Below are 115,343 nucleotides of genomic sequence, written 5' to 3'. Positions count from 1 at the left end.
AGCTGCGTCAAGGTATTCATTTACGAGCATACGGTCAAACCGATCCATTGCGTGAATACCAAAGCGAAGGCTTTGCGATGTTTGAAACAATGGTAGAGGCTATCCAAGAGGACGTAGCGAAATATGCGATGAAGGCAGAAATTCGTAGCAACTTAGAACGTGAAGAGGTTGCAAAAGGGCAAGCGGTAAATCCGAAAGAAGAAGGCGGACCAGTGAAGAAAAAACCAGTTCGCAAAGAAGCTGCGGTTGGCCGTAACCAGCCATGTCCATGTGGAAGTGGAGAAAAATATAAAAACTGTCATGGGGCAGTAAGATAAGAGAAACACGGAGGAACTTGCAATGATTGAAATCTCAGTAGTAAGAAATGAATTAGACCGTACATCTGAAAAGTTAAATGACTTTAGGGGGTCTCTTTGACTTAGAAAACAAAGAGGCTCGTATCCAAGAGCTGGAGGAAGTCATGACTTTCCCTGATTTTTGGGATGATTCGCAAGCGGCTCAAAAGACGATTAATGAATTAAATGCCTTAAAGGCAGTTGTGGAGCAGTATAAGGAGCTAGTTTCTACGCAAGAAAATCTAGAAATGACGCTTGAGCTAATAAAGGAAGAGCCAGACGAAGAGCTACAGGAGGAGCTAGGCAATGAATTGAAGGAGTTCACTTCCTCCCTAGAGGAATTTGAATTACAGCTTCTGCTTAGTGAAGAGTATGATAAGCACAATGCTATTCTCGAGCTTCATCCGGGAGCTGGAGGGACAGAATCCCAGGACTGGGGTGCCATCCTTCTACGTATGTATCAGCGATGGGCTGACAAACGTGGCTTCAAGGTGGAAACAATCGACTATCTTCCTGGTGATGAAGCGGGGATTAAGTCCGTTACATTGCTGATCAAAGGGCATAATGCTTATGGCTATTTGAAGGCAGAAAAGGGAGTACATCGACTCGTTCGGATTTCTCCTTTCGATTCTTCTGGCCGTCGCCACACTTCCTTCGTATCCTGTGAAGTAATGCCGGAATTTACGGATGAAATTGAAATTGAAATTCGTACAGAAGATTTAAAAATTGATACGTATCGTGCTACAGGTGCTGGTGGTCAGCATATTAATACGACAGATTCTGCTGTCCGTATTACGCATCTACCAACTGGCACTGTCGTAACCTGTCAAACAGAGCGCTCTCAGATTAAAAACAGAGAGCAAGCGATGAAGCTGTTAAAATCCAAGCTATATCAATTGAAAATTGAAGAGCAGGAGGCACAGCTTGCTGAAATCCGTGGAGAACAAAAGGAAATTGGATGGGGAAGCCAAATACGCTCCTATGTATTCCACCCTTATTCAATGGTGAAGGATCACCGGACGAACTACGAGAGCGGAAATGTCCATGCCGTGGTGGACGGAGAGTTAGATGCATTTATTCATGCCTACCTTCGCTCAAAAATAAATTAATAGACGAAACTTACTCTGGTGCTATAATGAAATTATGGCACCGGAGTATTTTATTTCCAGGGGGAATGGGGGAGAACATGGATATTCATCAATTAAAGAAGCAAGATCTAGAGAAAAAGAATTTTATCTTGTTTTTAGCGTTTGCTTTGGCATCTGGCTTAGGCTTACTAGTTCAAATCTTAATTCAAGAAGCACAAACTATTGTAATTATAATAGGTATAATCTTTCTTATTTCTATTATGATGTATTTTTTATCAAGAAAATCGCAGGCTGTATCACTAGTTTTTCCATATGGTATTGTGCTGGCTGGGGCGATTACAGCGGGAAGTATGAGCTTTTTCAATGAAGTGAGCATTGCGACGATTGTGTTAACGTTATTTGTCTTAATTTTAAGCAGCTTACATAACAGTCAAGGGGTATTCCTATTTGGCTATGCGTTATCTGTGATTGTGATGATTATGAATGTTAACCTAGATGAGTTTGGCGTATTTGAAGGAAAGGTGCCAAACATCTTTTTTATCCAGTTCATTATGGCGTTAGGGATTTTTCTTCAGGTCCGTCAAAGCAAGCAAACCTTTACAAATGTCGAAAAACTGATGGAGGAAGCAGCTAAGAAAACTGAGCAAGAATCCTTATTGAATGAAAAGCTGGAAGCAGCTGTTGCAACGATTACTACTAATTTAGAGCAAATCCGAACTAGTACACATTCCTCGATTGCAGCTCAGCAACAAATGCTTACTGCTGTGGGGGAAGTAAGTGTAGGTTCACAGCGACAGTCTGATTATGTAACGGATATTGTTCAGAATACAGAGGAGACCTTTGATTCTGTGAAAGAAATGGCAGGCAATCTGCATGAGCTTGCAGGACAAGTCGAAGCAGCAGGAAATAATGCTTCCATAGGGTCGGAATCGATGGAAAACATGAAAAAGGAGATAGATCAGTTTACCATCTCGTTTGAAGAATTACACCAAACCTTTCATAAGCTTTTTGACAAGATTCAGAGCACGAATGATTTGGCAAGCACCATCAGGCAAATAACCGATCAAACGAATCTCCTTGCCTTGAATGCTTCGATTGAAGCTGCCAGAGCAGGTAATCATGGCAAAGGCTTTGCAGTAGTTGCAGAGGAAATTAGAAAGCTAGCAAATGTAACAGCACAAGCACTAGAAAAAATTGATCAAAATCTCGATGAAGTAAACAAATATAACGAGGCAGCTCTTGAGAAGCTAGACAAAGGTATCATTCAGGTTCGTAACCAGGTAAAAACAGCGGACCAGTCCAACCAATCCTTCCAAGATTTGTTCCGTTCCATGAAAACACTACAGAACCAGCTGTCGCTATTTTTAAATAAAGTAGATAAAATAGCTGTAAATAGTGAGGCAATCAGCGTAAGCACAAACGAATTTGCAGCAATCATTGAAGAAAGCACCGCTACAGTCGAGGAGCTAAATGCCACCCTGCTTCACATTACAGAGGACCAGCAGGCAATCTCCACATATATTGATCAAACATATATAGAGGCCCAAACTATCCAAAACAAATAAGAATCCAGTCGACCAGTAGAGTGAGCAGCTGGTCGATTTTTTTATGAAAGATACAGGCGGGAGGGTTAAGCTGCGTTCATTTTTAGCTAACTATGGATAATTTGCTGGATGAATAGAAATACTCTTGAGTAGGTCGCATGTTGTTTTGGAGGGTATCGTCGAGGACCGCTAGGGATAGAGGAGATGGCTTTATATGTACGATGGCCGCTAAGGATAGGGAAGATTGCTTTATTCTCGGTTGGCTGGGATTTACTCTCACTCGGAGGAAGGTTACTCTCGATTGGCTTCGGTTTATTCTCGGATAGGAGAAGTTTACTCTCATTCGGCGGGTTTACTCTCGTTCAGATGAAATTTACTCTCGGATAGCCGAGCTTTATTCTCGTTTAGAATGGTGGAAGGGCAAGGCCGATGTCTGCTGGGGATAGGGGAGATGCCTTTATTCTCGTTCGGGTGGTATTTACTCTCGCTCGGAGGAAGGTTACTCTCGGTTGGCTTCGGTTTATTCTCGGATAGGATCTGTTTACTCTCGTTCGGCGGGTTTACTCTCGTTCAGATGGCATTTACTCTCTGATAGCCGAGAATTACTCTCGTTTAGAATGGTGGAAGGGCATGGCCGATGTTCGCTAAGGATAGGGAAGATTGCTTTATTCTCGGTTGGCTGGGATTTACTCTCACTCGGAGGAAGGTTACTCTCGGTTGGCTTCGGTTTATTCTCGGATAGGAGCAGTTTACTCTCATTCGGCGGATTTACTCTCGTTCAGATGAAATTTACTCTCGAATAGTCTAACTTTACTCTCGTTTAAAATGGTGGAAGGGCATGGCCGATGTCTGCTAGGGATAGATGGGATGCCTTTAATCTCGTTCGGGTGGTATTTACTCTCGCTCGGAGGAGGCTTACTCTCGGTTGGGCAAAGTTTATTCTCGGATAGGAGAAGTTTACTCTCGTTCGGTAGGATTACTCTCGTTCAGGTGGCATTTACTCTCGGATAGCCGAGCTTTACTCTCGTTTAAAATGGTGGAAGGGCATGGCCGATGTCTGCTAGGGATAGGGAAGATTGCTTTATTCTCGGTTGGCTGGGATTTACTCTCACTCGGAGGAGGCTTACTCTCGGTTGGCTTCGGTTTATTCTCGGATAGGATCTGTTTACTCTCGTTCGGCGGGTTTACTCTCGGATAGCCGAGAATTACTCTCGTTTAGAATGGTGGAAGGGAATGGCCGATGTCCGCTAGGGATAGATGGGATGCCTTTACTCTCTTATAGAGGACCAGGCCGGGAGTTCCAGAATGGTAATGAATGAGAGGTTCTACGCTTCACTAATTCATTGCGTTATCTTGCTAAAGTTCACAAATAGCCGTTCTGTTGATATACTATTCCAGGTTAATTAGATAAAATGAAAGAGGATTATTATGGAACAAAACAAAAGAAAGTATAAAGAACCACATCCTGTGGTGGAGCGAGTGAAGGATTATATTTTTGTGATAATAGGGGCGGCTGTCGTTGCTTTAGGCTTTAACTTATTTTTATTACCCAACCAGGTAGCTTCTGGGGGAGTTAGTGGGATTAGTACCATACTGAAAGGGGTATTTGGCTGGGAGCCGGGTATTGTTCAGTATGCGTTTAATATTCCGTTGTTTATAGCGGGCATTGTATTTTTAGGAGCACGTTTTGGTCTGAAGTCGTTGGTTGGTACGTTAGTGTTACCGGCGGTTGTTTTGGTTACTGCAAGCTGGGAGCCATGGACTGCAAATCCTTTGCTAGGTGCCCTTTTTGGAGGTATAACGGTCGGTTTAGGTCTTGGCATTGTGTTTAGAGGCGGTGGTTCTACGGGAGGAACAGACTTAGCTGCTCAGATTATTACGAAGTATACAGGACTTTCTCTCGGGAAAAGTGTGCTTTTACTAGACGGTCTGATTGTGTTGAGTGCTGCGATTGCCTTTGATGTGGAAAGTGCCTTGTATGCATTGATTGGCCTTTATGTCACTACCAAGACGATTGATATTATACAGTTGGGCTTTAGCCAGTCGAAAATGATTTATATTATTACAAATAAACAAGAGGAAATTAGAGATGCGATCTATCAAGAGATAGATCGAGGAGTGACAAAGATTCCTGCTTTTGGCGGTTATACAAATCAAGAAAGGCCAGTGCTGATGGTGGTAGCTTATCAAACAGAATTCACAAAACTGAAACATATCATTAAAACCATTGATCCGGCTGCTTTTGTGATTGTTTCAGATGCCTATGAGGTATTAGGAGAAGGTTTCAAAAGGTATTAATCTTGGTATAATAGGTTAATAATTCAAAATTGGAGGTTGCAGGGATGAATAAGAAATTATTAGCTGCAATATTTTCTACGGGCCTTTTACTTGCTGCATGTGGTGGAGACGAAGAATCTACAAATGATTCTACCACTGGTTCTGAAAGTGGCACGGAAACAGCATCTGTGGATGGAGAAGCTGTAGCAAAGCAAAAATGCGTTTCTTGTCATGGAGGAAACTTTGAGGGGCAAGGAAACTTCCCAGCATTAAATGATGTGGGTTCTCGATATTCCGAGGAAGAGATCCTAGAGGTTATCTTAGAAGGCAAGGGTCGTATGCCACGTAAAATTATTGAAGGGGAAGATGCAGAGGCTGTTGCTGCATACTTTGCTGAGATGAAATAAAAATAGAAATCGGTTACTCAGTGCTGGGTAACTGATTTTTTTATTGAAAAAAGAAAGTCATCTTCGTTTACAGGTAGAAACGTTATGTTGAATATATCTTTTATTCTGATAATATGACATAATTTATAAAGAATAGAAAGGAATAGTGGAGATTCACGTAGAATTAACATATATGGTACATTTGTTAGGTTGTCGAATGGCGTACTTAGTTAATAAAGTCGACATATTCTTACTCATACTGGATATTTTTACCTACAAAATGAAATCTTCCTGTAACAAAAAGAATGATGACTAATGTTATAATAGGCATGTTGTATTTTATCAAAGAAGAAAGTAATTGGGTGATATATAAATGATTGAAATGGAAAATGTCTATAAGAAGTACCCGAATGGAATTGTAGCAGCCAATGGAATAGACATAGAAATAAAGCAAGGTGAGTTTGTCTATGTAGTGGGGCCAAGCGGTGCTGGTAAGTCGACATTCATTAAAATGATGTATCGCGAAGAAAAGCCGACTTCTGGGAAGATAATAATTAATGGGATTGATTTAAGTACCCTAAAAAATAAAGAGGTACCTTTTTTAAGAAGACAGATCGGTGTAGTGTTCCAAGATTTTAAATTACTACCCCGTCTAAATGTATATGAAAATGTAGCCTTCGCATTGGAGGTAATAGAAGAATCACCAAAAGTAATAAGAAAACGAGTGATGGAGGTTCTGGAGCTGGTGGGTTTAAAGCATAAAGCAAGAATGTTTCCAACAGAGCTTTCAGGTGGGGAGCAACAGCGTGTATCAATCGCTCGCTCTATCGTAAACACTCCAAAGCTAGTAATTGCGGATGAGCCAACGGGAAATCTCGATCCAGAGACTTCCTGGGAGATTATGAATATATTTGAAGAAATAAATGCTCGAGGAACTACGATTGTAATGGCAACACATAATAGAGAAATTGTAAACACAATTCGACACCGTGTAATTGTAGTGGAGGGTGGAATTATCACTCGAGACGAGTACGGAGGAGAATACGGATATGAAGGCTAGAACAGCTGGGAGACATCTAAGAGATAGCATAAAAAGTATTAGTCGTAATGGTTGGATGACATTTGCATCTGTCAGTGCCGTAACTGTCACGCTACTGTTGGTTGGTGTATTTGTCTTAATCATGATGAACCTTAACAAGGTAGCGGATGATTTAGAGAGTGACGTAGAAATAAAGGTATATGTAGAACTTACCGCTGATGAGGAAGCAACTGCGGCCCTTGGGGATGAAATTAAAAATATTCCCGGTGTGTTAGAGGTAAATTATTCTACTAAAGATGATGAATTAAACAAACTAGTATTAGACTTTGGTGACGATCTTCGACTATATGAGCAGAGTAACCCTTTACATAATGTGTATACGGTGAAAGCAGAAAATCCGCAAGAGACGGAACAAGTAGCAAAGAAAATCGACAGCTTAGATAATATCTATGAGGTGAAGTATGGAGAAGGTAAAATAGAAACACTATTTTCTTTCTTAAATACTAGTAGAAACGTAGGGCTAGTATTAATTTTAGCTCTGCTATTTACAGCGATGTTCCTAATTTCTAATACGATTAAAATAACCATTGTAGCAAGAAGAAGAGATATAGAAATTATGAAACTCGTTGGAGCAACGAACTGGTTTATCAGAATTCCGTTCATTCTAGAAGGAATGTGGCTAGGAATATTAGGGGCGATTATCCCGATTACGCTAGTTACCGTGCTTTATTATAATATTTACAATGTTATTCAACCGAAACTATCCTCTGGAAATTTATTTAGTTTATTAGAGTTTTCCCCATTTATCTATCAAGTAAACGGGTTAATCCTATTGATGGGTATTTTAATAGGAGTATGGGGTAGCTTTATGTCCGTAAGAAAATTCTTAAGAGTTTAGAAGGCAGCCTGAAAGGAGCAAGAAGGATTTGAAAAGACAGTCAAAATGGAGGTTGAGACTGCTTGCAGTAGCAACCATGGGAGCACTTTTATTGGCAGGTCCAAGTGCTCTTGCACATTCACTAAACGACCTCAAGAAAGAAAAAGAGAATTTAGAGCAAAAGAAAGACAATCTGAATTCAACGATTCAAGAAACAAAGAAGCAAATTGATGTGAATGAGTCGAAAATTGATCAGATTATGGCTCAAATTCAAAAGCTAGATAACGAGATTATTAATACGGAAAAAAGTATTACGAAGGCGTTAGAAGAAATTAAGTTAACAACGGATGAAATACAAAAACTAAACGAGTCAATTGCGGAGCTTGAAAAAAAGATAGAAGAGCGAGATGAGCTTCTGCAAGAGCGTATTCGTGCAGTACAGGTAAGCGGAGGTTCTGTAAGCTATCTAGATGTATTGCTTGGGGCAAACAGCTTTATTGATTTTATAGACCGTTTTTCTGCCGTTAATACATTGATGGATGCGGATCGAAAGATTCTAAAAGAACAGGCTGATGATAAAGAACAGTTAGAAGAAGAACAGGCAAGCTTAGAGACTAAGCTGAAAGAGCAAGAAGAAAATAAAGAAAAGCTCCTAAAGCTAAAATCTTCGTTAGACAGCCAAAAGGCTTCAAAGGGTGAATTAGTCGATCAGCTTGAAGTAGAGCAAGCTAAATTACTGAAAGAAAAAGCAAGCATGGAAACAGAATACGAAGAAATCCTGAATTTAAGTAAGGATGTTCAAGATAAAATTGTCGCTGAACAAAAACGCTTAGCAGAGGTTGCTAGAAAAGCTGCTGAGGAGAAAAAACGAAAAGAACAAGCGGAAAAAGATCGCCAGGAAAATGTAAGTGGAGCTATTCCATCTGTATCAGCAGGAAGCTGGACAAAGCCAACAACAGGAACATTTACTTCTGGCTACGGGTATAGAATGCATCCAATCTACGGAAAAGGAAAAATGCATTATGGGGTAGACTTTGCGAATAGTATTGGCACGCCTGTGGTATCTGCAGCAGATGGTGTAGTTACTTACGCGTCTCCACTGAGCACATATGGAAATGTTGTAATGGTGACACATTCTATTGACGGACAAACCTTTACTTCTTTATATGCCCACTTAAGTAAGATTGGTGTTTCTGTTGGACAAGTTGTATCAAAAGGTCAGTATATTGCGGCCATGGGGAATACAGGTAATTCAACAGGACCACATCTTCACTTTGAAATCCACCTTGGATACTGGGAAGGTATGACGAAGAATTCCGTCAACCCATTAAGATACATCCCGCTATAAAAGATACGAGTACAGAACAATCTATTGTTCCGTACTCGTTTTTTTTTGGGTCTTCGTCAGTGAACTTGCTGAGTTGTTCGTTTAGTTTCCATTTACTTAATAAAGGATCTCCACTTTCTAAATCATGCCATATCAAAGCTGCTGGACATCTTATATGAAAAGTCTGACTTTATTTGTACATAATCTAATAATAGAAGAGGTAATTAGATAGAATTCTATTCCTAAGTATGCATATAATAGAATGAATAGATAGTAATCCGGAGGTCAAACGTGAAGAAAAAAATAATTGGACTTTTACTAGTTGGTATACTTGTTGGAATAGCAACCATTTCCTTTGTTAAAAACAATCTTGATGAGGAAACGGATGCATTTGAGGGAGAGCAGATGGGGACAGATTTAGCGACCAATCCAGCAAACGAGGGATTGGGAAAGGGTGATACTGCACCTGATTTCACGCTTACGACGTTAGCTGGCGAGGAGATTTCCCTTTCTGATTATAGAGGAAAGCATGTTATTTTAAATTTCTGGGCTACTTGGTGTCCGCCATGTAAAGCGGAAATGCCGCATATGCAAAATTATTATGAGGATGTAGCTCCTAACAGCAATGTAGAAATCTTAGCTGTAAACTTAACAAGTGATGATTTAGACATAGAAAAAATTGAAGCATTTGTCGATGATTTTGCATTAAGCTTTCCGATTCCTTTAGATGAAGATGGAGAAGTAGGAAGCTTATATAAGGCCATCACAATCCCTACTAGCTATATAATAGATTCCGAAGGGATTATTCAGAATAAAATCGTTGGTCCCATTGATGAACAGATGATGACAGACTATATTAATAACCTAAATTAAAGAATTCGATTTTTGGGGCAAGTATTAAACCTCTTATCTCACACATATAGTAGTGGAAAATAGGAGGGAGAACTTGCACAAAAATCGGATTTTTTTATACGTTACGTTACTTATTATCATTCTGGGCATAGGGTATTTATGGATGAACAAGTCGTCAAAAACTGGACAAGAAGCCATTAGCTCTAGTCAGGTTATTGATGAAGCCTTTGATTTGATTAAAAAAGAGGCTGTATTTAACAAGAATGATAAGCTTCTTGTTGAGGGTGCTATTCGAGGGATGGCCCAGGCATTGGAGGATCCACATAGTACGTATTTAACAGAGGAAGAGGCAAAAGTTCAGGAAGCAACACTAGCGGAGGAAAGAGTAGGGATAGGGGTAGAAATCATGCAATCAGGCGGCAAGTTTATCGTTGTTGCGCCTATTAAAGGTTCCCCCGCCTATCGTGCTGGATTAAAGCCGCAAGATGAAATTGTTCGTATAGATGGGGAAAGGCTAAATGCGAGCACTATGTCAGAGCTTGTTCAGTTATTAAGCGGTGAAAAAGGGTCGACAGTCAAGATGACGGTTTACCGAGCAAGTGAGAATCGCCATGTGGAGTTACATATAAAACGAGAAATCATCTCCCAGCAAACCGTATCTAGTGAAGTAATCGAGGTAGATGATCATTCGATTGGTATAGTGAGCATTTCTATCTTTGGTGAAAAGACGGGAGAGGAATGGGAGAAACAGACACGCTCCTTAGTGGATCGTGGAATTGATGCATTAGTAGTCGATGTTCGTGGCAATCCAGGTGGCTATCTATTTAGCGTATCCTCTGTGGTGGGGACCCTGCTTAACCCGGGAGCAACCTTTGCTTATATGCAGAATGCAGATGGGGTACTAGAGATGTTAAATACGAATACCGATTCTGTCTCTTATTTAAATAAACTTCCAGTGGTTTTATTGCAAAATGGAGGAAGTGCATCTGCAAGTGAAGTACTTGCAGGGGCATTAAAGGATAACAAGCGTGCGATGATTATTGGAGAAACAAGCTTTGGGAAAGGTACTGTTCAGGAGACTCATCCATTATCGAACGGCGGGAAATTAAAAATCTCCACGCATAAATGGCTGACCCCTAAGCAAACTTGGATTCATCATAAAGGGATTGAAGCAGACGTAAAGGTGGAGCAGGATGAATTGTACCTGATGGACCAGAAGTTCTTCCGAGGCCAATTTAAGGAAGGCGACTACGGCGAAGAAGTAAAATATGTTCAGCAGGTGCTTGGAGCTCTTGGTTATAATGTAGCACGCAAGGATGGATTCTTTGATAAGAATACCGGAGAGGTTATCAAACAATATCGAGAAGAAAGCAAAATTGCTGTCAATGAAGAGATGGATGACGTGTTATTCCAATCTCTCTCCAAAACGATCACAACTTATAAGGAACGAAAAGAAAATGATCAGCAGCTTCAGATGGGTATTGGTTATTTAATTCACACTTTAAATAAATAAGCGTAAAATTCCTATACGGAAAGACTTCTCGTTTGTTACAATAAGAACAAAAGATGGTAACAAGCGAGGAGGTTACGTATGGTTCAGGAGATTTTGATAGAGTTAGCGAGAGGTATCGGCCGAGTATTCCTTCATCCTGCTTTATATGTAACACTTCTATTCTCAGTATTGATCGGATACTTCCGAGTAAAGAGAGAAAGAAGACAGTTTAGAGCAAGAGTGCTATGGGGAGGAACAGAGGTCAAAAGATTGTTTGAAGGCTATCTATTAGCTATCATTCTATCTATTCTCAGTTTACTAGTAGGATTAGTCATTCCTTCCTCTTGGATGTTCGTTCTGAGTGTATGGATGCTAGTCATGGTGCTGTTGTTTGTTTATCAGCTAGGTTCTCCTATTTATGTTTTTGGATTAACTTTTGTCACACTTTTGGTAATGGATTTCTATGATCTCTCCTTTACTTTCTTAGAATGGGAAGTACGTGGACAGGGAGTATTAGATGAAGCTATCGTTCCATTTGCAATACTTGCAGGATTGCTGCTTATTGCAGAGGGTATCCTTATCCAACGCTTTGGTGGAAAAAGTGCATCTCCAAGACTTGTAAAGACCGCAAGAGGCATAGAGGCAATGGAATATGTGGCAAAGAGGCTATGGATACTACCGATTTTTATCGTAGTACCGGGAGATATCGTACATACATATTTGCCTTATTGGCCACAATTCCCTATTGGGGAAAGCATGTTTTCCTTTGTCTTATTCCCCTTTGTGATTGGCTTGCAGCAAAGCAGTCGTAAATCATTAGCAATTAACTTCTTCCCTAGATATGGGAAGCTAGTGTGGCAGCTAGGAATTGGCGTCACATTGGTTGCGGCAATCGGTTATCTATATCCTATTCTTGGGGTTATCGCTCTAGTTATTGGGGTATTGGTAAGAATCATCATTGCTATTGTGGAAAGCAGAAGGGAACATAGCGGGGCATTTGCCGTTTCACCACAGTCAGATGGTGTGATGATTGCAGGCGTCCTAAGTGATTCGCCAGCAGAGAAGATGGGACTTAGAATCGGTGAGAAGATTGTCAAGGTGAATGGACAAAAGGTTATCAATGAACAAGAGCTTTATGAGGCGGTACAAATCAATGCTGCTCATTGTAGGCTGGAGGTAATTGATACGAATGGAGAGCTGCGTCTCCGTCAGCATGTACTTTTCCGACATGATCATTATCGCCTTGGTTTGATTTTAGTAAGGTAGGAGATTGAATGGAAACACTATCATTAACGACACAGCTAGTATTGGCTATTTTTGCACCAGGTCTTTTAGTCATTCTCTTTACTAGAATTACGTTTAATCAATATGTGGCGCTTGTTTTGACGGTGGCACTGTTTGCGGCATCTGTTTATGCTGGGTATACGCATCGCTGGTGGATTTATATGATTGATGCTGCGTCGTTGACGGCTGGCTTTTGGTATGCGACTCAGATGAATAATAGAGGGAAGAAATCGGAGACTTCATGAACTGTCCTATTTGGGGCAGTTCTTTTTTTATGGGGATTTATAACACATTTGACGTGGTGCTCACTAATAGTTGATGGCTGCTTTCGGCGGACGCTTTCCGTGGGGTGAGTGGCAAGCCAGCACCGAACGCTACCGCGTGCCGATGTTCTGTCTTGTCTTTCTCACTCATCCCACAGGAGTCGCCGCCTTCGCTACCATCAACAAAGTTCTCTAACGAAACGAAAGATAAATTAGAAAAGTTTTGCTCTTTCAAACGAGTTAGCACCATAGGTATTACCGCCCGTCGATACCATCAATAAAGTCCTATGAAACCATAGAGGAGTGATGAGCTATCTATTCAATGAATTTCACATAAACTATTTTTCATCAATTACTGCTTCCTTTGTGTTTAAAATGGTTAATTTTACTAATAATTGAAACTATTGTTCATTTGTTCCGTATGTAAGATGCTGCGTAAGGTTCTTAGAGAGGAGTAGTAAGGTGAAGAGAATAGTATGTTTAATAATCTTGACCTCGATTTTTCTGGCTAGTTGTTCGAATGACAAAGTATTAGATAAAGAAGATGAAAATAGACTACCTCCGCTTGATGAAGAGAAAGGGAGAGATATAGAGGGGGAAAGCAGACTGCCTTCACAAAAAGAAGTTAGTTTCTCTTATGAAGGAAAGAATTTTAACATAATACCTTTTTATGAAGAAGTTCTGGCGTACACGAACTATGTAAAAAAGAATCCATCCGAAAGTAATCCAGGGGCGTATGTAGAAAAAGTATTAAAGCCCTTGCAGGAAAAATCTTCGCTAGAATTATCTATGAAATATCCTTTTACGTTTTCTACTGAAGTCGAACAGTTCGAACAAAATACGATTCAACTTCTTGAAAACCAGGAGCAAATAAATGCGCTAATAGAGGAAGCGCTTATTAAATCTGCAGAACTTCTACCGGGTGGTGATAAAAATGTATATATCATGCCACTAAGACCTGAAGATAACTTTGTAATAAATAAAATGGAGGGCGTAGCTGGCGTAACATATAATGATCAAGATATATTCATCCAGATAGATACTTCCTTTCAGAAAGATATGTTACAGTATATGGTTGCCCATGAATATCACCATGCAATAAACTTACTTGCAAATGGTGGTATGGCTTTCTTTACAGTATTAGATCGGTCCCTTTCGGAAGGGAAAGCAGATACCTTTGCTCATATTGTTTATCCTGACAAAATTCCCCCATGGACTGAGCCTCTATCTGAGGAATCTAAAGTAATTGTTTTGGATGAAATAAGGAAGAACGCTGATTCAACTTCTATTAAAATATACAAAGATCTATTCGATGGGAACTCAGCAAAAGGTATTCCATTATGGTCTAATTACAAAATTGGATTTGAAATTACTCAAAGCTATTTAGAGAATAACCCGGAGACTTCCATTTCTTATTGGACAAGATTATCCTCCAAAAACCTTCTTCAAGATAGTGAGTATAAAGATTTACTAAAGTAAGGTGGGCACGATAGAGAAGGAATTTGCACATGAATTCATGTCTAAAAAAGGGAAGGAAACACAATGAGGAAATCTGGTTATATAGTTTTATTTTCTTGTTTCTATTTATCAATAATGATAATAAGTAATACAGCATCTGCTACAAAATGGATTGAACTAAAACCACAAGAGGTTGTGGATAGAGCTGAAGTGATTGTGACTGGAAAATATGATTTTACAAGCAAGGAGAAACCGAATAGATTTATCTTTCAAAACCTCGATTTTCACATTAAAAATGTTTATAAGGGAGATGTTTCAGAACAAATTATTACAGCTGGTATTGACCATAATGACGTAGGATGGGCAGAGGGATTTCAGACTGAAGATGGAGAATTTCTTTTATTCTTAGAAACAAGGAAGGATTCTGATTTCCTAGTACCAGTTGGAGGACCAAATGGCATGATTCAAATTCACAACGGAAAAGTGGAGGAATCAGATGAAGAAAGAATAAAATTCTTCGAAGATTACCTAGCATCCCAACCCTACAAAACAATAGAAGTAAAGGCTGAAAAAGATTCTGATAGTCGGAATAATAGTCCGTACCTAGTCTTGTATGTTAGTGCTAGTGTTTTAATTGCCGTGGCAATATTACTTTTACTCTATCGCTATAAGAGGAAAAAGTGAATTTCACTAAAAAACGCTCAGAATAGATACTGAGCGTTTTGTATAGGAACAAGAAAATAAACAGCTCCAACATAGGGCGGAGAAAGTTTCTCTACCTCTTTGATAAGTATTGTACACTATCTTAGCTGTCCTTAAGTCGTTGTTTATTAATCAAAAAGAGGATGCACAAGATCTTTCTTAACAGATATAGACTATTTCTGTATTTTAAATTGTTGATAATCTATTTTTAGTAAGCAACTCTATTGGTTCGGAGCAGCGTCGGCGACTCCTGCTGGAGCAGGGTGGTAGGTAAGACAGCACAGCCACGCGCGTTAGCGATGGGTGCTGGCTTACCTTGTGGAGGGAAAACTAAGAACGTCACATCGTGTGACAACGTTTTCCTGACCAACATCCTGTCGGCCTCCACTCCAAGCGTCCGACGATGCGAAGAACCAGAGGTTCAACAACTCTTCAAATTCAATTGTCTAGCCTCTATTAGTTACTGTGCTGCTTTCCTAGCCAGTGCCTGTTCGTGCTCCTTGTGGATGCGGTGGAGCAATTCTGCATCAGTTAGGATGCGATAGCCTGCGTTTGCGATTGCTTTTGCTCCTTTGATCAGAGCTTCGTTGCCAAGTTCAGACTTTGCAGCTTCTCTAAATTCAATCGTGTGTCCAACTAAATCGTCTGGACCGATTTTAATATGAGGATGTGCTGTAGGGACAGCGTAGCTGATGTTTCCTGCATCTGTGGAGCCTTTTCCTTTTCGTTTTTCTGTGTGTACATGTTCACCAACTGCTTCTAGTTCATGGTGGAGAACTTCATCAAGGACTGAGTTCAAGACAAAGTCCTGTACTTCATTTTGGAAGCGTTCAACGCGAACACTAGAGCCTGTGGCAAGTGCAGCTCCATTAGCTATAGCTCGCACTTTTTCAGAAACCTCTACTGTGCGCTTCCAAGTTTCTGCACGAATGTAGAAGCGGGCAGACGCATATTCCGGAATAATATTTGGTGCGTCTCCACCGTGTGTAATGATTCCGTGGATTCTTACGTCTGAAGGAAGCTGCTGGCGTAATGCATTGATCCCATTAAATAATTGAATGACTGCGTCTAGTGCATTGATTCCTTTATCAGGTGATCCAGAAGCGTGAGCTGCTTTTCCGTAGAAATGAAAATCTAGAGGATCTACTGCTAGTGATTCTCCTGTTAGGGAAGTTTTTGCAGAAGGGTGAATCATGATAGCGACATCTACTCCTTCTAAAAGACCATGCTTTACAAAGCTACCCTTTGCACTTCCGTTAGGACCGCCTTCTTCAGCGGGAGTCCCTAATACAAGTACACGCCCACCAGTAGAAGGTAAAACCTCAGCTAATGCGATTCCCGCTGCTACGCTTGTTGTTCCAATAATATTATGACCGCATGCATGGCCGATGCCTGGAAGAGCATCATACTCTGCTAAGAATGCTACTGTAGGACCTTCTTTTCCAGAATCCTTTACAGCATAGAAGGATGTTTCATGACCAGCTACTGCAGTAGTTACCTCAAAGCCTGCCTTTGTTAAAATCTCTACATGCTTTGCGCTTGCGAAAAATTCTTGATTGCCGATTTCAGGTTTTGCATGGATCTCTTGACTCGTTTGAATATACAGGTCTTTATTTTCCTCGATAGATTTTGCGATTAACTCTGTTGCTTCAATAACTGTACTCATGTAGTTTCCTCCTTTAATTTGTTGGGCTATATGATAAGTTGATTTCGTGCTGGCTAGACGCTTTACTTGGGAACCAAGCAAAGGCTAGCCAACACTCTAATCAATTGGTTCTAAAAGGTCCCTGCCTACTTAAAATTCTTTATTTTGCTAAATCATTAAACGTATTTTCTAATTCTTCCTTCGTTAAAATTACTAATGACGAACCGCCTTTTGTATCCTCTTCTACTGCCTGTTTAATGTCTTCCTCTTGGTATAGCTCGACGATACGTTGGTATACCTCATTATCTTTGTCTTCAGCTCGAGCAGCTATGATGTTCACGTAAGGGTAGATAGATTCACTTTCGCCAGCCTCTTTGTAAATTGGATCCTCACCAGGAGAGAAACCTGCTTGACCAGCGACACCGTTATTGATAACAGAGGCAGTAACGTCTGGTAAAACTCGTGGTGTTTGCTGAGCTGTCATTGGGATGATTTCTAAGTTTAATGGGTTATCGATAATCTTAGATGGATCTCCGTAAAGTCCAAAATCGTCTGCTAATGTTATCAAACCAGCCGTCTCTAATAATCGAAGTGCACGAGCTTGGTTAGATGGGTCGTCAGGGATTGCAATCTTGTCTTTTGCTTTGATTTCACTAACGTCCGTAATTTTTTCTGAATAAAGTCCAAGCGGTGCAAACATAGTAGAACCAATTGGAGCTAAGTCATTGCCACTTTCCTTTACGTAAGAAGCTAGGAAGGAAATATGCTGGAATGCGTTTAAATCAATGTCTCCTTCAGCAAGTGCGTTGTTAGGAAGGGTATAGTCTGAGAATTCCTTTAGCTCAATTTCAATTCCTTCTTTTGCTGCTTTCTCTTGAAGGATTGGCCATTGGACACCGTCAGAACCGTTTACCCCAATGATGACCTTCTTTTCGGAAGCTGATGAGCTGCTACAAGCGGATAAAACAAGTGCTGTAATTACTGCAAATAGTAGTAAGCTAATTTTTTTCATGTCAATCTCTCCTTATCGTCTTAAGAATTTTTTCGATAATGTATTTCCAATCCATTGGGCAAATTGCACAAGTATAATTAAAATCAGTACAGTGACGATCATGACACTTCCGTCAAATCGTTGATAGCCATAGGTCATTGCCACGTGTCCAAGTCCACCTGCGCCAACTGTTCCTGCTACTGCGGAGAAGTCGATTAAGCTGACGGTAGTGAATGTAAGACCTAGAATCAGTGGACCTAGTGCCTCTGGAATTAGCACAGTAAAGATAATACGTAGTGGGCTTGCTCCCATTGCCTGAGCTGCTTCAATTACACCGGGATCGATACTTACTAAATTGTTCTCCACGACCCTAGCTATGGAAAAGCTGGCTACAATGGTCATCGGGAAGATGGCACCTGCTATTCCGATCGTTGAACCGACTACTAATCTAGTAAGCTGCGAAATGGCAACTAAGAAAATAATGAACGGGATCGGTCGAATGATATTTATCAATAAATTTAGTAATTGAAACAAAAACTTATTTTCTAAAATATTTTTCTCACGAGTTACAAAAAGTAGTAGACCAATACTGATTCCTAGAATAGAGGAAAAAATCAGTGTCACAATGACCATGATGATCGTTTCGCCAGTCGATTCTAAAATCGTTGGCCAAAATGTCGTCCAATCAACCTTCATTTGGTGTCACCTCCTGAAGTTCTACAATGGTTGTTAATTCATGAATGGCATCCTTTATTCCCTGCGGGTCTCCTTCAAAGGAAATGAGTAGATTTCCGAATAGCTTTTCCTGCAGCTCTCGAATAGAGCCGTAGACGATGTTAAAGTGTACGCGGTGTTTTTGCGTAACCTGGGAAAGGATGGACTGGTTTGTAACATCCCCTTTAAAGATGACCTGATATAATTTTTTCCCACCGTTCTCTCGCCACTCCTGTAACACAGTAGGGGAGGGGAGATCCTGCTGGACGGATTGGATAAACCGTTTGGTGGTCGAGTGCTGAGGGTTTGTGAATACATCGAAAACGTCCCCTGTTTCAATCACCTCGCCGTCTTCCATGACAGCCACCCTATTACAGATAGATTGAATAACATGCATTTCATGAGTGATCAGCAAAATAGTAATCCCAAATTCCTTGTTCACTTTTTTTAGTAGCCTTAGAATATCAGCCGTAGTTTCTGGGTCTAGTGCAGAGGTTGCCTCGTCACAAATCAGAATATCGGGAGAAGTTGCAAGTGCACGAGCGATTCCTACACGCTGCTTTTGACCACCTGATAGCTGGCTTGGAAAATCCTTTGCCTTGCTTGTTAGCCCGACAAAGCTCAGCAGTTCCTCTACTCGTTTGTCTATTTCTTGTTTTTTTAGACCGGCAAGCTTTAGTGGATATGCTACATTTCCAGCTACAGTACGAGAATGGAAGAGGTTGAAGTTTTGAAAAATCATCCCGATGTTTCTTCTTCTCGTTCTTAAATCCTTAGAGGAAAGGCTGTTCACGTCTGTGTTTTGAATAAAAACGGAACCCTCTGTAGGACGCTCTAGCATATTCACTAAGCGAAGCAGCGTGCTTTTTCCTGCACCGCTGAATCCGATAATACCGAAAATATCTTCTTTCTCAATGGAAAGAGAGACATTCTTTACAGCGTGCACCTTTCGTTTTCCAAGAAGAAAGGTCTTTGAAACATTTTTGAATTCAATCATGGGATCCCTCCTAGAATCATACTTCTTCAAACAACGTAGCCATCTTACTTTCCAGGAAAGAGACTTGATTAGAAATGTGCTAAATGCCTTATTATAATTGGGCAAGACCTCGATGGGGTCTGGCACGGAGTAGGAAGTTAAACAAAAAGAGCTCTCTTTTCTTATCAAATAGACAAGAAAAAGAGAGCTCTTCAAAAGATTTGAAAAACCATCTCTCTCATCTCTCAAGCTAAGCTTGCAGGAATTGGCACAGTGTTCAAATTTGAACCTGTTGCCGAAACGTCATTGGGCCTGTCCCTCGGTTTCTCTGGATAAGAAAGTGATGCGCTATGTAATTGTTGTAAGAATTGATTATAACTTTAAACGCTTTAGTCAAACTAGTCAAGTTATTTTTACTATTAATTTTATTTTGAATATTAATATCGTTTTGATGTACTATAAAAAAATAAGGCTATAAATTGCTAAAACACCAATAGTTCCTAGTACAACAGTCATGGCATTAGAAAAAATAAAAGCCAAAGAAAAAGCTACTATTGCGCCTATTAATCCAAATAAGTAATTTCCTTCTTGGATATAAAGAATGGCTGGAAAGATTAATGCCCCTAACACGGCATAGGGGATATTTGCTAACACGCCAGACACGATAGGAGGTAGTTCCCTGCCTTCTAAAAATGTCAAAGGGAACGCACGTGGGATATATGTAACAATGGCCATGCCAAGGATGGTCCACCAATACCAATCACCCATATTAAGACTCTCCTTTCACGATGGGTCTTGCTTTTTTGGAATAAATCAGTTCAATTAGGATAGAAGCTGCCAGCGTAGCGATTAAAATGGACCAGCCTGTAGATAAGAGTTGTGTCCAATAAAAAAAGCCGTTGATACTTGCGGCAGTTAAAGCTAGCATGACCACCTTTCTATTGCCTTTCATGGAGGGCACTAGAAGTCCGATAAACATGGCATAGAGTGCAACGGACATCGCAGCTTGAAAAAATAACGGCAGATTGGCTCCAATGACATGTCCAACTGCAGTAAAAACCACCCAGCTGCTGTATGCGATGAGGATCACTCCAAAGGCGAAGGAGGTTGTGAGCTTTTCTTCTTTACGGGTTGCCAGAACGGAAAAAGCTTCATCCGTGATTCCAAAAGCATATATTCCTTTTATCCATCTTTTTTCCCGATGCATCTTTTCACTCAGTGATGCCGTCATAAGGAAATGACGTATATTGACGACAAATGTATTTAAAACGATTAAAATAGGGTCAACACCTTTCGTCAAAAGCGTCAAAGACATATATTGGGCAGCTCCGGCATAAACGAGTATACTCATTGCAGTGGCTTGCCAGATAGTTAAGCCAGCCGTTTTTGCAAGAAGTCCAAATGTAAGGGCAATCGGAAAATAGCCAATAGCGATATTTACCCCGGCCCTTAAGCCTTTTGAAAAAGTCACAAATTTCTCACCACCTTCATGATAATGAAGAAATTATACTATAAGAAAGTCGTTTTATGTATACACTAAAAGGGAAAGATTAATTACATAGGAATGCGGAGGGAAAAGTATGCCTGATTGGTTTTCTATAGAAAATTTTACACATTTAGCACAGGACTATCGAGCATTAGGGCCGATAATTGGTATTTTACTTCCTTTCTTGGAAGCGTTTCTTCCATTCTTGCCACTCGTTGTTTTTATCGTGGCAAACGTAACAGCATATGGTCTGTTTTTTGGGTTTTTACTAACTTGGGTGGGCTCTGTTGCAGGATCTTATGCCGTCTTTTTGGTCATTCGTAAATATGGACGAGCTAGAGTTTTAAATTTTATTACAAGACATGAACGAATCCAGAAATTAATACTATGGGTAGAGAGAAACGGATTTGGACCGCTGTTCTTATTTATCTGTTTTCCGTTTACCCCTTCTGCGCTAGTGAACATAGTCGCAGGTTTATCAAATATGAAGAAGCATACATACTTTTGGACATTGACGCTGGGTAAACTAATTATGATATTTGTGGTTAGCTTTATCGGTTCGGATATTAAGGCTTTAATCACTCAGCCAATAAGAACAGCAATCGTTATTGTCCTCATTGCGATTCTTTGGTATGTAGGAAAGAGAGTGGAGAAGAGGTTAGACAAAAAGGTAGAGGCAGATTTTCGAAACATAAGACTAGAGAGAAGCCGAAAAAGAGGAGAGAATCTTGAATAAAGAAGTAAAGGAATGGCTATTAGCGATAGTCATTGGTTTAATCCTGGTGTTTGGATTTAAGGCGTTGATTGCGACGAATTATCATATTATTGGCGAATCCATGATGCCCACTCTTTCTGATAAGGACCGAGTGATTGTCAGCAAGCTATCTAGCCTAGAAAGGATGGATATCGTGATATTCCGCTCAGGGGAGGAGGACTTTGTAAAGAGGGTGATAGGGCTTCCAGGTGATACCATTCACTATGAGAATGACCAGCTTTTTATAAACGGTAAGTACATAGAAGAGCCCTTTCTACAGTCCCATCTTGCATATAAGCAGCCAGAGATGAAATTTACAGAGGATTTTGAGCTTCTTGAGCTGACAGGCAGTAAACGAGTTCCGAAAAATAAAGTATTCGTTCTTGGAGATAATCGATTGTCGAGCCTTGACAGTAGGCATTTTTCGTTTGTTGAAAAAGAGGATATTGTAGGTGTCGTAAAAGCAAGATATTGGCCAATATCCGATATGACCATCTATTTACATTCTGAATAATTTCCCTCTACACTCTATGTTTTGTACAATAGAGAGAGGGAAGTTATTCGGATTTTTTTTATGGAAAGGAGCTGCTTGGTTTGACATTTCGATTGGTGAGTGGACGATCAGGATCAGGAAAAACGAGATTCATGCAAACGGAAATAATGAGCACCATCCAGGAAGCTCCGTTTGGTGATCCAATTTTTTATATAGTGCCAGACCAAATGTCGTTTTCTAGTGAATATGACTTGGCTGCCCGTAGCGGCTTGCCGGGGATTATCCGTGCGCAGGTCACTACCTTTAAACGATTAGCCTGGCGAGTTCTTCAGGAGACAGGCGGGATCGCAAAAGAGGAGATTAGTGGATTCGGCTACCGCATGCTTATTAGAAGCTTGTTGGAGGAGCATAAAGATCAATTTACGTTATTCCATCGTGCTTCGACAAAGCGAGGCTTTACGGATCAAATCGAAGTATTATTAAAGGAATTCAGCAGATACTGTCTGGATTATTCTACTATGTCTAATGCCTTTCAAAGTCTCGAGGCTATGAACGCTCCTCAGACGCTACTAGATAAATCCTCCGATTTAATGTTAATGCTTGAGCTAATGGAGCAAAAATTAGGAGCAGGCTATATTGATGGAGAAGGGTATTTAACACTTCTCGCAAATAATATACAAGATTCTAGTTTGCTAGAGACTGCGGAAATTTATATAGACGGCTTTACCTCGTTTACGACAAGAGAGCTGGAAATTATCAATGCATTGATGAAAAAGGTAAAACGTCTTTCCGTCGCCTTGCCTTTTGAAACGCTTTCGGACGCATTAGACGAGCAATCACTTTTCTTCCAGCCTGCTAATACAGCAGCAAGACTTTTAGAGATGGCACAGGTTGATCAAGTGAAAGTGGAGGAAGCAGTCCACTTCTCAGAGTCTCGTCGTTTTGCAGTACCAGAGCTAGCTCATCTAGAGGCTAACTTTAATACAATCCCTGCTCCTACTATCGAGACAGAGGGCTATATACGCATTACAGAAGCAATGAATAAACGAGCAGAGGTTCACGCAGTAGCGAGACAGATTCGAGAGCTGATGCAGGACAAACAGTTTCGATACAAGGATATGGCGATTCTACATCGAGATGCGGAAAATTATGAGAGCTTAATAGAAACAACCTTCTCTCAATACGAGATTCCATATTTTATTAGTCAAAAGAAATCGATGCTTCATCATCCGCTCATTGAGCTAAGTAGAACAGTGTTTGAAATTATTCGGTCCGAGTGGAAGTACGAGCCTATTTTCCGTGCAATCAAAACGGACCTTTTCTTCCCAATCGAATCAGCTAAAACAAGATGGCGAGAAAGGGCGGATCGCCTAGAGAATTTTGTGCTTTCCTTTGGGATATATGGAGACCGCTGGTTTGATGAAAAACGGTGGATTTATAAGAAATATAAGGGCTTGGAGTTCTACTCGAAAATTCAAACAGATGAAGAAAAGCTTATTCAGGCCGAAATACATGCTGCGAGAGATATCTTTGTACAACCAATGCAAGTGCTAGTGGAAATGCTGGAGAACGCAAAAACAGGAAGAGATTATGCGACAGCTCTCTACTCCTTTATGGAGCAGCTCCAGGTTTATGATAAGCTAATGGCCTTACGGGCGTATGAGGAAGAAAATGGACAGCTGCTGCTTGCATCGGAGCATGAGCAGGCTTGGAATGAGTGGGTCGACGTACTAGACCAGTTTGTCCTCATGTTTGGTGAAAAGGAAATGCCTCTTGATCAAGCAATGAAAATACTAGAAGAGGGCTACGACCAGCTTGAATTTTCTAGAATTCCACCAACCTTGGATCAAGTGATTATAGGAAATGTCGATACGGCAAGGCTTACACATATGAAAGCAGTGTTTGTATTGGGAGTGAATGACGGCACATTTCCAAAAAGAATTGATCATGAGGGGCTATTATCTGATTCAGAGCGTGAGTGGTTTAATCAGGTTGGCTTCGAGCTAGCTCCAACCTCCCGAATGCGCTTGCTGGATGAAAATTATTTAACCTACAAGGCATTTGTCACTCCTTCTCATTATTTATTCGTCTCTTATTCTATCGCTGATAGTGAGGGGAAGGCCTTACTTCCTTCGATGTATATTAAAAAGCTAAACCAGCTTGTCGGCGGAATAAAACCAGAGCTTGCGGTAATTGATCCGACAGATGTGAAGGATAGAAGGCTAGACAGAGAGGTAATTAGCCATCCTCGAACTGCGTTGCCTTATTTGATTATGCAACTGAGAGAGGCAATAGATTCAGGAGAGCTTCCGGAAGTTTGGCAATCTGTCTATCAATATTATATGGAAGACCCTTATTGGTCGAGGTTAATAAAAAGAATACTGAAGCCAATGCTAAAAGGGAACAAGACAGAACGATTAGCCCCTGAAATTACAGCTGCCCTTTACGGGGAAACAATCAATTCAAGTGTATCACGGGTGGAAACGTATTATAGCTGTCCGTTCGCACATTTTGCAGGCTATGGTCTGAAGCTGGAGGAACGCTCCGAATATAGACTCGAGCCACCTGCAATGGGAGATTTGTTCCATGCTGCGCTTAAGTGGATTTCCGATGAAACTAAGCGATTAAATGTCACATGGGGTGAGCTGACAAGAGAGCAATGCTTAAGACTGGCCAAAGAAGCAGTAAGTTATATCGTGCCGGTATTTGTCCATCAATTGCTGTTAAGTACCAATCGCTATCGCTATATCCAGAGAAAGCTGGAGCAGATTGTGGGCAACACGTTAATTGCGATGAGCAAGCATGCAAAGGGCTCTAATTTTGTGCCTATTGCAATAGAGGCAGGCTTTGGTCCAGGGGAGCAGCTTCCGCCACTTGAAATACCATTAAAAAACAGACGGAAGATGCGTTTACGTGGGCGAATTGACCGAGTGGATGCTGCAAATGTAAACGGCAATATGTATATGAGAATCGTTGATTATAAATCATCCAAGCAAGGTATTGATTTGAACGAGGTGTATCATGGACTATCCTTGCAAATGCTGACTTATTTAGATGTGGCAGTTGAAAATGCGAAGATTTGGCTTCAAGAGGATGCGGAGCCGGCTGGCGTACTATATGTTCATCTGCATAATCCACTTATTCAAAGTGCTAAAGAAATAGGGGATTATGAGCTGGAGGATGCAATCTATAAATCCTATAAGATGAATGGTCTTTTATTGGATGATCCAGAGGTTGTCATGGAAATGGACCAGGAGATAGATGGTTTTTCGAAGGTGCTTCCGGTACGGATGAATAAAGACGGTCAGCTTTCCAAGTCATCCTCTAAGGTAGTTGAGCCTGAACAAATGCGCTTGCTGCAATCCTTTGTGCGCAAAAAGCATGAGCAGGCAGGGAACGGGATGAATGCAGGAGATACGCGAGTGTATCCATACCGTTTAAAGGATAAAATGCCATGCACTTATTGCTCCTATCGAAGCGTATGTCAATTTGACCCACAGGATCCAGCTCAGCAAGTGAGAGCAATTAAAATAGAGAATCCAGAGATAATCGCAGAAAAGATTCAAAGGGAGATGAGTACAGATGAACATTCCTGAAATGCCAAAGGATTTAACATGGACACCGGCACAATGGAAGGCAATATGGGCTACAGGGTCTGACGTACTTGTTGCTGCAGCCGCTGGATCTGGGAAGACTGCTGTGCTAATTGATCGACTCATACAAAAAGTATTGGCAAAAGAGAATCCGATAAATGTAGATGAGCTTTTAGTCGTTACCTTTACGAATGCCTCTGCTGCTGAAATGAGACATCGTATGAGAGAGGCGCTGGAGCGTGCGATAGCAGCTGACCCAGAATCAGCGCATCTACGGAAGCAGTTGAACCTTTTGAACAAGGCACAGATCTCCACGCTGCATTCCTTTTGCTTAAATATTGTACGTCAGTATTCTTATATGCTTTCCATCGATCCAGGATTTCGAATCGCAGATGAGACAGAGGCTGCCTTGATGCGTGACGATGTGTTAGCAGATATTTTGGAGGAGGCATATCAGCTAGAGAACCCAGAGCCCATGTATTTATTATCCGATAGCTTTACGAGCGACCGTGATGACCAGTCGATTGAAATCATGATAGACAAGCTATACTCCTATGCAAGAGTTCATCCGGAGCCGGAAAAGTGGCTACGTGCGATCCCAGCGGCTTATGAATTGCCGGCAGATATGACCATTGACGAGCTGCCTTTTATTGAACCGTTAAAGCTTTCCTTGATTCATCAGCTGGAGGAGGCAATAGCAGTTTCCGAGGAAATCAAGCGATTGGCAAAACTGCCGAATGGACCAGCGCCCCTTGCAGATACCGCAGACAAGGATCAGCAATTGATACAAGGAGCCGTTGAATTATTGAAGTTAGGGTCATGGGAGGATACTTATTTTTATTTCCAAGGTCTCACCTGGGGAAAAGCAGCGGCAATTCGGAAGGACTCATGTGATGAAAAGCTGAAAAAGCAAGCAGCAGACAAACGAAATAGAGTGAAGAAAATAGTTAACGAAATAAAAGAAAAGTATTTCATGAGAACCCCAGCGCGGCTTTTAGAAGAAATGCGCTTAATGGCACCCCATTTACGTACCTTGACCGAGCTTGCGATTACTTATGGCGACCGTTATATGGCTGCGAAAAATGAAAGAGGTCTGGTAGATTTCTCTGATTTAGAGCATTACGCTCTAGAGATTCTGACGGACAGAGATGAGGAAGGAAATCTAATACCGTCTGCTATTGCAATGGACTACCAAGCCCGCTTCAAAGAAGTGTTAGTGGATGAGTATCAGGATACCAACTTGCTGCAGGAAACCATTCTTCAGCTAGTGAAAAGCGGTCAAGAGCCAGACGGCAATATGTTCATGGTTGGGGACGTGAAGCAGTCCATTTACCGTTTCCGTTTAGCTGAGCCTATGCTTTTTCTAGGTAAGTACCGAGAGTTTAAGGAAATACCAGATAACTCTGGAATTAAAATAGATTTGAATGCCAACTTTAGAAGTCGACAAGAGGTACTCCATGCGACCAACTATATATTTCAGCAAGTTATGGGAGAAAAGGTTGGAGAGATTGCGTATGATGATGCAGCTTCCCTAAAGCCACAGGCACCTTATGATGACAAGGATGCGGCAGTGGAGCTGGCATTACTGTATGAGGTAGAGAATGGCAGTGTGGAGATAGAGGAAGAGGAATCGGAGACAACTAGAGCTGAAGAGGATTTAAAAAAATCGCAAGCAGAGGCTCGTTATATTATCTCGAAAATAAAAGAGATGATGCGTACTGGCCACACTGTGTACGACCCATGGAAAAAGCAAGCAAGACCACTAGAATATAGTGATATTGTTATCTTGATGCGTTCCATGACATGGTCGCAGGAGGTTACGGAGCAATTTAAAGAGGCGGGAATTCCTTTATACGCTGAGCTGTCGAAGGGCTATTTTGAAGCAATCGAGGTATTAATCATGCTTCATACCTTGCGAACGATCGATAACCCTTACCAGGATATTTCTTTGGCATCCGTGTTAAGAGCACCATTTGTTGGATTAACAGAATCAGAGCTGTCCTTGATTCGTCTATCCGCACCTAAGGAACCATTTTATGAAGCATTGAAGACCTTTGTATCGAAAGGTGGCTCTGGACTATCTGCTGAGACAGGAGAGAAGCTGCAACGCTTCTTGCTTCAGTTTGAGGATTGGAGAAACTTGAGTAGAAGGGGTTCTCTTGCAGACTTAATCTGGCAAATTTATTTAGACACCCATTATTATGAGATTGTCGGCTCAATGCCGAATGGCAAGCAGCGTCAGGCAAACCTGCGAATCCTGCATGACCGTGCAAAGGATTATGAACGAACTTCTTTCCGTGGGCTGTTCCGTTTCTTACGGTTCATTGACCGGATGCGTAAGCGAGGAGATGACCTTGGAGCAGCAAGAGCAATCAGTGAAAAGGAAAATGTTGTACGACTTATGACGATTCATTCCTCGAAAGGATTGGAGTTCCCAGTTGTCTTCCTTGCTGGAATGGGGCGCTCTTTCAATCAGATGGATTTTAATGAACCGTATTTATTTGACCAAAACTTTGGACTAGCTGTGAAAGCAATCGATCCAGTGAAGCGTTTATCCTTCACCTCTCTGCCGTTTTTATCTATCAAGGAAAAGAAACAGATGGAGCTGAAGGCAGAGGAAATGAGGGTGCTTTATGTAGCGATGACAAGAGCAAAAGAGCATCTCTATTTGGTGGCTACCATCAAGGACCTAGCCAAAACGCTTGAAAAATGGGAGGATGCGCAGTATTTATTGAGCCACGAGATGCTGCCTGACTATGTGCGGGCGAAGGCTAAGGGATACCTAGATTGGATAGGGCCTGCTCTTGCGAGACACGTCGATTACCAGCATCTTTCGTCCATCAATGAAGCCAACATTGTAAGTAGTGAGTCTAAATGGAGGCTAAAGGCAATCCCGATAGATGCACTAAAAGTGGAGCAGAAGAAAGAAGAGACGAAGCAAACGAATTTAAAAGAGCTTATCACTCAACCAGACATCCATTTGGGAGAGGTAAAAAGAAGATTTGACACAAGATACCATTATGAATTATCCACTCAAAAACGCTCGAAGCAAACGGTCAGTGAGATAAAGCGGATGATGTTGCTCATGGAACGAGATGACGAAGAATACTTTCAAACGAAAAGTCCAGCAAGCGATCAGCAAAGAGTGGCAAAAAGACCATCCTTTCTTCAAGAGGGCTCTCGTCTTACAGGTGCAGAGGCGGGAACAGCAGTCCATGCTTTTATGCAGCACATCGATTTGCAGGAAATAAAAACACAGGAACAGATTAAGCTTTTTGCAGAGAGGCTAGTAGAAAGAGAAATTATTAGCGAAGCCGAGAAGGAAGCGATCAACCCAAGAAAAATAGAGCCGTTCTTTCATTCCACTATATTTGATCGTTTAAAAAATGCCGAGCAGGTAATGAGGGAATTTCCTTTTACATATGTTCTGGAGGATGAGCTTGGCGATAGACAAATTATCCAAGGGGTAGTGGATTGCCTATTTTTAGAGGACGGGCAATGGGTGCTGCTCGATTATAAAACAGACCGAGTAAGACATTTAGCTGAAAATGAAGAAATGCTAAAGAAGGAAATGGAACATCGATACGAGGTCCAGCTTTCCTTATATGCAAAGGCACTGGAAGAAATTTTACACATCAAAATTAAAGAAAAGATTCTATATCTATTTGATATAAATAAAACAGTTTCTATTTAGGGGGAAGTATGTTGATTTTACCAACGCAAGAGAAAGAGAGAGTTGTGTCCATCGATATTATGAGGGGGTTTGCATTACTAGGGATTTTTGTAGTGAATATGCTGTTTTTTCATGGTCCTTATATTTATGTAAATCCTTACACATGGTATCAAAATCCACAGGATTATGAGACGTTTAAGTGGATTGATATATTTGTGCAAGGAAGTGTGTATCCGTTATTTGCCATGCTGTTTGGGTATGGGCTTGCGATGCAGTTTACAAAATCAGAAAAGGCGGGAACTTCCTTTTGGAAGCTTGCTGTTAGAAGACTACTGATTTTATTAGGAATTGGTTGTATCCATGCTTTTCTAATTTGGTCTGGAGATATACTGATTACGTATGCGTTTGCTGGGTTATTGCTTATCTTATTAATGAGTTTGAAGCCAGTATGGCTATTTGTTATTGGGGCTGTGCTATTTCTAATACCAAACGGTCTGTTGATGGGGCTGGTATATATAGCGAGCCTTATAGACCCAGAAGCATTAACCGTATATGCAGGAATGCAAGAGGTAGAAGCTTCTATCTTAGCTTATTCACAGGGAAGCTGGGGAGAGATTTTATCCCGAAACCTGGCAGATTGGTGGTATATGAATCAGTGGGGCTCTAATTTTCTACTCGCCATCACCAATATACTTCCATTTTTGCTTATTGGGGCAGCAGCGTCAAAGCTTAAGCTTATCGAGCGAGCAAAAGAATTGAAGGTTTTTTGGATTATTACTGTTTTAGTATCCTTCATTGTGGGAACATATATTAAATGGTTGCCATTTACAAAGGAAGCTAATATTTTTTATAGTTCAGCAGGTGATTTATTTGGTGGAGCACTTCAAGCGATTGCATATGGAGGGTTCTTAGCTCTTATTTGTAGTATGCCAATCGTGGCGAAGATCCTATCGCCTGTCGGAAAAGCGGGACGTATGTCGATGACCCTTTATCTGATGCAATCCATTATTGCGACTACTATCTTTTATTCGTATGGCTTTGCGTTGTACGGTAGAGTGGATGTAAGCACCGGAACGTGGATGGCCGTTGGGATTTATGTGCTCCAAATCATTTTTGCAGAGATTTGGTTTACGAAATTTAAGCAGGGACCAGTAGAGCTAGTCTGGAGAAAACTGACTTATTCAAATAGTTCAACAAAATAGATGAAAACATTGTCAAAGTATAATAGACTAGATGAATAGATTGTAAATTTCTTTGGAGGAGTGTTATAGATGAAACTGTTGTCATACCGAATAAACGACAAAATTTACTTTGGTCCTAAGGTGAAAAAGGAAGAGGCAGTGTGGGATGTACTAACAATTCAGGAACAGCTTCAGATACTTCCAAGTTTCCCGGCCACTATCGTCCAAGGTGTAAGCTTCGGTATCGATTTTGTGGAACAGATTCGCGTATTAGTGGAAGCAGCTTTGAAGGAAGAAAACCCTAATATCTTTAAGCGTGCATTTACAGAAATTGAATGGCTAGCGCCAATCCCTAGAACACCTAAAAATATAATGGCAATTGGGAAAAACTATGCAGATCACGCAAAAGAAATGGGAGGAGTAGCAGAGGAATTTGTGGTATTTACCAAAGCACCAACAAGTATCGCTGCGGATGAACAGACACTTCCAATTCATTCAGATATAACGGATTCCTTAGACTATGAAGGCGAGCTTGCCATCGTTATAGGAAAAGAAGGGAAGAATATTCCTTCTAAGATGGCCTATGACTATATATTCGGTTACACAATAGCAAATGACATTACAGCGAGAGATTTACAAAAGAAACATCAGCAGTTCTTTTTAGGAAAAAGCCTTGAATGCTCCTGTCCAATGGGACCGTACGTAGTAACGAAGGATGAAATTCCAAACCCACAGGACTTAACGATTGTGACAAAGGTAAATGACGAAATACGACAAAACGGAAAAACATCCGATATGATCTATTCGGTTGAGGACATTATCTGCGAGATTTCGAAGGTCGTAACACTAGAGCCTGGAGACGTGATTCTAACCGGCACTCCAGCAGGGGTAGGAAAAGGATTCAATCCACCTAAATTCTTAAAATCTGGAGATATTGTGAAAGTTTCCATTGAAGGCATCGGAACTCTAGTGAATAAATTCGAGTAGTTGCTAGAATTGTGCTACAATAAAGTCATTAAACGATGTTGAGGTGAGCCAATTGGATATTTTAGCAAATACGCATTTACACATTACAACTTGGGCAGTAGGATTAATTCTTTTCTTTATTGCATTAGCTATCAAGAACCCAAAAGTTGTACACATGATTTTACGAGTGGATTACTTACTAATTATAGCTACTGGTGTAGCACTATTCATCAAAGGAATGGACTACGGTGAAGGAATGCTTTACGGATTTAAGTTCATTGCTGGTCTTCTAGTAATCGGAATGATGGAGATGGCTTTAGTGAAAAAAGGAAAAGGAAAGCCATATACTACTTTCCTAGTACTAGTATTTGTATTCTTCTTTATCACTGCATTCCTTGGCTTCAAATTGCCAATGGGTTTCAATTTCTTAGCTTAATAACAGAACGAGAGAGTATAGATTCGCAGTTTGCGAGTCTATGCTCTTTTTATTTGGGGAATTATTGAGTGGTAAGGAATATTGTTCGCTGAGGAATCTATTGCTCGGAAACGAGGGGTTACTGCGCGATAGGAGAGGGCTATTGCGCGAAAGAAGAGGTTTATTGCGCGGAAATGAGGACCTACTGCTCGCAGAGGAATCTATCGCTCGGAACTAGGACTCTACTGCGCGGTAGGAGAGGGTTATCGCTCGAAAGAAGGAGTCTATTGCGCGGAAATGAAGGGTTACTGCTCGCAGAGGAATCTATTGCTCGGAACTAGAGTCCTATCGTGCGATATGAAGGGTCTACCGAGCGAAACCGGGTTTGTACCGAGCGATGTGAGGGTTCTATCGAGTGAAACTGAGGTCGTATCGAGCGCTAGTGGATCTATCGCTCGGAACTGTGGATGTCTCGAAAAAATTAGGTTTCTATCAATCTGTAAGGTATATACCTTCGAGCCGGGTGTGTAATACCTCTTTTATTGGTAATAAACTTCTCATCTTTAAACTTCCTCCTATCAACCACGATTTCACAGTTTAGACGAATTATAAATACGGAATTCTTCGTAAATAATAGCGATTAGAACGGACCTTTGTTAAAATTAACGATGGACAAGTTCTTATTATAAGGAGGATTTCCTTTGACATGTAAAAAGTTTGTGTTATCACTGCTACTTATTGGTAGCTTGTTGATTTACAATATTCCGACTGTATTTGCTGAAGAAAATGAAACCATACAGGATGAAAGCATTTATGATTTATTAGTAGACCGATATTTTAATCAGTTATCAGCAAATGACTATAACATTGATACGAAGAACCCTGCTGCGTTTGCCGGTGGAGATTTTGTAGGGGTAACAGAAAAGCTGTTGCATATTTCGGATATGGGCTTTACTATTCTATCAATTGGACCAGTCTTCTCGACAGAGAGCTATGACGGCAAAGCGATTCTTAGCTTTGATGAATTAGAGAAGCAGTTCGGGACGCAAGAAGAATTTGAAGCATTAATTGAGAAGACCCATGACAATAATATGAAGCTCATGGTAGAGTTTCCGCTAAATAATTTTAGCGAAAGCCATGTATGGGCAGATGATCAGGAAAAAGCAGATTGGATTCAATCAACTGAAGATGGAAGAACACAATTAGATCTTCAAAAAACAGAGGTTCAAGATGCTTTAATCGAAGTGTTTGTTGGGTTTGCTCAGAAATATGAAATTGATGGAGTGAAACTATCTGAATTGGAGGGTGCTCCGACAGATTTTATTAACCGTCTGATACAAGCATTAAAAGAAGTTCGCTCACCGATGTATGTCATTACTTTGGAGGAAGCAGAAGGGAACTTTGATACCCAATACAGTTCAGAATCGCTTGAAATTTTCCGGAATGCATTTAAAAATGTTGATCTCTCTACTGAAGGAATCGACCAAATAGCATCTAATCAGCTTGTCATGATTGATAGTGTGGATACACCAAGATTCACGGTTTATAGTGCATTAGAAAATATGTTTCCTCCCACTCGTATCAAGAATGCGATGGGAGCCATTCTTACTTTGCCAGGCGTGCCTTATATGACCTATGGTACCGAGATTGCGATGAATGGTGAGAAAAGGGAAGATGCACACCAAATCATGAACTTCCGAGTAGATGAAGAGCTGATTGAATATATTCAAGACATCCATTCCATTCGAAATAAATCCGAAACCATGAGAACTGGTGATCTGGAGCTAATAAAAAATGAAAATGGCTATATTGTCTATAAGCGATCTTCGGAGGATGAAACATTTATAGTAGTAGTAAATAATACTTCCAAAACGCAAAGAATAGATATAGCAAGTGAAGTTGTAGGAGAAGAGAAGGAGCTAAGGGGCATTTTCGAATCTGATGTGGTTCGACCGTCAGACGATGGATCTTATCGCTTAGTGATAGACCGTGAAATTGTGGAAGTGTTTCAGGTAACCGATAGAAAAGGTCTCAATACTTCTTATATTATTGCAATGGCTGTTTCTTATCTATTATTTATTGTTTTTCTCGTTATTGTTTGGAGAAAAGGAAAACAACGAAGAAAAGATGAGGAAACAAAATAGGTAAAGAATTAAGGCGCATTCTATTTTGTAGAAATAGAATGCGCCTTATCGTTTAGCATGGACAGTTATGCTTGGTGTTGAAGATATGGAGGAGGGACGATTAGCCAGCCCTTTTCCTTTACCAGCTTTAAAAGCTTCGCGCTAAGCTGTGCCTTTTTCATATGGAATTGTCCATACATCATGGCGATATCTTCTCTAGTACAGATACCCATTGCCTCACTACAAGATACTAAGCCAGCTGCTCCGTCCATTCCTAACGCTGCAGCAATTTCAGGGTCATTGAATCTTGCTCCTGCTGGGATGTCCTCTAAGTTAGCGACAGGTCGTTCAGGAGGGGCAGGTGGAAGTCCTACACCATTTACTTTTAATACTTTTTCAAGCTCCTTATTCTCGTCCTTTGCGCAGTCAATAAAATCAAGGATGATCTTGCGTAAGTCTTCATCACCAGTGTGGTTATAAAATGTTTGATACGCTGCAACGAAACCTTGGTTTACTGTTAGGTTTGTCCAAATAGTAAAAACCTCGCCACAATGCAGTGGCTCATTTTGTTGATTGCCTGATAGGATTCCCATAATTTATCTCCTTTGTTGATTATCATGAATTTCTTCATGTAGAGATTAGTATGGATGTAAACAGCAGAAGTATCCAAAAAAGTAGGCAGGTCTCAAAAGACTTGCCTACTCTAAAAAGTTATTGGAATGATTGCTTATTCAAGAAAAATAGAGCTACAGCTCCAGGACCAGTGTGTGCACCGATTACGGAGCCAATTAAATGGATTTGTACTTCTTTTGGTTGGTAACGTTCTTCGATCATTTGCTTTAATTCATTCGCCTTTTCCAAATCATCTGCATGGCTAATCGCTACGATTTGCTCCGAAAAATTGGATCCTCTTTCATCCATTAAATCAACAATTCGTTTAATTACTTTTTTAGAGCCTCTCACCTTTTCAATCGGAACAAGCTTTCCATCTTCCACATGCAAAACTGGCTTAATATTTAATAGCCCACCAATAAATGCGCTAGCTTTTGAAACTCGGCCACCTTTGGCAAGGTAATCTAAATCTTCTACTGTAAATAAGTGCACCATGTTCAAAGCCATGCTTGTAATTGTCTTCTCTATTTCTTCAAGGGTAGAATGAGAGTCTCTCATTTTTACAGCTTCTTGGATAAGGAGACCATAGCCAAGAGATGCACATTTTGAATCGATAATGGTTAATTTCAACTCTGGGTATTTTTCTAAGACTTGTTCCCTCATCATAACAGCTGTACTGTATGTACCGGAAAGCTCGGAGGAAAAGGAAATATAAATTCCTTCTTCGCCTGATTTTGCTAGCTCTTCAAAAACGGTTAAAAATAGCTCCGGTGAAACCTGGGAGGTTTTCGGCTGACTTCCATTTCGAATTGCTTGATATACTTCCATAGAGTTAATAGCTACAATGTCTTCATATTCCTTGTCCTCAATATGAACACGAAGAGGAAATAATTCCACGTTATTCTCTGTAAAAAATGATTTTGGTAAGTCACTGCCACTATCTGCAAATATTTTCATATCCATCCCCCTTAAATCGTTTTACGTTAATTTTAATCTTTCCTTTAAGAATTCTGCAATACCATCTTCGTTATTAGAAAAAGTTATTTCATTCGCAATATTTTGTAATGGTTTAATTGCATTGCCCATCGCTACACCGATTCCGGCATATTCTATCATTTCTAAATCGTTGTCTTCATCCCCAAATGCAATAATTCTCTCTTTCGGTATGCCCAAATAATTTGATACATGGGAAAGGCCGACTGCTTTGTTCAAGCCACTTTTCACGATTTCTATTACATCCCAAGGTGCGCCCCAGCGACGGTGGTCAATTACCTCTGCATGCACGTCTCCTAGATGCTTTCTTACTTGCTCTACTGATTCCTCTTCTGGATGAATGAGTAAGCAGGTAGGATCTGTTGTTAAAAAAGTGCGCAAGTCTCCAGTTGTTAGATAGGGGTTACCTAAAGCAAAGGCAGAGATCATTTTTTCATCGTGGTAATGCATGTACACATCATCTTTTACCTCTGCAAGCATGTTCTTAATAGAATATTCTTCTACTGCTTCGATTACCTCTTTTACAACTTTCAAGTCAATAGGAGTATGTTTTATCTCCCAAGAAGCATTTTTTGGATGATGCACGAAAGCTCCATTAAAATTTACGATGGGAGTATGTAATCCTAGTTCACGATAATACATTTCACTAGCTCGATAAGGTCTCCCAGTAGCAATCATAACCTCGTGGCCAGCTTCCTTTGCTTGAAGAAGGACTTTCTTCGTTTTGGAAGATATGACTTTTTCATCTGTTAATAAAGTTCCATCTAAATCTAAAACAATTAAATGACGATCCATTTCTTAAACTCCTCTCTATTGTAAAGTGTATCCTGTTAAAGGTAGGACGTCAAAACGAATTAACGTCTTTTGAAAAAGAGCTTTTGCTTTGGTAAAATAATATATTATCGGAGGTGGATGGAATGATTGTTCAATCAGAAAAGTGGGATGGTATACCTCTCTTACATATATACAATAATAGTATGGATGAAGAAGCGCCCATCGTAATTTTTTTACATGGGTTTGAAAGTGGGAAAGAGCACAACCTGCATTATGCGTATCAGCTTGTACAAAAAGGTGTTCGAGTATTCATGCCTGATGCTCATTTACATGGGGAACGCGACGAGCAGTTGGATCAAATCCAAATGAGTCTTCGGTTTTGGGAAACTGTTTTAACTTCTATAGAAGAAGTAGGGAAGCTAAAGAAGGAACTCGAGAAAAGAGGCTATCTTACAACTCAACGTATGGGAGTTGCAGGAACCTCCATGGGTGGGATTACAGCCCTTGGGTGTTTAACTGCATATCCATGGATTGACTCAGCTGCTATTATGATGGGAACGCCAGGCTATGTAGAGCTTGCGAAGCAGCAAATTTCGACATTTGAAACAAGTGGCTTCCAAATTCCTCTGTCAGATGAAGAAAGAGAAAAAATGTTTGCTACGCTTGCAATGTTTGATGTTACCACTCAAATGGAAAAGCTGGAGGGGAAGGGCTTGTTTTTCTGGCATGGTGAGAAAGATGAAGTGGTTCCTTACAAGCCAACTGCAGCTTTTATTCAGAAATTTCAAGCTGCATATGGTGAGGAAAGCATCGAATTCATGAGTGAAAAATCCTCAGGGCATGCAGTTTCTCGTAAAGGCATGCTAAGAGCGATGGAGTGGCTTGCAAACAGTTTGGCATAATGATGTTAGTTTGCTATGATTAGGTGAAATGAAAGAAGTTAGGAGGAATCATAAATGGATCAAGACATGAAAGATAGCATGATGTCGGCCCTTGAAAATGTGATCGATCCTGAGCTAGGAGTCGACATAGTAAATCTAGGCCTAGTATATGAGGTAGATTTGACAGAGGAAGGACTAGCTACTGTAACAATGACACTAACTTCCATCGGTTGCCCAATGGGACCTATGATTGTTGATCAAGTAAAAACTGCATTGGCAGAGTTGCCTGAGGTTAAGGATACAGAGGTTAATGTCGTATTTAATCCACCTTGGTCAAGAGATAACATGTCACGTTATGCAAAGATTGCTTTAGGGATAAGGTAAAAAGAACAGCAAAAAGTGTATGCTCCTTATTCAGGGGCATACACTTTTTTATTTTAAAAATACAAATTTTTCAATTTTGGCGCTTGCGTATTTCAGTGCTGTTCAGCTCCAGCGCCTTGCCCCTCGAGGGCCAACAAGATGTTGGTCAGGAAAACGTTGTCACACAATGTGACGTTCTTAGTTTTCCTTCCGTACTCGCCGTACCCCATTTGCTTGTTGGGGCAGACGTAGGCGCTTGCGCATTTCTTAATCTATTCGACAAATACATAAGGGACAGTTTTCACATTGGTTTTCATTGCGCAATTTTTCTATGTCATGAATGGTAATGATACCCTTTTGAAAGGATACGATGCCTTCACTTTTTAAGTCATTTAGCATTCTGTTCACTACTTCTCTACTCATCGCACAAAGGTTGGCAATATTTTGATTGGTTAAAGGGAAGTTTATTTTAATACTCCCATGATTCTCAGGAACTCCATAAGTATTCGCTAAACGAATCAAAGTAGAGTACAGAGCACCTTTTTTCCCATTTAACATTAAATCTCGGAACCTTGTTTGATTTCTAGAGTATATAAGCTGTACATATTTCGTCCACTCTACCATTATACTCGTTGAGTTTACTAGAAGTGCTTCGAATTTACTTCTATTTAACGCGGTTAAAAGAGTGGGCTCCATAGAAATTGCCGAAAAATGATGGATTGAGCTGTCTGAGAAGATTGAATCCTCCCCTATGCAATTCTGAGGACCAACAATTCTTAGCATCATCTGTTTGCCACCCTCTGTATCTTTTACGATACTAATAGAGCCAGTATGGATGAAGAAGATATCATTGGATTGCTCTCCCTCTTTAAAGACGGGTCTATCTTTTTCAATCTTTATATTTGTACCATATTGCTGAAATAAAGCTACAATGTCTGGGGATAATAATATATTATCGCTCACTTATGACCCCCACCTTTCCAGTTTTCTATCCATCATAGCATATTTCTTTACAATATATGCTAGAAGCAATACTATTGTATTAGTCAAGAAAGGTCAAACTTTTTTAGAACGGAGTTGAAAGTAATGCAATTAAATCAGCAAGATCAAAAAAGCCCGTTAGATACTTATGGAAGAAACCTAGTAACAGCAGTTAAAGAAGGAAAGATGGATCCTGTCATCGGACGAGATCAAGAAATCAGAGATGTTATTCGTATTTTGTCTAGAAAAACAAAAAATAACCCCGTCTTAATAGGAGAACCAGGCGTAGGTAAAACTGCTATAGTAGAAGGACTCGCTCAACGGATCGTAAAAAAAGACGTGCCAGAGGGATTAAAAGAAAAAGAAATTTATGAGCTTGATATGAGTTCGTTAATTGCTGGAGCAAAATACCGTGGAGAATTTGAAGAGCGCCTTCAAGCTGTGTTAAAGCAGGTCAGAGAAAGCGAAGGACAAATCATTCTTTTTATTGATGAAATCCATACGATAGTTGGTGCAGGGAAGTCAGATGGAGCAATGGACGCAGGTAATATGCTGAAGCCTATGCTCGCTCGTGGAGAATTACACTGTATTGGTGCGACTACATTAGATGAATACCGAATGCATATTGAAAAGGACCCTGCTCTTGAGCGGAGATTCCAACAGGTTCTAGTTCGTGAGCCGTCTGTAGAGGATACTATTTCTATTCTACGTGGGTTGAAGGAACGTTTCGAGTTACACCATGGTGTACGAATACATGACCGAGCAATAGTGGCAGCTTCCCAGCTATCAAATCGTTATATAACGGAGCGTTTTCTTCCGGATAAAGCAATTGACTTGATAGACGAGGCTTGTGCAATGATTCGTACAGAAATAGATTCTATGCCTCAGGAATTGGATGAGGTCACTAGACGTATTATGCAGCTCCAAATTGAAGAGCAGGCGTTAATGAAGGAAAAGGATGCTGCTAGTCAGAAGCGTTTAGAACTATTGCGTGAAGAGCTGAAGGAATTGGAAGATTCTATAAAAGAAATGAGAAGCAAATGGGAAAATGAAAAGAAAGCCATCCAAGTTATTCAGCAGAAGAGAGAAGAGCTGGACCGTTATCGTAGAGAATTAGAGGAAGCGGAAAATAACTATGATTTAAATAAAGCAGCAGAGCTTCGACACGGGCGAATTCCATCACTTGAAAAAGAATTAACTGAATATGAGCAGGATGTTAATAAAGGAGCAGAAAATAGATTGCTTCGTGAGGAGGTAACCTCCGACGAGATAGCTTCTATTATTTCTAGATGGACAGGGATACCTGTGACGAAACTTGTCGAAGGAGAACGAGAAAAGCTGCTTAGACTAAAGGAGACACTTGGTGAAAGAGTAGTTGGCCAAGACCAAGCAGTTCGATTAGTGACAGAGTCAGTATGGAGAGCAAGAGCTGGTATTAAGGATCCAAATAAGCCGATTGGAAGCTTTTTATTCCTAGGGCCAACTGGTGTTGGGAAAACGGAGCTTGCTAAATCATTGGCTGCAAACCTATTTGATTCGGAGGACCATTTTATTCGAATCGATATGTCTGAGTATATGGAAAAGCATAGTGTTTCCCGCTTAGTTGGTGCTCCTCCTGGTTATATAGGATATGAAGAAGGCGGACAGCTGACAGAGGCAGTAAGAAGAAATCCATATTCCGTTGTATTATTGGATGAAATTGAAAAGGCTCATCCAGACGTTGCGAATATTCTGTTGCAGCTGATGGATGATGGTCGTATTACCGATAGTCAAGGTAGAATTGTAAACTTCACGAATACGGTTGTAATTTTAACCTCTAATATAGGTTCACAATACCTTACAAATACAACAGGTACAGTGGAAGAAGCAGAGGAAGCAATGGTAATGGCGGCGCTACGTGACCATTTTAAACCGGAGCTGCTTAATCGAATGGATGACATCATTATGTTCCATTCTTTATCGACTCAGCATTTTGAAAAAATAGCAGAAAAATATGTGAAACAGCTACAAAAGCGTTTAGTAGAACAAGAAGTGAGCTTACAGGTTCACGAAGATGTGTATAAATGGATTGTAAAGGAAGGGACAGATGCGGCATACGGTGCGCGTCCTTTAAAGAGATTTATCCAGCGTCATTTAGAAACTGCGGTTGCACGTATGCTCATAAGCGGAAGTATTCCACCAGGCGGAAAAATTGAAGCTAGGATTGAAAACAATGAGCTTGTAGTCACTGCGGCTTAAGTTGATAAAAAAAGAGGGTACCCAAAATATCGGGACACCCTCTTTTCTTATAGATTAATGATGGTCATGTGTTGGAGCTGGATCGTTTGGAATAATTGCAGTAATCAACAAAATGATAATAGCTGCCGGAATGGCCATATAAAGCCCGTCCATTAATTCAAACTTCGCTACACCTTGAACGGAACCAACTACATAGTTAAGCATTGTAACTAAGATAATTGTCCAAAAGAACGTCATAATATATTTCATTTCATTCACCTCATGCTTAAATTGACTAACTGTATCATACCATATGTTGTCCCAATGCAAAAGAATATTTATAAATGGTTCTAATTATATTGAAAATTAATGTTTTATTCGCTATTATTAATACCAGGTACTAATAATAGATTACAAGAAGAGAGGGATACGATGAATGCTGGTATTATCGGTTTAGGAACCCACACTCCAGAGAAAATTCTAACTAACCACGATTTAGAAAATCGATTAGATACTTCAGATGAATGGATTCGTACAATGACTGGGATTGAAGAGAGAAGAATTGCAGGTCCTGAGGAAGATACTTCTCATATGGCATTCAAGGCGGCTGAGAATGCAATCGAACATGCACAAATTTCTCCTGAAGAAATTGGGTTGATTATCGTTGCAACTGTAACACCTGACAAACCTTTTCCAAGTGTGGCAACGATGATTCAAGAACGGCTCGGTGCAGTTCATGCAGCTGCGATGGATATTTCGGCAGCTTGTGCTGGATTTATGTATGGATTAGTAACGGCAAAGCAATTTATCGAATCAGACACATATAAGTATGTTTTAGTAGTAGGTGTAGAAAAATTATCGAAAGTCACTAATTGGGAGGATCGAAATACAGCTGTTCTATTTGGAGATGGAGCAGGTGCAGCTGTGGTTGGAAAGGTTTCAGAAGGTAGAGGAATCCTTTCTTACGAGCTTGGAGCAAACGGCACTGGTGGAAAGTATTTATTCCAAGACGGACCTCACATCTATATGAATGGTCGTGAAGTATTTAAATTTGCAGTTCGTCAGATGGGTGAGTCCGCTGTCAATGTCATAGAAAAGGCTGGTCTGAAGAAAACGGATATAGATTTACTGATACCTCATCAGGCTAATATTCGAATTATGGAGGCTGCTAGAGAACGACTAGAGCTTCCGGTAGAAAAGATGTCGAAGACAATTCATAAATATGGGAATACTTCTTCGGCTTCTATTCCTTTATCATTGAAAGAAGAGCTTAATAATGGCAAAGTGAAAGACGATGATGTCATTGTCATGGTAGGCTTTGGTGGAGGATTGACATGGGGCGCTATTACACTTAAATGGGGAAGATAAATATAAAAAAAGGGGAGTAATAAGGATGACAAAGCGTAGAGTTGTGGTAACTGGATTAGGTGCAGTTACCCCGCTAGGGAATGATTTGGAGACAACTTGGTCTGGAATTAAGGCAGGTAAATCTGGAGTAGGAATGCTAACTAGGTTAGATGCAGATTTATTTTCAGCTAAAATAGCGGCAGAAGTAAAGGATTTTCAAATTGAAAATTATATTGATAAAAAAGATGCTAGGAAAATGGATCGATTCACTCATTATGCCCTGGCTGCTTCCATTATGGCTGTAAAAGAAGCAGGACTTGAGATAACAGATGAGCTAGGACTTCGTACTGGTGTATGGATTGGCTCCGGCATTGGAGGAATGGAAACATATGAACAGCAATTTCGTGTGTTTTTAGAGAAGGGTGCTAGAAGAGTAAGTCCATTCTTTGTTCCGATGATGATTCCTGATATGGCTTCTGGACAGGTGTCTATTCATTTTGGTGCTAAAGCAATAAATTCTTGTACAGTAACCGCATGTGCTTCTGGCACGAACTCCATAGGCGATGCTTTTAAGGTTATTGAACGTGGAGATGCGGACATTATGATAGCAGGAGGCGCGGAAGCACCCATTACAAGTATGTCAGTTGCAGGATTTTGTTCCAGTACAGCGCTTAGCTTAAATACAGATCCTGAAAAAGCATCCAGACCGTTTGATGCAAATCGAGATGGTTTTGTTATTGGCGAGGGAGCCGGGATAGTAATTCTAGAAGATTATGAGCATGCAAAAGCACGTGGTGCAAAAATCTATGCAGAAATAATTGGCTATGGTTCAACCGGAGACGCTCACCATATCACGGCACCAGCGCCAGAAGGAGAGGGAGCTGCAAGAGCGATGAAACAGGCATTGGAGGATGGAAACGTTCAACCAGAAGCGGTAGATTATATTAATGCGCATGGTACCAGTACCTCTTATAACGACGCATTTGAAACAATGGCTGTGAAAAGCGTTTTTGGAGAGCATGCATATAAGCTTGCCATGAGCTCCACAAAATCAATGACTGGTCATTTATTAGGAGCAGCAGGTGGTGTAGAGGCCATCTTTACAGTCCTAGCCTTACATGAAGGTATCCTTCCGCCAACGATCAATTTAGAGACGCCAGATCCACAATGTGACCTAGATTACGTACCAAACGAAGCAAGAGAAAAGAGTATTCAATTTGCTATGAGTAACTCGTTGGGCTTTGGTGGTCATAATGCAAGTATATTATTTAAAAAGCTAGATTAGCATATCCGTCTATCTTGAGAAATTTGTTTTACTCCTGATTAAGTTTAAAAACATCATCTAGTTTAATTTTCCTATCAGTTACCTATTCTTTCCATATAAATGAGAAGGAATAGGTTTTTTTGTAATCATTCTATGAAATTAGTTTGAAAAAAAGTCGAATATTTGATGGTAAATAAAAAAATTTTTTTCAAACAACTAATATCCTTCCAAATATAGATGGCAGTTGACTTTCTTGTACTTTATGGAATTGAGTAAATATATCAAATTGATTGAAAAGTTAAAAAATGTATTGCTCTTGAAATAAACTTGTAATAAAATTCATATCTAAGAGAACAACAAATAAAAAATTTGAGGTGTACACATGGCAATCAATCATACTTTTAAGAAAGAGACACCCTTATTGAAAGTGAAAAACTTACAAACTGGTTTTAAGATAGATGGTGAATATTATAACGCTGTCGATAATGTTTCTTTCCACGTAAACAGGAAGCAAATTGTCGGAATAGTAGGAGAATCTGGTTGTGGAAAGAGCGTTATGTCCCTTTCTATCATGCAGCTCTTAGCTCAAGGCATTGGTAAAATCCGCGGTGGAGAGATTGTTTTTGAGGACAAAGTAATTTCCGAAATGAACGACAATCAGATGAATAAAATCCGAGGAAAAGATATCTCTATGATTTTCCAAGAGCCAATGACATCTTTAAATCCTGTATTTACCATTGGCTACCAAATACAAGAAGTGCTTTTAAATCACGAAAAGATATCGAAAAAGGCTGCTAGAGAGAAAGCAATCGCGTTGTTAAAGAGCGTTGGTATTCCAAGAGCAGAGAAAATTGTGGATGAATATCCTCATCAATTATCTGGGGGAATGAGACAAAGGGTGATGATCGCTATATCCATTGCCTGCCAACCGAAACTTCTTATCGCAGACGAGCCAACAACTGCCCTTGATGTAACCGTACAAGCTCAAATCTTAGAATTACTTAAAAACATTCAAGAAGTGAATGACATGTCAATCATCCTAATCACGCATGATTTAGGCGTGGTAGCCGAGATATGTGATGAAGTTATTGTTATGTACGCTGGTAAGATTGCCGAAAGAGCGAATGTCGTAGAGTTGTTTGAACGACCGAAGCATCCATACACACAGCTTCTGATGCAAGCAATACCTAAAATGGATGAGGATGTGGAAAAGCTAGCAACAATTGATGGGCTAGTTCCATCTCTAAAAGATATGCCAGCAGTGGGATGTAGATTTGCTAATCGATGCCCAATGGCAATGCCTCAATGTACAGTTATTACACCTGAATTAATAGAAACGGAAGCTGGGCACGAAGTTGCTTGCCACCTATATGATATGAGCATAGTGAAGGAAGGAGCAAGCGTAGTATGACAACAAAGGATTTCGCACAGGAAGAAAAGTCAGAATTATTAGAACCCGAAGAGCTGCTAAGGGTAGAAAATTTAAAGCAGTACTATCCGATTCACGGGGGATTTTTTAGAAGAGTAGTAGGAAATGTAAAAGCAGTTGATGACATATCCTTTACTATACGCAAAGGTGAAACCCTTGGTCTTGTAGGAGAATCAGGTTGTGGGAAATCAACTACAGGTAGAACAATTCTCCGATTGATGAAGCCGACTGGTGGAAAAATATTCTTTGATGGAAAAGATATTACAAACCTTAAAGGCAAGAAATTGCAAATGGCTAGAAGAGATTTTCAAATGGTTTTCCAGGATCCTTATGCTTCCTTAAATCCTATGCAAATGGTTGGGGATATTATTGCAGAGCCCATACTAAACTATGAAAAACGGAATCCTAAGGAATTAGAATCATATATTAAAGGATTATTACTCAAAGTTGGTTTACCTGAAGCAGCATATTACAAATATGCCCATGAGTTTTCAGGTGGTCAAAGGCAGCGTATAGGAATCGCCCGTGCGCTAGCATTAAACCCGAAGATGATTATAGCGGATGAACCAGTTTCAGCGTTAGACGTATCTGTACAATCACAGGTATTGAATCTTCTAAAGGATCTACAAAAAGAATACGGTCTAACTTATTTGTTTATTGCCCACGATTTAAGTGTGGTAAAGCATATGAGCGATCGTATCGGAGTAATGTATTTGGGCAACCTCGTTGAGATTGCTTCAAATAAAGATTTATACAGTGAACCGCTGCATCCTTATACGCAAGCGCTCATCTCTGCTATCCCGGAGCCCAAGCCGACAGTGAAGAAAAAGCGCATCGTGTTACAAGGTGATGTTCCGAGCCCTGCAAACCCGCCAACCGGATGTCCGTTCCATACAAGATGTCCAATGGCACAGGAAGCTTGCTCACAAGTAAAGCCTTCTTTGAAGGAAGTAAGACCAGGGCATTATGTAGCGTGTATCTTGTATGATCAAAACTAAAAAATATTTGGGGGGAAAAGAATGAACAAGAAGTCTCTATTTTGGCTAGTTGCCATGATGTTAACGTTAACTTTATTCTTAGCAGCATGTAATGAAGATAGCCAAGAAAAAACACCAGCTGATGACACAAAGAAAGAGCCAACTGAAGCAGTAACACCAGAAGAAGATAAAAAAGGCGGTACTTTAGTATACGGTCTAGATGCAGCTCCAGAAGGATTATTTAACTTCTCATTCTATGGAATTGCTACAGATGCAGAAATTATTGGCCTATTTGATGAAGGGTTAATCGAATTCGATGAAAATCTTGCTCCACAGCCAAACCTTGCTTCTTGGGAAACAGAAGATAACAAAGTGTTCAAATTTACATTTGAGCAAGGTGTTAAATTCCATAATGGCGATGAACTTACAGTTAATGACTGGGTATTTGCTTTAGAAACACTTGCTCATCCAGATTATGATGGTCCACGTTATTCTAACGTTCAAAATATCGTAGGTGCTGCTGAATTCCGTGAAGGAAAAGCAGACAGTATCTCTGGTATCAACGTAATCAATGACTATGAAATTGAAATAACATTTGATCAAGCTCGTGTAAACAACTTAACAGATCTTTGGACATACGTGATGCCATCTAAAGCATTTGCAGACATCCCAGTTGCTGAAATGTCTGCTAGTGACCTGGTAAGAACAAATCCAATTGGTCTTGGTGCATTCAAAGTAGAAAAAATTGTACCAGGTGAGTCAGTTGAATTAGTACGTAACGAAGATTACTGGAAGGGTGAAGTTAACCTAGACAAAATCATCGTACGTGTAATTGATAATACTTCTACTGTAGGTGCTCTACAAAATGAAGATGTTCACATGATCGCTTTACAACCAGTTTCTGGTCCTGAAGTAGAAAAATTAGATAACGTAGAAATTATGACAGCTCCAGGTCTTTCTTATTACTATGTTGGATTTAAGTTAGGTAAGTTTGACAACGAGAAACTTGTTGTTTCTGAAACATTACCAAAATATCAAGATAAAAAATTACGTCAAGCGATGATGTATGCACTTAACCGTCAAGAGTGGGTTGATGCATTCTGGTTTGGTTATGCGAAACCAGTAAGTAAGCCAGTTCCTTCAGCACACTGGATTTCTGCTGATGAGAGCGAATTAAACACTTATGACTACAATCCTGAAAAAGCGATGGAATTGTTAGACGAAGCTGGCTTTGTTGATAAAGACGGAGACGGTAAACGTGAAGATCCAAATGGTGAGAAATTTGTTGTGAAATTCTCTCACTATGCTACAGGAAACCCTACATTTGAAGCACGTGCAAAAGCACTTACTCAATACTGGGATGCAATTGGTTTAGCTACTGAGTTAGAAATGGTAGAAGTTAACCTTTACTATGACATGATTGAAAAAGATGACCCAGCTATCGAAACATTCTTCGGTGGATGGAGTGTTGGAGCAGATCCAGACCCAACTGGTACTCAAAGATCTGACCAATTATGGAACTACACTCGTTACAGCAATCCTGAAACTGATAAAATGCTAACCGATGCATTAGACATTGAGGTTGTTGGAACAGACCAAGAAAAACGTAAAGAAATTTATGTTGAATGGCAAAAAATCATGAACGAAGAGCTTCCAATGCTTTATATTGCAGAGCTTGAAGAAATCTTAGCTGTTACTAAATCAGTTGGTGGGGTTACAATCGACGTTTCTGGAACAAATAACCCATCTGAATGGTACATGATTAAAGAATAATAGAGTGTAAAGATTCAGCGGCACGCAAATATGCTGCCGCTGAATTCTAATTTTTTGCTCTTATGCACGGTAAGATTTATTTCCTGAAATGTGTCTTACCGTGCTTGAGAGCTAGCAACAAAGATTGTCAGACAAGGAGAGTATGCAATGTTAAAATATACAATCAGACGGATTCTTGGAATGATTCCAATGCTTTTCCTTGTATCCATCGTGGTGTTCACTCTAGCAAAGCTAATGCCAGGGGATTCCTTCAGTGGCGAAATAGATCCAAACAACACTGACCCAGCTTACATTGAAGAGATGCGTCAAAAGTCTGGATACTACGACCCTATCCCTGTGCAATATTGGAACTGGATTACAAATTTTGTACAAGGAGAGTTCGGAAAATCTACTCGCTATAAAATAGATGTAGCAGACTTAATTGCAGAAAAGCTGCCAAATACCATTTTTCTTGGAGTATCAGCTCTTGTCATTACATATTTCTTAGCTTTCCTAATGGGAATGTATTCTGGTAGAAAGCCATATACTCTGGGAGACAATCTAATTGCCGGCTTTAATTATACGGCATTAGCTGTGCCATCATTTGTAGCAGCAGTATTTGCCATTTACTTCTTTTCTTTTAATTTGCACTGGTTTCCTTTCGGGGGCTCAGTGGATATCCAAGTAACTGATGGAACATTCGAATATTATTTAAGTAGGATTCATCATGTAATCTTACCTGCATTAGTATTAGGGGCATTAAGTACAGCATCCTATACGCAATTTTTACGAAATGATATTATCGAGAATTCCCGAAAAGACTATGTGCGTACTGCAAGGGCAAAAGGAACAAAAATGTCTAAGATCTATAACGTGCATATTCTTCGAAATTCCATTATTCCATTAGTAACTTTCTTAGGATTTGATTTTGTAAGCTTAGTTGGTGGTGCAATTATTACGGAAACCATCTTTACTTACCCAGGTATTGGACAGCTATTTTTACAATCTGTAACTAATCGTGATTATCCAACACTTATGACCTTGACGATGATGTTTACGGTTTTAACCTTAATAGGAAATCTAATCGCAGACCTATTATATGGCGTTGTAGATCCTCGAATTGGTTTGGAATAGGGGGGAGGAAAGAAAATGACAGCATCAACGACTACCACGGCTTTAAATCAGCCACAGAATAATAATAAAAGTCTTTCTCCCTTAGCAATAGCAAGGAGAAAATTCCTTCGTAATAAGCTTGCGATGATCAGTGTTGTCTTTCTATCTATAGTTATTATCACTTCATTACTCGCACCAGTAATAGTACCAATGGTATCTCCAATTGAGGATATAAAGACAGTTAACATTGCGCATATGAGTAAGCCACCTAGCGATGAGTTTGTACTAGGTACAGATAAAAGTGGGCGAGATGTCTTTGCTCGACTTCTCTATGGTGGAAGAATCTCATTATTAGTTGGATTTTCGGCGACATTGATTGTAGTAGTGATCGGATCTTTAGTTGGAGCGTTGGCAGGTTTCTTTGGAGGAAAAATAGATAGCCTACTCATGCGTTTTACCGATTTCGTTCTAAACTTTCCATTCCTTGTTTTTGTTATCGTTTTAAATACGATTTTACGTGACAAAGTTGATGGCTTATGGGTATTAATAGGGGTAATTGGATTGCTTAGCTGGGGTGGTGGCGCACGTTTGGTAAGGAGTAAAATACTTGCTGAAAAAGAAAATGAGTATATACTTGCCGCTGTTTCCATAGGTAGTAGTCCAACAAAAATCATTATGAAACACTTATTACCTAATGTAGTTTCTACGATTATTGTGCAAGCAACACTATTATTTGCTGGAATGATCGTGGCAGAGTCAGGTCTGAGCTACCTAGGGTTTGGTGTTCCTCAAGAAATACCGAGCTGGGGGAATATGTTAGCATTTGCAAATGAGCCAGACGTACTTCAAGGGAAACCTTGGATGTGGATGCCACCAGCTCTAGTAATTACGTTAACTATTCTTTCCATTAACTTTATTGGAGAGGGTCTAAAAGATGCCTTCAACCCTAAATCTTTAAGATAATAAAGAAAAGCGCTAGCGCCTATGTCTGCCCCGACAAGCAAATGGGTACCGGTGAGTACGGAAGGAAAACTAAGAACGTCACATCGTGTGACAACGTTTTCTTGACCAACATCCTGTTGGCCCTCGAGGGGCAAGGCGCTGAACAATAGAAACGCATAAGCAAAAAAGTCTCATGCAAAAAAACCGTTCCTTTACGAAAGTTTAGGAACGGTTTTTCATATGTTTTAGGAAGGATGTGATAATTATAAAGCTTTTATTATTTTTAATAAGCTACGGAATTGCAATTTTGAGCTGTTCCAATATTATTCTCTACTTAAACTTTTTAGCGCTTGGTCATTCCTTGAGCTCTGTTATTTTGTACATGCTTAATTCAAACGATTTTATTGTATTTTGTATTTCCATACTCTGTATGACTATGGTCGTTTTCTTCCAAGACCCATTCCGGCTTCCATCTTAGCTAGTGTTTTATTCGCAAGTTCATTTGCCTTTAAAGCACCTTGGTCTAAAATCTCATCTAGCTCTTTAGAATTTATAAGCTCGTTATAGCGTTCTTGAATAGGGGTAAAGTGGTTAATGATTGCTTCTGCAACGGAAGCCTTGAAATCCCCATAGCCTTTTCCTGCATATTTTTCTACAAGCTCTGGAATAGAGGTATTTGTTAAGGCTGCCTCAATTGTAAGTAAGTTAGAAACCCCTGGCTTATTCTCAGGGTCAAATGCAACTACTCCCTCTGAATCTGTTACAGCGCTTTTAATCTTTTTCTCAATTTGTTTCGGTGTATCTAAAATTCGAATGGTCGCTTTTTGATTCTCATCGGATTTGCTCATCTTCTTTAAAGGATCCTGTAACGATTTAATTCGTGCACCATTTTTAGGAATAAGCGGCTCCGGTATTGTGAGCATTTTACCGTAGCGTTTATTAAAGCGCTCAGCAAGGTCTCTCGTTAGCTCTACATGCTGCTTTTGATCCTCACCAACTGGTACAACATCTGTTTGATATAGTAGAATGTCAGCTGCCATTAAAGGTGGATAGGTCAATAAGCCGGAAGATACGCCTTCCTTGCCGGATGATTTATCCTTGAACTGTGTCATTCTTTCCAACTCGCCAATATAAGAGACACATTGCATCATCCATCCTGCTTGAGCATGTGCTGGAACCTCTGATTGAATAAATAAAATGGATTTTTCAGGATCAACGCCAATTGCCAAGTATAGGGCAGCTAAAGAACGTATATGCTCACGAAGTTCTTTTGGATCCTGGGCAACTGTGATTGCATGCTGATCAACGATGCAAAATACACAATCATGAGAATCTTGTAAATCTACAAATTGCTTAAAAGCACCGATATAATTTCCGAGGGTAATGACACCGGTTGGTTGAACACCTGAAAATACTCTTTTCATCCATAAATTCCTCCTTAAAATAAAAAAACATCATGCCTCCCTAAAAAGGGACGAATGATGTTAAAATCCGTGGTACCACCCAGCTTGCTAAATACATAGCCACTCATCTTCGTAACGTGAAGGTCTCGGTATACATTACTGCTATTTCACATATACTGCTCAGAAGCCCATTCGATTTAAGGTATGATCTGTTTGCACCAACCACAGACTCTCTCTACATACAACATTAAATGTACTATTCTTCCTCATAGCCCGATATTTATTTCTAAATATTATATATAGAAGTAACTCAAAAATCAACCAACAATTTTTAGCTGTAATAGAAGAATAAAGCAATGCACATACATAGAAGAGCGGAGAGTCCCAACGCTATAATTGGCTTATATGGAAAAGAAAAAATCTCCGAAGGCAATCTCATTTGTTCAACGTCTTCTTTCATACGTTTTGGCGTAAAAACCTTTCTAGTACTTTTAGTGAAAAAATCAAAGAAACCGCCAGCCACCACATATGTGAGAAGACCGAACACAGTAATGGAGCCTCCTATATAAAATGACATATTTGCATAGCTCTCTAAGTCTACTCTTCTATATATAATTAATGTAAAAAGGATGATTAACAGCTGAAGTCCAATAAAATATAAAACTCTTTTTTTCATAATTCACCTCTATCCATAAAGATTATAGAGGATAGCGAGAAAAGAATCAAAAGTAAGTTAATCATGTAGATATCAGATCAATTAGGAAAGACTTTGTATCAAAAAGGAAAGTCATCCCTTCATCTCTACATGGCATTGACCATTTTAGCCGAGAAGAAATCTCGACGAATGAGAGTACCAAATCAATAAGAAAGCCTTTTACAAGTCATCCCTGGTTAGCTAGCAGGCATCGGCCATGCCCTTCAACCATTTTAACCGAGAGTAAATCCTAGCTATCCGAGAAAAAAATGAGAGTAAAGCGGCTGAATGAGAGTAAATCATCTCTAACCGAGAATAAACAGCTGCTATCCGAGAATAAAATCACCACGAACGAGAATAACCAGATCAACAAGAAAGCCTTTTACAAGTCATCCCTGGTTATCTAGCATGCACCGGCCATGCCTTTCAACCATTCTAACCGAGAGTAAATCCTGGCTATCCGAGAGTAATCTTCTTCCGAATGAGAGTAAAGTGGCTGAATGAGAGTAAATCATGGCTATCCGAGAATAAATAGCTGCTAACCGAGAATAAAATATCGACGAACGAGAATAACCAGCGCCTAACCGAGAGTAAGCAAACCAATAGGAAAGCCTTTTACAGTAATCCCAATATATCTAGAATACATCGGCCATGTCCTTCAACCATTTTAACCGAGAGTAAATCCTGGCTATCCCAGAGTAAACTTCATCCGAACGAGAGTAAAGCGGCTGAATGAGAGTAAATCATCTCTATCCGAGAATAAATAGCTGCTAACCGAGAATAAAATCTCGACGAACGAGAATAACCAGTGCCTAACCGCGAGTAATCAGATAAACAAGAAAGCCTTTTACAAGTCATCCCTGGTTATCTAGCATGCACCGGCCATGCCCTTCAACCATTTTAACTGAGAGTAAATCATGGCTATCCCAGAAAAAAACGAGAGTAAAGCGGCTGAATGAGAGTAAATCATCTCTATCCGAGAATAAATAGCTGCTAATCGAGAATAAAATCTCGACGAACGAGAATAAGCTAACGCTAACCGAGAGTAAAGCAAATTTAATGGGGAAGTGGTCGCCGCTCGCTTACTATCCAAAAGTCACTCGCAGAAGCCGACCGAAGACTCTGATTCCCGACCGCTAATAACAAAACACCGAAATCAGAAAAAATTCAATCAACCAAAGTAAATTTTACCTCACCGAGAGTATTACCAACCTATGAATAGGGTAGTGGACAATAAAATAATCCAGAAAGCAATCTATCTATTACCACAAAAATACAAGATGAAAATTGATTCCAAAAGATAATTTTCACTTAATTAGGAAATATTGTGATTAAACAGTCAAATAATAGATTGTAAAATTGGAATTTTCTTAAAGTAAGAATATCAAAAATAAACTAAAAATTAAATTTGCGTTCACAAATTTTAGTACAATGTAATGATTTTGTTACCAAACTGTAAAAATAATTATAGAAAGGTATGTACAACCGCTTTAGAAAATGTATAATAATATACGTAATGAATTTTTCTGAATATTAGGGAGGTTATTAAAGTGAAAAATAGCAAATTAACATGGCTTCTTGGCCTATTGCTAGTTGTTACTCTTTTCCTAGCTGCTTGTGGCGGGGACGATAAAGAAGCAACTGACGAAACACCAGCTGATACAGATACACCAGCAAAAGATGAACCAGAAGCAACACTAGACGAAGAACAAGTATTAAACTTAATCATGAGTGCTGAAATTCCAACTCTTGATTCTGCTCTAGTGACTGACTCTGTTGGTTTTGATCTACTTAACAACATCAACGAAGGTTTATATCGCTTAAACCAAGAAAACGTTGCTGTACCTGCAATTGCTGAAGGTGAGCCTGAAATCTCTGAAGACGGCTTAGTTTACACTTTCAAATTACGTGATGCAAAATGGTCTGATGGATCTCCAGTAACTGCTCACGACTTTGAGTTTGCTTGGAAACGTGCTATGAACCCAGATACTGCTTCTGAATACGGTCCATACATGATGGAAGGCGTAATCAAAAATGCTTCTGAAATCGTAGCAAAAGAAGTGGAATACACTGAACTAGGTGTTAAAGCTGAAGATGACAAAACTTTAGTTGTAACTCTTGAAAAACCAGTACCATACTTCTTATCTTTAATGTCATTTGGTACATTCTTACCACAAAAAGAAGAATTCGTTACAGCTCAAGGCGAAAACTATTCTAAAAACTCTGATGCATTATTATACAACGGTCCATTCGTTCTTAAAGGATGGGATGGAACAAACTTAAACTGGCAACTAGTGAAAAACGATCAATACTGGGATGCTGAAACTGTAAAACTTACAGAAATTAACTACGATGTAGTGAAAGAAACAGCTACTGGGGTTAACCTTTACCAAAACGGTGAAAAAGACCGCGTAGGATTATCTGGTGAATATGCGATGCAATATGCAAACGATCCAGAGCTTGTAACTGAATTAGAAACAAATGTATTCTACTTTAAGTACAACCAAGAACGTAATGGAGAAAAAACTCCACTTGCTAATGTAAATATTCGTGAAGCAATTTCTAAAGCATTTAACAAAGAAGATTTAGCAGCAGTAGTACTTGCAAATGGTTCTGTTCCTGCAAACTACTTAGTTCCAAAAGAGTTTACATTTGATGAAAGCGGAAATGATTTCCGCGATGTGAATGGCGATATGGCTACTCACAACGCTGAAGAAGCTAAAGCTGCATGGGAAAAAGGATTAGCAGAACTAGGTGTGGAAGAAGTTACTCTTGAAATCTTAGGTGGAGATTCTGATCTTTCTAAGAAAATGGATGAGTACTTCAAAGATCAATTAGAAAAAAATCTTCCAGGTTTAAAAATCTCGCTTAAAGAAGTGCCTTTCGCAGTTCGTTTAGAGCTTGATACTAACCAAGATTATGATATTCAAGTTGCTGGTTGGGGACCTGACTACCAAGATCCATATACTTTCATGAGCTTATGGTTAACTGGTGGAGGAAACAACCAAATGTCTTACTCTAATCCAAAGTATGATGAATTAGTTACAAGTGCTAATAACGAATTAGCATTAGATGCAGAAGCTCGTTGGCAAGCACTTGCTGAGGCAGAAAGAATCCTTATCGATGAAGATTTCGGTATTGGACCAATTTACCAACGCGGAGCTATGCAGCTTCAAAAACCATATGTTAAAGGTGTGGTAGCTCACCCATTCGGTGGAGACTATAGCTACAAATGGGCTTACATCGAAGGTAAAAACTAATTTGTAAAAGCTTTAAAATCTCATAAGATGAGAGTATATGAATTCCTAGGGGATCATATACTCTCTTTTTAAATGAAGCTAAATTAACGAAATATTTTATCTACGATGTTTTGACTTTGACAACTCAATATGTTTTCTGTTTATATAGATTAGTAGATTGTTTTGTTAATTCAGTAATATTTATTTAGGAGGTGCAAAAGATGGCAAAGTATATTCTACGTCGTGTAATATATATGGTTATTACATTCTTCCTGATTGCGACCGCAACATTTTTCTTAATGAAGGCGCTCCCAGGATCCCCCATTAGTTCTGCTTCAAAATTATCCTCTGAACAACTTGCGATAGTGGAAGCGAAATATGGTTTAGATCAACCGGTGCCTGTTCAATATGCAAAGTATATGCTTAATTTGGTACAAGGTGATTTAGGTAACTCCTTCCAGTTTAAAAATGCTGAGGTTACAGATCTAATCATCAGTCGATTAGGACCATCTATGATTTTAGGTGCGCAAGGGATGATTTTAGGTGTGACCATTGGTATAGTATTAGGAATGATTGCTGCACTGCGGCAAAACACAATTTGGGATTATGGTAGTACACTAATTGCTATCATTGGTATTTCAATACCTTCTTTTGTATTTGCAACATTTTTGCAATATTGGTTTGCAGTAAAACTTGAATGGTTCCCAGTAGCGTTATGGAAAGATGGCTGGATGTCAAGTGTGCTTCCGTCAATCGCTTTGGCAATGGGACCTTTAGCAACAGCTGCACGTTTTATAAGAACGGAAATGATCGAAGTGTTAAGCTCCGATTATATTGTCTTAGCTAAATCAAAAGGTGCGAACTGGTTTGAAATTGCGTTTAAGCATGCATTCCGAAATGCTTTGATTCCTCTAGTAACTGTATTAGGACCAATGGCTGCTGGTTTATTAACAGGTTCCCTGGTTATCGAACAAATTTTTGCAATCCCTGGAATAGGCGAGCAATTTGTAAAGTCTATTAATACAAACGACTATTCTATAATTATGGGTACAACACTTTTCTTCTCTGCATTCTTAATTCTAGTAATCTTCATAGTAGATTTACTATATGGAGTTATAGACCCACGTATTCGTTTGTCAGGAGGTAATAATTAATGAGTAACGAAATACCGAAATTACCTGCTGAGTCGTTTGAAAGAGTTCATATTGATAGTACCCAAGCTGAACGTATTGTTAAACCTAGTTTAAACTTTTGGCAAGATGCTTGGCTAAGAATACGTAAAAACAAGGCTGCTATCGTCAGTATGATTATTCTGTTTTTAATTGTTTTGATGTCCTTTATTGGACCAATGTTGAGTCCTCATGAGTCGGACCATCAAACAATTACACATGCAAACTTACCTCCAAAGGTTCCGGGTCTTGAAAAGCTTGGAATATTTGACGGTGTTGGTACATTAGCAGGAAAAGAAGTAGATTTATATGAAATGAAAAATGTCGATACGTATTATTGGTTCGGTACAGATGGATTGGGCCGTGATTTATTCTCACGTGTATGGGAAGGAACAAGAGTTTCTCTTCTAATCGCATTTGCAGCTGCATTGATTGATATGGTTATTGGTGTGGCATACGGTGGTATTTCTGCCTACTATGGTGGGCGAGTAGACGATATCATGCAGCGTATAGTAGAAATTCTAATCGGTATTCCAACGTTAGTTATCGTAATCCTAATGATTTTGTTCATGCCGCCTGGCATATTGGCTATCATTATAGCGATAACCATAACCGGTTGGACTGGTATGTCGCGTATTGTTCGAGGACAGGTATTAAAATTCAAAAACCAAGAATTCGTACTTGCATCTCGTACGCTAGGAGCAAGCGATAGTCGGATAATTACTAAGCATATTCTTCCTAATATTCTTGGTATTATCATTATTAATACTATGTTTACGATTCCTAGTGCTATATTTTTCGAAGCATTCTTAAGCTTTATCGGTCTAGGTTTACAGCCGCCAGATGCATCATTGGGTACATTAATTAACGATGGGTATAAATTAATTCAGTTCCAGCCACATATTCTATTTATCCCAGCTACGATTATCAGTTTACTCATGATCTCATTTAATCTATTAGGTGACGGTCTTCGTGATGCACTAGATCCAAAAATGAAGGACTAAGGAGGAAAGCCAACATGGAAAACATTTTAGAAGTAAAAGACCTAGAGCTTTCCTTCCATACATTTGCAGGTGAAGTAAAAGCTATTCGTGGCGTTAACTTCGATCTTAAAAAAGGGGAAACACTTGCGATTGTTGGAGAGTCTGGTTCTGGTAAATCTGTAACTACTAAGGCTATTATGCGTTTATTGCCTGAAGCAAGTTCAGAGTTTAAAAATGGTCAAATTCTGTTTAATGGAAAGGACCTTACGAAACTATCTGATAAAGAGATGGAGAAAATCAGAGGGAAAGAAATTTCGATGATTTTCCAAGATCCGATGACATCACTAAATCCTACGATGACGATAGGAAACCAAATTATGGAGCCTATTTTAAAGCATCGTAAAGTAGGGAAGGCAGAGGCTAGAAAACTAGCTATCGATCTTTTACGTATGGTTGGTATGCCAAAACCTGAAACACGCATTAAGCAATATCCGCATCAGTTTTCTGGAGGACAACGTCAACGTATCGTTATTGCGATTGCCTTGGCTTGTAATCCACAAATTTTAATAGCGGATGAGCCAACTACTGCATTGGACGTAACAATTCAAGCGCAGATCCTTGAACTAATGAAGGACCTTCAAAAGAAAATTGATACATCTATCATCTTCATTACCCACGACTTAGGTGTTGTGGCAAATGTTGCGGATCGTGTAGCAGTAATGTATGGAGGAAAAATCGTAGAGGTTGGTACAGTAGATGAAATATTCTATAACCCACAGCATCCATATACTTGGGGATTACTAAGCTCTATGCCTTCATTGGATACAGCAGAAGAAAAATTATACGCTATTCCAGGAACACCTCCGGATCTATTGTATCCTCCAAAGGGTGATGCATTTGCTCTTCGTAGTGAATATGCATTAAAAATAGATTTAGAGCAAAATCCTCCATTCTTTAAGGTGAGTGATACGCATTACGCTGCGACATGGCTATTACATCCAGATGCGCCGCAGGTAGAACCACCGCTTTCTGTAATCGAAAGAATGAAAAAGTTTCCTGGTAGCCGCTACTATGAAGGTACGGAAGGAAGTGCTTACTAATGGCTGAAAAATTACTTGAAATAAAGAATTTAAAGCAATATTTTAATCCTGGTAAGCCAAACGAAGTTAAGGCTATTGATGACATTAGCTTTGATATTTATAGAGGAGAAACATTAGGGCTAGTAGGAGAATCAGGTTGTGGTAAGTCTACAACAGGTCGTACTATTATTCGCCTTTATAATGCAACTGGTGGAGAAGTTATTTATGACGGCGTAAACGTTCATGGAAAGAAATCTAAGAAAGAGCTAAAGACGTTCAACCAGCGTATGCAAATGATTTTCCAAGATCCATATGCATCTTTAAATCCTCGTATGAAGGTATTAGATATTATTGCAGAAGGTCTTGATATTCATGGTCTTGTAAAAAATCCTAAGGAGCGTAAGGAGCGAGTGGTAGAGCTTCTTGAAACGGTAGGATTGAACAGAGAGCATGCGGACCGTTATCCACATGAGTTTTCTGGCGGACAACGTCAACGTCTTGGTATTGCAAGAGCATTAGCTGTAAACCCAGAGTTCATCATTGCCGATGAGCCAATCTCTGCTCTAGACGTTTCCATTCAAGCGCAAGTTGTTAACTTGTTGAAAGAGCTGCAAGAAGAAAAAGGTTTAACATACTTGTTCATCGCGCATGATCTTTCCATGGTTAAATACATCTCGGATCGAATTGGTGTAATGTATTTTGGTAAGTTGGTTGAGCTAGCTCCAGCGGATGAATTGTATAACAATCCATTACATCCTTATACTCAATCACTGCTTTCTGCTATACCACTTCCAGATCCAAATTATGAGCGTACACGTGTGCGTAAATCCTATGATCCTTCTTCACATAATTATCAAGAGGGAGAAGAAGTGGCAATGAGAGAAGTAACTCCAGGTCATTTCGTATACTGTTCAGAGAAAGAATTTGTTAACTTACAAGCTATTTCAAAAACAAGAGCTTAATAGAAAAGAAGACTGCAGACAAACCCACAGTAAAGCGTTTGTCTGCAGTTTTTTATTGGATATGGAAGGTTTCTGCTGTCCTGTTGATTAGATAAGGGTGTCTGAATGAGAGCAAATTAGTGCTATACGAGAGTAACAACATGTTAACCGAGAGTAATGGATCAATATGAGAGTAAAACCCCTCTATCCGAGAATAAAGAAAGTTCATCCGAGAATAAACTCTGCTTAAGTGAGAGTAATCACCCCCTACAAGAGAGAAAACCCTCTTATTTCAGAATGACTCTCCCTTCAAATGATAGCTTCCATTTCCTCCTATATAGATACTGTAATAATTTACTAGTAAATTTACGAAGATTAATGGTTTTCTCGTGCTATATGCCCTATGACTACTTTTCTATAACAAAAAAATGTCGAAACATACAATAAAAAAGGCAGAATGCTTACGAAGTACGAAATATCTTGTCTACTAATGTCACTTTTCATCGACATAGTTAATTGATAGAATGATAGACAGAGGTACTGGAAGGAGTTAATACATATGGAAAAGATAATGAAACTGTTTGCAGTAACGATAATTTTATTTTTTGTATTTACTGGTACGAAAACGGTTGCAGAAACAACGACTTTTGCAAAGGATTTTACTGAAAAAGAATTTGCACTAAAGCAAATTGATGAGCAGGTAGTTGCGAGCTCCAAGTTATTTGTATATGATTCTGGACTTCAATTTACTTATCCAGATGCAGTGCGTGGTGTCTACGTCACAGGTCATTCAGCTGGTGGAGAACGTTTTAAGCAATTAGTCGAATTAATGGATTCTACCGAGCTTAATGCAATGGTAATTGATATAAAAGATGATTTTGGAAATTTAACCTATAAGCCAGCGGAGGATTCCCCACTTTTTAATTATGATATTGGGAAGCCGTATATTAAAGATCTAGAAGGTATCTTGAAAACAATGGAGGAAAAAGAGATATATCCAATTGCAAGAGTGGTTGTTTTCAAGGATTCAGAGCTTGCTGAAAGGAGACCAGAGCTTTCCTTTGTCGAAAATGGTCAGGTATGGAAGAATGGCAGAGGAGAGGCATTTGTCAATCCATTTATGCAAGAGGTTTGGGATTACAATGTAGAAATAGCAATTGAAGCTGCAAAAATGGGCTTCCAAGAAATACAGTTTGATTATGTACGTTTTCCTGAAGGTTTCGAAAATCGGGATGACATATTAGAGTACGGAGTAGGAAGTTTTAGAGATTCAGACCCTGATCCAATCCAAAGGAGAGTTCATGCCGTAACTGACTTCGTAAAATATGCGAAAGAAAGGCTAGAGCCATATGGAGTACAGGTTTCTGTCGATATTTTCGGCTATTCTGCTACATTGCCAGAGGCACCGGGAATTGGTCAAAACTTTTCGAAGATATCTGAGCACGTGGATGTCATATCTTCGATGATCTATCCAAGCCATTGGACTTCCTATTTTGGGATATCCAAACCAGACTTAGAGCCGTATCGTTTAGTAAAGGCCTACGCTGAAGTGGAAAATGCCAAGCTTGCAGAGTTAGAAAACCCTCCAGTCTCCAGACCATGGCTCCAAGATTTCACCGCTTCCTATCTTGGAAAAGGAAATTATTTAGTATATGGAAAAGAGGAGGTAGAAGCACAAATTCGTGCTTTAAATGAAGCTGGAATAAATGAATTCCTCCTGTGGAATGCTGGAAATAAATATTCAAAAGGTGTGGATTACACTCCAATTGACTAAATAGAAGAAAAAGCAGGTTAATTCACCTGCTTTTTTGTGTTTTTTGAAACCTTTTTTCATAGAAAACGTATTAAGTAGTGTAACAGTTATTTTCAATAGCCTCTTACTAATTGAGAATGAAAAAAATAATTTCTTTTTGGTTTAAATATGAAAGAAGACGGGTATAAATTGAGTAGAAAGTTTTTCTCATTTGTATCTTTTCACGAATTCTATGTAGAATCTTGATAAAATAAGAAGAATTATAGAACAGTTAATTTTTTCTAATAAAAGTATTTTAAATGTAATGTAATTAGTGTATACTTAAGAAGTGAAATTAAATTAAACTAATTACAATCTAGTATATATAACACAAGTACCTATTGAGAGGAGTGTTTTGAATGATGGTCACATTATTTACTTCACCTAGCTGTACTTCATGTAGAAAAGCGAAAGCATGGTTAGAAGAACATGATATCCCATACACGGAACGTAATATTTTTTCAGAACCACTAAGTATAAGTGAAATAAAAGAAATCCTAAGAATGACTGAGGATGGTACTGATGAAATCATCTCTACTCGCTCAAAGATTTTTCAAAAACTAAATGTAGATGTGGAAAGTTTACCTCTACAGCGTTTATATGAGTTAATACAGGAATATCCAGGCCTTTTACGCAGACCAATTATATTGGATGAAAAACGTTTACAAGTTGGGTATAATGAGGACGAAATCCGTAGATTCTTACCTAGAAAGGTTCGCGCTTACCAGTTACTCGAAGCGCAACGTCTTGTTAACTAGTGAATCGTAAGCTGGTTGTTTTTCAAATTGTTATTTGAAAATCAACCGGCTTTTCTTTTTCTTCCACTATTTTATTTCCTCTATGTATTGTTTATTTTTTAAAAAAAGTGGAGCTGGAATCCTTTTCTTTTTTTCACAAACAACATACAATAGTATTAGACACTACAAAGAGACGGTTAGGAAGCGAAAGGAGATGTGTTAAATGGATATCGAGCGCATCAATGATAACACTTTCAAAGTATACATTTCATACATCGACATTGAAGAAAGAGGCTTCAGCCGAGATGAAATTTGGTTTAATAAAGATAAGAGCGAGCAGCTTTTTTGGGAAATGATGGATGAGGTTCATGAGGATGACCATTTTGATGAATTAGATGGGCCTTTGTGGATACAAGTCCATGCGATGGAAAAAGGCTTGGAAGTGATTGTAACTCGAACGGAAATGGCTAAAGATGAACGATCAGATGATGGCACAAAAAATGACGATATAGCAAGCAAATTATTTAAAAGTAGTACATCTGGTTCTATAGGTTCGCACGAGTTTGATGATTTTTCTAATTATATGGATGATTTAGATGATATACCGGATAGCTACCTCTTCGAATTTAAAAATTTTGAAGATGTGATTGGTTTATCAAAAAAATTAACCCCTGGTGATTTCGAGACCTCTTTATATCACTATGAGGAAAAATACTATCTAAACATGATTTTTGATATGGATGCTGTAGAGCTTGAAGACATTTTAAATGTGCTTAGTTTAGTCTCAGAGTTTGGACAGACAACAAAAACCACTATACATCTTATTCAAGAGTATGGAAAAGAGATAATAGGTGAAAGTGTACTAGAAGAACTCAATAAATATTTTTAAAACCTTCTGAAAGGAAGGTTTTTTTATTTTTCTATCGAATTAAACCAACTAGCAGTGCTAATACAATAAAAAGGAGAGGATGACTAATTTTAATTGCTAGAACGGAAAATGGAAGACTGGTTGTACCTGCAAAGCTAACTAGAGAAGAACTGGATTTGCTTAAGAAATATCACATTTTCTTTTGTCCACATTGTAGAAAAAGGGTTATTTTGAAAAAAGGAACAAGAAAGATTCCTCACTTTGCTCATCAGCAAAATAGAGATTGTGCTTATTTTTCTGAAGGTGAAACGGAGCAACATCTAAATGGGAAGCTACAACTCTATGATTTATTCAACAGAATATCTGAAAAAGCAGTGCTAGAAGGATATATTGCAGACATTCAGCAACGTCCCGATATTCTTCTCTCTTTTCAACAAAAAGAGTATGCCATTGAGTTTCAATGTAGTTCTATTCCCATTTCTCGTGTGATCGAGAGAAATAACGGCTATCTGTCTCATTCTATCATCCCCATCTGGATCCTCCTATCACCGACCTGGAAAGTAGGTAATCAGCTTGTTGTGAAACTGACCAGCTTCCAACAGTTTTTTATTACAGACTCCTTATTGACTTATCATCCCAAAACGAAAAGCTTTACCTATCTGTCAAATCTACTTCACATTCAATCATCCACTTATATCGCTAAAGTGGATAAACTCCCTAGTCATTCTCAGACCTGGCCACTAGCAACAGCAAAGAAAATTCCTTTCTCTACTTTTCAAAGCTACCTCGAACTATATTTTCGTAAACGAGACAGTCATTTGACAAACGTCTATCGATACAATCAAAAAGGGATTCAGAATACAGTGTTAAGAATTTGCTACCACCATCGGATTCAACCCTCCGCTTTACCTCCATTTATCGGTATTCCTAGTAGATATGCAAGCAATTTTACAGAGCATGCATTTGAATGGCAATTAGCATGGTTGGATTTTCTATTTCGTCATGTCATTTCAATCGATGAAATCAGGAAAGAACATTACGCTCTTTTTTTTAGAGAATATAAGAGGAAGTTGACTGATATAGGGCAAAAAATATTAGCGATTCAAACATACTCTTCCTTGCTAAGCGATATTTTAATAAAGCGAGAAGGAAATTTTCTACTTTGGGAGGTAAATATTCGCCAAATGGAGCACTTACTTTATAAACACTTTCTTGCCAAAAGCATTCATTCCTAAGAATGGAGAAATATCTTTGTCAGTTGATCTTAAAAATGAAATACCCACAAGAGATAAAGTTAGTGAGCATGTAACATGGAGGCTAGGGGATATATTTGCAAGACTGACTGGACTAGAACGATTATTAAAAAATCAGTAGATAGAGAATCGACACAGATCCGGCAAAGCAGCTACAAAATACCTTTTACTATCATTCCCTTGCATAATGACCAGAAAATTGAGAAAATAATAAGTGATGTTATTTATAAGTTTGGAAGGAGAGTTCGGATTGTCAGCTGATACAAAAAATAAAATTCTCACTCGTGAAGAAGTAGAAGAGCATTTAACATGGAAGCTAGAAGATATTTTTCCTTCTGATGCTGAGTGGGATCAAGAGTTTCAAGAGGTTTCTGCACTTTCTAAAAAAGCTTCGTCATTTCAAGGGACGATAGGAAATGGAGCAGATGCCCTACTTGAGCTATTCACTTATCAAGATGAGCTTACAAAACGCTTACGAAAGCTTTATACGTATGCGCATTTGAAGCATGATCAAGATACTGCCAATGGTACTTATCAAGCTATGGAAAGCCGTATTAAGTCTTTGTTTACAAAGGTTTCAACGGACTTATCATTTGTGGTGCCAGAAATATTATCTCTAGAAGAATCTAAAATTGAAGAATACCTAAAGGAAAACAAAGGGCTTCAGCTATATAGACAGCTTTTAGAGGAAATCAATAAAGAACGTCCTCATGTACTTTCTCAAGAGCAGGAGGCAATACTAGCGCAGTTTTCGGAAGTTGCGGGTGCTTCCGCAGATACGTTTGGCAAACTGAATAATGCTGATTTAGAATTCCCTTCGATTCAAGATGAGGAAGGCAATGAGGTTCAGCTAACACACGGACGTTATAGCCGTTTTCTAGAAAGTGAGGACAGAAGGGTTCGAGAAGAAGCATTTAAGGCTATGTACAGCACTTATGGAAAGTTTCGTAATACTTTCGCTTCTACATTGAGCGGCAATATTAAATCAGATAATGTAAATGCCCAAATCAGAAAGTATGCTTCTGCAAGGGAGGCAGCATTATCAGCAAATCATATCCCAGAATCGGTTTATGATAACCTAGTAAGCACGGTAAATAAAAATCTTCCTCTTCTACATCGATATGTTAGTCTTCGTAAAAAGGTATTAGGAGTAGAAGAGCTTCACATGTGGGATTTGTATACTCCTCTTGTTAAGGAAGCAAACATGAAATATACCTACGAAGAGGCTTGCGAAACGATGCTTGCAAGCTTTGAGCCATTAGGCGAGGAATATGTCTCAACCGTAAAGAAAGGCTTAGAGAGCCGCTGGGTAGATGTTGTGGAGACGAAAGGAAAACGTTCAGGAGCTTATTCATCAGGGTCCTATGGAACAAATCCATATATTTTAATGAACTGGCAGGACAATGTGAATAATTTATTTACATTAGCTCATGAATTTGGACATAGTATGCATAGCTATTACACAAGAGCTAATCAGCCTTATGCGTATGGCAGTTATTCTATTTTCGTAGCAGAGGTTGCATCTACCTGTAACGAGGCGTTATTAAATGATTATCTTTTAAAAACTATTACGGATGAGAAGAAGCGCATTTATTTGCTGAACCATTGGTTAGAAGGATTTAGAGGAACTGTTTTCCGTCAAACGATGTTTGCTGAGTTTGAACATATTATCCATCAGTTAGACCAAGAGGGAGAAGCGCTTACAGCGGATAGGCTGACCGAAGTTTATTATGACCTAAACAAAAAGTACTTTGGTGATGAGATTGTCATTGATGAGCAAATCGGCCTTGAATGGGCAAGAATTCCTCATTTCTACTACAATTATTATGTTTATCAGTATGCAACTGGTCTAAGTGCAGCTACTGCATTAAGCAATCAGATCCTAAATGAAGGTAAACCAGCGGTAGACAGATACATTAATGAATTCTTAAAGGCTGGATGCTCAAACTATCCAATCGAGGTATTAAAGAATGCAGGAGTGGACATGAATACAGCTGACCCGATTGAAGAAGCATGTAAAGTATTCGAGGAAAAATTAAACGAATTAGAAGCATTATTAAGCTAAACTTTAGAACATACAGAGAAGGGGCCGTCTGAAAAGTCATTTTGAGACGGCCTCTTTGCGTCGAGGATGGGACAGAACTGAATGCCTAAATGAAAGAGAATGGTGCAACACAATTCTTTCTGATTTTTTATACACTCTTTTTACAAGTTAGCACCAATGGTTCGTAACAGCGTCGGTGACTCCTGCGGGAACAGCAAATTCATTTGCGACGAAAGCGGAGCGACAGGAGCACCCGAGGGAGAGTTAAGGAAGGAAAACTAAAAACGTCACATCGTGTGACAACGTTTTCCTGACCAACATCCTGTTGCCCTCCGCGGAAAGCATCCGACGCAGTGAAGAACCACACATTTTAAAAGTAAGAAAGCACTTACGATTTATCAAAAATATAAAATCGCAAGTGCTGTTCTATTGTTTTATCTCAGGCCCCTTTTAATTTGCCCAGTTGGTCTCAATTCCCTATAGTTTGACGAATTTGTGAAATTAAATCACAAACTGTTGAATTTATTGATTGAGCGTGCTAAAGTAAGAGTGTGAAATAAATCACAAGAAAACATACACCCCTTTGTTTGAACGTGAACATTTCTCCCATCCCCTTTGTAAAAAGCCCTTTCCATCTAGAGGAAAGGGCTTTTTCTTTTGTCTTTCATTTTCTCCGTAACAATTGCCCTCGAACTATCCATTCAATTATCCTTCTAAAAAGTAATTCCTTAAAAACAAAAAACTGTATACAAGCTCAAAAAAATTGAGTTTGTATACAGTCTGAGAAAGCTATTTCTTAAAACGCCATAGGACTAGGTTAGGGAGTTTAAGTCTTTCTATCTTTTGAAGCAGCAGGAGTTTTTTTAATTCGCATTCTGCTTGCTGCTCTGTTAGGTTATAATAATCAGCCACCTCACTTGTAGTGACTGAATTGAAACGCTCTATTAATTTTTCGAGCCTTGGTGGTGTTTGTTTTTTTGGTACATCATAAAGCATCTCTTGTAAAATTTGCACGTAGATATTATATGGATAAATGCCAGATACTTTGATACCTTCGTCTTCAATATTTTCGTTAAAGAACACGATTGTTGGGAACGAGCTTACTTCCATTTCTCTTGCGATGGATAGATCGCTTTGAAAGGAACGGGCGCAGTCCTTTGATTGAAAATCCTGAGTAAATTCCTCCACATCTAGCTAGGCTTCAGAAGCCAGTTCTTTCAATGCTTCGTAGGAAGTAATATTTTTAGTTTGCAGAAAAAGATATTCCTGAATTTTATCTAAGAATCGTTGGGCAGCTTTTTTTCCTTGAAACTCTGCTGCCTTTACTGCAATGGATGGTAAAACAGCGTGCTCATGAATGGCGTATTTATATTTTTTCTCATGTTCTGACAAGTGGCAAGTAGTATTCAAGTTATTTAGCCGTGTACTGAGAACTGTTCGAATAGTAAAATACTGACCGTACTCTACTTGCAACTTCCGAAGAATTGGTTGCATATCCCAACAAACAGAGCATAATGGATCGAGAAACAGATACATTTCTATTGGTTTGTTAGTATGGGGGGATGCGATCACTTCAGCCGGAATTTGTATTCTTGTCACATTTTTTCCTCCTCATGACTCAATTGGTTGACCATGTGGTTGGCAGTAAGTACAAGTCTTCTATAGAAATCGTGGCGTAGTTTTCCGTCTAAGCCAATCTCGTCCATTGCTTCACTCATACAAGCGAGCCAAGCTTCTGCTCTTTCAGGCGTAATGGGAAAAGGATTATGTCGCATCTTTAGCATAGGGTGCCCATGCTCTTCAGTATATATGTTTGGACCACCAAGATACTGTGTTAAAAATTGTTTTTGTTTCCTAGCAGTCTCTGTTAAATCATCAGGAAAAATTGATTTTAGCTTTGGATGCTTGGCTACTTTGCTATAAAAAGTATCCACAAGCAATGAAAGTTTCTCTGCGCCTAGCTCATCGTAAGGTAGGATTGGCTTTTGTGTCATGGTTGTTATACCCCTTTGCTTTAGCACTATACTCATTCTATCAACCAAGTTAGAATATCTCAAACAATTAGATTGTGAGAGATATCCATATATAAAAAAACGACCTTAATCGGTCGCTTTTCATTAGCCAATCATATTGGCTAAAACTTTCCGTACATAATTTTCCGTTTCCTTAAAAGGAGGAATACCGTTATATTTTTTTACAGTTCCAGGTCCTGCATTGTATGCAGCTAAAGCTTTCTCCATGCTTCCAAACTGATCAAGCATTTGTCTCAAATATTTAGCTCCACCCATCACGTTTTGCTCCGGATCAAAGCTGTTTTGAACACCTAAGAATTTGGCGGTCCCCGGCATTAACTGCATGAGTCCCTGAGCCCCAGCGTGGCTAACAGCATTCGGATTAAAGTTCGATTCTTGTTTAATCACTGCTTGCAGAAGCTTTTCTGGAATTTGATATTTTTCAGAAGCCTTTTGAATAATGGAAGCAATGTCTTCTGTTATTGTAGACAGTCTATTATTTGTGGAAGTAACATTTATCATATTTTCGTATTTATTTGTCCAGTTTTGGGGTACATATACAGGAGAATCACCTTCATAATAGAGAGAGGCCGTTTTGCCTTCTCCAGAAGCTTGCTCTAGTACTTGACCCAGTATTTCGGAAAAAAGATCGGAAGAAGAGGATTGTGAGCTATTCACACCTCCCAATGTCTGCATTGCATTAATTTCCATCAATGTTTTAACCGATTGTATGTCGATAAAGCATCAGCCTTTCAAGGTTTTTACAAGTCTTGCGATTTTTTTATCTGTTTTTCGAACAGGAATCTGGTGTTGTTTCAAGAGCTGAAGAAAAAACGCTTGTCCATTTTCGACATCTTGACTTTCATATTCTACCTCATAATCCTCTATTTGGCTATAAAAGGAATGGTCGAAAAAGAGCGTCCCATCATTTATTTCGACAAAAGCTCGGTTAGTTTTAATACTTCCGATACAAATTGTAGGATAAGGTAGATTTTTTTTCTCTAAAAAGGACAATGTGGGAAAGATAGACTCACGTAAGATTTTGTCTCTTTCCAGGTCGTTTACAAAAATTGTATGCTCCTCCATTACGTGGTCTTCTAATGGGGTTTTCAGTGTAATCTCATTTCTCCCTTCCATTACTCTTAATCGGAACCCAATTTTGTTCTTTTGAAAGTCTTTCTCTGGTGTATCAAAGTAGTAATTGGTTTGGGAATGAAAATCTTCCTTCGTAACATGAAACTCCTTTAAAAGAGTATCGAATTCTCGCTTTGTGAGTAAATTTTTAAATTCTATTTCTTTTTCCGAAAGCATACTATCACAGCCTTTCATTTATTTCATTATAGACGGTTTCCAAGTAGTTTCAATATGTTAAAATAGTTACAGTATGGACAAGATACGAAGAAGGGAACGATATATTTTGCCTATTACTTACCAAATCAAAAGTGGAGTTCAGCTTGAAAATGATATCCGTTTCACCCTAGAGGTGCTACCTGCAGATATTACGATTCATGCAACTGGGAAGATGCTTGCAGATTCAGACGAAATGGCATTTGTCTATCTATTAGAGGATAATACTAGCTATCAGTATGTAAAATTTGGACAAGAGGTATGGCCTCTGCTTGTAAATGCGTTAAAGGCAACAGAAGACCCTACCATTCAGTTTGGAAAACAACGTATCGTCCTTGAACAATTTAGAGAAGAGTTACGTACACTTGTGTTTAACATCGAAGGAAATGATAATTACGGTGAAGCTTTTACTCAAGCAGTGGAGCAATCGTTTAAAGAAATATTACAGTCTTAATGAGCAAGTAATGGAGGGTAAGTGAATGGGACAATGGGATCGATTTTTAGAGCCATATAAGCAAGCAGTCTCAGAGCTAAAGGTGAAGCTGAAAGGGATGCGTTCACAATTCGATGTGGAAAATACAAATTCTCCGATTGAGTTTGTCACTGGTAGAGTGAAACCGTTAGCAAGTATCTATGATAAATCCTTAGAAAAGGGAGTCATCTTTGTGCCATCAGAAACACTGGCAAAGGAGATACCAGATATCGCAGGTTTACGTATGATGTGCCAATTCGTAGACGATATTCAAACGGTTGTAGAGTTATTACGTCAAAGAAAAGATATGACCATTGTGGAGGAAAGAGACTACATCTCCCATAAAAAGCAAAGTGGCTATCGTTCCTTCCATGTAATCATCGAATATCCAGTTCAAACGATCCATGGAGAAGTAAAAATTCTAGCGGAAATTCAAATACGAACACTCGCGATGAATTTTTGGGCATCTATCGAGCATTCCTTGAATTACAAATATAAAGGCGTTTTCCCAGAGGAAATTAAAAATAGGCTACAGTATGCAGCAGAGGCTGCCTTTCGATTAGATGAAGAAATGTCTCTTATAAGAGGAGAAATCCAAGAAGCACAAAAATACTTTACGGAAAACAAAGAAATGTCTACTCCTAGAATTCAAGAAGAACATAAATAGTAGGAGGTGTGAATGCATGAAATTTTTTATTCAATCACGTAATGACGATTTATCAAACAGCTTGATGGAAAGTGCGAAGACCTATTTGACGGATTTTGGCTTAGAGCTAGATGAAGAGAAACCAGATATCGTGCTTTCCATCGGAGGTGACGGAACGCTTTTACATGCCTTTCATAAGTACAAGCATCTAACAGATTCCGTAGCTTTTGTAGGGATTCATACAGGTCATTTGGGCTTTTATGCAGACTGGAAGCCAGAGGAGATAGAGAAGCTTGTCATTAGTATCGCGAAGAAGGAATTTAAGGTAATTGAATATCCTTTATTGGAAGTGACGATCAATTACAGTCATGGAGAGGATAGCTCCGTATACCTAGCGTTGAACGAATCTACCGTAAAGTCACCAGATGTTACATTGGTGATGGACGTGGAGTTAAACGGCAGTCATTTTGAGCGTTTTAGAGGAGATGGCTTGTGTATGTCCACCCCATCTGGTAGTACCGCATACAATAAGGCACTTGGAGGAGCGATTGTACATCCTTCCCTTGATTCCATGCAGCTTGCAGAAATAGCATCTATAAATAACCGTGTATTTCGAACGGTTGGATCCTCACTTGTACTACCAAAGCATCACACTTGTCTGTTAAAACCAGTACAGGGACCTGATTTCATGGTAACAGTGGATCATTTGCATCTACTTCATAAGGATGTTTCTTCTATTGAATATAGAGTTGCAGAGCAAAAAGTACGGTTTGCAAGGTTCCGACCATTCCCATTCTGGCAACGCGTACATGATTCTTTTATAGATAGTGATTTAAAATGAGCAAAAGTAATATTCAGCTTTCCTTTCTAGTGGAGGAGAGTGGGCTTCTGAGAGAAGCGATTCGAGGATATGGAATATCGAAAAAAGCATTGACTAGCATTAAATTTGAAGGCGGCTCGATCTTGGTGAATGGAGAGGAAAGAACAGTAAGGCACCCTGTAATGGTTGGAGATCGGGTGACCATTTACTTCCCTCCAGAAAGAAAAAGTGAGAGTTTAATCCCAGAAAGATTCTATTTTCCGATATTATATGAGGATGAGCATGTTTTACTTATTCAAAAAGAAGCAGGGATGAGCACCATTCCGTCGAGAGAGCATCGAACAGGGACGATTGCTAACGCAATAGCAGGATATTTTGATGCAAAAGAGCTTCCGGCTACTGTTCATATTGTCACCCGACTAGATAAGGATACCTCTGGTGTTATGTGTATAGCGAAGCACAGACATGCTCATCATCTATTAAGTGAAATGCAGAAGAACGGTGCTATTTTCAAAACATATGAGGCTCTTGTACATGGCCATATAGAAGAAGATCATCGTATAATTGAAGCTCCCATTGGTAGGAAAATGGATAGCATAATGGAGCGGCAGGTTACACCGGAAGGGAAATATGCCAAAACAACCTATCAAGTTTTAAAAAGATACATGATTGGTGCAGAGAAGGTAACCCATGTCCGTTTACTATTGCATACAGGGAGAACGCACCAAATCCGCGTACATATGGCGCATATAGGACATCCGTTATTAGGAGACGATTTATATGGAGGAAGACTGGATCTTATAGGAAGGCAGGCTCTTCATGCCAGACAGATCGAGTTTCCACATCCATTTACAAAGGAACCAATTTTAATGGTTGCCGATTATCCAAAAGATTTACAGGTTTTATTAGAAAAAAACAATGATTAAGTAATACTCGTACAGGATATGTTGATAAGGCTGCTGTCTGTTTTTGCAGGCAGTAGCCTTTATATTCTAAAGCGAAACTATTCCCTTTTGTTTTCAAAACATTTCCTGGGGAATAAAAACAGTAGACTTACTTTACCTAAAGTGGAGTTTCCTGCCTATCCACCTGACTAGTAACTGGAGAATACCTTATAAAGGTTTTGTTATATTTTTCTGGAAATTGCGCTGTAAGTAAATCGTTCAAATGAAGAAACCTACTAGGAATCCATCCTCTCCTATCTTGCTACAAGAAAGCCTACTCTTACAGGTAGAAGAAACGTGAAGTTTAGCTATATTTACTTGTTGCGTTAAAAAAATGAGGGTTTTACAATAAGGAAGAATAATTGCCGAAAGGAGGGAAAGTGATGAAGGAAGAGCTAAATCAATTAGAGCTAGAAGAAACAAATTTAATTCATTACTTAACGACGGATTCGATGGACGAATTCCGAGCAACATTTATGGAACTGCATCCATATGAGCAATCCACATTTTTTGAAAAGGTAGAGCCGGAGCTCAGGCAAAGAATCTTTCATTACCTATCTCCTAAGGAAATGGCAGAGCTATTTGAGGCCACAAAGTTTGATGAGGAATTATATGAATATTATTTAAATGAAATGGAAACGACTTATGCTGCAGATATGCTTTCTTATATGTATGCAGACAATGCGGCAGACGTTTTGAATGAACTAGAAGCGGATCAGGCAGCTAGTTACTTGAGTATCATGGATACGGAATCAGCTCAAGAAATTAAAGATTTATTGCATTATGAAGAATACACAGCAGGTTCGATTATGACCACTGAGTACGTGGCAATTCCCGAGAATTCCACTTGTCGCTCTGCGATGAATATACTCAGAAACAAAGCACCTGACGCGGAAACGATTTATTACTTGTTTGTGGTAGATAATGATCATCGGTTAACTGGAGTTATTTCTTTAAGAGATTTGATCGTGGCGGATGAAGACACCCTAATAAGAGAAGTGATGAGTGACCGTGTAGTGAGCGTTCCTGTAAGTGAAGATCAGGAGGCGGTAGCAAGGATGATACGAGATTATGACTTCCTTGCGGTGCCTGTAATAGACTATAACCAGAAGCTTTTGGGTATTGTGACAGTCGATGATATCATTGATGTCATGGAAGAAGAAGCTTCGGATGATTATTCAAAGCTAGCCGCTGTCTCCGATATGGATACCTTTGATAAGGGGCCGCTCCAAGCGGCAAAGAAACGATTGCCATGGCTTGTCATTCTATTGTTCCTTGGTATCCTAACTGCAAATGTAATGAGTATTTTTGAGAAGACATTAGATCAAGTTGCCCTATTAGCCGTTTTTATTCCTTTAATTGCAGGGATGGCCGGGAATAGTGGGACACAGGCGTTGGCTGTTGCTGTCCGAGGGATTGCTAATGGAGATATTGAAGAAGAAAGTAAGCTAAAGCTATTATTTAGAGAAGCTGGCACAGGGCTCATTACTGGATTTATTTGTGGACTTTTGGTCGTTGGAATTGTGTTTGTATGGAAGCATGATTTAATTGTAGGAGCTTTAGTAGGCGCAGCTATTTTCGGTTCTATATTTGTGGCGACACTTGGTGGGTCCTTTATTCCATTATTAATCCATCGCTTAAAAATTGATCCGGCGGTCGCATCTGGCCCGTTTATCACTACTATTAATGACCTAGTGAGCATTCTTATTTATCTCGGTCTCGCTACACTTTTCCTTTCCTCTTTATAGACCTAACACTTTTCCAAGGAATCATGCATAAACTAAAGGAAAAAGGATGTGCCTGTGAACTCATTTAATGATCCTTTGCTGTATATAAAAGGTCCGCCGGTTTTTCATCTTCCTCCAAGTATCCAAACAGTGGTTCCAGAGGAAGTAGGGAGTATAGAGGAAGAAAGTACATCTATTTACGAAATCAAACAAGTTGTACAAGATGATAATAGTAATAATAGTTCTCCAATGATGGAACAGCTTAGATTTCTTTCGTTGCCGTTCCAAAAGAAAGTATATCGACCACTGATGTTCCATCTCGAGGATGGGCTTATGATTCAAGGAGAAGTGGAACGAATAGACCAAAGACATGTGACAATCAAGACGAAAGCAGGAGAAATCCTTGTATTTCCTGTAGGCGAAATAAAGAAAATTACATGGCGAGGCGGTATATTAAAATAAGGTATGGCTACCCTTTTATAAGGGTAGTTTTTTTATGCTTTCTAGTGCTAATGAAAAATGTAAAATGAAGGCAAAAAAACCGTTCGGGTTTGATCCGAACGGAATAGACACTACAGGTTGAAACGATCAGTCACAAATATCTAAATATACATCCTCAATACATTCAATTCCACAGAAGCAGTCTAAATCTACAGTTACACAGCTGTTGCTTTCTTTGAACTTTTTCACTTCGCAAATTTTGTTCAAATCAATTCTACTAGGATCCTTGTCAGAAACTAATGACACTGGTTTGCCATCATGATCGAATGGACGCAATACGCGTAATGTTGCACAGCAATTATCAAAAATATCTTCTACTCGGAAAAAGACAGATACACAGTCTTCGTTTATCGGTGTATGATGATGTTTATTTCGGAAGAATGCTTTAAAAGGATCACCATTTTTAGTAAGAAGCATAAATACTCGGGTATTTGCTTTGTTTTTTGAAGGGCAAGATAATCCTCCAAGTGGCTCTGCGAAGCAATTTGTAGGACAGTCTCCACAATCGTCAGTTGCATGCTTTTGAATGTCCAAAATTGCACGAACTACGTCACAAATACAGTTTCCTCTACGATTTGAATCATCTAGATGTTCAACTTTTCCACAACCCATTTTTTTCACCTCCTTCATCCTTCTGTTGTAATTTATGTAGCAACTTCCCAAAGAACAGGGCAAATATCACATAGGAGTCGTATATTTCGAAAGGTCGCGCTCATACTAACGAAAAAGGAGAAGTTGCTAATGAAGAAACTGATGTTTGTTATATTAACCCTTCTATTGCTAACGGGTTGCTCCGAAGTGGAGAGCAGGGTTTATTCAGAGGCAGATCAAACCGGTTTAGAAAAGATATTGAATGAACGGGATGACATCACTGGATACACGAGTGTGATGAACAAGGATGATATTCTTGTTGCTATTGAAGTAGGAGCATTTGAGAGGTTCCAAAAAACAAAGATAGAAAGCAAGGTGAAAAAGGCGATAGAGAAGGAGTATCCCGAGAAAGAAGTTCTGGTAACAGGGGATATGAAGATTCGATGGGAAATTGAAAAAATAGTGGATAAGAAACAAAAAAATGAAGAGCTAACAGACTCTATAGAGAAATTAAAATCACTTTCGAAGGAAGAGACATAATGGATAAAAACCAATATCAGAAGGTTGTTGATAAGCATACTCCAAAGCCCCCCTTACTTAAAAATTGTCTAAAGGCTTTCCTTGTTGGGGGTATCATTTGTACTATCGGTCAATTGATCTCTTTCTTCTATATGCGATTTTTTCCATTTACGGAAAAGACAGCTGGTAACCCGACGGTATCAACATTAATTTTTATTGCCCTCCTTTTAACTGGAACTGGGTTATACAAAAAAATAGCCCAATTCGGTGGAGCAGGTTCAGCAGTTCCTGTTACAGGGTTTGGAAATGCGGTTATCTCAGCAGCGATAGAGCATAAGACAGAGGGTTACGTGCTTGGAGTTGGTGGAAATATGTTTAAGCTAGCTGGCTCCGTTATTGTTTTTGGCGTTTTTTCAGCATTCGTTGTTGCATTAATTAAAACCATCTTAGTGAAGTTAGGAGTGATTTCATGGTAAACACTCCAAGAACAATACAGTTCAAACAGAATCCTTGTATAGCAAGCACTGGTGTCATCGGGGGTCCTGTGGAGAAAGGAAAGACGTTCGCAAGCTCATTTGATGAATTTCTTCAATCGGAAAGAGAATCGACGGAAACAAACGAGCATGCAGCGACTAGATATATTGAAAAGGCCTGTGAGACTGCTGTAAAAAAGGCAAATGAGAAAATAAAGGATATAGATGTTTTTATAGCAGGAGATTTAGTGAATCAGGTTTCCCCAACAAATTTTGCTGCAAGAAAGCTTGCTATACCTACTTTAGGTGTATTTTCAGCCTGTGCTAGCTCGATGGAGTCAGCCATATTAGGCTGTCTCTTATTGGAATCGGAAAGTGCTAGCAAGGTGCTTGCTGGGGCTTCTAGTCACCATCCGACAGTAGAGCGTCAATTTCGATATCCGCTAGAATATGGAGCACAAAAGGGAAAAACTGCACAATGGACTGTTACAGCAGCAGGTTTTGCTGTATTAAAGCGCCAGGTGAAGGATGCTCCTGTAATTACTCATGCCACCATTGGACGAGTAGTGGACGGGAATCAATCGGATCCTCTTCACATGGGAGCGGCAATGGCACCTGCTGCACGAGATACAATAGAAAGACATTTAAAAAGTACCAATTCCTCGATGTCTGACTATGATGTCATCATGACTGGTGATTTAGGGAAAATAGGTTTAGCCATCTTAAAGGATATGTTTGAGGATAAAAACAGCGGTGTGATTCTTCAGGATGCAGGGGCTCAGTTCTATGGAAATGATCCTTTTTTTAATGCAGGAGCCAGTGGTGCTGGATGCTCAGCGGCAGTCTTTTTTGGTCATGTATATAATCAACTGAAAAATGGTACGTATAAGAGAGTGTTATTGGTAGCAACTGGAGCACTGCTTTCTCCCTTAACGTATCAGCAAGGGGATACAATCCCATGTATTGCACACGCAATCGAATGTCGAATGGAAAAGAGGGGTTAACATGATCACATCATTAATCATTTCCTTCATAGTAGGAGGTCTTGTCTGTGTTGTCGGACAAATCATGATGGACGGCTTTAAAATGACTCCAGCTCATACACTAAGTACATTAGTTGTCGCAGGAGCAGTGTTAGGAGGCTTTGGGTTATACGAGCCCTTCATCGATTTTGCAGGAGCAGGTGCAACTGTTCCGATTACCTCCTTTGGTAATTCCCTAACACTTGGTGCTTTGGCGGAAGCTGAAAAGCATGGCATCATCGGAGTGTTGACTGGGATGTTTGAAATAACTAGCTCTGGTATAAGCTCAGCTATTCTATTCGGACTCATTGGTGCTTTTATTTTCCAAAAGCGAAAAACGACGTACTAGTTAAATGCCCGATTCCTTTTCCCCAATTAGCATATGATATGGTGAAAAGGAGAGGAGGTTAAGATTATGTACGGTTACTATGGTGGAGGTTATTCAGATTACTCTGGATGCTGCGAGAGTTATGGCGGTTACTACGGTGGAGGAACTGGCTATGGTTATAACCACGGTGGTGGAAATACATTCGTTCTAATTGTTGTCTTGTTTATTTTATTAATAATTGTTGGAAGCAGCTTTCTCTCTTAGACGTGATGAATAAATAAGACAAAGGGGAGAAAGAAATGCAAAATCCATTTTTTAAAGCAATTGAAAATAAAACAGGTGTTTCAATGGACGAATTGTTTGCACTTGCGAATGCAGTATCTAATGCTGATTTCTCGGATGAGAAACAGGTCCGTAAAATTGTTAAAAAGGTTGGAAAGCTAGCAAATAAACCGGTATCGAAGGAATTAGAGGACCAGTTAACTAGTTCCATCATGCAAAAAGGTAAAACTTTAAGCTTATCCGACATAGAAAAAATGATGTAATAAGTATTAGTTTCTGGAATATGAAAATAAGCACATGATATCAGTTTGAGTTAATTACACGGCGGGTAAATAAAGAAAAAAGTGTGGAGGGGGAAAAATAATGGGCTACATTATTCCATCACAGCCAACCCAGGCACAAATCTATGCAAATCGAATGCATTCGAACGAGTATAATTTTGCTTATGTTGGCAGTGTTCAAAAGGTTCACCTTAAGTCTTTATTTCGTGATCATTTAATACAAAAAGAGCGATTAAATGAAACCGCTGAAGAGGATACGATAACAACTGATAAGAAGCATGTATCCAGTAAATTACCTTTATATAAAGGGTTTATCCAACCGAACCCGATTAATTTGTCTCCCGTTATTTCGGAAATATCCGGCAAGGGAAACAATGTGAATTTGTATATCTAAAGGGATTGAAAGTCCTAAACAAAAAAGCTGCCGTGAAAGTCATATAATTGACTTTCTAGGGCAGCTATTTTAATAAATATCAATTTTAAATATTATGCTTAAGAGAAAGACTTTTCCATTGCACGGTGGGGTATGCCGGCTTCTAAGAATTCTGGAGAGGTGATTACATACTCTCTTTTCTCATAAAAAGGAATTGCATAGCTTTGAGCATTTAGCTTAAGTTTTTTATATCCTTTGGCAGCTGCATATTCTTCCATACAATTCATTAAAAGGTTTCCCAGATGTTGCCCCCTATATTCGGGAAGAATGCATACACGTTCTACCTTAACTATACTAGGCTCTACCTTTCGGAGTCTTCCCGCTCCAAAGGGTTTTTCACCATCATAGGCGATGAAATGTGTAGCCGTTGCGTCATGCTCATCAAGCTCTAAATGTAGAGGAACATCCTGTTCCTCTACAAATACCTTTCTTCTGATGGTAATTGCATCTTGCTTCTCTTTTTCAGTTTCTACTATTTTTGCATATACCAAATTATTCAGCTCCAGACAATCTAAATGTTTCATAGACAGTCCAAGAACCGTCCTCTAATTGATATAAGAGATGGATACGATCTACTATCTCTTCAAAGTTCACACCAATCATTTTTAATTGAGGATAAATGTCATCATGCTCACTACCATTTAGCTTTTGTGCTATGGTGATATGCGGCACAAAGGAGTACTGCTCCTCATCCATAAACTCCATCGAATTTAATGCTTGATGTAGATTCATAATTTCTTCTGTTGGTTCCACGTTAAAATAGATGGCATTTGTCACAGGAGCAAAGGAGCTAACTTTTGTAATTTTTAATGTAAATGGCTTATGCTCGGTTGCAATATTCTGTATTTGCTGGGCAATCTGTTTAATTTCCGTTTCATCTGCTTCAAATACTCCCTTCATCGTCATATGAGGGGTAATTAATGCGTAATGTGGGTCATAGCGTTTTCTATATGAATTGGCAAAATCCTGCACCTTTTTTGATGGGAAAGCAACAATACCGTATTTCATTTGTAAAAACCTCCTTATTTATCATTCTACTATAATGCAATTATACCAAAAAATGTTTTATAAGCTAAAGTTCTTTACTAAGGCTCTTCTCATATCTGGTTGCCAAAGCTTCCAAGTATGGTCTCCAATTAGTTCGTCATAAAAACTAGAATATCCTTTTTTTGTTAATAATTTTTGTAATTCACGATTGGGAGTAAGAAAGTCTGTTAGTAGTCCATCCCCAGTTTTGACTGCAGTCTCTTGATCCCCAATGACCTGATAGATGGAAAATGCATGTATCTCCTTGTGTTTCTCTACTTGCTCAAGTATATCCTCATTGATGAAAGGAGAATGCAAAATGACCTTTCCAAAGGTGTTTGGATATTGAAGGGCAGTTAACAGGGAAACAGATGCCGCTAATGAATCTCCCATCAATGCTCGCCCATTCCCAATCTGATAGGTCGGATATTCCTCATCTAAGTAGGGCACTAACTCTTGCGCTAAAAATCTAGAATAAGCATTTCGTTGATCTCCATCCGGGTGATATTTTCTTCTCCGGTCCTGGACATTTTTATAAGGTACACCAACTATAATCATATTTTCAATAAGCTCTTCATTGTATAGTTCGTCTGCAACTCTGGAAAGTCGACCAAGTTGAAAATAATCCTTTCCATCAGATACAATCAGCACCGAATATTTATATAATGGAGAATAATTAGGTGGTAAATAGATGAGCAGCTGCATTTCCTCTTGCAGACATTCACTATATATAGACCTATCTAGTAATGTACCTCTATTCATACATACACCTCTTCTTAGTCATGTTGTAATGAAATTGTATCATATTGTGGAAGAGAGGTATAATAAGAGGAGTTAGAATAATCCCTTTTTTGCAACGAAAACAAGGAGGAACAACCATGGACAGACAGACATCGAGAGTACATTCAAAAACAGTAGAGCATGCTGCATTTGAAGCCTTAAAAAGAAGAGGCGTAACAATAGAAGAAATCGCTAAAATTGTATTTGAAATGCAGTACCCTTACAACAAAGGGTTAACCCATGCTCACTGTGAAAAATCGGTGGAAAGTGTATTGAAAAAAAGAGAAATGCAGCATGCCATCTTAGTTGGAATTGAGCTAGATGAGCTTGCGGAAAAGAAAATGCTATCTTCACCGCTACAAGAGATTGTAGAAGCGGACGAAGGGTTGTTTGGCGTGGATGAAACGATTGCACTAGGCTCTGTGTTTACTTATGGAAGTATCGCTGTAACGACTTTTGGTCACTTAGATAAAAACAAAATCGGTTTGATTTCGAAGCTGGACACGAAAGTTGGAAACGGTATTCATACCTTTTTAGATGATTTAGTAGCAAGTATTGCTGCAAGTGCAGCATCTAGGTTAGCCCACCGAACAAGAGATTTACAAGAAGCGGATGAGACCTTTGAAGATATTAGCCCAGAACAAACTGCTCCTGAAATTCATATTAAAGGAAGCAGAATGTAAATCGCTGGGACTTGGTTGATGAAAGCGAGAACGCGGAGTAAAATACATCCGTGTTTTCGCTTTTTCTGTTCTCTTCCTTAGGGGGACGTTGAACCCCAAGTAAAAGGCGGGTTATCAACTGATAGAATTTTATCTCACCAAGGGACCCTTCAAGAAAATCCAAATACAAAGGCACTTTCTGTCTTACTTGAACAGAAAGTGCCTCGTATTGTCTTATATAAGCAATTATTTATATTTAATTGGTTTCCAACTCTTCTTCTACTGGTTGGAAATATAAAAAGGACTCTTCCTCTAATTCGTTTATACGATTTTTATTTAGTCCTAAAGCCATAGGTCCTTGAAAAATAGGTTCCCACCAAGTCTCTGTTTGTGTCATCATATTTCCTCCTTCTCTTTCTAAAGTTGTTTGTCTCTCTTATACCCAACTTGAGAATAGCCTCAAACCCTTACGCTTAAAATACTACTAATTACACTCTGCGACTAATGTAACCAAAAGACTATTAGGGAGCATGCTAATAAATTCTTTAAAAGTAGTATGAGAAGGTAAAGTTGGTTTCATGTATCTGTGCTAAATATCCAAATTCTTTCATCAGCTTGAAAAAAATAGTATGATGTATAGTAGAATCAAACTTCTTTTAAAGGAGAGAGTAGAGATGAACTTCACACAACAGGATCTAGATAATATGCTGCAAGAGCATCATGCTTTTTATGATACAGGTGTAACAAGAAGTGTTAAATTTCGACTGGAACAACTGGACATTTTAAAGGACACGATTAAAAAGTATGAGAAGGAAGTATTAGCTGCTCTTTATCAGGATTTACGAAAAAGTGAATTCGAGGCGTATACAACTGAATTAGGAATTGTTTATGAAAGCATCACTTATATGAAAAAAAATCTTCACAAATGGATGGAGCCTAAGCATGTAAAAACACCATTAGCACTTATGCCATCCAAAAGCTTTATCGTGAATGAACCATATGGTACTGTTTTGATTATCGCACCATTCAACTATCCGTTCCAGTTAGTGATGGAGCCATTATTAGGTGCCATAATAGGAGGGAATTGTGCTATTATTAAACCCTCCGAGGCTACTCCCAATACGACTAGGATCATTTCCCAAATAATCGCAGAAGCTTTCCATCCAAACTATATCAGGGTAGTAGAAGGTGAAAAAGAGGAAACGTCCTTATTGATTCATGCACCGTTTGACTTCATCTTTTTTACGGGTAGCGTGAATGTAGGGAAGATAGTGATGGAGGCAGCTTCGAAAAGACTAACTCCAATTGCACTAGAGCTAGGAGGGAAAAGCCCAGCAATCGTCGATCACACTGCTAATTTAGAGGTAGCAGCAAAACGAATTGTTTGGGGGAAATTTGTAAATTCAGGTCAAACTTGTATTGCGCCTGACTATGTTTTAGTGGAGGAAAAGGTAAAAGACCAATTCATTGAAACACTAAAGAAAACAATTCCGCAGTTTTACGGTGCAAATCAACAAGAAAGCACCGATTATGGTCGAATAGTAAGTCGCAGCCATTTTGATCGATTGCAGCAGATGATTGAAGATGAAAATCAGCATGTTATTTTTGGTGGGAGCACGGATCCGGAAGACTTATACATTCAGCCAACGCTCCTGGATGGCGTAACTTTTGACAGCCCATCTATGCAAGAAGAAATTTTTGGGCCGATTCTTCCTATTATTAGCTATCAAGACTTACCAGCGATTATACGTACAATTAAAAAAATGCCAAAACCATTGGCGGCATATATGTTTAGTGAACATGAGAGAGCGCAAAATTACTTCCTAGAGGAGCTTCCATTCGGTGGTGGATGTATAAACGACACGATCATGCATGTCGGAAGTGTTCATCTTCCGTTTGGCGGAGTAGGGAATTCTGGTGTAGGAGCGTACCATGGTGAGGCAAGCTTTCAGCTATTTACCCACCAAAAATCTATTCTGAAGAAGAATACCTCACTCCCAGTAAATGTTGTGTATCCACCATATAAGAATAAAATTAAGTTAGTTCGAGGATTATTAAAATAATCAAAACAAAAGGCTGTAGACATGTCCAAGGAAATTTGGCAGTCTACAGCTTTTTCAATGTTATTTCAGATATATACCTGTTGACAAGGTTCCTACCTTTCCGATTGCAGTATAGAGAAGGGAAAAGGTTTAGAATCGGTGCAAAAGCTTATTTTAAGATGTCTCCTTTGAGACGAGGAGGATGGTATTGACCAGTGTAGTAGGAATGCCACATAACTGATAAATTTTAAAGAAAGGGTGTCCCATAAGTTTTCAGTTTATAGGACACCTCCTTGTTTAGACTTTGCTCTCTATCTAACGACCTTTGTTTATGTTCAATCGTTTGTATCGTAAGAGGGTAGCTGAACGGTAACAGTCGTTCCTTTCCCGATTTCACTTTCGATAAAGATATTTCCTCCTTGCTCTGTGATGATTTTTTCAGAAATCATTAGACCAAGCCCTGTTCCCTTTACCTTGGTAGAGAAAAACGGGTCAAATACTTTTTCAATTGTTTCTTGATCCATTCCGACCCCATTATCGGTAATTTTTATGGTGATGACCTTATTTACATCCAACTCGCATGAGATATGAATGTTGCCATTTTCAGTTACAGCCTCGATGGCATTTTTTAAAAGATTTATGAGCACCTGCTTCATCTGGCTTTCCTCTCCAAAGAGATAAATATCACGATTCGTCAGTTGCGTGCTGAACACAATCCCTTTTAGGTTTATCTCCGGCTGGAAAAGAATCAAGATATCATTCAGGGTTTTGGTAAAATTATATTTCTTGAAAAGCTTCGCATGTGGCTTAGCTAGCACTAAAAATTCGCTAATGATAAAATTAATACGTTCAATTTCATTTTCAATAATTTGTGTGTAATGATAATATGGCTGGTTCGAATTCGTATTCATTATTTGTATAAAGCCTGATATGACCGTAATAGGGTTTCGAATTTCATGTGCAACTCCAGCTGCCATTTCTCCAGCAAGCTTTAATTTTTCTGCTTGGAGCAGTAAGGTTTCTGTTTCTTTCTTAAAGCTTACATCACGACTAATAACAGAGATAGCTACTAGTTCCTTTTCGTAATTATAGATAGGGGAAAAGGTGGTTTGGGCATCGAAGAATGACCCATCCTTTCTCATATCTTTTGTCTCCAGGAAAATATAGCTAGCACCCTTTAAGACCTCTCTTCGTCTTGCCTCTGTTTCCATTCTGTAGGCAGGTGATGAGAGATTTACCCTTTTACCTATTACCTCTTCGCGTTTCCAACCATAAAGCTCCTCGAAGGCTGGGTTAACTTCAATGATTTTATTGTCTATATCAAAAACAGCAATACTATCTTTGGCATTATCAAAAAACAATTGTAGATAGCTTTCTCTAGAATTTAACTCTCTTTGCATAGAACTGTTCTTATCTGATAGATATTTAAAGAAACGCTTATCGTATAGGGTACTCAAGATAGAAGTAGTAACAAGCAGGCATAAAAATACGATAAAAACAATTAGGTCTCCTTCTACATACATAACGGGAGAATTAGAATATTTCCAATAAACCAATGCCCAAATTTCCAAGGTTGTGAGCAAGAACAAAATTAGTCTAGGCGCGATAGTATGATATAGAACAGCTATATAAATTGGATAAATAAAATAAACCAGTAGAATGGCATGCTCATGCAAAATATTGACCAATAAAATATATAAGTTCAAGGAAATAAATATTAAATAGGGAGTCCACTTACCGCTAGAAAATCGAAAAAATAATAGAAGATTTAGAGCCAAATAGCTGACTAATGTGTATAAATAGATACCCATATTCCCATAATGTAGAAGAATTGCAACTAGGGTATATGTAATAGCAAGTAGGGAAAAAAGAATTAAAAATAACTTGTTTTTTTTCTGACGCATTTCAAAATATTCCAAATTGCACATCTCCTTCTAATAGCTAATACTAATATTAGCCTATTTGGTAGTTTCTGAAAATATTATCTTTTGATAAGATAGAAATATAGTAAAGGAGGAATAAAAGTGAAGTTTTCATTTCAATCAAAAGAGACTGTTACACTACTTAAACAATTAGTGGAGATTCCAAGCCCATCAGGCTATACAAAAGAGATTATGGACTTTATGGAAAAGTTTCTAAAAGACTTACAGGTAGACTACATAAGAACGAACAAAGGGGCATTGATTGCTACTATACGTGGGGAAAATGATGAGAGGCATCGTCTGCTTACTGCCCATACAGATACGCTTGGAGCGATGGTAAAAGAAATTAAAGGCAGTGGAAGACTGAAGCTTACGATGGTAGGCGGCTTTAATTGGAATGCAGTAGAAGGTGAATATTGTACGATTCATACTGCGGACGGGAAGAAAATTCGCGGAACAATCCTGATGCATCAAACGACTGTCCATGTATACAAAAATGCAAGTGGTTTGCCACGCGATGAACAAAATATCGAGGTACGAATTGATGAGAAAGTTACAAATGCAGAGGAAACGAGAAAACTTGGGATTGAGGTTGGAGACTTTGTATCCTTCGATCCACGTTTTGAAGAAACGGAAACAGGTTTCATTAAATCGCGCCATCTTGATGATAAAGCCAGCACAACACTTTTGCTTCAATTGGTCAAAACAATTAAGGAAAATAATTGGATTCTTCCTTATACTACTCATTTTTATATTTCAAATAACGAAGAGATCGGTTATGGAGGTAACTCCAATATTCCGGAGAAAACGGTCGAATATATTGCAGTAGACATGGGAGCAATAGGAGATGGCCAGACTTCTGATGAATATACAGCCTCTATATGTGCAAAGGACTCATCTGGACCATACCATTACGAGCTCACACGCCACTTGGTGGAGCTTGCCAAGTCAAATGGAGTCGATTATAAGCTTGATATATATCCATATTACGGCTCTGATGCATCTGCAGCTATCCGTGCGGGCTTTGATGTGAAGCATGCGCTGTTTGGTCCGGGAATTGAAGCTTCTCATGCATATGAAAGAACACATATCAGTTCATTGGAAAATACGGCTAAGCTTTTATTTGCTTATGTAAATTCTGAATTAGTGTAAAGCAAAAATAGGATAAGAGCTAGTAAGCGCCTTGCTTGCTAGTTCTTTTTTTACTAGTGAAAGGTACCTGTTGTGTAGCTATTTGCTAACTCCAGCGGCTCTCTGCTTAATTTCATCTGCTGTGGTGACCAGCTCTCCTTTAAAGCCACAGTTTTCTCACTGTGGCTGAACAGGTGCTTAAGCATTTCTTATTGTCTAGCCCTCCAGCACCTTGCCCCTCGAGGGCCAACAGGATGTTGGTCAGGAAAACGTTGTCACACGATGTGATGTTCTTAGTTTTCCTTCCTTACTCGCCGAACCCCATTTGCTTGTCGGGGCAGAACAGGTGCTTACGCATTTCATGCTTGTAATTTGCTTCATAAATCCATATGATAAAAAAGTGAATAAGAAGGAGATATAATTTATGGATAAACAATTACAAGAAGAAATATTAAAGAGAAGAACCTTTGCTATCATTTCTCACCCGGATGCAGGAAAAACGACTATTACAGAAAAATTGCTTTACTTTGGTGGAGCGATTCGTGATGCTGGTACCGTAAAAGGAAAGAAAACAGGCAAATTTGCTACCTCTGACTGGATGGAAATAGAAAAGCAGCGTGGGATTTCCGTAACCTCCTCCGTTATGCAATTTGACTATAATAATTGCCGTATCAATATATTAGACACACCTGGACACCAAGACTTCAGTGAGGACACATATCGTACATTAATGGCTGTCGATAGTGCTGTCATGATTGTCGATGCTGCGAAGGGAATTGAAGCACAAACTCTTAAATTATTTAAGGTTTGTCGTATGAGAGGCATTCCTATCTTTACTTTTATTAACAAGCTGGACCGCCAAGGGAAAGAGCCGCTTGAGCTAATGGAAGAGCTAGAAGAGGTGCTTGGAATCGAATCGTATCCAATGAACTGGCCAATAGGTATGGGGAAAGAATTCTTAGGAATTTACGACCGCTATAATAGACGTATTGAACAGTTCCGCACAGATGAATCTGATCGCTTCTTACCTTTAGACGAGGATGGAGAGCTAGCGGTGGATCATTCCATGAAAGAAACCTCTTACTATAAGCAAGCAATGGAAGATATTATGCTGTTAGATGAAGCGGGAAGTGAGTTTGACAAGGAGAAAGTGCTTTCTGGAGACCTAACACCGGTTTTCTTTGGTAGTGCACTAACAAACTTTGGGGTACAAACTTTCTTAGAAACGTATCTTCAATTTGCTCCGACTCCTCAGCCTCGCATGACCGATGCAGAGGAAAAGGTAGACCCATTGAATGAAGATTTTTCAGGTTTCGTATTCAAAATCCAAGCAAACATGAATCCTGCTCACCGCGATAGAATCGCATTTGTTCGTATCGTTTCCGGGAAATTTGAGCGTGGTATGACGGTGACCCTGGCTAGAACGGGAAAAACCTTCAAGGTAACACAGTCTACACAATTCCTTGCAGATGACCGAGAAACGGTAAACACCGCAGTAGCCGGAGATATTATCGGTCTCTATGACGTAGGTAACTATCAAATTGGGGACACGATTGTTGGTGGCAAAAAAGCTTTCCAATATGAGAAGCTACCTCAGTTCACACCTGAGCTGTTTGTCAAAGTAACTGCCAAAAACGTTATGAAATCTAAGCATTTCCATAAAGGTGTTCTACAGCTTGTGCAAGAAGGTGCAATCCAATACTACAAAACGCTTCATACAGAGGAAGTAATACTCGGAGCAGTTGGTCAGCTGCAATTTGAGGTATTTGAGCATCGAATGAAAAACGAATATAACGTAGAGGTACGCATGGAACCAATCGGATCCAAGGTTGCACGCTGGATCGAAAACGAAGAAGAGGTCAAGGAATCAATGACTGGCCCACGTAGCATGCTAGTCCGTGACCGCTACGACAATTATGTGTTCCTATTTGAAAATGAATTTGCTACTCGCTGGTTCCAAGATAAATATGAGCATATTAAGTTATACAATCTTTTATAAGAAGCTAGAGAGACTGGCGCAGGCTAAAATAGCCAATTTTATAGCTCAATTATCTTTGTAGGTTCATGAATAGTGGAAAACCGAACTATCATAAGACTCGAAGTCAGAGTTTTATATGGTAGTTCGGTTTTTGCTATTTTCAGAAGGTAGGGGGGAGTAAGCGGGCATGTTTTAGGTGAGGTTAGGTGTTTACTCTCGTTCGGGATGGAAATACTCTCATTCGGGAGGGATTTACTCTCGGATGGTGAGAGTTTATTCTCGGATAGAGGAAGATTACTCTCATTCGAAGCGTTTACTCTCGTTCGGGACGGAAATACTCTCACTCGGGAGAGGTTTACTCTCGGTTGGAAGGGGCTTATTCTCACTTAGATTTTTACTCTCATTCGGAGGGATTTATTCTCATTCGGAATGGGTTTATTCTCGGATAGAGGAAGATTACTCTCATTCGAAGCGTTTACTCTCATTCAGGAGGGAAAACTCTCACTCGGAATGGGTTTACTCTCGGTTGGAAAGGGCTTTATTCCCGGTTAGATTTTTTACTCTCATTCGGAGGGATTTATTCTCAGATAGAGAGACATTACTCACAGATAACGGATGATTACTCTCAGACGAAGCGTTTACTCTCACTCAGATCGATACTGTCGCTCGGTAGTAGTTTACTCTCGCTCAGATGCCATTAATATTTGAACTCTTGTCCTTTTGGGCATATGATAGGTATAGCAAAAGTGAAGGTGGTACATAAATACATGAAAATAAGTGATTTCTCCATAAGAAGACCCGTGTTTACCACCGTAATAATGTTTTTGGTACTTATTTTAGGTGGCGTGTCTTTCTTTAAAATTCCTATCACATTAATTCCCGATTTGAATCCTCCAGTGGCAGTTGTCGTTACGAATTATCCAGGTGCTAGCCCGACCGAAATAGATGAGAAGCTGACGAAGCCACTTGTTTCATCGCTTAGTACACTTCAAGGTATAAAGTCAGTAACCAGCACCTCCTCAGAGGGAGCAAATTTTGTTTTATTAGAGTTTGATTGGTCTACAGATATGGATGATGTTCAGTTAGATATTATGCAGCGAATTGATATGGTGCCGGTTCCAACTGGTGCGAATGATCCGATGTTTTTAAAATTTGATCCGGCTCAGTTTCCTGTTATCCAGCTGTCGCTTCGAGCAGAGAATGAAGGACAGGACGTGCGTCTTATAGCGGAGCAGCTTGAAAAAGAGCTAATCAGTACAGATGGCGTTGCAAGTGTAAATGTGTCAGGTTCCCTTGTCGAAGAAGTGCAAATTCTCCTAAAGCAGGATGAGCTTCTAAAGAGAGGACTCACTCAATCGGATGTTGTGCAGCTGATCCAAGCAAACAATATATCCTTGCCGGGAGATCCGATTGAAACAGACGATAAGAAATCTTTAACGACGAGAATTATTAGTACGTTAACAACTGTGGAAGAAATAGAGAACTTAGTCATTACAGTAAATCCACTAACCGGTAAAGAGGTAAGACTGAAAAATGTAGCGACTGTTCAAATTGCGGAGCAGGAGCAAAATTCGGTCACTAGGGCAAATGATCAGCCGGCGGTAATGTTATCCGTGCTTCAGGAATCAAGTGCAAACACTGCGAATGTATCAACCGCATTTAAAGAGGCATTAGAGAAACAGCTTGAGAAGGATGAATATAAAGGAGTCACTGCTGATATTTTATTTGACCAAGGAGATTATGTGAAACTAGCGATCAGCAATATAGGTAGCACATTAATCACTGGTGGTCTGCTAGCAATGGTTATTTTATTCCTCTTCTTAAAAGGAATTCGAAGTCCAATTATTGTAGGGGTAGCAATACCTTATTCGGTGATTGTTACGTTTGTTTTAATGTATTTTGCAGGTTTTTCTTTAAATATTATGACGCTAGGGGCATTAGCGTTAGGTATTGGGATGCTGGTCGATAACTCGATTGTCGTGATTGAAAATATTGAAAGGCATCTAGGCTTAGGTAAAAACCGAAGAGAAGCGACCTTTGAAGGGACACGAGAAGTAATAGGCGCTATTACGGCATCTACATTAACCACGGTGGCGGTATTCGTACCTGTTATATTCCTATCCGGTTTAATTGGACAAATTTTTACTGAATTTGCTCTAACGATAGCATTTAGCTTGTTTGCTTCTTTAGTAGTGGCAGTTACGGTGATTCCGATGCTGGCAAGTCAATTTTTGAAAAAGCCGAAAGGTGACTTGGAAGCTAGAAGAAGGAGATCGAAAGCGTACAATAATTTGGAACGCTCTATTAAATGGTCTCTGAAGAACAGGGTGCTTTTATTAGCGATTACAGCAGTAATGTTAGTATTATCTGTATTTGGTGTATACAGAGTGGGAACTGAATTTTTACCGGCGACGGATGAAGGATTCTTTTCGATTTCTGTCCGACTTGAAAACGGATCCTCCTTTGCAGCAACAGACGAGGTAGTGAAGAAAATTGAGGATATCTTAAAGCAAGAAGACGAAGTGGATGTCTACGTAAGCTTCGTAGGGGGAAGCCAGGAAAGCCAATCTCGAGGAACCTCTAGATCTAACATTGCCGAGATTTCTGTAAAATTAAAGGAACTCTCTGAAAGAGAACGCTCTATATTTGAGTTTGTAGACGAGGTTGAGCCAAAAGTGATGAAGGCAGTTGGAGAGAATGCTGAGATAGGTTTTGGAGTCCAAACATCCTCTGGTTCCTCTCCGAATCTTTTGTCCTTTAGTGTATCCTCTGCAGATGAAAAGGCTCTAAATCAAGCAGTAACAAAGCTGCATCAGGATCTTACAGAGCTAGAAGGAGTCATGAAGGTAAATAGTGACGTGACATCCAAACTAGAGGAAATTCAGGTGAATGTGAAGAGAGAAGCGGCTACCGAATATGGCCTGACATCCTATCAAATAGCACAGACGGTCAATAATATTACAAGAGGAGCACTCGCGACACAGATCATTTCCGAGGACAGTGAAGTGTACAGTGTGTACGTACGTTATGAAGAAGAGGATCGGAAAAGTATAGATAAGCTTCGAACGCTCCAGCTGCGTGCACCTTCTGGACAGTTTGTGGAGCTGCAAGAGGTAGCGGATATTCAGATAGCGGAGGGACCTGTTGCAATACGATCTATAGATCAAGAAAGTGCGGTTTCTTTTACGGTGAAGTATCAATCTAACAATAACTTAGGGGATATATCTGACAGAATTGATGAGGTCATCGAACAGCAGCAATTCCCAGAAAATATTCGTGTTTCCTTTGGTGGAGACAGAGAGCTGTTAGATAGTGCGAAAAGTGACATGATTTTAGCGATTATTCTAGCGGTAATTTTAGTTTACATTGTAATGGCAGCACAATTTGAATCCTATAAGTATCCGTTTGTTATTATGTTTACAGTTCCACTTATTGTTATCGGAATTGCGATTTCCCTTGTTACGACTTCTACACCTATTAGTGTGTCGGCTATCATTGGGATACTAATATTAGTAGGGATTGTCGTGAACAACGGCATTGTTTTGGTTGATTATATCAATCAAAGAAAGGCAGAAGGATTAGATACCTACGAAGCAATTATTTCTTCTGTTAAGGATCGCGTCAGACCTATTTTGATGACTTCCCTTACGACTATATTAGGACTTGTTCCGCTAGCACTTGGTTTAGGGGAAGGTACTGAAATAAATCAGCCAATGGCATTGACGGTTATTGGTGGACTTATTAGCTCCACTTTCTTGACACTTTTCATTGTTCCAGTCGTGTACAGCTTATTTGATAAGGAAACGAGAAGAATGGAGAGTCATAAATAAATCCAGGCTCTTGTTTAACAGGTAAGAATTGTACATGAGCAGTGGAATTGAAGATAGGAAGAATAAAGGCACTTACGATGAATATTTCGTCGTAGGTGCTTTTCGTTTGTGTGGAGTTACGGTGAGTTTAAGGTATGAGGATTTAATAGGGAAATAGGATTGTACGATTAAGGAGTGGAATCTTGCGCTAAGCGCTAGGTATTTTGCGATTATTTGGTTGGATCTTGCGATTAAGCTGCGGTACCATGCTATAAAAAATATTTTGGGTTTTATCTAGAGTGGGGTTTTGCATTGCTGTGACTGACACTTGAGGAAGAGCATGCTATCCTTTATTAGCAAAAGTAACGTATTAAGTCTTTTCCATATATTTTGTTCTCTCCTCTCCTCTTTTTTAGTATAATTCTTTTCAAAGGAGTGGTTTTATGGGGAACATGCTTTTTACTGGATTTCCGGGCTTTTTAGCCTCCAATTTAATCAAAGAGCTTCGTCAACAGGATGCGGTGAGTAAGATTTATGTGCTGGTTTTACCGAGTCAGCTTCAAAAGGCAAAAGAGGTGATTGAGGAAATTGGTCGGGATGGTAAGGATATACCGATAATACCGATTGAAGGGGATATTACGCTTCCGAACGTTGGGCTTCTAGAAGAAACAATGGAACAACTAGTACAGGAAGTAGAATACATATGGCATCTTGCAGCAATATATGATTTGGCTGTTCCAAAGGATTTAGCATGGAAAGTCAATGTGCATGGCACGGATATAGTGAATCATTTTGCGCTAAAGTTTCCAAATCTCAAAAGGTACATGTATTTTAGTACTGCCTACGTGGCTGGTACTCGGGAAGGAAAGCTTTTGGAGACAGAATTAGTACAACCTCCAAGCTTTAAAAATTTCTACGAGGAAACCAAGTATAAAGCAGAGGAATTGGTGGAATTATTAAAGGAAAAGCTGCCAGTCACCATAATTCGTCCTGGGATTGTGAGAGGGGACTCCAAAACTGGGGAAACGATTAAATTTGATGGTCCATACTTTTTCATTAATATGATCACAAAGCTTAAAAAGCTGCCATTCATCCCGTATTTAGGGAAGTCTAGCTCATTCATCAATGTGGTGCCGTGCGATTATATTACGAAAGCGGCTATTTATTGTTGTTTTTCAGAGGAAGCAGTTGGAAAGACACTTCATCTTACAGATCCAAAGCCGTATCCGGTTGAAGAAATATATCGCGCTTTTGTGAAAGAGATCACAGGTAAATATCCAAAGGGGAGATTGCCGCTTGGCATTGCAAAAGTGTCTTTGAATTTCTATCCTGTAAGGAAAATGCTTCAGGTGGAGAAGGAAACAATTGATTATGTAACATGGAATTCATCTTTTGACACTACCGTGGCGGAAAGTATCTTAAGAAAAGGAAAGATTGAATGTCCAGATTTCCTTGAATCCATTCCTTCTATGATTCGTTTTTATAATCAACATAAGGACGACTCAAACTTCCATATTCAGATAAAATAATATCCCTTTTATTTGAGAAAAGTTTGTGGTAGGATAATTATATAACTAAATAGACTTTTGACTTTTGTCAAAGGGGAGTAGCTATAGGGAAACCTATTTCATAGTCGTCATTACATGGCTTAAATGCCATCGGTTATGATAGCAAGTATTACATTTGCTTAGCAAGACCTTTGCCTTTTAAAGGCAGGGGTCTTTTTATTTTTCAAAAGGAGGAACTACATTGGATTATGGAATTTTATTAGAGTATGGCTGGGTTTTACTAGTATTAGTAGGGCTTGAGGGCTTACTTGCTGCTGATAATGCAGTTGTTATGGCGGTAATGGTGAAACATTTACCAAAAGCGCAACAGAAAAAAGCGCTATTTTACGGGCTTCTAGGAGCATTTGTATTTAGATTCTTAGCGTTATTTTTGATTACATTCTTGGTAGATATTTGGCAGGTTCAAGCAATCGGAGCAGCATATCTATTGTTCATTTCGATTAAGCATATTTATGATCAAAGGAAGAAGCCAGGCCCACATATTCAAACAGATGGTATAGAGCAGGAAGCAAAAGGTTCAGGTTTCTGGATGACAGTATTAAAGGTAGAGCTTGCTGATATCGCGTTTGCTATCGATTCTATGCTTGCTGCTGTTGCGATTGCAGTAACATTACCATACTGGGGAGAATGGGAAATAGGAGGCATTAATGGTGGACAGTTCACTGTTATGTTCCTCGGAGGTATTTTTGGACTGATTATTATGCGTTTTGCTGCACATAAATTTGTTCAATTACTAGAGAAATATCCTACACTCGAGACTGCTGCATTCTTAATCGTTGGATGGGTAGGGGTAAAACTTACTGTGTTAACTCTATCGCATAAAAACGTAGGTATTCTAGATGAGCACTTCCCACATTCTGCTGGCTGGAAAATTACTTTCTGGATTGTCTTACTGGCAATTGCAATTGGTGGATACCTATTAGGTGTTGCGAAAAACAAAAAAGCTGCGAACTAATATTAAAAGCTATTCTGAGCAATCTAATGCTTAGGGTAGCTTTTTTTGTTTTAAAAATTTGAAATTAGGTATGACGTAAATAGAACTATCTTTTTATACCGTTTTTTCTTACAATAGGTTCACAGGAGTTAAATGGAAAGGACATTATGGATGAATAAAAATACTTTACGAACGAGCATGAAATTTAGTCCGGCGCAAATAATAGTCGTTTACTATTTTCTTGCGATAGGGGTTTCTGTTATCCTGCTTAACCTTCCAGGAGTATATCGTCCTGGTGTAAGAATTGATTTTATTGATAGTGTTTTTACTGCTGTTAGTGCAGTAAGTGTTACTGGATTAACCACCATTGATGTATCCCAGACGTATACAAACTTTGGCTATTTTATGATTGTCCTGATCTTACAGCTTGGCGGGATTGGGATTATGTCGATAGGAACATTTATATGGTTGATTTCAGGAAAGAAGATTGGTCTAAGAGAGAGACAGCTCATCATGGTGGACCATAATCAGTCAAAGCTATCTGGTGTGGTAAACCTTATCCGCGAGATAGTAAAGATTCTGTTGCTCATACAGGTAATTGGTGCAATTATATTAACATTGTATTTCACTCAGTATTACGACACCTTTAAAGAGGCCTTAGTGCATGGAATATTTACATCTGTTTCTGCTACTACTAATGCGGGCTTTGATATTACAGGCAATTCATTAAAGCCATATCATCATGATTATTTTATACAGATTATGACTAGTATTTTAATTATTTTTGGTGCTATAGGATTTCCGGTTCTTATTGAAGTAAAAGAATTCTTGTCGAATAAAAATAAAAATTTCCGCTTTTCATTATTTACAAAGCTGACGACCATTACGTTTGCCATCTTATTAGTATTTGGAACAGTTATGATATTTTTGCTAGAAATGACTGAGTCTCTAAAGGGTATGCCTTGGCATGAAAAGCTTTTTACGTCATTCTTTCATTCCGTATCGACAAGATCAGCGGGACTCACTACCTTCGATATTACGGAATTTCAAGAAGGGACAAATTTTTTACTAAGTGCATTAATGTTTATAGGGGCGTCACCAAGCTCAGTTGGTGGGGGGATTCGGACAACTACCCTTGCAATTGCAATCCTCTTCCTTTTCAATTTTTCAAGAGGTAATGACAGCATACAAGTATTTCGTCGAGAAATAGAATTAGCTGATGTATTTCGGGCATTTGCAGTGATTATACTGGCAGCTTTTATGGTGCTAGGGGCTACTCTTTTATTATCTGTTACAGAGAAGAATATTCCAGTAACTCACTTAATTTTTGAGATTACCTCCGCATTTGGAACCTGCGGAATGTCGCTTGGAATCACGGACAACCTGAGTACAATAGGAAAGATTGTCATAATGGGTTTAATGTTTATTGGACGAGTTGGATTAATTTCCTTCCTGTTTACGCTAGGGGGAGGAAGAAATAAAACAAAATATCATTATCCAAAAGAACGAGTGATTATTGGATAGACCTCATTAAAAAGGATAGAAGGCCTACTTTTTAACATGCCTGTCTATCCTTTCGCATATTCTCCATTATTTAGGACCCCTAAAAAGCAACAAGCACTTACGTACCCTCGTTGTGGTTCGTAAGTGCTTGTTGCGTGTTCCTTCTATAAGGCCGTGATGTTACTATCGGCATGAGGCAAAAAAGAGAAATGGGCTTTTTCGTTAAATCGGAAGGTGGTAATTAATATTCCATTCTGCTCTTTTATTTCGCCATTTTGGTATGCTTCCAAATTAATGGTGATAGGAGTAAGAAAGGTTTGTTTAAATAGCTCTCGCTCGTTCAATTGGAATGCTGCAAATTCTTCTCCTACAAGCAAAGGATTTTCCATAAGCATTTTATAAATAGCTGACTGGTTCTCCTTTGGTAGGTCATTTTCCCACCAAGGCTTACGAGGCTGGAACTTCTGCTTAGATAGATAATCGAGCTTCATTACACTTTTAACAGCTGCTAGGTTTACACCTTCGACCGTTTTCAAGAAATCGTATAACCGAGAAAATAAATCCTCTAGCTGGTGACCAATTCTCGACCAATTTCGTTCCTCCCAGTAGGTCCCAAATTGTTGGAAAAAGTCGAATGGTGTGTCAAAAACATGTGCAAATAAGTATTCAAGCGTGTCATCCATTCGATGGGCATTCCAATACTTTTCTAATACGTCTTCTACTTGTTTGATTCTCAAAATATCATCAAACGTTAGAACATTATTAGAAAAGATTTCATATGGGGCTTGGTCTACATAAACATACCCATATTTTTCTGCTTCAACTCTTAGTCCTGTCCCTCGAAGAAGCTTCAAAAAGCCTAATTGAAGCTCTTCCGGTCGCATGGCAAATACTTCGTTGAATGTATTTCTAAAGGAATCATAATCCTCTTCAGGAAGTCCAGCAATTAAATCTAGATGCTGATCAATCTTCCCGCCGCTTTTTACCATCGTAACAGTTCTTTTGAGCTTTTCGAAATTTTGTCTTCTTTTAACTAACTCATTAGTCAGGTCATTGGTTGATTGTACACCTATTTCAAAACGGAAGAGTCCCGCCGGAGCATTTTCGTTTAGGAATTGGATAACCTCCGGTCTCATGATGTCTGCTGTTATCTCGAATTGGAATACCACGCCTGGAAGATGCTCGTCAATTAGAAATTGAAACATTTCCATCGCATAGCTACGACTTATATTAAAGGTTCTGTCTACAAACTTGATAGTCTTAGCTCCATTTGCCATTAGGTAGCGAATGTCGTCCTTCACCTTTTCTCTATTGAAGTAACGAACGCCAACTTCTATGGAAGATAGACAGAATTGACAGGAAAACGGGCATCCTCTACTAGTTTCAATATACGTAACTCTTTTAGAAAGATGTGGTATATCTTCTTCAAAACGGAATGGTGAGGGAGCTTCGCGTAAATCTAATTTTGGAGGTAGCGGATTTAGAATAAATTTGTCGTCTACCACATATGCTACTCCAGGTACTTCTTTTAGTGTCTTTTTGCCATGCAGATAGTCGAGCAGCTCTTTAAATGAGTGTTCTCCTTCGCCTACAACAATATAATCTATTTCCTTCACTTGACGAAGCCAAGCATTGGTGTCGTAGGATACCTCGGGTCCACCGAGAACGATGATTACTGAAGGATCCACTGTCTTCAGCATCTTGATTACTTTAATTGTTTCTTCGATATTCCAGATGTAGCAACTAAAGCCAACGATATTTGGTCGTTTTTGGTACAAGTCTGCCACTATATTAAATGTTGGATCTTTAATCGTATATTCAACAAGAAGGGGGTAATAGTCTGGTTCTGCATAAGCCTTTAAGCAGCGAAGGGCTAAATTAGTATGGATATACTTTGCGTTCAACGTAGTCAATAATATGTTCATTATCTTTAAACTCCTTTATTTTGCATACCTATTGTAACAGTGAAACCCTTTGTCGACAATATAGTTATATTTTACCATTTGAATATATAGGTTAGTATGAAATAATCTAACCTAACCGAATTTTTTTGAATTATCTATCTAATGAAGTGAGGTCTCTTAGAAGTACTCTGTGAAAGGGCCGGTGAATTTGTGTTAGCTGAATATAATTACAAACAAAAATATGAGCAGGTGTTCCATCAATGCTCAAATGGGCTTATTTTTATAGACAAAGAAGGAGTTATATTAGACGCCAACCACACAGTAGAAAAGATATTTAAAGTGGATCGAGAAACATTATTCACACTGAATATACAGCATTTTTTTGCCACAGCCAAGAATCAGTCAGTTTGGAAAACCATGTTTGAAGATTTAATTCAAACCGGACAAGCCGAAGTATTTACAGAGCTAACAGTAATGGATGGGGAAAAAAAGCATGTGCATCTCATTTTATCTAAACAGCCAGATGCTGATATGTATCTGATAGAATTGTTCGATGATACGGAAAAGGTCTCGATAAGAAAAAGGCTTGAACACTCAGAGGCTTTAAGTACAGTAGGGCATTTAGCAGCAAGTATTGCTCATGAAATAAGAAACCCGATTACCTCTTTAAAAGGCTTTACTCAACTACTCTTAAAAACAGCTGACGGCGATGGAAAAAGATATCTAGATGTAATCGAGCATGAAATAAATCGAATGGAAGAAATTTTGACAGAGTTTCTCCAGGTTTCAAAGCCTATCGAGGATAAATATATTCCATTTTCAGTTAGCTCACTTCTAGTAGAAATCATACAATTTATGACGCCTCAAGCGGTTATGAAAGGGATTGAGTTACAGTATTCCTCTCAGTTGCCAAAAGATACACAAATCATTGGAAATAGGAAGCTATTAAAGCAGGTCTTCATTAATGCGATTAAAAATGCAATGGAGGCAATGACAGATAAAGGAAAGATTCATATCGAAGAGTTTGAAACAGATGTGGAAATTGGAATTAAAATAGTAGATGAAGGGGTAGGCATTCAAGAAGAGCATCTTGCCCAAATCTTCACGCCTTTTTTTACTACAAAGATCTCTGGGACAGGTCTCGGTTTACCTCATATGCTTCGAGTAATGGAGGCGCATAAGGGGAGAATTGATGTAGAAAGCAAAGTGATGGAAGGTACTAGTTTATATTTTTACTTTCCAAAATATTTTTAAAACACTGTTTTGACAATATTAGATTATCCCCATTATAATTAGTCATAACGTAATCATTTTAGGTGGGGTAAACAATGACAAAGGAATCATCCAATAGTGCTTTAAAATTATTTATTGTACTTTCTAGAGCACATAAAGTGATCCATGAATGCACCAATCAATTTTTTCAAGATAATGGCTTAAATCCTACGGAATTTGCGGTTTTAGAGTTACTTTATCATAAAGGAAACCAGCCTCTACAGCAAATAGGGAACAAAATCCTCTTGGCAAGTGGTTCAATTACTTATGTAGTAGATAAACTAGAGGGTAGAGGCTATATTAGAAGAGTTTCTAGCGATACCGATCGAAGGGTGACCTATGCAGAGATTACAGAGGAAGGGAAAAGCCTCATGGGAAATCTCTTTCCTCGACATGAAGCAGAACTGGAAGAGTTAATGGCTGCATTGTCAGAGGAAGAAAAGCTTCAAGCGATAGAATTGCTGAAAAAACTAGGATTATCTATAAAGAACTTGTCTTAAGAATGGCTCAAGTATCTATGCCCCTCCCAACAAAATGGGAAGCCTGGGAGAAGACATTTAGCCACCGCATTTTCCTTTAGTGAAACTTACTCGAGAGGTCGGGTGTTGGAGAGGAAAGCTCTTGAAAAAATGAATAGATACTTCTCTTTCTAAAAAAACTTCGAGCCAGGTAAGGCCCGAAGTTTTTATTTCAATTTAATTGTTTTAGCCATTTTTATAAAGGTATCGATTGCTGGAGATTCCTTTGTATCAAAAATGGTTAATTTCACGCCTAATTCACCTTGTGTATAGGAATAGCCGTAAACTTTTCCTTCCTCGGTTTCAATTTCATAGCCATAGACTTCTTCACCTTCTGGAAGGAAATAGTCGTCTTTAATCTCTTCCACCGTACCGTTGGCGTTTGAACCCTGCAATGTATTGACGAGGTTTGCTGCTTCATCATGTACATTTCCAGGTTCGATTAATTCAATTCTCATGGACTGTTTATCGTTTTCTTGGTTAAACACAAGATCCCTATTTGGCTCTTCGCCAGTAAGCTCAAATCCATCCGCTACTGTCATAGAATAGTTTAGATTGTCACTTTCAACTGTCGATCCATTTAACGGTTCTTCTGTTGCATCCTCTTCTTTCGAAACATTTGTTGTTTCCTCTGTATAAGGGCCTTCTTCTGTGTCTTCCGGAGTTTCATCCAACACAACATCTGTTTCTGTTGAGCCACAAGCTGTTAGCAGAACAGATAAGATGAGTAGAATGAATAAAGAAGATAGTTTTTTCATAGTTGTCAGCTCCTTCTAGTTAGAATTTTATGCAACTGGCAAGATGATGAAAAAGAGTACGAGTAACGTAATGTGCGCCACGATGATGAGTGGCATACTTTTTTTCCATTCGTATAGAATTCCGTATGCAGCGCCGAGAACAGTAAATACTATTGTTCCAAGATAGAATCCACTGAATAGAAATGATGCACCGTACAGAACTGCACAGATGACAATTGCATAAATAGGGGATACTAAGTTCTTTAGGTGACTTTGTAAAAAACCTCTCCAAAATAATTCTTCCCCCGGAACGATGATGATAAACAACAAAATAAAATGCCATAAGTTGCTTGGTCCAAAATCCTCTAAAAAGGTTCTAACTCCCTTTGTGGAGAAAAACGGTAAAATCTCGACCAGTTTATACGCTAATAAAACAAAAAGGTAGGAAAGGCCTCCAAATAACAGACCATAACCTAGAAATGGTAACGTTTTGAGCTCGTCCTTTATATCTCCTGCATAAAAAGCAATGGCAGCTAAGAAGAGGGTTGTAAATGAGTAGAAATACCAAAAAACTTTTTCATTAGTATAAGTAAGCCAATAAAACAAAAAGGCAAGCAATAAAGGCAATACTAACCATATAATTGTTTTTTTATTAAACAAATAAAGCACATCCTTTAAAATTAGGGCTAATTATAGGTTCCCCAAAAAATAATCGATTAAGCGAGGAAAACACTTATGATTTTGTGAATAAGGAGATGGAAAGTAGGAGGCAAGAAGTAGAGGGTCCATTCATCAATAAAACCGTTCTTCATTTAAGAGGAACGGCTCCGTTTTTAATTGTCATTGCTATGTATAATTGTATAACGCTTATGGTTAATTACAGTTTTTTCTTCTAACTCTAACTCATGGAAGTTTTCCATGTAAGTCAAATCAACAATGACGGAATTTTCGTTTACTTTTTCTACTATTCCTTGAAGTCCATCTCTGAATTCTATTATATTGCCAACTTCTGCTATTTTCATAGATTGTCCCAACCCCTCTAGAACATAATATAATACAGTTTGCACTAAAACTAGAAGTTCGTAAAGTATTTTCATAGAATGTTTTTAAATTAAAAATACTCATATGTTTTTTAATTTTTACTGATATCTAACAAAATGAAGATATTTTCAATAAGATGCTGAAATGGAAAGAGATCCAATCATAGGCACTTCCGCGAAAAGGGTTTTTGTAAAAGAGTAGGATTGTTAGGAAATAAGCTGATATAGTAAGGAAATAGAAAGTAACCTTTTAAAAAGAAATAGGAGTGTTTTTTTGTGGAAAATTATGAAGAAAAAATAGAGCAATTAAAGAATCGAGAAATCGAATTTTTAGAGATAAGCAAGGAAGATTTCCTTTCTTTTAGGGAAATTTTAGTAAAAAGGGAGGATTTTAAATACTTTTCTGGAAATGCTATGCAAGGGGGAAAAATAGTATATACTTATTTAAAGAACCCGAGAAGTTAATTTTTTGTATCATTGGAATTTCTATATTCTGGTTTATTTAATAGAAATAACAGGTAAAATGATAGAAATATTACATTTTCCGAAAGGGCGAAACCGTATGCTAGAATCTATTTTAAATCAAATGGAATATACGAGAGAAAAAATGATTCAATCTGCAGTGGAGAATGGTGTAGCTAACAGAGAAACTATTCGTTTGAGTGAAGAATTAGATCGATTATTAAATGAGTTCCATTGTCAGGTAAATAAGTTACATATAAAAGAGAAAGCTGACCTTAGCCAAAAATTGGGAGAGATTATATGAGTAGTGTTGCAGAATTAAAAAGAGAGCTAAACAAAGCGATAGTTGGGAGAGAAATAGAGATAGATTTCATGCTAATGGGGCTACTGCTCCAAGGGCATGTCCTACTTGAAAGTGTCCCAGGCTCTGGGAAAACAATGATGGCTAAGGCCTTTGCTGAAGCAATTCAAGGAGAATTCAAGCGTGTACAGTTTACCCCTGATGTGCTACCTTCCGATGTCACTGGAATCAGCTTCTTTCATCCGCAAAAGCACGAGTTTATCCTACGTACAGGACCAGTGATGGCTAATATTTTATTAGCAGACGAGATTAATAGAGCAACCCCGCGCACACAATCTAGTTTATTAGAGGCGATGGAAGAGAAACAGGTTTCCATTGATGGACAGACGATTAAGCTGCCACAGCCCTTCATGGTTATTGCTACCCAAAACCCAGTGGAGTCACAGCAAGGAACTTTTCCGCTGCCAGCAGCTCAGCTTGATCGTTTTCTATTCAAGCTATCGATTGATTATCCTTCCATGGAAGAAGAGAGAATGATTTTGCAGCAATTCGGTAAAGAGCCAGGAAAAGTAAAAAGTAAGCAGGTTGTTACGTTAGAGGCAGTAAACAAATGGTCAGAGGAAATAAAAGAAGTGTTAGTTCATGAGGATATTATTACTTACATAATTCAGATAATTCAGAGTACTAGGAATCATCCTTCTATAGAGCTTGGATTAAGCAGTCGTGCATCTCTGGCTTTATTGCAAGCCTCTAAAGCATATGCGTTTCTTCATGGCAGAAATTATGTGATTCCTGATGACGTAAAGCAGGTAGTAGAGCCAGTTTGCTTACATAGGATGAAGCTGTCCTCTGAGGGGATGCTGGTGCATACATTAACTGGTGTTATGCAAGGCTTATTAGAAGGTATTGAAGCACCAGTAGAGGCTAGCATGCAATGATTTGGAAAAGACATGATTTTGGTATGAAAGCTAGTATAAGCTATTTGTCTGTTATGCTTTTTGTTTTCATACTGGCTTTATTGTTACAGCAGTTTTTACTACTAGCCATTCTTTCTATCCCTATACTCATTACTTTGGTGGCGATGCTTTATTATAAAAGGGTAGGGAAAGGACTAGAGCTTGTTAATGAGAAAAAAAGAACGAGATTATTGATTGGAACGGACGGATATTTTGAATTAGTCTTTATTAACAAAGGCTTACCTATCTGGAATAGTACGCTTCAAATTTCCTTCCCATCGGCAGTTTCTCCTAGCGGCTTGGCTAATACAATCACTGTTGGCTTGCATGAAGTCAAGATTCCCTTTTCAATAGGCTATAAAAAGAAAGTAAAACTTCGTATACCGATTCAAGGGATACAAAGAGGACAGGCTCGTATAAAACAGCTCGAAATAAGCATTCCCCATCCTTTAATGGATGGGTCTATTCAACTTGACTATCATCCATTTATCTTAACAGATGCCATCGTGTTTCCGAAAATCTATCAGGTTGGAGATGACTTGGTTCCGTCGAGATTTAAGCAAGGCCATTTGGAGCTAAAAAGCTCGTTATTTGATGATCCCTTTTTACTTGTCGGTACAAGAGAATATCAGCCTGGAGATCAGTTCCACCATATCCATTGGAAAGCTTCCGCAAAATTGCAAGCACTTCAAACGAAGGTATTTACAAAGGTAGCTAACGTATCTGTAATGTTCGTTGTTAATGTGGTGGAGAAATATGGGATTACTGTTGATTTTGAGGACAAGCTGTCATGGCTAGCATCTCATATAGAAGCTTGCTACAAGGAGGAGCTCCCTTTTTCTTTTGCTATAAACATAAGATCAACAGGGAAAACACCGTTCATCTTTATGCCGGTTGGTAGCGGTGATAACCATCGTATTCAAGCGTTAGAGCTGCTAGCGCTAATTTCTTCGAATGCCAGCTATCTTTCTTTTGAAAAGATGCTTGCTTACATAAACGCCCATGAAGAACTGCCAACAGCGGTCTATGTTGTCACAAAAAATGCGGAACGATATAAATCCATTCTAGATAGCTGGGAGCAGCGAGCTGTTGTTTTTCAGCGTGACAATGTAAGGAGAAAAGAGCATGAATAATACTCAAACGTTTGTCACCCAACCACAGTCCCTGGGAAAATATCTAGCGGATATTTGGATTGTCACGATTTTTTTTGTAGTCATACAGCGTCAAACAATGTTCTCGCTACCGATTGTCTGGATTGTACTACAGCTGCTAATCGCTATCAGTGTGCAAATTGTTATTAGTAGGTTTAGAGGTGTACAGTATGCCACTATCCTAATACCTGTCGTTGTGCTAATACCACTTTTATCAGGTTCTATTTGGCTTTATCTTATTTCCGTTGTGTTTTCTATGTGGAGATTGGATGCGCGGTTTAAAAGACAGCAGGAAGAGCAGACTTTAGATAGTAGTTTTCTGCTTTTTTACTTTATCTCCTTTGTAGGGGTCTACCTATTTTTACTCTCCAGCAACAAAAGTTATTTGCCGGTATTGTACGTAGTCTTTATTGGAGGAATACTAGTATTTTATATTTCCCGGCTGATTGCCGTTTGGTCTGCTGCGGATCGAATGAATACAATTAGCAAGAGAATGCTAACTTTATGGATAGGCATAAGCTTGCTAATCGTTAGTCTCTCGTCTTTTCTTGTGTATTTGTTATTTCCGTTTATACGAGTGGGGATAGGGTTTCTGTTGGAAGGGTTTTTGAAAGTTTTGATGTTTATCGTTGGCCCTCCCTTAGAAAGCCTGATTGAATGGATCCAAAGTAACATGGTTGAACCAGAAAGTATACAAACTTCTACTGAAGTAGGAGAGCAATTAGAGGAACAGCCAGAAAAAACGAATTACGAGCCACTAGGTGGTTTGGACTTTTTGAATTGGCTGCTAGTAGCTTTTGGAGCGGTTGGGATTGCTGGGGCTGTCTATTTTCTTCTAAAGAAAAAGCCTGAGATATTTAGCAAAGTAGAAAATCCGATTACTTATGAAAACAAGTCTTATGAGCCTGACGAAAAGAAGAGGAATGATGGTGATTCAAGCTCTTCTTTATATCTTATAGAATCCTCCTATCTCCGAGAGGAGTACAAGAAATTTGAAGCAGAAGCAAGGCAGTATGAGTTAGAACGTCGAAAAAATGAAACTGTTAGGGAATGGTTTCATAGAATGGCTTGGAATGTAGATTCAAAATTTTATGATATATATGAAGAGGTTCGCTATGGGGGCGTCACTATTGAAGAAAATAAAGCAAAAATCTTCATGGAATCGATAGAAAAAATAAAAAATAAAATTTTTTTAAAAAAAGAGGTTTAAGAAGTTAAAAAGCGGGCATATTAATATTGAACACAGCAACATTCTCATTTCCCCCTTTTTAAGGATCATCCGAATTTATTTTGGATGGTCCTCTTTTTTTGTTACACTAAGGATATACATACACATAGGAGGGGAAACAATGAGTGGAAGTAAAATAGGATTTATTGGCACGGGAGTAATGGGAAAAAGTATTGTCAAACATTTATTAAAAGCTGGGCATGATGTGAAGGTTTATACTAGAACAAAGGAAAAGGCAGAAGAGCTCCTCCAACTAGGAGCAAACTGGGCAACCAATCCTAGTGAAGCTGCTAAAGACGCTGAAATAGTATTTACGATGGTTGGATATCCTCATGATGTAAAAGAGGTATACTTTGGGGAAGAAGGGATATTCGTTTCCCCTCAGGTTGGACAAGTGGTTATTGATTTAACGACCTCTACACCTAGCTTAGCAAAAGAGATTTCTGAAAAGGCAAAAGAGTTAGGTATGCATGCTTTGGATGCGCCAGTTTCAGGAGGAGATATAGGGGCACAACTAGGGAAGCTTTCGATTATGTGTGGTGGGGAGCGAGAGACCTTTGAGAATGTCTTGCCAATCTTGGAGACTTTCGGGGAAACCATTTTATATCAAGGATTAGCAGGATCCGGTCAGCATACAAAGATGTGTAATCAAATAACGATTGCTTCCAATATGATTGGTGTCTGTGAAGCGTTGGCATATGGAAAAGCAGCTGGGTTAGATTTGGAACAAGTATTAAAATCGATATCAACCGGTGCAGCTGCCTCTTTTTCACTAAGCAACCTAGCGCCAAGAATACTGGCTGAAAACTTCGAGCCAGGCTTTTATATTAAACATTTTGTAAAGGACATGAAGATAGCGTTAGAAGAAGCTGAGAAAATGAATATTCAGCTCCCAGGATTAGCTCTTGCAAAATCAATGTATGACCAATTGATTGAAGAAGGTTATGGAGAAAATGGGACTCAAGCCCTGATAAAAGTGTACGAATAGTATAGTAATTTTTTACCTCCCTATGATACAATTGGATTAATTGAGATAAGAAAGGGAGAGTCAAATCATGAGCATGGATCAAGGTATTTTGTTAGAGAGCGGAACTAATGAATTAGAAATAGTAGAATTTCAGGTTGGAAATAGTAGTTATGGTATCAATGTAATAAAAGTAAAGGAAATCATTCAGCCTATCCCCGTAACATTTATACCTCTTGCACATCCTCATATCGAAGGGATTATACAGCTTCGTGGTGAGGTGCTTCCTGTTATCCACATGGGAAGAGTGTTAGGCGTCACTTTTTCTTCTGAAAAAGAAAAGGAAAAATATATCGTGGCAGAGTTTAACAAACAAAAAGTAGTATTCCATGTTGAAAATGTAACGAAGATTCACCGAATCACCTGGAATCAAATAGAGAAGCCTTCTGAAGTGTATCAAGGAGGAGCGTCTCATGTAATTGGTGTCATTAAAAGAGAAGATGAGATGCTGTTATTATTGGATTTTGAAAGAATTATGGTGAACATTAATCCAGAATCAGGTATTCTTGTAGACTCTATTCGAAAATTAGGCCCGAGAGAAAGATCTAACAAGAAGATACTTATTGCAGAAGATTCTCCCCTACTTCGGAAGCTTTTGCACGAGACACTTTCTCAAGCTGGATATGGAAATACGGAATTTTTTGAGAACGGATTAGATGCTTTTCAGTACTTGGAAAGTTTAGAGCGTGTGAGCCCTGATATTTCAGAACATGTACAGATGGTGGTTACGGATATTGAGATGCCACAAATGGATGGACATACGTTAACCCGATTAATAAAAGAGCATCCGGGTCTAACGAAGCTGCCTGTGCTTATTTTTTCGAGCTTGATCACAGAGGATCTTCGTCATAAGGGAGACCAGGTTGGTGCAAATGAGCAGGTTAGTAAGCCAGAGATAGAGGAGCTTGTAAAAAAGATAGACGAGTATATCTTATAGATGAAGCTTGGGATAGTGGCTGGGGTAAATAGAATGTGGAGCATGAATGATTTTGATAAGAATCATTTGTGCTTTCTTATTTTGGAACCTTAGGTTCTCCGCTGCGTCGGACGCTTTCTGTGGGCCAACAGGAAGTTGGTTAGGAAAACGTTGTTACAGCAGATATTTGTCTAAGAAGAAAGGGGTGTCTCCATAAGCAGAAAACTTATGGGACACCCCTTCCTTGCATATAAGAAAATTGAATTATCTGTCAAAATAAGACTTCATCCGTTGAGGGAGCTTGTTAGGTACCTTCGTGTATTTCGAAACACAACTCTTAGTCGGCTTCTTTATTTTTGTGTAAGTATATTGAGGTCCAAGATAGTCAAGGAGTATTTGCTTCGCCGTTCGAAGGTTCATTTTTCTAATAGGGTTTCGATAATTGTCATCGAGATGCCCAAGGTGCGGGAGAATTTTAAAGTCTTCCTTCACAGGAATCATATGAAAATAATAATCAGCACATTGGATTAGTACGGAGGATTGCTGTTGACTTTTTTTGGGGTTGCGAACGAAATGTAGACCAATTTTCTTCGCTTTATTTTCCTTGAGCATTTTTTGAATTGCCTGTTTTTTGAGCTCATAAAGTGGTTTATTATCTATTGCAGTTTTAGCATGTCTATTAACTGTATAGATAGCTGTAGCGAGCTGTTGACTAGTATTATTATCTGGCATATAATCTCCCTCCTTTATACGAAATGATAGAACTATCATACCAATTTTCCTTGCATTTGTGTAGAATAAACAAAAAATATTATCTTATTAAAATACTTAGGGAAATAAATTTTTGAATTGTGAATCAAATGAATTTATATGGTATTATATGAGTGAATGTTCATTCATTAAAAAGGGGTGTATGACAATGTTAAAAGGCCAAACAATTATTGTTACAGGTGGATCAAGTGGGATGGGGAAGCATATGGCGATGAAGTTTGTCTCAGAGGGAGCAAACGTGGTCATTACTGGGAGAGATTTAGAAAAGCTAGAAAGCGCGAAAACGGAAATAAAAGCATATGGTAGTGAGATAGCGATTTTTCAAATGGATGTACGGAACCCAGAGCATGTTGCTGCAATGGTTGAGTTTACAGATCAAACATTTGGTGGTATTGACGGTTTAATCAATAACGCGGCAGGGAACTTTATAGTTGAAAGTGCAAAACTTTCCCCTAATGGTTGGAAGGCTGTTATTGATATTGTATTAAACGGAACATTTTATTGCTCCAATGCAGTAGGAAACTATTGGATTGAGAAAGGGACAAAAGGCTGCATGATTAATATGCTAGCAACCTATGCATGGGGTGCTGGTGTTGGAGTAGTGCATTCTGCAGCTGCAAAAGCAGGTGTTATGTCATTAACTCGAACGTTAGCAGTTGAATGGGGCAGTAAGTATGGTATCCGAGTGAATGCAATTGCACCTGGACCAATCGAGAGAACTGGAGGAGCAGGGAAGCTATGGGAATCTGAAGAGGCAGCGAAAAGAACGATTCAATCTGTCCCATTACGTCGTCTTGGAAAACCAGAGGAGATTGCGGAGCTTGCGGCATTTATGCTATCTGACAAGGCTTCTTATATGAATGGAGAGATTGTAACGCTTGATGGCGGACAATGGCTTAATCAATTCCCATTCTAAAAAATTATGAATATATGTAAACGATTTCATAGTTTTTTATTCCTTTTTTATGCTATCATAAGCTTTATAGGGGTTGTTTTCATTTAAATGGAAACAAAACAAAGGAGTAGAATTCAATGATTATTGTAAGTAGTAAGGATTTTTTACAACGGCCTATTAAGGACTATATCATTTCAGCTGAAAAGGTTGCCCATGTCCAATTAGGTAATAATGCAGAGCATGCATTGCTTGTACTAACAAAGACAGGCTATTCCTCTATTCCTGTATTAGACGTAAAATATCGATTACAAGGGCTTATCAGTGCACAGCAAATTACAGATGAAATACTTGGGATGGAACATATCGAATATGAACGCCTCCCGGAAATAAAAGTAGATGAAATTATGAAAAGCGATATAGCTACGATTCATATCGAGGATAAGTTTCAACGTGGATTAGATTTACTGGTGAATAATCCGTATGTCTGTGTAGTGGATGATGAAAATACTTTTTTAGGGATTTTGACAAGACGCGTTATTTTAAAACAAATGAAGAAGTATTTATACCAAACAAATGAAACTCAAGTATAATTAAATACAAACAAAAGAAGGCCTTTTTAACTGAAAGGGTCTTCTTTTTTTGAGGAATAAAGGACGAGTGAAAAGAAAAGAGGGGCGCATATGACTTCAGATTTTTATATCATTAAGATTTTAGCGGAGGAGCAAAATATGCGTAAGGCTGCTGAAAGATTATTTCTCTCACAGCCTGCGTTATCTTTAAGACTACAAACTATAGAGAAAGAGTGGCAAGCAAAGCTTTTCTTGCGCTCGCAAAAAGGCCTTACCCCTACGCCTGAGGGAGAGCTGGTAATTAATTTTTCCAATAAAATGCTGGAGGAAAAGGAGGAGGTATTTGAAGCGATACAATCCTTAACCTCCAAAGTGCACGGTACTCTTAAAATTGCATGTGCATCTATTGTGGGGCAAAACTGGCTCCCAAAAGTATTAAAGGAGTTTGTCCAAACGTATCCCGAGGCAAAAATATCGCTTCTTACAGGATGGAGCTCGGAAATTGTGAAGTCGATTTATGATGGGGAAGCGCAAATCGGGATTGTAAGGGGGCAAACAGATTGGAAGGGGAAAAAAATTCATTTGTTTCGAGACACTATGTATTTAGTTGACCAAGAGATGACCTCGATCGATGATGTGCTGACTACAGAAAAACCATTTATTCAATTTAAAAGTGATTCAAATTATTATCAAGAAATCCAGCAATGGTGGCAAAAGCATTTCTCTATCAATCCGAAGAGACAGATTATTGTGGATCAAATCGAAACCTGTAAGCAAATGGCGTTAAATGGAATTGGTTATGCAATACTACCCTCTATCACGTTAACTGGAAAAGAGCAGGTAAACAAAATTCCTTTAACGAATAATGAGGAGGAGTTTGAACTGACAAGAGATACTTGGTTAATTGGCTATGAATCAGCTTTTGATTTACCACAGGTGGAAGCTTTTGTGAAAATTGTCGGAAGATACACAAAAAATCTTTATTAAGGAACCTACATGCTTTAGAAACGTACTAATTATATATATGTATAAATTAAGGGGGACATACTATGCGCTTTCAAAAGCTTGCCTTGGCATTCATAGCTATTTTCTTATTCGTTCATTTATTGCCAATAAGTGCAGCTGCAGAACCAACTCTTCAAGTAAAGATTACAGCAGGAGTAAACGGAAAGGCTAAACTCGGTAAAGGACTTCCTATTACCATCACTGTTGAAAATACGGGTGATGCGTTTTCAGGTGATATCGTTTTAGATGTAATGGAAAGCTATTCACTAGGTAGTGGGCAAGTGATCCCATTTGATATTGCAGCGGGTGAAACGAAAACGATACAGCTGGCACTAGCGGGTCTTGGGGAAGATTATATGTACAACAATAATCCGAATACCAAATCAATCCATTTCTATGAAGGCGGCTGGGAAAAAGGAAAGTCTATCGATTATAAAGGGACTAAGAACCTGAGAGCCAATTTTTCAGATCCTTCTGTTTTTTTCTACATGACACTTACGGACAGTGCAGACAGGCTAGGCGTGTTTAAGCAGTTAAAAAATAATAACCAAGTGTTCCATTTAGCACAGCAAACTCATTTTAGCTTTCCCAATGAAGCGGTTGCCTGGGAAATGGCAGATTTCCTTATTGTAGATGAATATGTACTTGCTGATTTAGAGGAAAGGCAGCAACAGGCGATAAAGGATTATGTTGCAAATGGGGGCTATCTACTTGTAGGTGCATCGGATAACACTGCAGCAGAGCTTGGCCTGCTAGCGGAAAACCTGCCTCTTACGCTGTCTAGTTCTACAGCTACTCTTTCACCAGAAGAAATAAAGCCGTTAACTGGGAAGAATGTATTGACAAATGATTTGAAAATCTATGATTCTTCCTTGAAAGAAGGTGCTGTACCGCTATTTAAACTGGGAGAGCATATTGTAGCTGCAAAGCAACAGATTGGAAGCGGGGCAGTTATTCAAACGACCTTTTCTCTTGGAGATGACCCATTAGCAAAGGATCCAGTATATAAGGATTTGATGCTGACATTATTAAACTCCGTAAAGAAGCAAAACAATACGAGTATGAATTACGGTTATTATCCTTTAGATAACTTGATTTATGAGGTAGGAAATACGAATTCTTTATTTAGTTCTTTTAAGGTTTCTACCCCACTTATGATAACAATCGTTATTATTTATATGATTTTAGTTGGTCCGTTGCTTTATTTCCTGCTGAAGAGAAAGGATAAGCGAGAATATGCTTGGGTTATTATCCCTGTTATATCTATTGTTGCCTCAGCTGCAATTTTTGGTTATGGTGCAAAGGACCGGATTGCAAAGCCACAGGTTCAAGCTTCCTCCTTCTTATATGTAAATGAAGACAAGAGTGTGAATGGCTATTATGCGCAAGCTTTGTTGAGCAATAAAGGAGGAGATTTTACTTTCACGGCTCCTTCGAGTACGCAAATGTCAGCTCAGCAAAACTATAATGGATTAACTGGAAGTTCCGACAATATACATGAGAATGTCATTCAAGAGAAAAGTGCTTCAGCTAGTGAGCTGACCTTCCGGGATGTTGGGTACTGGACTGTCTCCTCCTTGTTCGGTAGTACTCGAATCGAAAATGTTGGAAGCTTTGATGTGGATTTACGAGTAGAGGCTAGTAAGCTAATTGGTACGATTAAGAATGACTTTGGCTTTACTGTAAAGGATGCTGCCGTTTGGTCTGGTACAAAGCTCATTCAGCTTGGAGATATCCAGCCTGGTGAAGAGATTTCAGTCAATAAGGATTTAGGTACTGTCATGCTGACTCCTACTGCAAATCCTTATATTAACAGTAACTGGTATACTAATCCGACAAGTAATATGGATTTAAAGACACAAAGAATGCAGTTTTTATATTCTTCTAGTAAATTACTAGACCAAGTAGGCAATAGTCCTGCTATTACAGGCTTTGCGGAGGATCATTTACTACCAGTAGAGCTGAAAGACAAAAAAGCAGATTTGTCGTCCCTTCATTTATTAATCCAGCCGTTCCAAGCTGAAACGACATTTGCTGGGGAATTTGTATTGCCAGCGACTATTTTTGATATCGATATTACGACTGATGAATACGGAAAAATGATGGAGCCTGCAGAGAATACGTCCAATCTGGAATGGTATTTGGACGATGGAGAATATCAAGTGAGTTGGAGTATGCCTGATACACTTCCGAGAGAGAAGGTAACCTATAAACAGCTGCAGGTAGCTAATACAGATCGAAATAATTTAACAGTAGAGGTCTATAACTATCAAACAGAACTGTATGAAGCAATTGAGGAAAGCCGTTTTACTGTGACGGAAGATTTAGAGAGATATATTAACCCAGATGGTGAGGTCCGATATAAATTGATTAAAAAATCGATGCATGGTGACCCTTATACAAGACTGCCAGAGATTCGTGTGAAAGGGGATGTATCGAAATGATAGAAATTAAAGGACTTACCAAAAAGTATGGCTCCTTCTATGCCTTAAATGATTTAAATCTTTCCTTGCAAGAAGGAACTGTATTTGGATTTGTTGGTGCGAATGGTGCAGGTAAATCAACAACCTTTTCTATATTGGCAACACTTTTAGAGCCAACCTCCGGTGAAGCATTTGTAAATGGAAAAAGTGTTCGAACAGAGCCACATGAGGTTAGAAAACAAATAGGCTATATGCCAGACTTTTTTGGCGTGTATGATCAGCTAAAGGCTGAAGAATATTTAGATTTCTATGGTGCCTCCTACGGTATCTCAGAGGCAGAGCGTCAAGTACTGATTCCACAGCTTCTAGAACTTGTTAATCTATCTCATAAAAGATATTCATACGTAGACTTATTATCGAGAGGGATGAAACAGCGTCTTTGCTTGGCGAGAGCGCTTATTCATGATCCAAAGGTATTGATACTCGATGAACCAGCATCCGGATTAGACCCTAGGGCACGTATCGAAATGCGGGATATACTAAGACAATTAAAGGATATGGGAAAAACTATTTTAATTTCCTCCCATATTCTGCCCGAGTTAGCGGAAATGTGTGATGAAATTGGGGTAATCGATGGCGGCCGCTTGATTGCACATGGCTCTGTATCAGAAATACAGACTCAGCTTGCTGGCGAGAGATACATCACAGTCAAAGTCAAAGGATTACTTGAAAATGCAGCTACTTTCTTTGAAGAAGATCCATTCGCTTCCAAAGTAGAGACAGATGAAGTAAAACATACTGTCACATTTAGTTATAGAGGGTCGGAGGATGATCAGATTAGTTTATTGAAGAAGGCGATGGATGCTGACATTCGAATCATCTCATTCTCAGAAGCGGAAACAGATTTAGAGGATGTCTTTATGGAAATTACGAAGGGAGCGAAATAATGATGAAGCAGGTATTTTCTAATCCAGTCTTGACGAAAGAGATCAAACTTCGCTTTCGCTCCTTAAAGAGCTTTATAGGTATTTTATTTTACTTGATTGCTATGTCTGTGTTTGTATTCGGCTTTATCATGCTTACTACTTCCTTTACTGGAACAGGTTATTTTAGACCAGAGGAAAGCTTTTTCATGTTTATTATGCTGACGTTCATTCAGCTAGGGTTAATTTTATTTATCACTCCTGGTCTTACTGCCGGGGCAATTAGCTCTGAAAGAGAAAAGCAAACACTAAATATTTTATTGACTACATCTCAAACATCTTTTCAAATTATTGTAGGAAAGCTTACTTCCTCTATCTCATTTTTAGTTTTACTGATGGTAGCAGGTCTTCCTATATATAGCCTAGTGTTCTTATTTGGAGGAGTATCTCCTGGTCAGCTTGGGTTAATATTCTTGTATTTCTTTTTAACCATGCTGGCTATCGGTGGAATCGGTATTATGTATTCTACAATCATTCGAAAAACCATTGTAGCTATGATTGCGACATATGGAACAATGATATTCTTAACGGCAGTAACTGGTTTTATTTACTTAGTCATCACAGGAATGAGTAGTATGGCAAGCGGTGCTGTATCTTCTTCTCCAGTTGGGTACTTTTTTGCTGGTATCAATCCAATTGTCCTTATGATGACATTGGTTACTCCAGGGTCTAATGATTTTATTAATGAAACTACTAATATCGATTTTCCAGTTTGGGCAACGTATGCAATTTTTTATATTCTACTAACAGTTTTAACTGTATTTATATCTGTCAAGAAGCTTCGCGTAAAAATGAACAAAAATAAAGTGAAACTTTGATTGGTGGGGGGTTTCTTTATCCCCCACCAAGCATTAGTTGAACCAATCGGGCTTTTAGGGACAGTTGACCTTCCACTTAGCCGTCTCATTTCTTTTGCCATCTTGAAGTGGGAGTCTTACTGTCCCTTAATGCGGGATAAAAAATAACAAGGAGGAAAATAGATGAATAGCAGAAATCACCTAATCGATTTCATTAAGAAGGCAAAACGCAGCCTTACATTCGAATATGTTATCAGAATGCTGCAAACAGGTCTGTTGTTTGGATTAGCAGTGAGTGCTGCTATTCTGCTAATTTCCAGACTGTTTGTCTTACCTTTTTATCTCGAGATTGCACTGCTTTCGGGAAGTGTCGTGCTGTTTTCTGTATGTGTTTATGCATTTTGGAAGAGACCATCGACAGATGCTGCTATCCGAGAGTTGGATTCGTTTTTTAAGGATAATCTTCTTATCTCAGCTGTTTCGTTTTTAAAAGAAACGTCCGATTTAGCAAAAGGGCTTGTACAGAAGGCACTGGCGGATAGTAAGCAGGCGTATGAAGGCTTTAAAAAGAGGAAGAAGTTCTTCTTTAAACCGAAAACATTCTTCGGGATGCTTTTGATGCTGGCCTTCGTGCTTGTTCTTTACGCACTTCCATCTGCAACTCAGTTAGAGGCGAAGGATGTGGAGGAAGAAAAGAAAATTGTTCAAGAAATGAAAAAAGAGATAGAGAAGCTGGAGAAAAAAGATCTCCCCGAATCTGTGAAAAAAGAGGTCCAAGAGTTAAAGGAAAAGCTGAAGGATGCAGAAAATGCAGAGGAAGCTCTACGGGAGATCGTGAAAAAGCAGAAAGAGCTAGC

107 protein-coding genes, 1 pseudogene, 1 riboswitch and 1 other annotated feature (2 of these 110 running past the window's edge) are annotated in these 115,343 nt (G+C 39.0%); of the genes and pseudogenes, 80 read left to right on the top strand and 28 right to left on the bottom strand.

Features of this window, described 5'->3' with window-relative positions; genetic code table 11:
• The 14 genes from secA to AC1VU3_RS05575 all read left to right on the top strand — a co-directional run.
• Positions 1-317, top strand: partial view of a preprotein translocase subunit SecA gene (gene secA / locus AC1VU3_RS05640; protein ID WP_482983037.1) — the end only. It extends 2,194 nt beyond the left edge of the window; 317 of the gene's 2,511 nt are visible here — the last part of the coding sequence; the start codon falls outside the window, past its left edge; it ends in the stop codon at positions 315-317.
• Positions 318-339: 22 nt separating this feature from the next.
• Positions 340-1,444, top strand: a protein-coding gene (gene prfB, locus AC1VU3_RS05635; RefSeq protein WP_480388815.1) for a peptide chain release factor 2 whose coding sequence is annotated in 2 segments (ribosomal slippage) — positions 340-414 and positions 416-1,444 — 1,104 coding nt in all. Because the reading frame shifts where the segments join, the coding sequence is not laid out codon by codon here.
• A gap of 77 nt (positions 1,445-1,521) precedes the next feature.
• The gene (locus AC1VU3_RS05630; protein WP_480388814.1) at positions 1,522-2,988 is read left to right on the top strand and encodes a methyl-accepting chemotaxis protein; all 1,467 of its coding nucleotides are present in this window, start codon (positions 1,522-1,524) and stop codon (positions 2,986-2,988) included.
• 1,407 nt (positions 2,989-4,395) lie between these two features.
• A complete protein-coding gene (locus AC1VU3_RS05625) occupies positions 4,396-5,265 on the top strand; it encodes a YitT family protein (protein ID WP_480388813.1) in 870 nt (289 codons plus the stop codon).
• 44 nt (positions 5,266-5,309) lie between these two features.
• A complete protein-coding gene (gene cccB, locus AC1VU3_RS05620) occupies positions 5,310-5,651 on the top strand; it encodes a cytochrome c551 (RefSeq protein WP_482982993.1) in 342 nt (113 codons plus the stop codon).
• A gap of 352 nt (positions 5,652-6,003) precedes the next feature.
• Entirely contained in the window at positions 6,004-6,690 is a 687-nt protein-coding gene (gene ftsE / locus AC1VU3_RS05615; protein ID WP_480388811.1) for a cell division ATP-binding protein FtsE, read from the top strand.
• A complete protein-coding gene (gene ftsX, locus AC1VU3_RS05610; protein ID WP_482982992.1) occupies positions 6,680-7,567 on the top strand; it encodes a permease-like cell division protein FtsX in 888 nt (295 codons plus the stop codon). The genes ftsE and ftsX overlap by 11 nt, the downstream gene beginning before the upstream one ends.
• 28 nt (positions 7,568-7,595) lie before the next feature.
• Positions 7,596-8,894: a murein hydrolase activator EnvC family protein gene (locus AC1VU3_RS05605; protein WP_480388809.1), complete on the top strand. Its 1,299-nt coding sequence runs from the start codon at positions 7,596-7,598 to the stop codon at positions 8,892-8,894.
• A gap of 270 nt (positions 8,895-9,164) precedes the next feature.
• Entirely contained in the window at positions 9,165-9,746 is a 582-nt protein-coding gene (locus AC1VU3_RS05600) for a redoxin domain-containing protein (protein WP_482982991.1), read from the top strand.
• 142 nt (positions 9,747-9,888) lie between these two features.
• Positions 9,889-11,238 carry a S41 family peptidase gene (locus tag AC1VU3_RS05595; RefSeq protein ID WP_482982990.1) on the top strand — a complete coding sequence of 450 codons (1,350 nt, stop codon included), beginning with the start codon at positions 9,889-9,891 and terminating at the stop codon, positions 11,236-11,238.
• Between the two features lie 78 nt (positions 11,239-11,316).
• Complete coding sequence (locus AC1VU3_RS05590) at positions 11,317-12,483, top strand: PDZ domain-containing protein (protein ID WP_480388806.1); 1,167 nt, start codon at positions 11,317-11,319, stop codon at positions 12,481-12,483.
• Positions 12,484-12,491: 8 nt separating this feature from the next.
• Complete coding sequence (locus tag AC1VU3_RS05585) at positions 12,492-12,746, top strand: CsbA family protein (RefSeq protein ID WP_480388805.1); 255 nt, start codon at positions 12,492-12,494, stop codon at positions 12,744-12,746.
• A 480-nt stretch (positions 12,747-13,226) separates the two neighbouring features.
• Positions 13,227-14,243, top strand: coding sequence for a DUF2268 domain-containing putative Zn-dependent protease (locus AC1VU3_RS05580; protein ID WP_480388804.1), 1,017 nt, complete (start codon positions 13,227-13,229; stop codon positions 14,241-14,243).
• A 63-nt stretch (positions 14,244-14,306) separates the two neighbouring features.
• The gene (locus AC1VU3_RS05575; RefSeq protein WP_482982989.1) at positions 14,307-14,906 is read left to right on the top strand and encodes a hypothetical protein; all 600 of its coding nucleotides are present in this window, start codon (positions 14,307-14,309) and stop codon (positions 14,904-14,906) included.
• Between the two features lie 478 nt (positions 14,907-15,384).
• On the opposite strand, the gene AC1VU3_RS05570 is transcribed toward AC1VU3_RS05575, so the two are convergent.
• The 6 genes from AC1VU3_RS05570 to AC1VU3_RS05545 all read right to left on the bottom strand — a co-directional run bounded on the left by AC1VU3_RS05570 (position 15,385) and on the right by AC1VU3_RS05545 (position 20,721).
• Positions 15,385-16,590 carry a M20 family metallopeptidase gene (locus tag AC1VU3_RS05570; protein WP_482982988.1) on the bottom strand — a complete coding sequence of 402 codons (1,206 nt, stop codon included), beginning with the start codon at positions 16,588-16,590 and terminating at the stop codon, positions 15,385-15,387.
• 139 nt (positions 16,591-16,729) lie between these two features.
• On the bottom strand, positions 16,730-17,581 hold the full coding sequence (locus AC1VU3_RS05565) for a MetQ/NlpA family ABC transporter substrate-binding protein (RefSeq protein ID WP_480388801.1): 852 nt from the start codon (positions 17,579-17,581) through the stop codon (positions 16,730-16,732).
• A gap of 12 nt (positions 17,582-17,593) precedes the next feature.
• A complete protein-coding gene (locus AC1VU3_RS05560) occupies positions 17,594-18,256 on the bottom strand; it encodes a methionine ABC transporter permease (protein ID WP_482982987.1) in 663 nt (220 codons plus the stop codon).
• On the bottom strand, positions 18,246-19,271 hold the full coding sequence (locus AC1VU3_RS05555; RefSeq protein WP_480388799.1) for a methionine ABC transporter ATP-binding protein: 1,026 nt from the start codon (positions 19,269-19,271) through the stop codon (positions 18,246-18,248). Before AC1VU3_RS05555 ends, AC1VU3_RS05560 begins: the two co-directional genes overlap by 11 nt.
• 214 nt (positions 19,272-19,485) lie before the next feature.
• Positions 19,486-19,589: riboswitch (SAM riboswitch) on the bottom strand.
• A gap of 117 nt (positions 19,590-19,706) precedes the next feature.
• On the bottom strand, positions 19,707-20,018 hold the full coding sequence (locus AC1VU3_RS05550) for an AzlD domain-containing protein (RefSeq protein ID WP_480388798.1): 312 nt from the start codon (positions 20,016-20,018) through the stop codon (positions 19,707-19,709).
• A 1-nt stretch (position 20,019) separates the two neighbouring features.
• Positions 20,020-20,721 carry an AzlC family ABC transporter permease gene (locus tag AC1VU3_RS05545; protein ID WP_480388797.1) on the bottom strand — a complete coding sequence of 234 codons (702 nt, stop codon included), beginning with the start codon at positions 20,719-20,721 and terminating at the stop codon, positions 20,020-20,022.
• 109 nt (positions 20,722-20,830) lie between these two features.
• On the opposite strand from AC1VU3_RS05545, the gene AC1VU3_RS05540 reads away from it, so the two are divergent.
• The 8 genes from AC1VU3_RS05540 to AC1VU3_RS05505 all read left to right on the top strand — a co-directional run bounded on the left by AC1VU3_RS05540 (position 20,831) and on the right by AC1VU3_RS05505 (position 33,955).
• Complete coding sequence (locus AC1VU3_RS05540; RefSeq protein ID WP_480388796.1) at positions 20,831-21,472, top strand: TVP38/TMEM64 family protein; 642 nt, start codon at positions 20,831-20,833, stop codon at positions 21,470-21,472.
• Positions 21,465-22,004: a signal peptidase I gene (lepB, locus tag AC1VU3_RS05535; RefSeq protein ID WP_482982986.1), complete on the top strand. Its 540-nt coding sequence runs from the start codon at positions 21,465-21,467 to the stop codon at positions 22,002-22,004. Before AC1VU3_RS05540 ends, lepB begins: the two co-directional genes overlap by 8 nt.
• Positions 22,005-22,084: 80 nt before the next feature.
• On the top strand, positions 22,085-25,579 hold the full coding sequence (gene addB / locus AC1VU3_RS05530; RefSeq protein WP_482982985.1) for a helicase-exonuclease AddAB subunit AddB: 3,495 nt from the start codon (positions 22,085-22,087) through the stop codon (positions 25,577-25,579).
• Positions 25,566-29,270 carry a helicase-exonuclease AddAB subunit AddA gene (gene addA, locus AC1VU3_RS05525; RefSeq protein WP_482982984.1) on the top strand — a complete coding sequence of 1,235 codons (3,705 nt, stop codon included), beginning with the start codon at positions 25,566-25,568 and terminating at the stop codon, positions 29,268-29,270. The genes addB and addA overlap by 14 nt, the downstream gene beginning before the upstream one ends.
• 8 nt (positions 29,271-29,278) lie before the next feature.
• Positions 29,279-30,451: a DUF418 domain-containing protein gene (locus tag AC1VU3_RS05520; protein ID WP_480388792.1), complete on the top strand. Its 1,173-nt coding sequence runs from the start codon at positions 29,279-29,281 to the stop codon at positions 30,449-30,451.
• 69 nt (positions 30,452-30,520) lie between these two features.
• A complete protein-coding gene (locus tag AC1VU3_RS05515; RefSeq protein ID WP_480388791.1) occupies positions 30,521-31,417 on the top strand; it encodes a fumarylacetoacetate hydrolase family protein in 897 nt (298 codons plus the stop codon).
• Between the two features lie 43 nt (positions 31,418-31,460).
• Positions 31,461-31,832: a YisL family protein gene (locus tag AC1VU3_RS05510; protein ID WP_480388790.1), complete on the top strand. Its 372-nt coding sequence runs from the start codon at positions 31,461-31,463 to the stop codon at positions 31,830-31,832.
• A gap of 680 nt (positions 31,833-32,512) precedes the next feature.
• The gene (locus AC1VU3_RS05505; RefSeq protein ID WP_482982983.1) at positions 32,513-33,955 is read left to right on the top strand and encodes an alpha-amylase family glycosyl hydrolase; all 1,443 of its coding nucleotides are present in this window, start codon (positions 32,513-32,515) and stop codon (positions 33,953-33,955) included.
• Positions 33,956-34,020: 65 nt separating this feature from the next.
• On the opposite strand, the gene AC1VU3_RS05500 is transcribed toward AC1VU3_RS05505, so the two are convergent.
• The 3 genes from AC1VU3_RS05500 to AC1VU3_RS05490 form a co-directional block, all read right to left on the bottom strand.
• Positions 34,021-34,527, bottom strand: coding sequence for a DUF3231 family protein (locus tag AC1VU3_RS05500; RefSeq protein ID WP_480388788.1), 507 nt, complete (start codon positions 34,525-34,527; stop codon positions 34,021-34,023).
• Positions 34,528-34,645: 118 nt separating this feature from the next.
• A complete protein-coding gene (locus tag AC1VU3_RS05495; RefSeq protein WP_480388787.1) occupies positions 34,646-35,503 on the bottom strand; it encodes a DegV family protein in 858 nt (285 codons plus the stop codon).
• A gap of 21 nt (positions 35,504-35,524) precedes the next feature.
• Entirely contained in the window at positions 35,525-36,334 is an 810-nt protein-coding gene (locus AC1VU3_RS05490; protein ID WP_480388786.1) for a Cof-type HAD-IIB family hydrolase, read from the bottom strand.
• A 122-nt stretch (positions 36,335-36,456) separates the two neighbouring features.
• Here AC1VU3_RS05490 and AC1VU3_RS05485 point away from each other — a divergent pair, with 122 nt between their 5' ends.
• Together AC1VU3_RS05485 and AC1VU3_RS05480 are read left to right on the top strand one after the other, a co-directional pair.
• Positions 36,457-37,215, top strand: coding sequence for a prolyl oligopeptidase family serine peptidase (locus AC1VU3_RS05485; RefSeq protein ID WP_480388785.1), 759 nt, complete (start codon positions 36,457-36,459; stop codon positions 37,213-37,215).
• A 54-nt stretch (positions 37,216-37,269) separates the two neighbouring features.
• Positions 37,270-37,578, top strand: coding sequence for a metal-sulfur cluster assembly factor (locus AC1VU3_RS05480; protein WP_480388784.1), 309 nt, complete (start codon positions 37,270-37,272; stop codon positions 37,576-37,578).
• A gap of 246 nt (positions 37,579-37,824) precedes the next feature.
• On the opposite strand, the gene AC1VU3_RS05475 is transcribed toward AC1VU3_RS05480, so the two are convergent.
• Entirely contained in the window at positions 37,825-38,520 is a 696-nt protein-coding gene (locus AC1VU3_RS05475) for a Crp/Fnr family transcriptional regulator (RefSeq protein ID WP_480388783.1), read from the bottom strand.
• Between the two features lie 123 nt (positions 38,521-38,643).
• Here AC1VU3_RS05475 and AC1VU3_RS05470 point away from each other — a divergent pair, with 123 nt between their 5' ends.
• Positions 38,644-40,776, top strand: coding sequence for an ATP-dependent Clp protease ATP-binding subunit (locus AC1VU3_RS05470; RefSeq protein WP_482982982.1), 2,133 nt, complete (start codon positions 38,644-38,646; stop codon positions 40,774-40,776).
• 54 nt (positions 40,777-40,830) lie between these two features.
• Here AC1VU3_RS05470 and AC1VU3_RS05465 read toward each other — a convergent pair whose 3' ends face one another.
• The gene (locus tag AC1VU3_RS05465) at positions 40,831-41,025 is read right to left on the bottom strand and encodes a DUF2929 family protein (RefSeq protein WP_480388781.1); all 195 of its coding nucleotides are present in this window, start codon (positions 41,023-41,025) and stop codon (positions 40,831-40,833) included.
• Positions 41,026-41,187: 162 nt separating this feature from the next.
• On the opposite strand from AC1VU3_RS05465, the gene AC1VU3_RS05460 reads away from it, so the two are divergent.
• The 7 genes from AC1VU3_RS05460 (at position 41,188) to opp4C (ending at position 49,600) form a co-directional block, all read left to right on the top strand.
• The gene (locus AC1VU3_RS05460; protein ID WP_480388780.1) at positions 41,188-42,123 is read left to right on the top strand and encodes a beta-ketoacyl-ACP synthase III; all 936 of its coding nucleotides are present in this window, start codon (positions 41,188-41,190) and stop codon (positions 42,121-42,123) included.
• A gap of 25 nt (positions 42,124-42,148) precedes the next feature.
• Complete coding sequence (gene fabF, locus AC1VU3_RS05455; protein ID WP_482982981.1) at positions 42,149-43,387, top strand: beta-ketoacyl-ACP synthase II; 1,239 nt, start codon at positions 42,149-42,151, stop codon at positions 43,385-43,387.
• 361 nt (positions 43,388-43,748) lie between these two features.
• Positions 43,749-44,777, top strand: a complete 1,029-nt coding sequence (locus AC1VU3_RS05450) for an ABC transporter ATP-binding protein (RefSeq protein ID WP_480388778.1) — start codon at positions 43,749-43,751, stop codon at positions 44,775-44,777.
• Positions 44,774-45,793 carry an ABC transporter ATP-binding protein gene (locus AC1VU3_RS05445; protein WP_480388777.1) on the top strand — a complete coding sequence of 340 codons (1,020 nt, stop codon included), beginning with the start codon at positions 44,774-44,776 and terminating at the stop codon, positions 45,791-45,793. The genes AC1VU3_RS05450 and AC1VU3_RS05445 overlap by 4 nt, the downstream gene beginning before the upstream one ends.
• A 21-nt stretch (positions 45,794-45,814) precedes the next feature.
• Entirely contained in the window at positions 45,815-47,545 is a 1,731-nt protein-coding gene (opp4A, locus tag AC1VU3_RS05440; RefSeq protein ID WP_480388776.1) for an oligopeptide ABC transporter substrate-binding protein, read from the top strand.
• Positions 47,546-47,692: 147 nt separating this feature from the next.
• A complete protein-coding gene (opp4B, locus tag AC1VU3_RS05435; protein ID WP_480388775.1) occupies positions 47,693-48,658 on the top strand; it encodes an oligopeptide ABC transporter permease in 966 nt (321 codons plus the stop codon).
• Between the two features lie 15 nt (positions 48,659-48,673).
• Positions 48,674-49,600: an oligopeptide ABC transporter permease gene (gene opp4C / locus AC1VU3_RS05430; RefSeq protein ID WP_482982980.1), complete on the top strand. Its 927-nt coding sequence runs from the start codon at positions 48,674-48,676 to the stop codon at positions 49,598-49,600.
• A 413-nt stretch (positions 49,601-50,013) separates the two neighbouring features.
• On the opposite strand, the gene trpS is transcribed toward opp4C, so the two are convergent.
• Together trpS and AC1VU3_RS05420 are read right to left on the bottom strand one after the other, a co-directional pair.
• Complete coding sequence (gene trpS, locus AC1VU3_RS05425; protein WP_480388773.1) at positions 50,014-51,003, bottom strand: tryptophan--tRNA ligase; 990 nt, start codon at positions 51,001-51,003, stop codon at positions 50,014-50,016.
• Between the two features lie 43 nt (positions 51,004-51,046).
• Positions 51,047-51,261, bottom strand: a binding site (T-box leader).
• A gap of 52 nt (positions 51,262-51,313) precedes the next feature.
• The gene (locus AC1VU3_RS05420; protein ID WP_482982979.1) at positions 51,314-51,658 is read right to left on the bottom strand and encodes a DUF3899 domain-containing protein; all 345 of its coding nucleotides are present in this window, start codon (positions 51,656-51,658) and stop codon (positions 51,314-51,316) included.
• A gap of 1,568 nt (positions 51,659-53,226) precedes the next feature.
• On the opposite strand from AC1VU3_RS05420, the gene AC1VU3_RS05415 reads away from it, so the two are divergent.
• The 11 genes from AC1VU3_RS05415 (at position 53,227) to pepF (ending at position 65,802) form a co-directional block, all read left to right on the top strand.
• Positions 53,227-54,936: a peptide ABC transporter substrate-binding protein gene (locus AC1VU3_RS05415; protein WP_482982978.1), complete on the top strand. Its 1,710-nt coding sequence runs from the start codon at positions 53,227-53,229 to the stop codon at positions 54,934-54,936.
• A gap of 200 nt (positions 54,937-55,136) precedes the next feature.
• Positions 55,137-56,069: an oligopeptide ABC transporter permease gene (gene opp3b, locus AC1VU3_RS05410; protein ID WP_480388770.1), complete on the top strand. Its 933-nt coding sequence runs from the start codon at positions 55,137-55,139 to the stop codon at positions 56,067-56,069.
• Positions 56,069-57,088: an oligopeptide ABC transporter permease gene (gene opp3C / locus AC1VU3_RS05405; protein WP_482982977.1), complete on the top strand. Its 1,020-nt coding sequence runs from the start codon at positions 56,069-56,071 to the stop codon at positions 57,086-57,088. Before opp3b ends, opp3C begins: the two co-directional genes overlap by 1 nt.
• A gap of 14 nt (positions 57,089-57,102) precedes the next feature.
• Positions 57,103-58,167 (top strand): ABC transporter ATP-binding protein, encoded by a 1,065-nt coding sequence (locus AC1VU3_RS05400; RefSeq protein ID WP_480388768.1) that lies wholly within the window; start codon positions 57,103-57,105, stop codon positions 58,165-58,167.
• Positions 58,167-59,108 carry an ABC transporter ATP-binding protein gene (locus AC1VU3_RS05395; protein ID WP_482982976.1) on the top strand — a complete coding sequence of 314 codons (942 nt, stop codon included), beginning with the start codon at positions 58,167-58,169 and terminating at the stop codon, positions 59,106-59,108. The genes AC1VU3_RS05400 and AC1VU3_RS05395 overlap by 1 nt, the downstream gene beginning before the upstream one ends.
• Positions 59,109-59,646: 538 nt before the next feature.
• On the top strand, positions 59,647-60,861 hold the full coding sequence (locus tag AC1VU3_RS05390) for a putative glycoside hydrolase (RefSeq protein ID WP_482982975.1): 1,215 nt from the start codon (positions 59,647-59,649) through the stop codon (positions 60,859-60,861).
• 380 nt (positions 60,862-61,241) lie between these two features.
• Positions 61,242-61,637, top strand: a complete 396-nt coding sequence (gene spxA / locus AC1VU3_RS05385) for a transcriptional regulator SpxA (RefSeq protein WP_053590237.1) — start codon at positions 61,242-61,244, stop codon at positions 61,635-61,637.
• 202 nt (positions 61,638-61,839) lie between these two features.
• On the top strand, positions 61,840-62,505 hold the full coding sequence (gene mecA, locus AC1VU3_RS05380) for an adaptor protein MecA (RefSeq protein WP_480388765.1): 666 nt from the start codon (positions 61,840-61,842) through the stop codon (positions 62,503-62,505).
• An 86-nt stretch (positions 62,506-62,591) separates the two neighbouring features.
• Complete coding sequence (locus AC1VU3_RS05375) at positions 62,592-63,719, top strand: competence protein CoiA (RefSeq protein ID WP_482983036.1); 1,128 nt, start codon at positions 62,592-62,594, stop codon at positions 63,717-63,719.
• 16 nt (positions 63,720-63,735) lie between these two features.
• Positions 63,736-63,858 carry a hypothetical protein gene (locus AC1VU3_RS05370; RefSeq protein WP_480388764.1) on the top strand — a complete coding sequence of 41 codons (123 nt, stop codon included), beginning with the start codon at positions 63,736-63,738 and terminating at the stop codon, positions 63,856-63,858.
• Between the two features lie 129 nt (positions 63,859-63,987).
• Positions 63,988-65,802 (top strand): oligoendopeptidase F, encoded by a 1,815-nt coding sequence (gene pepF / locus AC1VU3_RS05365; protein ID WP_482982974.1) that lies wholly within the window; start codon positions 63,988-63,990, stop codon positions 65,800-65,802.
• 768 nt (positions 65,803-66,570) lie between these two features.
• Here pepF and AC1VU3_RS05360 read toward each other — a convergent pair.
• The 4 genes and pseudogenes from AC1VU3_RS05360 to AC1VU3_RS05345 form a co-directional block, all read right to left on the bottom strand.
• Positions 66,571-67,317 (bottom strand): annotated as a pseudogene (locus tag AC1VU3_RS05360) (ClpXP adapter SpxH family protein).
• A 59-nt stretch (positions 67,318-67,376) separates the two neighbouring features.
• Positions 67,377-67,775 (bottom strand): globin domain-containing protein, encoded by a 399-nt coding sequence (locus tag AC1VU3_RS05355; protein WP_482982973.1) that lies wholly within the window; start codon positions 67,773-67,775, stop codon positions 67,377-67,379.
• A 123-nt stretch (positions 67,776-67,898) separates the two neighbouring features.
• The gene (locus AC1VU3_RS05350; protein WP_482983035.1) at positions 67,899-68,531 is read right to left on the bottom strand and encodes a lytic transglycosylase domain-containing protein; all 633 of its coding nucleotides are present in this window, start codon (positions 68,529-68,531) and stop codon (positions 67,899-67,901) included.
• 6 nt (positions 68,532-68,537) lie between these two features.
• Positions 68,538-69,104 (bottom strand): CYTH domain-containing protein, encoded by a 567-nt coding sequence (locus AC1VU3_RS05345; protein WP_480388760.1) that lies wholly within the window; start codon positions 69,102-69,104, stop codon positions 68,538-68,540.
• Positions 69,105-69,177: 73 nt separating this feature from the next.
• On the opposite strand from AC1VU3_RS05345, the gene AC1VU3_RS05340 reads away from it, so the two are divergent.
• The 6 genes from AC1VU3_RS05340 (at position 69,178) to AC1VU3_RS05315 (ending at position 74,211) form a co-directional block, all read left to right on the top strand.
• On the top strand, positions 69,178-69,594 hold the full coding sequence (locus AC1VU3_RS05340; RefSeq protein ID WP_480388759.1) for a UPF0738 family protein: 417 nt from the start codon (positions 69,178-69,180) through the stop codon (positions 69,592-69,594).
• A 25-nt stretch (positions 69,595-69,619) separates the two neighbouring features.
• Positions 69,620-70,279: a GTP diphosphokinase gene (gene yjbM / locus AC1VU3_RS05335; protein WP_480388758.1), complete on the top strand. Its 660-nt coding sequence runs from the start codon at positions 69,620-69,622 to the stop codon at positions 70,277-70,279.
• Between the two features lie 16 nt (positions 70,280-70,295).
• A complete protein-coding gene (locus AC1VU3_RS05330; RefSeq protein ID WP_480388757.1) occupies positions 70,296-71,099 on the top strand; it encodes an NAD kinase in 804 nt (267 codons plus the stop codon).
• Complete coding sequence (locus AC1VU3_RS05325) at positions 71,096-72,004, top strand: RluA family pseudouridine synthase (protein WP_480388756.1); 909 nt, start codon at positions 71,096-71,098, stop codon at positions 72,002-72,004. Before AC1VU3_RS05330 ends, AC1VU3_RS05325 begins: the two co-directional genes overlap by 4 nt.
• 401 nt (positions 72,005-72,405) lie before the next feature.
• Positions 72,406-73,770, top strand: coding sequence for a magnesium transporter (mgtE, locus tag AC1VU3_RS05320; RefSeq protein ID WP_480388755.1), 1,365 nt, complete (start codon positions 72,406-72,408; stop codon positions 73,768-73,770).
• Positions 73,771-73,824: 54 nt separating this feature from the next.
• Positions 73,825-74,211, top strand: a complete 387-nt coding sequence (locus tag AC1VU3_RS05315; RefSeq protein ID WP_482982972.1) for a hypothetical protein — start codon at positions 73,825-73,827, stop codon at positions 74,209-74,211.
• Positions 74,212-74,337: 126 nt separating this feature from the next.
• Here AC1VU3_RS05315 and AC1VU3_RS05310 read toward each other — a convergent pair whose 3' ends face one another.
• Entirely contained in the window at positions 74,338-74,862 is a 525-nt protein-coding gene (locus tag AC1VU3_RS05310; RefSeq protein WP_482982971.1) for a CotY/CotZ family spore coat protein, read from the bottom strand.
• Positions 74,863-74,991: 129 nt separating this feature from the next.
• On the opposite strand from AC1VU3_RS05310, the gene AC1VU3_RS05305 reads away from it, so the two are divergent.
• The 7 genes from AC1VU3_RS05305 (at position 74,992) to AC1VU3_RS05275 (ending at position 78,140) form a co-directional block, all read left to right on the top strand.
• Positions 74,992-75,381, top strand: a complete 390-nt coding sequence (locus tag AC1VU3_RS05305) for a hypothetical protein (protein WP_480388752.1) — start codon at positions 74,992-74,994, stop codon at positions 75,379-75,381.
• Complete coding sequence (gene spoVAC, locus AC1VU3_RS05300) at positions 75,381-75,836, top strand: stage V sporulation protein AC (protein ID WP_480388751.1); 456 nt, start codon at positions 75,381-75,383, stop codon at positions 75,834-75,836. Before AC1VU3_RS05305 ends, spoVAC begins: the two co-directional genes overlap by 1 nt.
• A complete protein-coding gene (locus tag AC1VU3_RS05295; protein ID WP_480388750.1) occupies positions 75,830-76,837 on the top strand; it encodes a stage V sporulation protein AD in 1,008 nt (335 codons plus the stop codon). The genes spoVAC and AC1VU3_RS05295 overlap by 7 nt, the downstream gene beginning before the upstream one ends.
• Before the next feature lies 1 nt (position 76,838).
• Complete coding sequence (gene spoVAE / locus AC1VU3_RS05290) at positions 76,839-77,204, top strand: stage V sporulation protein AE (RefSeq protein ID WP_480388749.1); 366 nt, start codon at positions 76,839-76,841, stop codon at positions 77,202-77,204.
• A 66-nt stretch (positions 77,205-77,270) separates the two neighbouring features.
• Positions 77,271-77,447: a YjcZ family sporulation protein gene (locus AC1VU3_RS05285; RefSeq protein WP_480388748.1), complete on the top strand. Its 177-nt coding sequence runs from the start codon at positions 77,271-77,273 to the stop codon at positions 77,445-77,447.
• 35 nt (positions 77,448-77,482) lie between these two features.
• Positions 77,483-77,728: a stage VI sporulation protein F gene (locus tag AC1VU3_RS05280; protein ID WP_482982970.1), complete on the top strand. Its 246-nt coding sequence runs from the start codon at positions 77,483-77,485 to the stop codon at positions 77,726-77,728.
• Positions 77,729-77,828: 100 nt separating this feature from the next.
• Positions 77,829-78,140: a hypothetical protein gene (locus AC1VU3_RS05275; protein WP_480388746.1), complete on the top strand. Its 312-nt coding sequence runs from the start codon at positions 77,829-77,831 to the stop codon at positions 78,138-78,140.
• A gap of 98 nt (positions 78,141-78,238) precedes the next feature.
• On the opposite strand, the gene AC1VU3_RS05270 is transcribed toward AC1VU3_RS05275, so the two are convergent.
• The 3 genes from AC1VU3_RS05270 to AC1VU3_RS05260 are packed head-to-tail and all read right to left on the bottom strand — an operon-like array spanning position 78,239 to position 79,967.
• A complete protein-coding gene (locus tag AC1VU3_RS05270) occupies positions 78,239-78,670 on the bottom strand; it encodes a GNAT family N-acetyltransferase (RefSeq protein WP_482982969.1) in 432 nt (143 codons plus the stop codon).
• A 1-nt stretch (position 78,671) separates the two neighbouring features.
• The gene (locus AC1VU3_RS05265; protein WP_482982968.1) at positions 78,672-79,187 is read right to left on the bottom strand and encodes a YjcG family protein; all 516 of its coding nucleotides are present in this window, start codon (positions 79,185-79,187) and stop codon (positions 78,672-78,674) included.
• A gap of 57 nt (positions 79,188-79,244) precedes the next feature.
• Positions 79,245-79,967 (bottom strand): alpha/beta hydrolase, encoded by a 723-nt coding sequence (locus AC1VU3_RS05260; protein ID WP_482982967.1) that lies wholly within the window; start codon positions 79,965-79,967, stop codon positions 79,245-79,247.
• Between the two features lie 116 nt (positions 79,968-80,083).
• Between AC1VU3_RS05260 and AC1VU3_RS05255 the strand changes: the two genes are divergently transcribed.
• Positions 80,084-80,668 (top strand): phosphatidylglycerophosphatase A family protein, encoded by a 585-nt coding sequence (locus tag AC1VU3_RS05255; RefSeq protein WP_482982966.1) that lies wholly within the window; start codon positions 80,084-80,086, stop codon positions 80,666-80,668.
• Between the two features lie 235 nt (positions 80,669-80,903).
• Here the strand turns inward: AC1VU3_RS05255 and AC1VU3_RS05250 are convergent, their stop codons facing one another.
• Complete coding sequence (locus AC1VU3_RS05250; RefSeq protein WP_480388741.1) at positions 80,904-81,044, bottom strand: hypothetical protein; 141 nt, start codon at positions 81,042-81,044, stop codon at positions 80,904-80,906.
• A gap of 277 nt (positions 81,045-81,321) precedes the next feature.
• Here AC1VU3_RS05250 and AC1VU3_RS05245 point away from each other — a divergent pair, with 277 nt between their 5' ends.
• Positions 81,322-82,710 (top strand): aldehyde dehydrogenase, encoded by a 1,389-nt coding sequence (locus AC1VU3_RS05245; protein ID WP_482982965.1) that lies wholly within the window; start codon positions 81,322-81,324, stop codon positions 82,708-82,710.
• 314 nt (positions 82,711-83,024) lie between these two features.
• On the opposite strand, the gene AC1VU3_RS05240 is transcribed toward AC1VU3_RS05245, so the two are convergent.
• Positions 83,025-84,608 carry an ATP-binding protein gene (locus AC1VU3_RS05240; RefSeq protein WP_480388739.1) on the bottom strand — a complete coding sequence of 528 codons (1,584 nt, stop codon included), beginning with the start codon at positions 84,606-84,608 and terminating at the stop codon, positions 83,025-83,027.
• Between the two features lie 105 nt (positions 84,609-84,713).
• On the opposite strand from AC1VU3_RS05240, the gene AC1VU3_RS05235 reads away from it, so the two are divergent.
• The 6 genes from AC1VU3_RS05235 to AC1VU3_RS05210 all read left to right on the top strand — a co-directional run bounded on the left by AC1VU3_RS05235 (position 84,714) and on the right by AC1VU3_RS05210 (position 95,555).
• Positions 84,714-85,763 carry a M42 family metallopeptidase gene (locus AC1VU3_RS05235; protein WP_482982964.1) on the top strand — a complete coding sequence of 350 codons (1,050 nt, stop codon included), beginning with the start codon at positions 84,714-84,716 and terminating at the stop codon, positions 85,761-85,763.
• A gap of 403 nt (positions 85,764-86,166) precedes the next feature.
• A complete protein-coding gene (locus AC1VU3_RS05230) occupies positions 86,167-87,741 on the top strand; it encodes a peptide chain release factor 3 (protein ID WP_480388737.1) in 1,575 nt (524 codons plus the stop codon).
• 746 nt (positions 87,742-88,487) lie between these two features.
• Complete coding sequence (locus AC1VU3_RS05225; RefSeq protein WP_482982963.1) at positions 88,488-91,550, top strand: efflux RND transporter permease subunit; 3,063 nt, start codon at positions 88,488-88,490, stop codon at positions 91,548-91,550.
• A gap of 422 nt (positions 91,551-91,972) precedes the next feature.
• Positions 91,973-93,058 carry an SDR family oxidoreductase gene (locus tag AC1VU3_RS05220; RefSeq protein WP_482982962.1) on the top strand — a complete coding sequence of 362 codons (1,086 nt, stop codon included), beginning with the start codon at positions 91,973-91,975 and terminating at the stop codon, positions 93,056-93,058.
• 220 nt (positions 93,059-93,278) lie between these two features.
• Positions 93,279-94,052, top strand: a complete 774-nt coding sequence (locus tag AC1VU3_RS05215; RefSeq protein WP_480388734.1) for a TerC family protein — start codon at positions 93,279-93,281, stop codon at positions 94,050-94,052.
• A 150-nt stretch (positions 94,053-94,202) separates the two neighbouring features.
• Positions 94,203-95,555 carry a TrkH family potassium uptake protein gene (locus AC1VU3_RS05210; protein ID WP_482982961.1) on the top strand — a complete coding sequence of 451 codons (1,353 nt, stop codon included), beginning with the start codon at positions 94,203-94,205 and terminating at the stop codon, positions 95,553-95,555.
• Positions 95,556-95,698: 143 nt separating this feature from the next.
• On the opposite strand, the gene AC1VU3_RS05205 is transcribed toward AC1VU3_RS05210, so the two are convergent.
• Positions 95,699-97,459, bottom strand: a complete 1,761-nt coding sequence (locus AC1VU3_RS05205; RefSeq protein WP_482982960.1) for a B12-binding domain-containing radical SAM protein — start codon at positions 97,457-97,459, stop codon at positions 95,699-95,701.
• A gap of 189 nt (positions 97,460-97,648) precedes the next feature.
• Between AC1VU3_RS05205 and AC1VU3_RS05200 the strand changes: the two genes are divergently transcribed.
• Complete coding sequence (locus AC1VU3_RS05200) at positions 97,649-98,692, top strand: ATP-binding protein (RefSeq protein ID WP_480388731.1); 1,044 nt, start codon at positions 97,649-97,651, stop codon at positions 98,690-98,692.
• A gap of 74 nt (positions 98,693-98,766) precedes the next feature.
• Positions 98,767-99,210 carry a MarR family winged helix-turn-helix transcriptional regulator gene (locus AC1VU3_RS05195; RefSeq protein WP_480388730.1) on the top strand — a complete coding sequence of 148 codons (444 nt, stop codon included), beginning with the start codon at positions 98,767-98,769 and terminating at the stop codon, positions 99,208-99,210.
• A gap of 185 nt (positions 99,211-99,395) precedes the next feature.
• On the opposite strand, the gene AC1VU3_RS05190 is transcribed toward AC1VU3_RS05195, so the two are convergent.
• The 3 genes from AC1VU3_RS05190 to AC1VU3_RS05180 form a co-directional block, all read right to left on the bottom strand.
• Positions 99,396-99,986: a hypothetical protein gene (locus tag AC1VU3_RS05190; RefSeq protein ID WP_480388729.1), complete on the bottom strand. Its 591-nt coding sequence runs from the start codon at positions 99,984-99,986 to the stop codon at positions 99,396-99,398.
• Positions 99,987-100,013: 27 nt separating this feature from the next.
• A complete protein-coding gene (locus tag AC1VU3_RS05185; RefSeq protein ID WP_480388728.1) occupies positions 100,014-100,625 on the bottom strand; it encodes a CPBP family intramembrane glutamic endopeptidase in 612 nt (203 codons plus the stop codon).
• 173 nt (positions 100,626-100,798) lie between these two features.
• Complete coding sequence (locus tag AC1VU3_RS05180; protein WP_480388727.1) at positions 100,799-100,987, bottom strand: YkvS family protein; 189 nt, start codon at positions 100,985-100,987, stop codon at positions 100,799-100,801.
• Positions 100,988-101,281: 294 nt separating this feature from the next.
• Between AC1VU3_RS05180 and AC1VU3_RS05175 the strand changes: the two genes are divergently transcribed.
• The 7 genes from AC1VU3_RS05175 (at position 101,282) to AC1VU3_RS05145 (ending at position 107,064) form a co-directional block, all read left to right on the top strand.
• Positions 101,282-101,470, top strand: a complete 189-nt coding sequence (locus AC1VU3_RS05175) for a hypothetical protein (RefSeq protein ID WP_480388726.1) — start codon at positions 101,282-101,284, stop codon at positions 101,468-101,470.
• Between the two features lie 97 nt (positions 101,471-101,567).
• Positions 101,568-101,771 (top strand): Spo0E family sporulation regulatory protein-aspartic acid phosphatase, encoded by a 204-nt coding sequence (locus AC1VU3_RS05170; RefSeq protein ID WP_482982959.1) that lies wholly within the window; start codon positions 101,568-101,570, stop codon positions 101,769-101,771.
• The gene (locus tag AC1VU3_RS05165) at positions 101,768-102,706 is read left to right on the top strand and encodes an AAA family ATPase (RefSeq protein WP_482982958.1); all 939 of its coding nucleotides are present in this window, start codon (positions 101,768-101,770) and stop codon (positions 102,704-102,706) included. The genes AC1VU3_RS05170 and AC1VU3_RS05165 overlap by 4 nt, the downstream gene beginning before the upstream one ends.
• Entirely contained in the window at positions 102,703-103,857 is a 1,155-nt protein-coding gene (locus AC1VU3_RS05160) for a DUF58 domain-containing protein (protein ID WP_482982957.1), read from the top strand. Before AC1VU3_RS05165 ends, AC1VU3_RS05160 begins: the two co-directional genes overlap by 4 nt.
• Positions 103,850-105,085 carry a hypothetical protein gene (locus tag AC1VU3_RS05155; protein WP_482982956.1) on the top strand — a complete coding sequence of 412 codons (1,236 nt, stop codon included), beginning with the start codon at positions 103,850-103,852 and terminating at the stop codon, positions 105,083-105,085. The genes AC1VU3_RS05160 and AC1VU3_RS05155 overlap by 8 nt, the downstream gene beginning before the upstream one ends.
• Before the next feature lie 139 nt (positions 105,086-105,224).
• Positions 105,225-106,091 carry an NAD(P)-dependent oxidoreductase gene (locus AC1VU3_RS05150; RefSeq protein ID WP_482982955.1) on the top strand — a complete coding sequence of 289 codons (867 nt, stop codon included), beginning with the start codon at positions 105,225-105,227 and terminating at the stop codon, positions 106,089-106,091.
• A 67-nt stretch (positions 106,092-106,158) separates the two neighbouring features.
• The gene (locus AC1VU3_RS05145; RefSeq protein WP_482982954.1) at positions 106,159-107,064 is read left to right on the top strand and encodes a chemotaxis protein CheW; all 906 of its coding nucleotides are present in this window, start codon (positions 106,159-106,161) and stop codon (positions 107,062-107,064) included.
• A 243-nt stretch (positions 107,065-107,307) separates the two neighbouring features.
• Here the strand turns inward: AC1VU3_RS05145 and AC1VU3_RS05140 are convergent, their stop codons facing one another.
• Complete coding sequence (locus AC1VU3_RS05140; RefSeq protein WP_482982953.1) at positions 107,308-107,775, bottom strand: YkyB family protein; 468 nt, start codon at positions 107,773-107,775, stop codon at positions 107,308-107,310.
• A 187-nt stretch (positions 107,776-107,962) separates the two neighbouring features.
• Here AC1VU3_RS05140 and fadH point away from each other — a divergent pair, with 187 nt between their 5' ends.
• The 7 genes from fadH to AC1VU3_RS05105 form a co-directional block, all read left to right on the top strand.
• A complete protein-coding gene (gene fadH / locus AC1VU3_RS05135) occupies positions 107,963-108,730 on the top strand; it encodes a 2,4-dienoyl-CoA reductase (protein ID WP_480388718.1) in 768 nt (255 codons plus the stop codon).
• 116 nt (positions 108,731-108,846) lie between these two features.
• Complete coding sequence (cbpB, locus tag AC1VU3_RS05130) at positions 108,847-109,299, top strand: cyclic-di-AMP-binding protein CbpB (RefSeq protein WP_480388717.1); 453 nt, start codon at positions 108,847-108,849, stop codon at positions 109,297-109,299.
• A gap of 90 nt (positions 109,300-109,389) precedes the next feature.
• Positions 109,390-110,265 carry a LysR family transcriptional regulator gene (locus AC1VU3_RS05125; RefSeq protein ID WP_482982952.1) on the top strand — a complete coding sequence of 292 codons (876 nt, stop codon included), beginning with the start codon at positions 109,390-109,392 and terminating at the stop codon, positions 110,263-110,265.
• Positions 110,266-110,327: 62 nt separating this feature from the next.
• Positions 110,328-112,727 (top strand): hypothetical protein, encoded by a 2,400-nt coding sequence (locus AC1VU3_RS05120; RefSeq protein ID WP_482982951.1) that lies wholly within the window; start codon positions 110,328-110,330, stop codon positions 112,725-112,727.
• Positions 112,724-113,653 carry an ABC transporter ATP-binding protein gene (locus AC1VU3_RS05115; RefSeq protein WP_482982950.1) on the top strand — a complete coding sequence of 310 codons (930 nt, stop codon included), beginning with the start codon at positions 112,724-112,726 and terminating at the stop codon, positions 113,651-113,653. Before AC1VU3_RS05120 ends, AC1VU3_RS05115 begins: the two co-directional genes overlap by 4 nt.
• Before the next feature lie 2 nt (positions 113,654-113,655).
• A complete protein-coding gene (locus AC1VU3_RS05110; protein WP_482982949.1) occupies positions 113,656-114,507 on the top strand; it encodes an ABC transporter permease in 852 nt (283 codons plus the stop codon).
• Positions 114,508-114,669: 162 nt separating this feature from the next.
• Positions 114,670-115,343, top strand: partial view of a hypothetical protein gene (locus AC1VU3_RS05105; protein WP_482982948.1) — the start only. 742 nt of this gene lie beyond the right edge of the window; 674 of the gene's 1,416 nt are visible here — the first part of the coding sequence; its start codon is at positions 114,670-114,672; its stop codon lies off the right edge, out of view.

Source organism: Psychrobacillus sp. Z16_25, assembly GCF_056856695.1.
This window is presented reverse-complemented; position numbering and strand designations above follow the sequence as displayed.

What these genes read in the sequence shown, in the direction of transcription:
- AC1VU3_RS05630 (WP_480388814.1), top strand. Translation starts at nt 1,522, where the DNA reads ATGGATATTCATCAATTAAAGAAGCAAGATCTAGAGAAAAAGAATTTT.
- AC1VU3_RS05625 (WP_480388813.1), top strand. Translation starts at nt 4,396, where the DNA reads ATGGAACAAAACAAAAGAAAGTATAAAGAACCACATCCTGTGGTGGAG.
- cccB (WP_482982993.1), top strand. Translation starts at nt 5,310, where the DNA reads ATGAATAAGAAATTATTAGCTGCAATATTTTCTACGGGCCTTTTACTT.
- ftsE (WP_480388811.1), top strand. Translation starts at nt 6,004, where the DNA reads ATGATTGAAATGGAAAATGTCTATAAGAAGTACCCGAATGGAATTGTA.
- ftsX (WP_482982992.1), top strand. Translation starts at nt 6,680, where the DNA reads ATGAAGGCTAGAACAGCTGGGAGACATCTAAGAGATAGCATAAAAAGT.
- AC1VU3_RS05595 (WP_482982990.1), top strand. Translation starts at nt 9,889, where the DNA reads ATGAACAAGTCGTCAAAAACTGGACAAGAAGCCATTAGCTCTAGTCAG.
- AC1VU3_RS05590 (WP_480388806.1), top strand. Translation starts at nt 11,317, where the DNA reads ATGGTTCAGGAGATTTTGATAGAGTTAGCGAGAGGTATCGGCCGAGTA.
- AC1VU3_RS05585 (WP_480388805.1), top strand. Translation starts at nt 12,492, where the DNA reads ATGGAAACACTATCATTAACGACACAGCTAGTATTGGCTATTTTTGCA.
- AC1VU3_RS05575 (WP_482982989.1), top strand. Translation starts at nt 14,307, where the DNA reads ATGAGGAAATCTGGTTATATAGTTTTATTTTCTTGTTTCTATTTATCA.
- AC1VU3_RS05570 (WP_482982988.1), bottom strand. Translation starts at nt 16,590, where the DNA reads ATGAGTACAGTTATTGAAGCAACAGAGTTAATCGCAAAATCTATCGAG.
- AC1VU3_RS05565 (WP_480388801.1), bottom strand. Translation starts at nt 17,581, where the DNA reads ATGAAAAAAATTAGCTTACTACTATTTGCAGTAATTACAGCACTTGTT.
- AC1VU3_RS05560 (WP_482982987.1), bottom strand. Translation starts at nt 18,256, where the DNA reads ATGAAGGTTGATTGGACGACATTTTGGCCAACGATTTTAGAATCGACT.
- AC1VU3_RS05555 (WP_480388799.1), bottom strand. Translation starts at nt 19,271, where the DNA reads ATGATTGAATTCAAAAATGTTTCAAAGACCTTTCTTCTTGGAAAACGA.
- AC1VU3_RS05550 (WP_480388798.1), bottom strand. Translation starts at nt 20,018, where the DNA reads ATGGGTGATTGGTATTGGTGGACCATCCTTGGCATGGCCATTGTTACA.
- AC1VU3_RS05540 (WP_480388796.1), top strand. Translation starts at nt 20,831, where the DNA reads ATGCCTGATTGGTTTTCTATAGAAAATTTTACACATTTAGCACAGGAC.
- addA (WP_482982984.1), top strand. Translation starts at nt 25,566, where the DNA reads ATGAACATTCCTGAAATGCCAAAGGATTTAACATGGACACCGGCACAA.
- AC1VU3_RS05520 (WP_480388792.1), top strand. Translation starts at nt 29,279, where the DNA reads ATGTTGATTTTACCAACGCAAGAGAAAGAGAGAGTTGTGTCCATCGAT.
- AC1VU3_RS05515 (WP_480388791.1), top strand. Translation starts at nt 30,521, where the DNA reads ATGAAACTGTTGTCATACCGAATAAACGACAAAATTTACTTTGGTCCT.
- AC1VU3_RS05500 (WP_480388788.1), bottom strand. Translation starts at nt 34,527, where the DNA reads ATGGGAATCCTATCAGGCAATCAACAAAATGAGCCACTGCATTGTGGC.
- AC1VU3_RS05495 (WP_480388787.1), bottom strand. Translation starts at nt 35,503, where the DNA reads ATGAAAATATTTGCAGATAGTGGCAGTGACTTACCAAAATCATTTTTT.
- AC1VU3_RS05490 (WP_480388786.1), bottom strand. Translation starts at nt 36,334, where the DNA reads ATGGATCGTCATTTAATTGTTTTAGATTTAGATGGAACTTTATTAACA.
- AC1VU3_RS05485 (WP_480388785.1), top strand. Translation starts at nt 36,457, where the DNA reads ATGATTGTTCAATCAGAAAAGTGGGATGGTATACCTCTCTTACATATA.
- AC1VU3_RS05480 (WP_480388784.1), top strand. Translation starts at nt 37,270, where the DNA reads ATGGATCAAGACATGAAAGATAGCATGATGTCGGCCCTTGAAAATGTG.
- AC1VU3_RS05470 (WP_482982982.1), top strand. Translation starts at nt 38,644, where the DNA reads ATGCAATTAAATCAGCAAGATCAAAAAAGCCCGTTAGATACTTATGGA.
- AC1VU3_RS05465 (WP_480388781.1), bottom strand. Translation starts at nt 41,025, where the DNA reads ATGAAATATATTATGACGTTCTTTTGGACAATTATCTTAGTTACAATG.
- AC1VU3_RS05460 (WP_480388780.1), top strand. Translation starts at nt 41,188, where the DNA reads ATGAATGCTGGTATTATCGGTTTAGGAACCCACACTCCAGAGAAAATT.
- fabF (WP_482982981.1), top strand. Translation starts at nt 42,149, where the DNA reads ATGACAAAGCGTAGAGTTGTGGTAACTGGATTAGGTGCAGTTACCCCG.
- AC1VU3_RS05450 (WP_480388778.1), top strand. Translation starts at nt 43,749, where the DNA reads ATGGCAATCAATCATACTTTTAAGAAAGAGACACCCTTATTGAAAGTG.
- AC1VU3_RS05445 (WP_480388777.1), top strand. Translation starts at nt 44,774, where the DNA reads ATGACAACAAAGGATTTCGCACAGGAAGAAAAGTCAGAATTATTAGAA.
- opp4A (WP_480388776.1), top strand. Translation starts at nt 45,815, where the DNA reads ATGAACAAGAAGTCTCTATTTTGGCTAGTTGCCATGATGTTAACGTTA.
- opp4B (WP_480388775.1), top strand. Translation starts at nt 47,693, where the DNA reads ATGTTAAAATATACAATCAGACGGATTCTTGGAATGATTCCAATGCTT.
- opp4C (WP_482982980.1), top strand. Translation starts at nt 48,674, where the DNA reads ATGACAGCATCAACGACTACCACGGCTTTAAATCAGCCACAGAATAAT.
- trpS (WP_480388773.1), bottom strand. Translation starts at nt 51,003, where the DNA reads ATGAAAAGAGTATTTTCAGGTGTTCAACCAACCGGTGTCATTACCCTC.
- AC1VU3_RS05420 (WP_482982979.1), bottom strand. Translation starts at nt 51,658, where the DNA reads ATGAAAAAAAGAGTTTTATATTTTATTGGACTTCAGCTGTTAATCATC.
- opp3b (WP_480388770.1), top strand. Translation starts at nt 55,137, where the DNA reads ATGGCAAAGTATATTCTACGTCGTGTAATATATATGGTTATTACATTC.
- opp3C (WP_482982977.1), top strand. Translation starts at nt 56,069, where the DNA reads ATGAGTAACGAAATACCGAAATTACCTGCTGAGTCGTTTGAAAGAGTT.
- AC1VU3_RS05400 (WP_480388768.1), top strand. Translation starts at nt 57,103, where the DNA reads ATGGAAAACATTTTAGAAGTAAAAGACCTAGAGCTTTCCTTCCATACA.
- AC1VU3_RS05395 (WP_482982976.1), top strand. Translation starts at nt 58,167, where the DNA reads ATGGCTGAAAAATTACTTGAAATAAAGAATTTAAAGCAATATTTTAAT.
- AC1VU3_RS05390 (WP_482982975.1), top strand. Translation starts at nt 59,647, where the DNA reads ATGGAAAAGATAATGAAACTGTTTGCAGTAACGATAATTTTATTTTTT.
- spxA (WP_053590237.1), top strand. Translation starts at nt 61,242, where the DNA reads ATGGTCACATTATTTACTTCACCTAGCTGTACTTCATGTAGAAAAGCG.
- mecA (WP_480388765.1), top strand. Translation starts at nt 61,840, where the DNA reads ATGGATATCGAGCGCATCAATGATAACACTTTCAAAGTATACATTTCA.
- AC1VU3_RS05355 (WP_482982973.1), bottom strand. Translation starts at nt 67,775, where the DNA reads ATGACACAAAAGCCAATCCTACCTTACGATGAGCTAGGCGCAGAGAAA.
- AC1VU3_RS05345 (WP_480388760.1), bottom strand. Translation starts at nt 69,104, where the DNA reads ATGCTTTCGGAAAAAGAAATAGAATTTAAAAATTTACTCACAAAGCGA.
- AC1VU3_RS05340 (WP_480388759.1), top strand. Translation starts at nt 69,178, where the DNA reads ATGGACAAGATACGAAGAAGGGAACGATATATTTTGCCTATTACTTAC.
- yjbM (WP_480388758.1), top strand. Translation starts at nt 69,620, where the DNA reads ATGGGACAATGGGATCGATTTTTAGAGCCATATAAGCAAGCAGTCTCA.
- AC1VU3_RS05330 (WP_480388757.1), top strand. Translation starts at nt 70,296, where the DNA reads ATGAAATTTTTTATTCAATCACGTAATGACGATTTATCAAACAGCTTG.
- AC1VU3_RS05325 (WP_480388756.1), top strand. Translation starts at nt 71,096, where the DNA reads ATGAGCAAAAGTAATATTCAGCTTTCCTTTCTAGTGGAGGAGAGTGGG.
- mgtE (WP_480388755.1), top strand. Translation starts at nt 72,406, where the DNA reads ATGAAGGAAGAGCTAAATCAATTAGAGCTAGAAGAAACAAATTTAATT.
- AC1VU3_RS05310 (WP_482982971.1), bottom strand. Translation starts at nt 74,862, where the DNA reads ATGGGTTGTGGAAAAGTTGAACATCTAGATGATTCAAATCGTAGAGGA.
- AC1VU3_RS05305 (WP_480388752.1), top strand. Translation starts at nt 74,992, where the DNA reads ATGAAGAAACTGATGTTTGTTATATTAACCCTTCTATTGCTAACGGGT.
- spoVAC (WP_480388751.1), top strand. Translation starts at nt 75,381, where the DNA reads ATGGATAAAAACCAATATCAGAAGGTTGTTGATAAGCATACTCCAAAG.
- AC1VU3_RS05295 (WP_480388750.1), top strand. Translation starts at nt 75,830, where the DNA reads ATGGTAAACACTCCAAGAACAATACAGTTCAAACAGAATCCTTGTATA.
- spoVAE (WP_480388749.1), top strand. Translation starts at nt 76,839, where the DNA reads ATGATCACATCATTAATCATTTCCTTCATAGTAGGAGGTCTTGTCTGT.
- AC1VU3_RS05285 (WP_480388748.1), top strand. Translation starts at nt 77,271, where the DNA reads ATGTACGGTTACTATGGTGGAGGTTATTCAGATTACTCTGGATGCTGC.
- AC1VU3_RS05280 (WP_482982970.1), top strand. Translation starts at nt 77,483, where the DNA reads ATGCAAAATCCATTTTTTAAAGCAATTGAAAATAAAACAGGTGTTTCA.
- AC1VU3_RS05275 (WP_480388746.1), top strand. Translation starts at nt 77,829, where the DNA reads ATGGGCTACATTATTCCATCACAGCCAACCCAGGCACAAATCTATGCA.
- AC1VU3_RS05265 (WP_482982968.1), bottom strand. Translation starts at nt 79,187, where the DNA reads ATGAAATACGGTATTGTTGCTTTCCCATCAAAAAAGGTGCAGGATTTT.
- AC1VU3_RS05260 (WP_482982967.1), bottom strand. Translation starts at nt 79,967, where the DNA reads ATGAATAGAGGTACATTACTAGATAGGTCTATATATAGTGAATGTCTG.
- AC1VU3_RS05255 (WP_482982966.1), top strand. Translation starts at nt 80,084, where the DNA reads ATGGACAGACAGACATCGAGAGTACATTCAAAAACAGTAGAGCATGCT.
- AC1VU3_RS05250 (WP_480388741.1), bottom strand. Translation starts at nt 81,044, where the DNA reads ATGACACAAACAGAGACTTGGTGGGAACCTATTTTTCAAGGACCTATG.
- AC1VU3_RS05245 (WP_482982965.1), top strand. Translation starts at nt 81,322, where the DNA reads ATGAACTTCACACAACAGGATCTAGATAATATGCTGCAAGAGCATCAT.
- AC1VU3_RS05230 (WP_480388737.1), top strand. Translation starts at nt 86,167, where the DNA reads ATGGATAAACAATTACAAGAAGAAATATTAAAGAGAAGAACCTTTGCT.
- AC1VU3_RS05225 (WP_482982963.1), top strand. Translation starts at nt 88,488, where the DNA reads ATGAAAATAAGTGATTTCTCCATAAGAAGACCCGTGTTTACCACCGTA.
- AC1VU3_RS05220 (WP_482982962.1), top strand. Translation starts at nt 91,973, where the DNA reads ATGGGGAACATGCTTTTTACTGGATTTCCGGGCTTTTTAGCCTCCAAT.
- AC1VU3_RS05210 (WP_482982961.1), top strand. Translation starts at nt 94,203, where the DNA reads ATGAATAAAAATACTTTACGAACGAGCATGAAATTTAGTCCGGCGCAA.
- AC1VU3_RS05205 (WP_482982960.1), bottom strand. Translation starts at nt 97,459, where the DNA reads ATGAACATATTATTGACTACGTTGAACGCAAAGTATATCCATACTAAT.
- AC1VU3_RS05195 (WP_480388730.1), top strand. Translation starts at nt 98,767, where the DNA reads ATGACAAAGGAATCATCCAATAGTGCTTTAAAATTATTTATTGTACTT.
- AC1VU3_RS05190 (WP_480388729.1), bottom strand. Translation starts at nt 99,986, where the DNA reads ATGAAAAAACTATCTTCTTTATTCATTCTACTCATCTTATCTGTTCTG.
- AC1VU3_RS05180 (WP_480388727.1), bottom strand. Translation starts at nt 100,987, where the DNA reads ATGAAAATAGCAGAAGTTGGCAATATAATAGAATTCAGAGATGGACTT.
- AC1VU3_RS05170 (WP_482982959.1), top strand. Translation starts at nt 101,568, where the DNA reads ATGCTAGAATCTATTTTAAATCAAATGGAATATACGAGAGAAAAAATG.
- AC1VU3_RS05165 (WP_482982958.1), top strand. Translation starts at nt 101,768, where the DNA reads ATGAGTAGTGTTGCAGAATTAAAAAGAGAGCTAAACAAAGCGATAGTT.
- AC1VU3_RS05160 (WP_482982957.1), top strand. Translation starts at nt 102,703, where the DNA reads ATGATTTGGAAAAGACATGATTTTGGTATGAAAGCTAGTATAAGCTAT.
- AC1VU3_RS05155 (WP_482982956.1), top strand. Translation starts at nt 103,850, where the DNA reads ATGAATAATACTCAAACGTTTGTCACCCAACCACAGTCCCTGGGAAAA.
- AC1VU3_RS05150 (WP_482982955.1), top strand. Translation starts at nt 105,225, where the DNA reads ATGAGTGGAAGTAAAATAGGATTTATTGGCACGGGAGTAATGGGAAAA.
- AC1VU3_RS05145 (WP_482982954.1), top strand. Translation starts at nt 106,159, where the DNA reads ATGAGCATGGATCAAGGTATTTTGTTAGAGAGCGGAACTAATGAATTA.
- AC1VU3_RS05140 (WP_482982953.1), bottom strand. Translation starts at nt 107,775, where the DNA reads ATGCCAGATAATAATACTAGTCAACAGCTCGCTACAGCTATCTATACA.
- fadH (WP_480388718.1), top strand. Translation starts at nt 107,963, where the DNA reads ATGTTAAAAGGCCAAACAATTATTGTTACAGGTGGATCAAGTGGGATG.
- cbpB (WP_480388717.1), top strand. Translation starts at nt 108,847, where the DNA reads ATGATTATTGTAAGTAGTAAGGATTTTTTACAACGGCCTATTAAGGAC.
- AC1VU3_RS05125 (WP_482982952.1), top strand. Translation starts at nt 109,390, where the DNA reads ATGACTTCAGATTTTTATATCATTAAGATTTTAGCGGAGGAGCAAAAT.
- AC1VU3_RS05120 (WP_482982951.1), top strand. Translation starts at nt 110,328, where the DNA reads ATGCGCTTTCAAAAGCTTGCCTTGGCATTCATAGCTATTTTCTTATTC.
- AC1VU3_RS05115 (WP_482982950.1), top strand. Translation starts at nt 112,724, where the DNA reads ATGATAGAAATTAAAGGACTTACCAAAAAGTATGGCTCCTTCTATGCC.
- AC1VU3_RS05110 (WP_482982949.1), top strand. Translation starts at nt 113,656, where the DNA reads ATGAAGCAGGTATTTTCTAATCCAGTCTTGACGAAAGAGATCAAACTT.